Below are 86,645 nucleotides of genomic sequence, written 5' to 3'. Positions count from 1 at the left end.
ATACGCTGACTATCAGAATGTTGCATCCCCAATCTTCATTATTCAAGTGTCACCACTGTGTCATTTGTCGCAACGTCATATCGGCGGGACTTTCCCCTTGTCAGCTTGAACTTGTTGCGTGTCACAATATGGCCCACACGCATGATGTTGCTGTTATTAATGCTGATGTTATGATACTTCATCTTCATCCGCTGCACAATCTCCGTTGCCGTAAGTCGCAAAGCCTTTTCATCCTTAGACGGACGATGAAACATCTCGAAGAAGATGTCGTCCATGCAGTCAATCTGTAGGAAGTCGGCATTGTCAATCTGAATCTTATGTTCCGTCTCATTGTCGAAATACGTCCTCGCTCCCGATTTTACCTCCGCTACTGCCTGAGCATACATCTGTTCATAGTTCACCGCCGTGCTTGTGTCTATACGCTCCTTTACCCTGATGCACATGTATCGTCGTGAACCGGTGTAGTCTATCAACGGCTGTGGATTATTGGTCGTGGCGATGAAGGCAGCATATCGCTTATGCTGCTGCGTGATGCTCTCATAAAGATTGCGATATTTCACGTCCACCGCCTGCAACATATACTTCAAAAAGGCAGTCTGACGTTTTGAAATGCTGTCATATTCATCTATGTTTATCAGGATAAAACGGCTCAAAGCCTTCATTGCGTCCTCTTTCTTCGTGAAGTCCACCCTGTCAGTGAAGTAAATCTGCTGCTCTTCGGGAATGATCATTCTGCAGAAAGTAGACTTTCCGTCTCCTTGTTCACCCACAAGTAGCGGAACAAGTGAATTACCGTGCATGGAATTTGTGCGCATCCACTGACTCACCATACCGATAAACCACAGGTGGAAGTTCTTCACCCAGTCCTGGTTATCTGTTTTTACTCTTTCTGCAAACTTATTAATACGGTCCTCTCCATCCCATTTCGGCAGATACGATATCCAATCGGCTATCGGGTCGTACTCCTCGGTGAACGATGATTCGATAAATCGCTTCACATCTTTGTCCCACGCATCTATACCTTCTGCCTTTGCGTTTATCGTTATCGTGTTGAGCACCTCTTTTGTGACCGATTTCCACGAAAAGAGAAAACTGTCTCGCTCTCTATATTCGCAGTCGTTTGTGATTTCATTCTTGCGAAAGGCATACCTCACGTTAAGAAAAGTGCGCAGCCTTTCAATATCTATCGTCATCTTCGGTACGGCGCATTCCGACTTCGGCGCACTCGTGTCATAGACATTGCGGAAACAGTTGCGCACGATATACTCAAAGTTGCAATACGGAGCATGGCGCATGAGTCTTTTGATGCAGAACTCCTCTTCAAGTCCGTTCCGCTGACATTCCTTAGCGACTTCCGTCACAGTCTCGTCCATATCCAAGGCTACGGAATTGTTGATGATATTGAGAAATATCGTCTGAAACTTCGCCATTGCCATGTGCTGCTTTTCATAGAACGGAATCACACCAGTTTCTCTGCCTGCATTGTAACTCGTTCGGCTCATCTGATAGCGTATTTCTCTCTTCACCCTCTTCTCCACGCCTTCATGTGGCTGGGGAATAATCATCGGTATGGGAGTGGCATTGAGAAACACGTGCTCATCTGTGCTTATTCTGCACACCGTCTGCGGTGTTGGCACAGCCCTGTCGCATTTGATGCCGAGTTCAGCCTCATAGAACTTTGCCGAAGTGAAATAGGCATGCTGATGAAAGAAGCTGATATCCTGTTCCGTCTGCGGCAGTGTACCGTCTGGCAGCGTGAACGGCACAACAATCTTCAGTGACTTTGCCGAAGCACCAGTGAAGCACATCAGCGTCTGGGGAAGCCCCTCAGCAAGAAATTTGAGGTTGGCTATCCAACCGTCCTTTGCCTTGAACGAGAGCAACACATAGCCTGTGTATGCCTTTCTGCACAAAGAAAACTGCAACTGTGGCAGTGCAGCCGTTTCTTCGAGCTTCATACCCGCAATATTCGTGTATGAGTTCAGGGCATATCGCAGTTTGTTGCACTGTTTTTGGTATTTTTCACCTCGAATCATGACAAACAAATCGTCAAGATTCATCATTTTTTGCTTGATTTCTTTTTTTGTCTTATACAAGACATTGATTTTAGATAGTTCCATTCTATTTTATCGTTATTTTTTATCGAAAATACGTTTCCACGACGTAACATTTGCGTTATTACGTGGAAACGTTTCTGTTACTACGACACAAAGTTTGCGTTTCTACGATGTAAAGTTTGCATTTCTATATAGAAACGAAAATGCAAATTGACGTTTTCGAGACACTTTATTTTTGAAAAAAGTGCATCTAACGTGCTGATAGACAGCGGATAGACGTTTCGACGCTAGTTTATTTACAAAACCTATGTACGATTTTCCAAATCCCTGAGTATTCGTCTTATCCTAGCTGGTTTGACGTAGTACTCGTATTTGCATTGATTGCACACTTGTCGGTATGTGCCAGACTTCATGCTTTCTAATTTCTGTTTAGGCAATTCGCGTCCACACTTCTGACATTTGATTGTTTACGGGAGTGTCTCCCGATTGATAAATTTGACATAATCGTTTTGTTTTAATTATTAATACTTATATTTGTTATTTCTCACTCGTTTTATTTGTTTCCTTGTTTTTCTTTTTTTCCTTTTTCTTTCATTGCTGTTTTTATTGCTCTTTCCTTATGTGATTCAAACGGCCTATTTTCTCGCAGATTACTCAGAGGAATGCAGAGAATGCAGCAAGCTGCATTTATTTCGCAGAGAAAGACAGTTTTGTGTAGTTCATGTTGTTTTGGGTTTTGTCTGCGTAAATCTGCGAGATCTGCGAGGGAACACATCTGCTTTAGCAAATACTACAAAAAATATCTGTAGGAATATTCAGGAGACAGCTTTGATGAAAGAGCCTCCACACTCACGTATGAAGGCTCTTAAAGACATACCCCGCTGGGATGTACACTTCTTAGACTAAAATAGGTTATAAATCATGTGGTATCAAATTTTGAATTTTCTACCAACATGTAGCATTTACATAAAATGCTTAGTGAAAAATCAATAAATTATTAAATAGAGATATCAATAGTTAAAAAGCAAGAACAGACCGAACATAGTAATAAGTAAGGTTCTTAACTGCATAGGAAATATTGACATTAGTATTGTAGAAGAAAACTATTATAGCGTTGCTCATATCATACTCAGACGCAGACCAATACCCATAGTCTGAAAATGCGGTACCACCAGCTGCTGTTAGCGCATTGTTGACATTGGTTGTTACTGTAGGACCGAGATAAAGACCATCATGTGACAAAGTAGAACTCAGCTTACCGCTAAGATCAACCTTACCTAGGTTGGCGCAAACATCCCACCATTGACCGATACTTGGAAGATACCAACCACTATTGGTGAACTTGGATACATCCACATTGTAATTATTAGCAGCCTGCCATGCTGGAAACTGGTCGTTACTTTTATTATATCCTTTGGTAAATGTGCCGGTATAGCCAGTATCAATATCGGTAAAATATTGATAAAACTGAGTAACTTTGTTAAGGCCGGCATCGTTATAAAGAGGTTCCCAAGAAGTAGTTCCTACAATTGCATCTTTCAATGCCAATGCATAGCCATGTGTGTAGCCAGCATTATATTCTGTAGGGCTTAACTGGTCGGAGAATACGATACCCACAATTGTCTTACCAACGGTAGTTGTTCCTGTTGTTCCATCATCATAAAGATAATCACCGATATTTGCATCACCAATATATACATTGCCACGTGCAGTTTCTGTAAGACAAGCTGAAGCGCCATTATATTTATATATCTTATATTTAGATGCAGCAGGAGCTGTGCCACTTATTTTCCAGCCCTTAAGCTTGGTTATGTCGCTGATAGTATTCAGATTTTTACCTGTAATAGAAAGTGGCTTAGATGGATTAACCAAAAAGCGGTATTTGCCTGCAGCTATATTTAATGGATTGTTAGCTGTATCAAACATAAAACGGTAGGTATCTAATCTACTATATGTATAGTGAGCTTGATGAAGGTCCATTTCAACCATTGACATCTGATGAGACATTGTGAAGGAACTGCTACCTGTTGAAGCATCAACTGTAGCCATTGAAACCATTAAGTCCTGAGCTGTGTATTTATCTTGCGTGCTTTGGTCAGCTGCAGGAGTCCAACCACTTATCAATGGGGCAAAGAATGCCTCGGCTGTTGTTTTTGTTGCATCATACTTATCGCTTGCAAGACTTGCCTGATAAGGATAATAAGCAAAATACTTTGCACCAGCATAATAGGGTAAGATAGAAGTATTATTGCTGCTTATCCATTTAGAATCTTCATAGATGTATTTAGCATTGGTCAATGCTAATGTTCCGTCTGACTTAACAGCGAATATGCCAATAGCATCACCACTACTGAATGTGGTTCCTGTGACATCATCTGTGGCACGTGTCTTTACACCGTTATTATCTACTGAAGAAAACATTCCATCGGATACATTTATCTTCATACTTTTAGCAGCCGTGCTACTATCGCCTGTCAAAGTCTCGTCTGAAGAGCAACCGCTTAGCGTTATCAATAATGCACAAACTAATAGCCCCGCATTTAATAATTTTCTTTTCATTACTTTGCTTTTTGTAGTGATACTTTAATTAAACATATTACTGTGCAGTACTATTAATTATCCTCAATAGTTCCGTCTCCAGGTTCTGGTTCCCAAGGATTGGTTTGCATAGCATTTACATTGCTACTTGCAATTGGTTGCTGAACATCTGCTTCAATAACAAGGATTGAAGGACGCTGATACTCTTTTCTTTTCATCTGTATTTAATTTGAATTATTTATATATTTAATCATATCATTTATGCCACATTAAAATCGGGGCACTTGTGATTAATTATCAAATAGTTAAAAAGCCAAGACTGCACGCACACAATAACCCGTGCTGTACTTACGGGCGTGAGACACGTCAACGTAAGAACTATAAAAGCAAACTATCATATAGTTGCCCGTATTATACTCTGACGCAGAACAATAGTAGTCAGAATTCAAGGCTGTACCTCCAGCCGCCGTTATAGCATACTTGATATTGTTTGTTGCTGTACTGCCATTATAAAGATAGCCATCTCCTGAAATTGTCTGCTGACTGGTCAAGTCAACCTTGCCAAGATTGGCAGCTACATCCCACCATTGACCAATACTTGGAAGGTACCAACCGCTATTAGTGAATCCAGAAACATCTACATTATAATTATTTGCTAGCTGCCACGCGGGATAAGTACTATTACTTTTGTCGTAGCCTTTGGTAAATGTTCCATAATAACCTGCGCTAATGTCGTTATAATAACCTACAAAAGTGGTAAGTTTGGTCAGACCAGCATCATGTGTTGGTCCCCATGTCGGTCCATTAACACTGACATCTGTTAACGCAAGGGCATAGCCATGTGTATAGCCTGCGTTATATTCAGCGGTACTAATCTCATTTGAAAACACTATTCCGACTATGGTCTTGCCAACTGTAGTTGTTCCTGTAGTGCCGTCAGAATAAAGATAATCACCAACGTTTGCTGTACCAAGACAAAAATCTCGTTGTGTTTCAGAAAGAAAAGCAGAAACACCTTTGTATGTATATATTTTATATTTAGCGGAAGCAGGAGTTGTTCCACTTATTTTCCAACCTTTTTTCTTAGTTGCATCAGTACTGCTATACTGATTTTTGCCCGTAACAGAAAATGCTACTGAAGGATTGACCAACAGGCGATATTTACCAGCAGCAACATTAAATGACTTGCTAGCTGCATCAAACGTAAAGCGGTAGGTATCAGATCCGCCGTATGTATAGTGATATTGAGGGAAATCCATTTCAACCATTGACATCTGATGAAACATTGCGAAAGCACCAGCATGGGTTGAAGCATTAACTGTAGCCATAGACACCATCAAGTCCTGAGCTGTGTATTTATCTTGCGTGCTTTGGTCCGCTGCAGGAGTCCAGCCAATTATCAATGGGGCAAAGAATGCCTCGGCTGTTGTTTGTGTTGCATCATACTTATCGCTTGCAAGGTTTGCCTGATAAGGATAGTAAGCAAAATACTTTGCACCAACATAATAGGATAAGAGATCAGTATTATCGCTGTTTACCCAAGAAGTGCCGTCATAGGTGTATTTAGCATTGGTCAATGCTAATTTTCCATCTGACTTAACAACGAAGATGCCGATTGCGTCACCATTACTGAAGGTGGTTCCTGTGACATCATCTGTGGCACGTGTCTTTGCACCGTTGTTATCTACAGAAGTAAACATACCATCAGATACACTTATCTTCATACTTTGAACGGCTGTTCTGCTATCGCCTATCAGAGTCTCGTCTGAAGAGCAACCGCTCAATGTGATTAATAATGCGCAAGCCAATAGCCCTGCATTTAATAATTTACTTTTCATTACTTTGCTTTTTGTAGTGATACTTTAATTAAACATATTACTGTGCAGAACTATTAGTTATCCTCAATCGTTCCGTCTCCAGGTTCTGGTTCCCAAGGATTGGTTTGCAACGAATTAACATTGCTACTTGCAATTGGTTGCTGCACTTCAGCTTCAATAACAAGGATTGAAGGACGCTGATACTCTTTTCTTTTCATCTGTATTTAATTGAATTATTTATTAAATCATTTAAGTCACATTAAAAATCTAGACACTTGTGAGAAATTATTAAAAAGCAAGAACAGCACGCACATCGTAGCCACCGAATAGCTTATTCATATTATTCAAACATACGTATGAACTGCCAAAATAAATTGACAGAGCATCAGTGGTATTATATTCTGATGCAGACCAATAATAATAATTTGAAGTTAATCCTGTACCTCCAGCCGATGTTAATGCATTGTTGATATTAGTCAGTAGAGCATAGCCATTATAGAGATTACCTGTACTCGAAATACTAATCTGCATGCTAGCCAAGTCTACCTTGCCTAAATTGGCACAAACATCCCACCACTGCCCCATACTTGGGGAATACCAGCCACTATTAGTAAACTTAGATATGTCTACATCATAATTATTGGCTGACTGCCATGCAGGATAGCTACTATTACTTTTATTATATCCTTTGGTAAATGTTCCGTAATAGCCCGTGGTGATATCGTTATAGTAACCACTAAATGTGGAAACTTGGGGAAGACCAGTATCACCAGTGTTAGGTCCCCAGGAAGTAGTTGCCGATATTGCATCTTGCAATGCCAAAGCATAACCATGTGTGTAGCCAGCATTATATTCAGCGGAACTTAACTGATTTGAGAAAACTATTCCTACTATTGTCTTGCCAAAGGTGCTTGTTCCTGTGGTGCCATCATCATAAAGGTAATCACCGATATTGGCATCACCGATATATACATTCTGACGGGAAGTTTGAATAAGGCAGGCTGAAGCATCTTTATATTTAAATACCTTATACTTAGATGCGGCAGGAGTTGTCCCACTTATTTTCCAACCCTTGGTTTTTGTTACGTCAGTACTATTATACTGGTTGTTACCAGTAATGGAAAGTGCAGCAGAGGGATTAACCAATAAGCGATATTTGCCAGCAGCTATATTAAGTGGATTGCTAGTTGCATCAAATGTAAAGCGGTAAGTATTTGCTCCGTTATATGTATAATGAACTTGATTAAAATCCATTTCAACCATTGACATCTGATGAGACATTGTGAAAGAACTGCTACCTGTAGAAACATCAACCGTTGCCATTGAAACCATCAAGTCCTGAGCTGTATATTTAGCGTGCGTGCCTTGATCTGTGTCGGGAGTCCAACTATTTATCAATGAAGCAAAGAAAGTCTCAGCTGTTGTTTGTGTTGCATCATACTTAGTACTTGATAGGCTCTCCTGATATGGATAGTAAGCGAAATACTTTGCACCACCATAATAGGGTAATTTATCTGTATTATCGCTGTTTAGCCAATAAGTGCCGTCATAAGTATATTTAGCATTGGTCAATGCTAATGTTCCATCAGACTTAACGGCGAATATGCCGATAGCGTCACCACTACTGAATACGGTAGCTGTGCCGTCATCAGTGGCACGTGTCTTTGCACTGTTATCATCTACTGAAGTAAACATGCCATCAGATACTTTTATCTTCATACTCTTAGCACCTATACTGCTATCGCCTGTCTGAGTTTCGTCTGAGGAACAACTGCTCAACGTCATCAATAATGCACAGGCTAACAGTCCTGCATTTAATAATCTACTTTTCATTACTTCGCTTTTGTCGTGATACTTTAATAAAGTTTGTTACCATACAGAGCTATTAATTATCATTAATCGTTCCATCTCCGGGTTCTGTTTCCCAAGGATTGGTTTGCATTGAATTCACATTGCTACTTGCAATTGGTTGCTGAACATCTGCTTCAACAACTAAGATTGAAAAGCATTGAGACTCTTTCCTTTTCATTTGCATTTGCATTTGCATTTGCATTTAATTAATTTGCTTCTGAGCATATTATTTATTCACTAAATCATATACTTATTTAATACAAAATTCCTTTCTATTACTTTGTAAGTAACAGAAAGGAACTGGAGATAAAAATAGACTAATAATTGGGAAAAAGATAGTAGACCAGTGAATAATGATTTTCACTGGTGATCAATATGCAGATTAGATTATATTTAAAATGTGTTTAAACTTAAATGCATTATGACAAGATATGTCCTATGTGTTTATATTTTTCTTGATAAATGGTTAAATAAAGCAAATTTTTATATGAATTTACAAATTAATGACTACTTTTGCCTCATAATAAACTATATCTGTTACTTACAAAGTAACGGCTATATTGTATTATGTCGTTTAATGTTTGTTTATAATTCTTCCTCAAATTTCTTTGGGGCAGCTTATTTTACAGATAAACATTTGCAAACTTTTCTATTTGCTTTTCCTATTTCCTGAGCATCAAAACCTTTTAGATATATTTGTGTTGTTCTGATATCTGAATGACCAAGAGCGGAACTTATTACCTCAACTGGCACATGATGGTGAAGAGCATTAGTGGCCCAAGAATGGCGGAAGGTATAAGAAGAAATGTGAGCGGTTATGTTCAAAGCCTTAGCTAAGCGTTTAAGTCCTGCATTGAACTTGCGCAGTAATGATTGATAACTTTTATAGCCTATCTCTGTACTAAGGTCGAAGCTTGGCACACAAAGTTGTGTGATTAGTTTGCAAATATCTTTATTAACAGGAATATTTACACTAGTACCCGTCTTATGCCGATTGTATTTCAGGATACCGTCTACAATGGAATCAATGTCCAGATGCTGCAGATCAACAAAGGGCATGCCGCAAAGTCGGTACATGGCGGCTGCCACTAACTGCACACGCTTCAGAACAGGACTTTTCACATCACCGGTAAGGATCTCCTTCAACTTAGGTTCGTCGAGTGCCTTCTTGTGGTTTCTATCTACGCCTGTGAACACATCATGAAACAGGTTGAATACGTACTTAACAAGACCTGCCATCACCGCCTTGTTGTAGATGGCACGGAGCATGCGCATGTAAGTAGAAATGGTGTTGTAGGAATGGGAAGTACGAATGAGGTATTTCTCATAGAGTTTCAGGGCTTGGGTAGTGATGTCGCCGAACCGGATAGTGTCGCGTCCGAGAAACTCACTGAAAGAGTGAACGGCACAACCATAAAGATGGGCAGTAGAAAAGCTACCGCAACTCCTTAGTTTGTTGATACATGTCTGTGTAAAACAAGAGAATGTTACTTTCATAATAATAATAATTTAAAAAGTGAATTACAAAAATACAAAATTACAAATCAAAAACCAATAAAAAGAAAGTACAAACCCATTTACAATTAAATAACAGACGAAACTTTGGTATTTAAGTACAGATTATATTATGTCTATTCAAAATAATAGACAAAGCCGTTTCATCGCGGGTTCCCCGCAGATATACTTTTCCGTTCCTGTATATTGCTCTGCGAGATCTGCGGGAAGGCTATTTGATGGATTTTATAGATGAGTATACTTACATATATTTTCTCGCAGATAGATTGAGTATGCTCGCATGGTTACTTTCACGCAGATTGATTGAGTAAGCTTACGTGAATTATTCTCTCGCTGATCACGCAAAGGACGCAGACGAATGCAGCAAGCTGCATTATTTCGCAGAGATTATATATTAAGGTTAATGTGTGTTTTTTGGGGGGAGGGTGTCTTCGTAACTCTTCGGCACACGAAATCATATTATTGTGACAAAAAAATATTGCGGCAAATTTGCCGCAATTATTATTTATCCATGTTATGATTAAAGAATCTATGTTCAGCCAACTTCTCATACTTAGTATTCGGCATACCATAGTTGGCATACGGATAAATACTAATTCCACCACGTGGAGTGAAATAGCCAGTAACCTCAATGTATTTTGGTTCCATTAGTTTGATGAGGTCTTTCATTATCGTGTTTACACAATCCTCATGAAAATCACCATGATTGCGGAAACTGAACAGATACAGCTTCAAACTCTTGCTCTCAACCATCTTTTCTGCAGGAATATAACTGATGCGTATTTCAGCGAAGTCTGGCTGACCAGTGATTGGACACAATGATGTAAACTCTGGACAGTTGAACTGCACCCAATAATCATTACCAGGATGCTTATTGGTAAATGTTTCAAGTGTTTCAGGAGCATAATCCATGCTATACTTGGTCTTTGCGCCAAGAGCATGCAATCCTTCTTCTTTTCTTTCCATATTCTAGATATTAAAAATTTTCAATATGTTATAACTTATGCCGTCATCATAGGCATCCTCACCTTCATGCGACTTCAAAAACTTCACTACCTTAATAGTAACTGGGAGTACAACTATCTCGTATACCGTTTTCAACAGAACTTGCCACAGCATGAGTTTGGGCAGTTCGTTAAGAGGAACTACGCCACCCAAAGCAAGAGGGAAAAAGAGCAGAGAGTCTGCCGTCTCACCAAAAACGGTACTCAATATGGCACGTGCAGAGAAATTTTTACCCTTATCACGTATCTTCATTCGGCTCATAATATAAGCATTAACAAAACTGCCTGCAATGAAAGCTACAAACGAAGCCAAAGCTATGCGTGGAGCAAGTCCGAATACAGCATGAAAACCTGCATCATTAGTCCAATAAGGCGCACCAGGAATGGCATCACACAACGCACCCAAGGACACGAAAAAGAAGTTCATCGCAAACCCTATCCATATAAGCAGACGAGCCTTGCCATATCCCCAAACTTCGCATACACAGTCGTTAATAATATAAGACACAGGAAATACTAAGAGTCCTCCGGTGAGACTGATCCCACCAATTGAAATTTGCTTTGTTTCCAATACGTTTGCCGCTATCAGACAAACACAGAAGAGTATACTGAAAAGCATAAACAGCACACTTACTGAACTTTTTGCTTTATTCATTTTCTTGTTTTTTACGAGGTTTACCAAGTACTCGGTTATTCTAAAATGCGTGCAAAGATACAAAATAATCTGCATATATAAAGCATCATCCAGCGCAATATACATAAAAAAGATAAAAAGCGGTTCGAATTCAGATTTATTTATTACTTTTGCACCTTGGAACAAGAATATATTCGAAATAATAATATGAACGTTTTAGAGTTAAGTGAACAGGAGATAATTCGCAGACAATGTCTTCAAGAACTGCGCGAAATGGGCATTGATCCATATCCAGCAGCAGAGTTTCCAACGAACGCATTCTCAACCGAAATAAAGGCTGAGTTCAAGGATGACGAGCAGCGCGACGTTGTTGTCGCAGGCCGTATGATGAGCCGCCGTATTATGGGTAAGGCTAGTTTTGCGGAGATACAAGATAGCAAAGGACGTATACAAGTTTATATTTCTCGTGACGAGATTTGTCCTGACGAGGATAAAGACCTATACAACAAAGTCTTCAAGAAATTGATGGATATCGGTGACTTCATCGGTATCAAAGGTTTTGTATTCAAAACACAGACTGGCGAAATCAGTATCCATGCAAAGGAAATCACTATTCTAAGCAAGAGCTTGAAACCACTGCCTATCGTTAAATATAAAGACGGTGTGGCTTATGACAAGTTTGACGATCCTGAACTTCGTGCACGTCAGCGCTATGTTGACCTTATTGTTAACGAAGGCGTTAAAGACACTTTCTTGAAACGTGCAACTGTATTGCGTACAATGCGCAACTTCTTCGACAACCATGGTTATACCGAGGTTGAGACTCCAACATTGCAAAGTATTGCCGGAGGTGCAAGCGCACGTCCATTTATAACACATTTCAACGCACTTAACGTTGATATGTATATGCGTATCGCCACAGAACTTTATTTGAAACGCCTCATCGTAGGTGGTTTCGAGGGCGTTTACGAAATAGGAAAGAACTTCCGTAACGAGGGTATGGACAAATACCACAATCCAGAGTTCACATGTATGGAGCTTTATGTTCAATACAAAGACTACAACTGGATGATGTCGTTTACAGAGGAGTTGCTTGAAACAATATGCAAAACTGTAAACAATGGTTCTACAGAGGTAAAGAACGGCGAGAATATGATTAGCTTTAAGGCTCCATTCCGTCGTCTCCCTATCCTAGACGCAATAAAAGAAAAGACTGGTTTTGATCTTTCAGAGAAGAACGAAGATGAAATACGCAAGATTGCTATCGAAGACTTAAAGATGGAAAGCATCGACGAAAGTTTCGGCAAGGGCAAACTTATTGATGAGATTTTCGGAGAGTTCTGCGAAGGTACATTCATTCAGCCTACATTCATCACAGACTATCCTGTTGAGATGAGTCCGCTTACTAAGATGCATCGCTCTAAGCCAGGACTTACTGAGCGTTTCGAACTTATGGTAAACGGCAAGGAACTTGCTAACGCATATTCTGAGCTTAACGACCCTATTGATCAGGAAAATAGATTTAAGGACCAGATGGCACTTGCCGACAAGGGTGATGACGAGGCGATGATCATTGATCAGGACTTCTTGCGTTCATTGCAATACGGTATGCCTCCAACATCAGGTATCGGTATCGGTATTGACCGCCTTTGCATGCTGATGATTGGCAAAGAGAATATTCAAGAGATTATGCTATTCCCACAGATGAAACCAGAGGCTAAGATGCCACAGAGTTCTATCAAGGAATGGGCTGAAATCGGTGTAGCAGAAGATTGGGCTTATGTAATGCGTAAAGCAGGATTCAACCTTATCAATGATATAAAGGATGAGAAAGCTCAGGGATTACAGCAGAAAATCGGAGAAATAAACAAGAAATATAAACTTGGATACGAAAAGCCTAGTGTCGAAGACATTCAGGCCTGGATAGACAAGGCTAATGTATAATTGCGGAAAGATAGCAATCATTGGTGGCGGTTCGTGGGCTACGGCCATAGCCAAGATCGTGGTGGGGCATACTCATCACATAGGATGGTATATGCGTCGCGATGACCGTATAGACGACTTCAAGCGACTAGGTCACAACCCTGCCTATCTGATGAGTGCTCATTTCAATGTCGATGAGATTGAATTCTTCAGCGACATAAACAAAATAGCACAGAACTACGACACACTTGTTTTTGTCACTCCGTCTCCTTATCTTAAGAATCATCTTAAGAAACTGAAGACAGGACTGCGTGATAAATTTATCGTCACGGCGATAAAGGGTATTGTTCCCGACGAGAACCTTGTATGTTCTGAATATTTCCATCAGGTGTATGATGTTCCTTATGACAACTTGGCTTGCATAGGCGGTCCGTCTCATGCAGAAGAAGTGGCATTGGAACGTCTTTCATACCTCACGGTAGGATGTTCTGACAAGGAAAAGGCACTATCGTTTGCCGATATCCTCACAAGTGACTTCATAAAGACAAAGACATCCAGCGATGTGATAGGCATTGAATATTCTTCTGTCTTGAAGAATGTATATGCAATAGCTGCTGGTATATGCAACGGACTTAAATACGGTGACAACTTCCAAGCTGTGCTGGTAGCAAATGCAGTTCAGGAAATGAATCGCTTTCTTACAGCCGTTCATCCTATTGAACGAAACATATATGACAGTGTTTATCTTGGCGACCTCTTGGTGACAGGATACAGCAACTTCAGCCGTAACCGAACTTTCGGAACAATGATTGGAAAGGGATACTCTGTAAAGAGTGCGCAGATAGAAATGGAAATGATTGCCGAAGGATTCTTCGGAACAAAATGCATGAAGGAAATAAATCGACACATGCACGTGAACATGCCTATTCTTGATGCAGTATACAACATATTGTATGAAAGAATAAATCCTCAGATTGAAATAAAGTTATTAACAGACAGTTTTAGATAGTTATGATCTTATAAAAGAGATCTTGAAAATTAAAGATTCAATGAAAAATATTAGCTTAGACATTACAAAGGCTGAACAATTCCTGAAATCAGGAGCTGTTGAAGCTTATGAAGGTCAGGTTAAGGCCGCTCAGGAAGCTCTTGAGAATGGCACTTGCCCGGGTAACGATTTTCTAGGATGGCTTCACTTGCCATCAAGCATCACACCAGCATTTCTTGACGAAGTAGAGGCTGTAGCCAAAACAATACGTGAGAAGTGTGAAGTTGTTGTTGTTGCAGGCATCGGTGGTTCTTATCTTGGCGCACGCGCCGTTATCGAAGCTCTCGGTAACAGTTTTGCATGGCTTGTTGAAGACAAGAAGAACCCAACTATCATGTTTGCAGGAAACAACATCGGAGAAGATTATCTTTCAGAACTCACAGAGTATCTTAAGGGTAAGAAATTCGGTGTTATCAACATCAGCAAGTCTGGTACAACAACTGAGACTGCACTTACATTCCGCCTTCTAAAGAAGCAATGCGAAGAGCAGAGAGGTAAAGATGAAGCTAAAGATGTTATCGTAGCTGTTACAGATGCAAAGAAGGGTGCTGCCCGCACTTGCGCAGACAAAGAAGGCTATAAGTCTTTCATTATTCCTGATAATGTTGGTGGTCGTTTCTCTGTACTCACTCCAGTAGGTCTTCTTCCTATTGCATGCGCAGGCTTCGACATCAAGGCTCTTGTAAAGGGTGCTCAGGATATGGAGAAGGCTACAGGTAAGGATGTTCCTTTTGCTGAGAATATTGCAGCTAAATATGCAGCCGTACGTAACGGTCTATATAGTCAGGCAGGTAAGAAGATTGAGATTATCGTCAACTTCCAGCCAAAACTTCATTTCATCGCAGAATGGTGGAAGCAGCTTTTCGGAGAAAGTGAAGGTAAAGACGGTAAGGGTATATTCCCAGCTGCTTGCGACTTCACAACAGACTTGCACTCAATGGGTCAATGGATTCAGGAAGGCGAGCGTTCTATCTTCGAGACTGTGATCAGTATTGAGAAGGCTAACAAGACTCTTTTGTTCCCACACGACGATGAGAATCTTGACGGACTTAACTTCCTTGAAGGAAAGCACGTTGACGAAGTTAACAAGATGGCAGAACTTGGTACACGCCTAGCACATGTTGACGGTGGTGTTCCTAACATTCGCCTCAGCGTTCCTGAGCTCAACGAATACTATATCGGTCAGATTATATTCTTCTTCGAGATGGCTTGCGGTATCAGCGGTAACCTTCTTGAAGTAAACCCATTCAACCAACCAGGTGTAGAGGCTTACAAGAAGAATATGTTTGCACTACTCAATAAGCCAGGATACGAGGCTGAGAGCAAGGCTATACAGGAAAAACTGAAGTAAAAATGAAAACTGTTTAGTTGTTTCAACTAACACAATATCAAATATGGTGGATGCAGTTGAATAATTGCATCCACCTATTTTTATAATATGATACGAGAAGCTGTTACAGAATATTTAAGGCAACAAGGCATTCAAGTAATGTCTGAATCAGAAAAGTTTGGCTGGAACTTTAAATGCGTGTTATTTGACATGGATGGAGTTCTTTATGACAGTATGCCCAACCATGCAATTGCATGGCAGGAAAGCATGGCTAAATTCGGTATCAACATGACCGCAGCTGATGCCTATGCTACAGAAGGAGCAAGAGGTATTGACACCATCAAGAAGTATATGCGTGACCAACTGGGAAAGGATATTACTCTTGGCGAGGCACAAACTATTTATGACGAGAAAACTAGAATATTCCACGACATGCCTACAGCTCCTATCTTTGACGGAGTAACCGACATTATGGAAAAAATCATTCAATCAGGGATGTCGGTCAACGTAGTTACGGGAAGCGGTCAGCGCCCTTTGATAGAAAGACTTCTTCATGATTTCGGGAGATATCTTGATGAAGATCACATCACAACAGCTTATAATGTAAAGAGAGGCAAGCCATATCCTGATCCTTATCTTATTGGATTAAGAAAGGTTGGAGACCTTAAACCTTCACAGGGAATCGTTGTTGAGAATGCCCCACTAGGTGTTAGGTCAGGAGTATCAGCTGGTATTTTCACTGTAGCAATCAACAGTGGTCCATTACCCGATTCTGTCTTAAAAAAGGAAGGCGCAAACATACTATATCACAAGATGACGGAACTATCCGATGAATGGAACAATATATTCTAATTATTGCACAATCAAAATAGGTGTGCGCATTTTTTAGCAAAACTATTTTAATATAGTTTAAAATCAAAGTTGGTTTTACGATATTTACGTTTCTCTTACATACATTTGTCACGGGAAAAATATAAAAAACACAATGACGGCTGAAGATTACTACAAACTTGGCAATTCTTATCGCAAGAAAGGAGACTTCAAACATGCTATTGATTCTTACATGGAAGCAATAGCTTTAGATCCAAACAGTCCTGCTGTTGAAGCTAAGAGAATGCTTGAAAGTATATTTGCTTACTATTGCAAGGATATGTATAATCCTTAAATCTGGTCATTTTCAAAAACAATTATAATGGGAAAAATATTAGGTGCTGTTGTTATTAACGAAGACAGATGCAAGGGTTGCGCACTTTGCGTAGACGCTTGTCCTAAAGACGTTTTAGCATTAGCAGGAAGAAAAGTCAACGTTCACGGTTATCCTTACGTTGAAGCAATTAAAGCCGACGACTGCATCGGATGTGCTTCATGTGGAATTGTATGCCCTGATGGCTGCATTACCGTTTATCGTAAAAAAAAGGACTAAAAGAAAAATCTACCTATGGAGAAAAAAGAAGTAACACTTATGAAGGGTAATGAAGCTGTAGCACACGCAATGATTCGCTGTGGAGCTGATGCTTTCTTTGGTTATCCAATAACACCTCAAAGTGAAATTATAGAGACATTGGCTCTCTTGAAACCTTGGGAGACAACTGGTATGGTTGTTCTTCAAGCAGAAAGTGAAGTTGCATCTATTAATATGGTATATGGTGGTGGTGGCGCTGGAAAGCGTGTTATAACCACAAGTTCAAGCCCTGGTGTGGCTTTGATGCAGGAAGGTATATCTTACATGGCTGGTGCCGAGATTCCTGGAGTTATCGTAAACGTTCAGCGTGGAGGTCCTGGACTTGGAACTATACAGCCAAGTCAGAGTGATTACATGCAGGCAACACGCGGAGGCGGAAACGGTGACTATAATGTCATTGTATTGGCTCCTGCTTCTGTTCAGGAAATGGCTGACTTTGTTGACTTATCTTTCGAACTGGCATTCAAATACCGTAATCCGGTTATGATTCTCAGCGATGGTGTTATCGGTCAGATGATGGAGAAAGTTGTTCTTCCTCCTATCAAGCCTCGTCGTACAGAAGAACAGATTGCAAAGGAATGTCCTTGGGCTACTATCGGCAGACCAAGCTCACGCGAGCCTAATATTATGACGTCGCTTGAACTCAAACCAGAGGTTATGGAGGAGATAAATATTCACCTTCAGGAGAAATACCAACTTGCAAAGGATACTGAAACAAGATGCGAGATAACAGACTGTGACGATGCTGACTATGTAATCGTTGCATTCGGAAGCGCAGCACGTATTACAGAGAAGAGTATGGAGATTGCACGCAAGCGTGGAATCAAAGTAGGACTCTTCCGTCCTATCACACTATGGCCTTTCCCTGAAAAGGAACTTAGAAAGACTGTTGCTGGCAAGAAAGGTATCCTTGTTGCTGAAATAAATGCAGGACAGATGATTGAAGACGTGAAGTTGGCTATAGGAAACTCTCTGCCAACAGCACACTTTGGACGTCTCGGAGGTATCGTTCCTGATCCTGAAGAAATTGTTAACGCTCTGAAAACAAAACTCATAGACAATGAATAACGACATCATATCACCTGAAAATCTGGTTTACAAGAAACCAGAACTTATGAACGATACGGCAATGCACTACTGTGCCGGTTGCTCTCACGGTGTAGTGCATAAATTGGTAGCTGAGGTAATAGAAGAAATGGGCATGCAGAATAAGACTATCGGCGTTAGTCCGGTAGGTTGTGCAGTGTTTGCCTATCGCTATCTTGATATTGACTGGCAGGAAGCTCCTCACGGTCGTGCACCAGCTGTTGCAACAGGTATCAAGCGCTTGTGGCCAGATCGTCTGGTATTTACATATCAGGGTGACGGTGACCTTGCTTGTATCGGAACTTGCGAGACTATACACGCCCTAAACCGTGGCGAGAATATACCTATCATATTCATCAACAATGCCATTTATGGTATGACTGGAGGACAGATGGCTCCTACTACTCTTATCGGACAGAAGACAGCAACATGTCCTTATGGTCGTGAACCAGAACTTCATGGATACCCACTTAACATGACAGAACTAGCTAGTCACCTTACAGGTACATGCTTTGTTACTCGCCAGAGTGTTGAGAATGTAGCATCTATACGCAAGGCTAAGGCTGCCATACGCAAAGCTTTTGATGCATCAATGAAGGGACTAGGTTCAAGTCTTGTTGAAATCGTATCAACTTGCAACAGTGGTTGGAAACTTTCACCAAAGCAAGCTAACGACTGGATGGAAGAACACATGTTCAAGGAGTATCCGAAGGGAGACCTTAAAGATACAACTAATCTTTAGTTAACGGTAAAATCCAAAAGAAATGAAAAAAGAAATTATCATATCAGGTTTTGGAGGTCAGGGTGTTCTCTCTATGGGAAAGATTCTTGCCTACTCAGGACTGCTTGAAGATAAAGAGGTGACATGGATGCCTGCCTATGGTCCAGAGCAACGTGGCGGTACAGCTAACGTGACTGTCATCATAAGCGACGAGCGCATTTCATCACCTATATTAAGTAAATTCGATATAGCAATTGTACTCAATCAACCGTCAATGGATAAGTTTTTATCAAAGGTAAAGCCTGGAGGCATATTGATTTACGACGGTTTCGGTATTATAAACCCTCCTGCACGAAAGGATATCACTGTATATCGTATTGATGCAATGGACAAGGCTGCCGAGATGAAGAATGCGAAAGTTTTCAATATGATCGTTTTAGGAGGCTTACTAAAAGTTTGCAAGATTGTAAGTACCGATGGTCTTAACAAGGCACTCTATAAGACTCTTCCTGAAAGACATCACAAACTTATACCGCTTAACATGCAAGCTGTAGAAGAAGGAATGAATCTCATTGAAGAAGTGAAATAATATACGGCGATTTAACGCCATATAATAAAAAATACCGCCCGCAAGTGTTTAATCCTTGCGGGCGGTTATTGTTATTAGCACGTTTATCTTTACTTACGATGCTGACTGATATCAACTAAGATATGCTTTCAGCATGTCATTAGTCGTATTCTTACCTAGTCTCCTCACAGCCTTATCTCTTATCTGGCGTACACGTTCACGCTTCAATCCCAGGTTTACACCTATTTCAGCAAAAGTTATACTGTCCTGACCTATTCCATAGAAAGCCTGAACAACACGACGTTCTCTGTCATTAAGCACATCCATTGACTGAAGGAGTTCTGCCTTTATTGATTCGTCAAGCGCTAACTTGTCTGGGCGTGGAGCATCTGGATCAGACAGCACACTCAACAAGCTCAAATTCTTACCATTCTGCAATGGAGCATCTACAGAAAAGGCATGACTATTTTCCTTCTCTTCTCGATTACGCTCATCCTTCGGAAGGTTGTATATACCACTTTGTTCATTTATTGCATGAACAATGGCATCACGAATAAAAGGCTCAGCATAACCAACAAAACGGCTACCACGGCTACCGTCAAAGCTTTGCGCAGCCTTCATCATACCAATATTCCCCTCGCTGATAAGATCGGTTATTGCAACACCATTATCGGTATACAGTTTAGCGATAGAAACGACAAAGCGGAGATTTGACGTAACAAGTTTTTCAACAGCTCGTTCACCGACACGTCCTCCATTCTGTATCTTTTCGGCAAGTTGCTTTTCCTCGTCATCAGACAAAAGCAATTCCTTTCCTATTTCATCCAGATATCTATTCAGAGATCCATTTTCGCGCTCTGACAAAGGTTTTCCTGTTTTAATTTTCCTCATAATAAATAAAATTTTATTTGTTATTTCGCATCCAAAAATTCAGCGACATCATTCATTATATTTTTAAACTGCGGTGACATGGCGTAACCCATATTCTTCTTAAGCATTGCTGTTATGTCTCCAACACTATTTTTATAGCTTGAAATCTCAGTCTGATACTGCATGCTGTGAACTGACTGCTCTCCTATCTCCTGCTCACGCTCACGATATAATCGACCACATACTTTATCCATAATCGGTACGACTACATGATCAAACAGATGATGCCCCTGTATATATAAATACGTATTAGAAGGCTCCACTCCCAACCTGCTTAAATCATCCTTTATTGCAAGATAACTATCGTGGGCATCAGGGTTCTTCTTTTTAAAGCCATCAACAGCACGTGACACTTTCTTGTAAAGTTTGTCAAGAGAATATTCCGGGCTATCAATTCTTACATCGCCTAGTTCAATGATATTATCAAATTCGGTAATCGTAAACTCTGCATAATGATCGCTACGATAATACCATATATTCCACACGAACAGTGGATATATAATTTCAGAATATCTTGCCATGAACTCATTGAAGTCAAAGATACTATGATCGTTTAGCACCACTGCTACTGCCACATTATGCAACGAAGGCGCATAGCATTGAAGATTTTCTATTGCATAAGCATACGTATGAAAGATATAACTATTTGTCAAAAGTGTTCGTGAAGCAGGCGAAGCACCTTGTATGAGATAGTCGTAATCAGCATCTACACAAGCAATCATATCATGTCCAACACCATCCATAATATTGGCGATAGCTGCCTTCTTGCCACGTTCCAAACGATTCATACGTGTAGGAAGCATCACTTCAAAATAACGACTATCATCTTCATAGTTGCCAAGTATGGTGCGCCAAAAGAACACATCGTCATAGCTCTCTACATAAGCTATAATCTTTCGACGTGCTTTCTTTGAGCCCAATCTGTTGGCAGCCTCGAAATATCTTGATGTTATATTTTCGTTTAATCTTTTAGACATCTACATCCCCCCGACTTCAAACATCAGTTAATAACTTTAGGTATAAACACACTAAAAAGTAATATCGGTTACTTCGGTGACATGCTCCATCCAACCGTTCATTATAACTGCCGGACTATGTGTTGTCATTATCAACTGTAAATTTGGATTCAATTTAAGCACAAGTTCAATAAGCTGTTTCTGCCACTCAAAGTGCAGACTCACTTCTGGTTCATCCATGAACAGCACATACGGTTTCTGATCTTCCACCAATACAGTGAGCAGAATTGCAAGAATCTGTTTCTCACCACTTGATAGCTGATAAGGAACAAGGGTCTCGCCAATCTGTGAAAAACGTATCTCATTTTCAGTACGGACAATCTTCTTTCCAGTTTCTTTGAATAGATCATCTATCATATCCTGAAACAGTTTCTTTGACTCCGATATATTCTGAGCCTGTAAAGCTGCATCAGAATCACCACTTTGCAATGCGTTAATAATTCTGTTGCCAATGTTTACCTGATAATCCAAATACTTACGCTGAAGCTGAAATAATTGCCAGTCAAGTTCTGTAGCCAGACTTAAATCCAGCTTCGATATCGTGTCTGAATTCATCAGTGGGCGATCAAAAGAGCGTATAGCATCAAACCGTATCCACTTTGCATCTTCAGGCTTAACTTTCAAATGTACACCTTTAAGCAAGTGACTTGGAAACTCGCCACCTTGGGCAAGACTTTTCACAACCTTATTAAGAATGGTACTTTTCCCGACACCGTTAATACCACTAAGGATGTTAACTCTACGGTCCAAATTCCACACAATGTGTTTTGTTCCGCTCCAAAGAGATTCTATCTCTATCTGCTCTATATAATCAGCATATTTCATATTAATAGAATTATATACCGCAAATATAGCAAATAAAAATCACAGACCGTCCCAAATAGTGTGATTTTTTTTATAATTTTGCACACTAATAAAACTATTATAATGGGTAACAACAAAAAAATTCCACTTCAAGCGCATCTCAGCATGTTCACCGCTGAGTTTTTCTGGGGACTTATGGCTCCGCTTGGAAAGGATGCAATGACACATGGTATTGACGGCATAGATATGGTTTCATTCAGAGTAATGGGTGGGGCTATACTATTTTGGATTACATCTATATTCGTTAAGAAGGAAACCGTACCAACAAAGGACAAGCTATTACTTGCTGGTGCTGCAATATTCGGACTGGTATGCAATCAATGTCTTTACACAATAGGATTGAGCATTACGTCACCCATAAATTCAAGTATTGTAACAACATCAATGCCTATATTTGCAATGGTGCTATCTTTCCTTATATTAAAGGAACCAATAACACTTCAAAAAGCACTTGGAGTATTCATTGGTTGCTGCGGAGCGATAATACTGATCATTACAAGTGCTGCAGCTGTAAGTTCAAAGGTTGGCGACATACGTGGCGACCTGATGTGTCTTGGCGCTCAATTGTCTTTTGCACTTTATCTTGCACTATTCAATAATCTTATAAAAAGATATTCTGTATTTACAGTTAACAAGTGGATGTTTCTTTGGGCTACGCTGATGATATGGCCATTCACAGGATGGCACGTCATAGACCTCAATTGGGCTATTGTTCCAACGAAGACATGGTGGGAAGCAGGATACGTTGTGATATTCGGAACATATATGGGTTACATATTAACGATGGTAGGACAGCATTCTCTTCGCCCAACAGTTGTTAGTATATATAATTATGTGCAACCTATCGTATCGGTCACAGTAAGTATTTTAACAGGCATTGGTGTATTCACATTCATGCAAGGAGTAGCCATTATTTTGGTATTTTCGGGTGTATGGTTAGTGATAAAAAGCAAGTCGAAACGCGATTTGGAGGCAAAGAAATAGCCAAATACCACAAATGTGGTATTCTAAATGCCCAGAATGTGTGATTTCACGATATCATTATTTGCCGTACCTTTGCAACATGATTTAGAATATAAATATAAAAAGAAAGGGTTTAAATATGAGTAATGAAAAGAAACTACACTTCGAGACACTTCAACTTCATGTAGGACAGGAAAACGCTGATCCAACAACAGATTCACGTGCTGTACCTATTTATCAGACTACAAGTTATGTTTTCCACAATTCACAACATGCTTCAGACAGATTTGGACTTCGTGATGCTGGAAACATTTATGGAAGACTGACTAACTCAACACAAGGTGTTTTTGAAGACAGAGTTGCAGCCCTTGAAGGCGGTGTTGCCGGACTAGCTGTAGCATCAGGCGCAGCAGCGGTTACTTATGCTCTGCAAAACGTTGCTCAGAATGGTGACCACATATTAGCAGCAAACAACCTTTATGGCGGAACTACCAACCTACTAGAACATACACTTACTACTCAAGGCATAGAAGTTTCATTCGTAGACCCTTCTGATTTTAATGAGGTTGAAGCTGGTTTTCGTCCAAATACGAAGGCTGTTATCATAGAGACTTTCGGTAATCCTAATGCCAGTGTAACTGACATTGACAAGATTTCAGAGATTGCTCACAAGCACAACACAATTGTAATTGTAGACAACACTTTCGGTACTCCATATCTTATCAGACCTATTGAGCACGGAGCAGACATTGTTGTTCACTCTGCAACAAAATTTATTGGCGGTCACGGTTCGTCATTAGGTGGAGTAATCGTTGACGGCGGTAAGTTTAACTGGAAAGCAAACGCTGATAAGTACCCTACTCTAGCAAAACCAGATCCTTCATATCATGGAGCTATTTTCGCAGACGTTGCGGGGGCAGCAGCTTTCGTAACAAGAATACGTGCGGTGATATTACGTGATACTGGTGCAACAATAAGCCCATTCAATGCATGGATATTAATTCAAGGACTTGAAACTTTAAGTCTACGTGTGGAGAGACACGCATACAATACAAAGAAGATCGTTGAATATCTTGCAAAGAATCCAAAGGTAGCAAAAGTAAACCACCCTTCATTACCAGAGCATCCCGACCATGCTTTATATGAGAAATTGTTCCCAAATGGAGGCGGCAGTATATTTACGTTTGATATAAAAGGTGGACAGGACGAGGCTTGGGCTTTCATAGACCACTTGAAGATATTCTCATTGCTTGCAAATGTTGCAGACGTAAAGAGTCTGGTTATACATCCAGCAACAACAACTCATTCACAGCTTAGTCCTAAGGAACTTGAAGAGCAGCACATCTACCCTTCTACAATAAGATTGAGCATTGGAACAGAGAATGTCATAGACCTTATCGACGCACTTGACGAAGCATTTCAATACGTAAAATAAAGAAATAATTTAAAACATTATATTATGGCAAAGATTGCAAAACAAATAACCGACCTTATTGGAAACACTCCATTGGTCGAGCTAAATAGATATTCTAAATTCCGTGGAGTTGAAACTCCTATCATTGCAAAAGTTGAATTCTTCAATCCAGGCGGTAGCGTAAAAGACCGTATTGGACTTGCAATGATTGAAGCAGCTGAAAAAGACGGCAAACTTAAACCAGGAGCAACAATTATTGAACCAACAAGTGGTAACACTGGTGTAGGTCTTGCTCTTGTATCAGCAATAAAGGGATATAAACTTATCCTAACAATGCCTGAAACTATGAGCGTTGAACGCCGTAACCTTGTTAAGGCTTATGGTGCAGAAGTAAGACTTACAAGTGGTAAAGACGGCATGCCAGGAGCTATTAAGGCAGCAGAAGAACTGCGTGATGCAACTCCTGGAAGTGTAATTCTTGAACAATTTGAAAATCCGGCCAACCCTAAAAAGCACTATGATACAACAGGTCAGGAAATATGGAATGATACCGATGGAAAAGTAGATATCTTTATTGCCGGTGTTGGAACTGGTGGAACGATATCTGGTATAGGAAAGGCTTTGAAGGAAAAGAATCCTAATGTTAAGATTATAGCTGTAGAGCCATTATCATCTCCTGTTCTTCACGGTGGTGCTAGCGGTCCTCACAAGATTCAGGGTATTGGAGCTGGCTTCATTCCAAAAACTTATAACTCAGACTTTATCGATGAAGTCTTTGACGTTGAAAATGACGATGCTATATTGGCTGGTCGCCAGTTAGCACAGCAGGAAGGACTTTTGGTTGGAATATCTTCAGGTGCAGCAGCTTTTGCAGCAACAGAGATTGCAAAGCGTCCTGAAAATAAAGGCAAAACTATTGTAACATTGCTGCCTGATACAGGTGAGCGCTATCTGTCTACGGTATTATATGCCTTTGACGAATATCCACTATAAATTTCAGCCGAAGTCATTTTAAAGTTTTTGCAATATAGATGAATGATTGATAGACGGGGCTTTACTTGCTTGGCAGGTAAAGTCCCGTTGACTGTTGTATGCCTATTCCATAACTATAATATTTATTATAACGGAAGGCATAATTTGGATTTATGTAATCAATTAAACAAGGAATAAAGGTAAATGAAACTTTATATCACAAAACAGTGACGTTTTGTAAGCAAAACAAGCGCTAAAATACGATTAAGTGTAAAAGCAAGTTAAATAATATCGTTTTTCAATATATTTTTCTCATTTTATTTGCATCGAATTGATATTTGTCATATATTTGCATTATCGAAAAACGATAATATAAACATGTTATTCAATAATTAATATCAACTAAACAATAAATATAATATGAAACGCAAGTTTAATATATATTGCATACTGCTCCTTCTAGCAATTGCCTTTGGGTTCTGTCTCAACATATATCATAATGCAGACGACATCGCTTTAGGATTTAAAGACGCTAACCATTCAGTTGAAGCACAAGAAAGTTTTGATGAAGGGAAAACCAATATGAAGCAAATAAGCTACATAAATCTTAAAGCAAAAAACGACAATAAATTTCTTACGGCTGTTAAAAACAATGTTACAGGACAAATGGACTCAATACAGGTTGGTCGTGTAAGAATTGCAACATCAGCTGGCAACAACGGTCACACTTTATTATCTCTTATTATCGAAACCTTTACTGTGCCACTGTACTTATGCTGTGCAATTGGTTTTTGGGTAATATTTATTAAGATCATCCTTGCAGTCAACAAAGGTAAAGCTTTTGATAAAAAGACCGACTGGAAGATAAAATTGATGGGAATATTCTCAATCGGATTATATCTTGCAGAATGGGGCTTAACATGTGTAAATTATTTGGAAAGCAGTAAAATGTATAAAATTTCAGGTTATGATATTTCTTTCAATCACTATCCTAGTTGCTATCTTCTTTATCTTGGCATTGGCATGCTGATTATTTCTCAGCTTCTCACCATTGGACGCAAGATAAAGGAAGAGCAAGAATTGACAATATAATTAGGAGGATATTTATATATGTCAATAATAATAAATGTAGACGTAATGATGGCTAAGCGCAAAATTTCGAGCGGTGAACTGGCTGAAAAGGTTGGTATCACTCCTGCTAACCTGTCAATATTGAAGACAGGAAAAGCTAAAGCAATTCGATTTTCAACGCTCGAAGCTATATGCAACGCACTTGATTGCCAACCGGGAGATATCCTGGAATACAAAGATGATTAAACAGTAAAATCTTAAATAGAGAATTTAATGATGAAATCAAAATTAATTTTAGCCGCTATGTTGATATGTTCAACTGCGGCATCAGCTCAAGGTCTGAAGTCGGGAATCGACAAAAACAACATGGACCTGAATGTAAAACCTGGTGATGACTTCTATGAGTACTCAGTTGGTAACTGGTTGAAGACTCATCCTCTCGATGCACAACATCCAATGAACGGTTCGTTTGTTGATCTTGAGGAACAAAACAATGATCGTATTCGCGAACTTGTAGAGGGTTATGCCAACACTCCACAGAAACAAGGAACTCTTGGGCAGAAAATAGGAAGTCTATATCGCATGTATATGGATACCGTGAAATTAGACCGCGAAGGTATCACTCCTATCAAACCTATATTAAAGAGAATTGCCGAAATTAAGAACCGTAAGGAATATGCAAAAGCAGTGGCTGACTTGTCTGCTATTGGCTACAACACAACAATGTATGGTTTTGGATTAGGCACTGACGCAAAGAACTCTGACAAATATCTTATTTCTATCAATCAGGGCGGTCTCGGTCTTGATCCAGAATACTACACTCAACCAAACCAGCAGCAGAAAGCTGTAGTAGTAGCATACAAGAGTCTGATTAAAGACCTTCTTAAAATGGTCGGCAATAATGATGCCGTAGCCGAAAAGAAGATGCAAGCTATATTCGCTATTCAGAATCAGATTGCCAAAGTTAGCTATGACCAGATAAAATCTCGTGATCCTCAAGCTAACTATCACAAGATGAGTTGGGGAAAATTACTGAAGGATTATCCTGGAATAGACTGGAACTATTTGGCTAAATCAAGCTTCTTCCCTGCTATTGACAGTGTAACTGTAGGTCAACCAGAGCCAATACACGAAGTTGAGAATATTTTGGCAAAGACTCCATTGGAAGACTTGAAGGCTTACATGGAATATAATGTTGTAAGCAGTGCTTCTGGTACGCTTTCAAAGAAGTTCTTCGACCGCAAATTTGAATTTAACAAAACACTTTACGGTGTAAAGGAACAACAACCTCGTTGGAAATATGCACTAAGTTTCGTACAGAACCTTCTCGGAGAGGCTGTAGGTAAACTATATGTAAAGAAATACTTCCCTGAAAGCAGCAAACAACTTGCGATAGAACTTGTCAAAGACTTGCAGAACGCTTTGGCAGAACGCATTCAGGAAAACACTTGGATGACAGATGTCACAAAGAAGCAGGCTATAGAAAAGCTGAGAGCTTTCCGTATCAGAATAGGTTATCCTGACAAATGGCAGAATAATGATTCAGCTGTTGTAGTTGATGAAAGCAAGAGCCTTCGTGAAAATCTTGAAAACCTTAATGTTGTATTACAGAAATATGAAGTAAAGAAACGTTTCGGAAAACCAGTTGACAAAGAAGAATGGTTCTGTACTCCACAGACTGTAAACGCTTTTTACAGTCCAGAAACAAACAGTATCAATTTCCCAGCAGCTATTCTTCAGGCACCATTCTTTGATCCTGAGGCAGACGCAGCAGCCAACTTTGGTGGTATCGGAAGTGTAATCGGACATGAGATGAGTCATGGATTTGATGATCAAGGATGTCAGTTTGACAAAAACGGAAACCTTAACAACTGGTGGACAGCTGAAGATAAGGCAAACTATGACAAGCGTACGAAAGTACTTGCCGACTGGTTCAGTACTCAGGAAGTTATTCCTGGACTTAAAGTCAACGGAGAAAAGACTCTTGGTGAGAATATCGGTGACAACGGTGGTATAAACGTTGCATTCAGAGCTTTCCAGAATGCTATTAAGAAGAATCCTTTGGAAAACAAAGACGGCTTCACTCCTGAACAACGCTTCTTCCTTGCTTACGGTCGTGTTTGGGCAAGCAACATTGCACCACAGTTTGTAGCTTACATAGTAAACTCAGACACTCACTCTCCTAACATAGCTCGTGTGAATGGTGCACTCCCTATGATTGACGCATGGTATGATACATTTGGCATTAAGCAAGGTGACAAGTTGTATGTTCCTATTGAGAAACGTGCACATATCTGGTAAAAACCTCTCTCTTAGAATATTTTTTTAAATGGCTGGCATTTGACTTCTGTCACAATGTCAGCCATTTGTCATTGTATAGTCGTTGGCACATGGTTTGTTATTTAAAGAGTGTCTCTGGAAAATCCGCAGACATCAAAATAAAAGAATCAAAATAAAAAATATACAACAATGGGAAAGATTATTGGAATCGACTTAGGAACAACTAACAGTTGTGTTTCTGTATTTGAAGGAAACGAACCGGTAGTAATCGCAAACAGTGAAGGTAAGCGTACAACACCTTCAGTAATTGGTTTTGTTAAGGATGGTGAGCGCAAGGTAGGTGATCCTGCAAAGCGTCAAGCTATCACAAACCCACAGAATACGGTATATTCTATCAAGCGTTTCATGGGTGAGACTTACGACCAGAGCCGTAAGGAAGCTGAAAATATGCCTTACACTGTAATAAATGAAAATGGTTACCCACGTATTGAAATCGAGGGTCGCAGATATACTCCACAGGAGATTTCAGCTATGGTTCTTCAGAAGATGAAGAAGACTGCTGAGGATTATCTTGGTCAGGAGGTTACAGACGCAGTTATCACTGTTCCTGCATACTTCTCTGATTCACAGCGTCAGGCTACAAAGGAGGCTGGTCAGATTGCAGGTCTTAACGTTCAGCGTATCGTTAACGAGCCTACAGCAGCTGCTCTTGCTTATGGTGTAGACAAGGCAAACAAAGATATGAAGATCGCTGTATTCGACCTTGGTGGTGGTACATTCGATATTTCTATTCTTGAATTTGGTGGCGGTGTATTCGAAGTACTTTCTACAAATGGTGATACTCACCTTGGTGGTGATGACTTCGACCAGGTAATCATCAAGTGGCTTGCTGACGGTTTCATGGCTGATGAAGGCATCGACCTGAAGAAAGACCCAATGGCAATGCAGCGTCTTAAAGAAGCTGCTGAGAAAGCAAAGATTGAACTTTCAAGTTCTACATCTACAGAAATCAACTTGCCATATATCTCTGCAGAGGGCGGTGTTCCAAAGCACCTTGTAAAGACTCTTACACGTTCACAGTTTGAACAGCTTGCACACGATCTTATTCAGGCTTGTCTTGTACCTTGCCAGAGCGCAGTACGTGATGCAAAACTTTCAACATCAGATATTGACGAGGTTATCCTAGTAGGTGGTAGTTCTCGTATCCCAGCCGTACAGACATTGGTTAAGAACTATTTCGGCAAGGATCCATCAAAGGGTGTAAACCCAGATGAGGTTGTTGCAGTAGGTGCTGCCATTCAGGGAGCTATTCTTAATAAGGAAAACGGAGTTGGTGATATCGTATTGCTAGACGTTACTCCTCTTACATTAGGTATCGAGACTATGGGTGGTGTAATGACAAAACTTATTGAGTCAAATACAACTATTCCTTGCAAGAAGAGCGAAACATTCTCTACAGCAGTCGACAACCAGACAGCAGTAACTATCCACGTACTTCAGGGAGAGCGCCCTATGGCATCTCAGAACAAGAGTATCGGTCAGTTCAACCTTGAAGGTATTGCTCCAGCACGTCGTGGTGTTCCACAGATTGAGGTAACATTCGACATCGATGCTAACGGTATCCTTAACGTAAGTGCAAAGGATAAGGCTACAGGCAAGGAACAGAAGATTCGTATTGAGGCTTCAAGTGGTTTGAGTCAGGAAGAAATCGATCGCATGAAGGCAGAAGCTGAGCAGAACGCTGCATCAGATAAGGCTGAGCGTGAGAAGATTGACAAGATGAATCAGGCTGATTCAATGATTTTCACTACAGAGAATTTCTTGAAGGAAAACGCTGACAAGATTCCTGCTGATAAGAAACCAGCTATCGAGACAGCTCTTCAGCAGTTGAAAGATGCTCAAAAGAGTGGCGATGTTGCAGCTATCGACGCAGCAACAGCAACTCTAAACACAGCAGTTCAGGAAGTAAGTGCTCAGATGTATCAGGGTGGCGCTCAACCAGGTGCAGGTGCACAACCAGGAGCAGATGCTCAGGCTGGACAGCAGGCACAAGGTGGTGCTCAGGCTGGTGAAGACATCCAGGATGCAGACTTTGAGGAAGTGAAGTAATTGTTGATTATCAACAACAAGATATAATAACAAGATAGGGTGTAACTCAAGCAGTTACACCCTATTTTCGTTTAACTAATATTAGTATGTTAGAACTTTAATGATCTAGAATAATTGTCAAATGTAATACGATGGCAATTATTATTGTTCATTAAAGTAAACAGGACTATTACAAAAATCAAAATGATGCCGTTAGATACGGCTAATTTGTCTTATTACTGTTAAACTTATGTAAGAATAAAACAAATAATTTGTTTTATTAAATAATTTTCATTATTTCGCAATAAAAAATGAATAACATGAAACACATAATCACTATCATTGCAGTATTACTACTGAGTGCAAACTCTTTTGCACAAAATTCTTCACTAGAAAAAGACCAAGCTAGACTTGACTCACTACTTAAGCCATTAACCGACCAACGTAAATCTCTAATTTCAGCACTCAATAAGACGAATAACCCAGATTCAATAGAAAAAATGATCAATTTGTGTTGTAAAAAAAGGGAGGAAACGAAATTTAAGTTTGCAAGAGAGAATCCTAATTCCGAACTTTCCCCAGGGCTACTATCTTCAACCATTTTAAATGACGTAATGACAGGATATTTACCATTAGACACACTTAAAGCTTATTATAATAAATTGACCAACAATGCACGTGGTTGTGAAAATGGCATGTCGCTTGGTTCATGCATCAATATGATTGAAAATGTTTCAAAAGGAAAGATGGCACCAATCTTTTCTACTATTGATTATAATAATAAAACATTTAACCTTTCTGACTTGCGGGGGCATTATGTAATTCTTGATTTTTGGGCAAGTTGGTGTATTTTCTGTCGCAGAAATATTCCTAAATTAAAAGAACTTTACGCTAAATATAAAGAATGCGAAAATGGTCTTAAATTGGTATTTGTATCAGTTGACGACAAACATGATGAATGGTCAAAGGCAATTGCTGAAGACGGAATAAAAGATAACATCAATGTTCTTGATATAATGTCATTCAAGGATAAAACAGGGAAGGAATATGCCAAGGATTTCATACGTCGATTGTATTATGTGCAACCGATTCCAACATCGTTTTTAATAGATCCAAACGGAGTAATAGTTGGTCGCATGACTTATAATGAAATAGAAAAGGCACTAAAAAACATATATACACCAAGTAAAACACCAAGTGTAAAATGATATTATTTATATGACTACCATATGCTTTACATCATGCTACAGGTGCATCAAGTCGTTTACTCGACTTCTGTTTTAGGAGTATATAAGACGCCTTATTCGCATCTTTGGCATTACGAAAGTGAGAACTTATGCCTTGCTTAGTTTTGTATAAAACAGAAAACAGACATTTATTTATGTGGGGAATAAATCTTTATCAAGAATTCAACATACAACAATAGGTAGGAATAGCTATTAATAATATCAACCAAATCTGCGCAAAAAAGTTGGTACAATTCAACATTTTTTCCTAACTTTGCAAGAACTAAAAATAAAAAAATGACACTAGAAAACCAAAAAAAAATGAGCGTTTTAAAAATATTCTATATTATCGTTATTTGCAGTTTATCCCTAAGCGTATGCAGCTGTAAAACAGAGCGTCAAAAGGATATAGAAAAGCTTGTATTTCTATTGAATAATACCACAGAATTCGATACATCTCAAGCCATGTGGGATAATCGGCATCAAATGACTCCAGAGGGAATACATAAGGAAATATCATCTATTGATACAACTGAATTTATATCTTACAAAGGGGCAGTATTACAAACGAAGGATAAAAAAGAGTATTTCTGGGTTAGAGGCAAATATCAGGTCATGCTTGCAGTACTGTGCGATGAGGATCAACTTATTCAGTTTACTGATAAAAGATATTCTCCCAGACTCCGCTTTACAGCTTTTGTTGCATTAATGGTAACAAAAAGTAAAAGTCTGGAGAAAATACTACTTGAAAACTATCAAGACACTACAGCAATAAGCATGTTTAATATTGACGAACGGTCTTACTATTGTTTTGGTAGTGAGTTATTGTGTTATGCCCAACAGTATGCAAGCCATGACATTATTTCGAAACAGGACTCTATCCGTAATGACAGCCTTGCTTTGTTCACTCCTTCAACCGCTCAGTATGCTTTTACAAAAAATTTGTTATACAATATAACTCCAAAGCCATCGTATTATCAAAGAATCAAGGAACTCTATGAGAAACATCACATTAATCAAGCATTAAGAGCGATAGCTAGATATCGAAAGCCATCCGATAGAATACTGATTGAGCAGGGATTATGTGCCTATCAAAACTTAGATAAATCAAAGAAACCAGATTTTGAAGCTGATTACAGTGACATTACATACAATGCTCTGACGGCAGTAGAACTTTGGCCTGACAGGTTATTCCAACCTTATCTTCGCAGCATACGTGATTATGAACTACAATCCCATCGTCATAACCGTGAGGTGAGATTCGAGCAACTATTCAGTACTGTTCTTGCGTATCCTGATCCTTGGGCTTACCATTTTGTGAGTGAGACGTTACAACTTCCTATGCAAAAGAGAGACCAATATTATGAAGATGAAAATGCTTCTGACTATCTTGTAAATTGTTTTTATTGTAGTGGGGATGCCCCCTTAAAGCCAGAATATCGGGATCTGCTCAAGAAATACCCTCCTTACTATTCTTATGACCTAAATGAGCTCCTTGAACGTAAAGCAAAATAAATCAGTAACAGGTTTGGGGGGATATATCGTGATTTGCACGCTACTTATCATACTCGTCTTTCATCGGACAGCCAGAGTGGTAAAGAACCTAAATGGATATAACAGCTGCAAAGGTCGGATTTATTTAACAACAACTAGATAGTGTTGCACTACAAATATTTCCATTATAATTAAGATTATAATGGAAATATTTTGTCAATGATTGTAGATAATAACAACATATACTTATTTATATTGCTTCAATAAATATTTTTTAAGGTTATTATTTTTATATTTCATTTGTTTTTCATACTTTTGCCATTGGTTTTAAATTGAAATATAACAACGTCAATTTATTTTAGTTTAACACGAACATGACTTTTTAAAAGTCTATTCTAATAACCACTAAAAAAATATACGATAGGGTATTAATACTATCTGACTCATAATATATTTATGAGTAAATTAAAATCGTTTCGTTTTAACGGAACTTAATTATTTTTTAAAATGAAAAAGATAATAGTTTATATTTTCTTTATAGTTTTAGTGTTACATGCGATCTCTGTTGATGCACAGTCTGTTAGTGGCATTGTACTCGATGTAAAAGGAAAACCGATAGCATTCGCGACATTGGGCTTATATAATGTAAATGATACGAGCACCTTGTTGACTACAGGTTATACCAATTCGGATGGTGCATACAACGTTAATTATCTTCCTACGAAAAAGGATTCCTTAATTTTACAGGTTAGCTGTTTGGGATATACTTCCAAGCAGGTTGTATTTTCTAAGTCAACGAAAAATCTAGGCGTAATGCGTCTTAAAGAGGAAAATTATGTACTTGAAAATGTTGTCGTTACTTCTCATCGTCCTACTTATACCTATAAGGACGGCGTATTGAAAGCACGTGTGGAAAATCTGTCAAATAATAGTGCGGACAAGTTAATAGATGTACTAAAGAGAATGCCAGGTGTTGTTGCTACGGATAATAGCATTATGGTAAATGGAGCAAGTCCTGTAGTTATTATTAATGGTGTTAAGCAACATATTCCCATTTCTCAGCTTATAACTTATCTGTCAACGGTGCCAGCAACAAACACGGAGACGATAGCTATCAATACAAATCAATTAGCAGAAAACAAATTAGGATCTGAGGAAGTGACTATCAGTATAGAGTCAAAGAAAAAAGCTCTTGATAGTTACCAACTCACAAATTCTACGTATGGCCAGCTATTCAGAAAAAGTTCATTTAAGTATGGCAATTATACGGATGCTTTACTTAAGTATGGCAATCTATCAGGTAATGTTTCTTTTGGTCTCAACAACCGTTCTTTCTATAATCGATCTGAGGAAAATGACTATGATGGAAGTAAACTTTCTAGTGATAATAGACTAAAGAAGTTTGCTTATTTCGGCATTATGAATTTTACTTGGACTCCAAAGCCCATAAATGGTTCCATCAATATCTATTGTTCATATTATAGAGATGATGCTAAAAATAAGAAAAATGAAGAATATGCAGCATCGGGTATTGTAGATAAACAGGTAAACAGAAGCAATAAAGATGTGCCAGACCTGCTATCTTTGAATATAGAGTATGATAGCAGTGATTCATTAAGAAATCAGTTTAAGTTGGCTTATGGATTATTAAGCGGAAAGGATGATTTTTCAGAGAATTTCTGTAATAATTTGAATCTGACAGGATTCATGGGAAAGAAAATCAATGGACATCAGCATATTCTCGAGGGACAATATATGTATAAGATTCCAACATTGGAATTCAAAGTAGGTACGCAGGTATATCTTTCAAGATTAAAGGAAAATTATAGGGAAGATGTTTCGCTTTTATCAAACTATGATATCACAGAGAACCTGAATAGTTTCTATACTTCTTTGCAATGGAAATTTCTGCCAAAGGCTTCATTGTATATTGGTGCCAGATATGAGCATACCTATTATAAATATCTAGATGATGGTGATAAGGGTTCCGAAACATATGGTAATTTTGCACCATCTTTGGTTTTTAACTGGAAGGTTCAAAATAATTATGATACTTCTCTTAAATTTTCTTCGGAGAATATTCGTCCAGGATTTTATGATCTTTTGCCTGGAAAAACTATCGTCAGCGATAAGGAATATAGTCAAGGAAATATAACGTTGATGCCGGCTAAGAAGTATAAGTTCATATGGGAAAACCTGTTGTTTCATTATGTCAGTCTGAATGCAACCGTTATGTGGATCAAGGATTATTGGGGAACTTATTATGGCATAAATGAACAAGATATGAGATTCTCGACTAATGATAATATATCGGACTTTATTTCATATATTGGCAGTTTGTCAGTACCGTTTGCTTTTATGAACAATAAGATTCGTGGTTCTTTGAATCTTAGTGGAAGATATAATAAATTTTATAATTTCAAGGATGGAATCGACCAGTCTTATCTTTATGGCAGGAAGGCCTGGCATTCAAATGGAAATCTTTATGTCGGTTATGAGATTACGTCTCGATTCGGCTTCTATCTGAATCCATATTATGAGACAAAGACAAGACGTCTTCAGACGGTGAGTAAGGGCTGCAGCTCAATGAATCTAGGAATGCAATATAAATTATTGAAAGATAAATCTTTGGTACTTTCTCTTACGGCAGATGACATCTTTAATCAAGAACGTGAAAGTTCTAAGATATTCTATGGCGATAAGTCGGTAGCTAATTATGAATGGGCGTCTACACAGAATGTAATGCTCACGCTGTCGTATACGTTGAATCACAATGCTAAGTCTATAAAGATTAACAGAAATGCTAATGACACAGATCGTTTTACGAATAATAACTAAACCATTTGGAAGTAGTTAAGTGCTAATGACCGAAACTTATCATATTTTTAAATGTGTCGGCTCTTGTATCATTCCGTCTCCAAACGACCAATTCTGACTACCATCATTTTCTAGTAAGACAATGATGATATTATTTTTAGTTACTGTTGTAGAATCAGCGATTTGATTAGCGATTTCTTTATATAAAGCTCGTTTTTGAACTAATGTACGCCCTTGTCCTGCAATGATTTGAATATATACTATATCTGAGGTATGGTTTATCCCCAAATAAGTCTCAGGATATTTAATTTGTTGCGGTCCTAGTTCTTCTATGATGTGGAAATAATCATTTTCTGGAATATGAAATTCTTGCATTAAAGAATGGTGGACAGACTTAGATATTTTATCTTTTGTTTCTTGTGAAAACGCTTTAGGTAAACTTATTCTTACAAATGGCATAATATTATTTTTAAATATTGTTACTTTATTATAGACAAACTCTAATGAGTAATTTAGTCCACTTATCAGCACTGAATTTTACAGAAGATATCGAATCTTTTACGATGCTTCTCCTATGCATACAATCTGTGTTTCAAGAAAACAAAATCAATTAATTGTTATCCTATTAGATTGATTTACTCATCTTGCAAATATAGAAATAATATTGTATTGTTTATAGCATGACCCATCTACAATTAATGTTTTTTATTATATATATGGAAGAGAGTACTTGTTTAAAACACTTGTCTCATTGTGGTGTGATTAAATCTGTCCCCCACCCTCAAAAGGTACTTATTACGCTATTAGCAGTTGTTTGTATTATGCCGTTTAGAAGTAAACAACTTATAGGATATCTTCTAAGAATAAATGTTAGTTTCAATTGTCAAACCACAGAAGAATGTACAAAAAAATAAAAGTCTCATGCTTTGATTTATAAAGAATGTATAAAAAGATTGTTTACATTTATCTCGTAAAGAATATTTTGCTATCTTTGTAAGATATAATCTACATAAATGAATCATAAAACCACTTATATTATTATATTCTTACTAGTATTCTGCTCCATATCTGGGTTTGCTTCAAAACAAGATGAACAGAAAATTAACCATCAGAAAACTATTCTTCTTGGGGGAAATGTCTTTGACTCCTTTATCAGAAATCTTCCAGTAAAGGCAAAAGTGACCCTGATGAATGAAGACTCTTTGATTATTGACACAACTACATGCCGCATAAGAGATATTTATTCTAGCTATAGCTTTCATGTACCAGCAGTTGAAAAAAAGTATATAATAAAATGTTCGTCTCAAGGCTATGATGACACCTATTTCTCTTTTATCCTGAAACCTCATAAAGGACAAGACGGATATTTTGTCACGACCCATCGCATGAAGAAAGTTCTTTTGCTTAATGAAGTTACAGTAAAAGCAACAAGAATACAAGTAGCTTATCGGGGTGATACAATTGTTTACGACGCCTCAGCCTTCAATCTCCCAGATGGCTCAATGCTTGATGCGCTTGTCAGACAACTTCCGGGAGCCAAAATCAATGATCGGGGAGAAATATATGTCCATGGTGAAAAGATTGATTACTTGACACTAAATGGAAATGATTTCTTTAAAGGTAAGAATAAAGTTATTCTAGAAAACCTACCCTGTTTCACGATTAAAGACCTCAAAGTTTACCATAAGGACAAGCCTTTAGTTCAGCAAAATGGTATTGAACAAGGGAAAGACTACGTGATGGATGTACGCCTTAAAAAGAAATACGTCAACAGTTCTCTGGTCAATGGGGAAGCAGGAGCGGGCACTAAAGAAAGATGGAAAGCTCGCATTTTTGGTCTTATGATGGGTGACGAGACTCATATTGCAACTTTTGCCAATACTAACAATACGAATGAATACCGCAAGCCTGGAATGGATGGAAGTTGGGATCCTTCATCATCCCCCAAAGGAGTAAAGACGACAAAACAAGCAGGACTTACACTCGAAAAAAATATAGATGGATATCGTACACGCGAAAATCTTGACGTATTAGCAAAATGGGATGATGATAACATCAGAGAAATCGATCACAAAGAATCTTTTTCCTCAGAAGGCAATATCCTAAAAAACACAACTTCAACCACGCATAATAAAAACTTAGATTTATCTTTAACCCAGGTTTACGCTCATGAAGGGAAAATCAATTTCGGTACTGAATTCTTTCTTAACTATAGTAATCAAAAAAGATACGCAGAGAGTATAGATTCTCTTTTTCAGAACAGGTTTATTAATCTTCAAAATTATTATTCGAGCAACAATCACAAAATGTTCGATACAAGACTCCATGTAAATTTAGGTTTACTCTTACCTTGGAGGCACTACCTTAGTTTGGATCTAAACGGAACTTATAATACCAATAAGCCAGATAACAGTAGCACCAACCAGAGTATATATTATGCCGATCTATCAAAATATAAAATACTAGAATACTTTAACGATAATGCTAACCATCACTATTCATATTCAGCAGAATTAGGTTATAGCATACATCTACCAAAAGGCTGGTCATTCGGTCCGTCTCTCTCTTTTATCAATAGACAGGATAACAAGACGCAAAACTACTTTGCCAAAGATTCCTTAGATGATCATCTTGATACAAATAGTTACAATTATCATTCAACCGAACATAAATGGCAGGCAGCATTGGATGTTACTAAGAACATTAACAACTCAATATTCTCGCTAAAGATTCCTGTAGATTGGGCGAAAGAACAGATGTATTATCATCAGTCTTCACTCGACACTATTGCCAAACGCTCTAAAGTTTTATTTAATCCTAATCTGTGGTATAATCGTTTTGGAAAGAATAAACAAACGATCAGATATGACATGAATGTTGAGCAGCCTTCTTTTGATCTTCTCATGCCATATAAAAACAGTATTAATCCTCTATCTTTGGTCATTAATAATCCGAATTTAAAAAACAGAATAACTCACGATTTCCAAATGAGTACAAATATTCGTAATGATTCCATAGACCTTACTTGGTGGATAAAGGCAAATGCAAGCTGTATTCTTCACGAATGGGGCAATCATGTCAATTATGACACCACAACAGGTAGCTATACGTACAGAATGGATAATGTTTCAAAGCCTAATTGGCAAGCTAATATGGAAATGGGATTAGAGAAATACTTGGACCATAAAAAACGAATAAGTCTAGATATTGATGGCAACATTAAGTATGATCATAATGTTGATTTTGATATTGCATATAATAACACAACAGCCAATCTTAGTCTTGTGAAAACCATTCAAACAGGATTAAATGCAAAATTAAACTATCGCTACAAAACATTTTCAGCAGGTATCACAGGAAAGGCAACTGGTAGGTTCTCTAGAAGCGACCGAACAGATTTCACATCTATCAATGCCTATGACTATCAATATGGAGGCAAGTTGCAGTACACTATTCCTATCATCAAATTTACGATAGCGACAGATGCAACTATGTACAGCCGACGTGGTTATAACAGCAGCCTCATGAACACCAATGATTTCATATTGAATGCCCAAATAACACATCCTTTTGTCAAAGGCAGAATTATTGCAAAGCTGCAAACCTTTGACTTGCTTCATCAAATGAAGTCAACAAAGTATTCAGTCAATGCACAAGGAAGAACAGAAATACGGTATAATAATATACCAAGCTATCTAATGTTCTCATTATCTTTTAATCTCATAAAAGGAAAACAAAAATAATAGCTATCTTTGTAATCATAAAAACAAATAACACTTTAAAAATAATGACGTTCTAACTAAAAAAACTTATGTCTTGCTTAGTTTTTTGTGTTGCAGAACTGTATTATTAGTGTATGAAGCAGAAAACTGACATAGAAAGAATATTCCGAACACATTATGAGAAGATGTACAATCTTGCCAGATGCATTCTCTATGATGATGATGAATGCAAGGATGTTGTGAGTGATATATTCTCTAAAATCCTGACAGAACATATTGTGCTTTTACCAGAAAGTGAAGAATTCTACCTTATGCGTAGTGTGAAAAACAGATGTCTGAACATTATCTCTCACAAAAATACGAAGGAAAAGGTAGTGAAATTACTTATGGATGAAAGTGACAATTGTTTTTTGGACGATGACAATGAACTATTCGATCGTCTGATGCAAATCATTGACAATCTAAAACCTCCTATTCGTAAAATGATTCTTCAACTGCGTTATTCGCAGGAAATGTCATATCAAGAGATTGCGGAACATGAAGGGGTTAGTAAAGTCACAGTTTACAATCATCTTTCTCAAGCGATAGACTTTATTCGTAAACATTTAAAATAAGCAAGACTATGATTAATAAAACGATAGAAGAAAAAAACAAGATGCTCTTAGACATACAGGAACATCCTGATAGATATTCCGAAGAACAGCTCAAAGAGCTACTAGAGGACGAGGAAATAAAATCTTTAGTTCATGATAGTGCAATTATCAAACGGGCGATTATAAAGCAACATCCTCAAAAAGTAGATGTAGATGAAGCTTGGCAACAATTTTCACAGACACATTCTATGCACCAGCATAATTGGATTAAAATCGCAGCCTCGATAACGGGGATAGTCTTTCTTTCAGGAGTGGCTCTGGCTGCTGTTATTCAATTAGGAGTATTCCATTCTTCACAGAGTGTTAAGCCTACTATAAAACCGAATATAACAGAGCCTGTAAAGAGTAAGGTAATTACTAAAACAGAAAACGAAATCAAGAAGGATTCCACTGTTATGAAACCTGTTGTATTTGAAAATGCAGAGCTGGGAGATATTCTGTCCCAAATGGCAAACTTCTATCATGTGAAGGTTATCTATAAAAATGAAGAAACTAGTAAAATACGCTTATACTTCAATTGGGATAAGCAGCAGTCTTTAAATCATTGTCTTGAGATACTGAATGGTTTTGACCGTATCAATATCATCTATTCTGATAACACTATAACTGTAGAATAATGATGAGGAAAACTATTTTAATTCTATTATGCACATTGAGCATTCATCTTTCAGCCCAACGTGTTAGTTATCATTATAATAACACGCCTATATCAGCTATCCTTGCACAATTGAATAGTGAGCAACATAATTATACGATCAACTTTATTTATAATGAGTTGGAAGATTTCCATGTGACGGCAGACATTAAAAATAAAAGCATACCTGATGCCATCAGACAGATGATAGGATTCTATCCTATCAAAATGGCAACAATGGATGGAAATATTCTCCTTGTTGAGTGCACTCAGAAGGCTGGTCTACACTATAAAGGGCAAATCGTTGATGAGCATGGCGAAGCAGCTGAATTTGCAAACATCACTCTCTTATCACCAACAGATTCTACTATTATCGGTAATGGGGTAAGTAATGAGAATGGTTATTTCGTCATTCCGTGCGAATCACAGAAAGTAATAGCTCGTATCTCTTATGTAGGTTACAAAACTATCAACCAAACATTTACCCATCCAAATATTGGACTTATCAAACTTGCGCCTTCTCAAATGATGATAAAAGGAGTAGTTGTAAAAGGCCGCCTGATTACGCATTCAGCAGAAGGAGCAACTGTCAATATCGAGAAAAGTCCGTTGGCGAATATTGGTTATGCTTCAGATGTACTGAAACATCTACCATTTGTTATTCTGAAAAATAATGTTTACGAGGTTATAGGCAAAGGGACACCACTTATTTATATCAACAATAGATTAGTTAACGATAACATAGAGCTAAAGCAGCTTAATTCCTCTGAAATAAGGAATGTGAAAGTAATCGTTAACCCTGGCGCAGAATACGATGCTACTGTAAATTCTGTCATCCGGATATCTACAATCAAAACCAAAGGCGAAGGCTTTAGTGGCATTGCCGATGGGAATGTAAGTGCTGAGCGTGTATTGTCTCACGAAGCAGGCGGAACATTGAACTATCGAAAAAACAATCTGGATATTTTTGGATCTGCAAGATACTCTAGAAATATGTTACGAGCAAATCAAACAGGTGATACTCATTACGGAGATAGGCAAGACAGTGATAAACTTAAACTCAAAGGACGAAACTTCACACTGTTAACGACTTTAGGTACTAACTATCAATTGAATAGCCGCTCTTCGGTAGGATTACGCTATCAATACACTGACACCCCAAGTAATAACTTCAATTGTTTTGACGACTTGGAAGGACAGCACTTAGGTATCATAACTAATCGTGCCGCATCTAAAGACTATAGACAGCGAACATCTAAGCGCCACTACGTGAATGCTTATTTAGACTACGGGGTCAATGATGAAACCTATTTAAAACTTGATATGGACTATCTTAATGGAAGTAGCAATGATAAGCAGAACTATTACATTGCTACAAGTAATCTAGGTTCACGCAATAATGCTAAGAATCAACTCTATTCAGGAAGACTTATTTTAGCCTCTCCGTTATTAGGCGGAAATGTTAAGACTGGTATGGAAGCCTCATACACAAACAATAATAACAACTATGATGTAGTGGATGGTTCAACCTTGCAAAACGATCTCCATTCTACCATAAACAAAGCATATCAGCATCTTTATGCCGGATTCGCAGAATATGATCATCCATGGGGCGAGCATTGGAATGCGAGCATCGGATTGAGATATGAATACACTAACTTTAATTACTTTGTAGACGGTATAAAATCGTCAGAAGCCAGTAAGTCTTATGGGGGCTTTTTCCCTTCAGGATCTATTGCCTACAATAATGGAGATTTAGATATTTCTCTCGCATACCGATATACAACGCAACGCCCTTCTTACTTTCAACTACGCAATGCTGTAGCAATTAATAGTCCGTATTCATACGAAGGTGGAAATCCAGAGTTACAACCTAGCAAAACAAATATGCTTACGCTAACATTAGCATGGAAAGACCTCCAGTTTATTTCAACCTACGCAACAGTTAAAGATGGTATTTCATACATTTATGATCATTATGAGACCAATGATTCTATTTCGTTCTTTCAAACTCGCAATTTGGATAGACATTACATGAACTTTTCAGCCAACTACTCTCCTACACTATTCAAAATATGGAAACCAGCGTTGCAAGTGAATTTCACGAAACCATTTATTTCATACAACAATCAGAAATACAACAAGCCAAACTGGTATTTTGAAATGGATCATCTCATTGAACTCTCTAAATCTTTTAATGTGGGGTGTGAAATAGACTATACTACAGCTGGACATACTGATAACGATGTGATATATTACTTTGCAAACTCTTATGCTGAACTATACTGTATAAAAACCTTCTTAAATAACCGACTGCGATTCAACTTAAGTGTTACTAACATATTCAACACGAGTCGTGAGAAATGGCAAATTAACACGAATGAGATTATTAGTAATAAATGGAATGATAATGATAAGAGGACATTTAAACTTACTATTACTTACCGCTTTAATGAGTCGAAGAGCAAATATAAAGGAACAGCATCTACAGATGAATTGAAACGACTATAAACTATATCGATAAAGAATTATTAGCTTTTTACGTAAGCTAGTTAATATCTCGACTACTCTCTCTTAAGCAAAATAGAATTATTATTATCGGCACAAACTCTCTCGTTTAAACATTATGAAGGTCGAATACTCTCACTTGGGTATTCGACCCTTTGATTACATTGGCTTCTTACCTCAAAAAAAATAATCATAAGCCAAAGAAAACATTTCTTGGAACAGACAGTTTATCGTCAGCTAATAAACTGGACACTAATGATGAGGGGGCATATTAAATTTCTGTTTTAAAAGCTACAACAGCATTTCCTTTTATTCGTATTACATCAGGCTCACCATTCTTAAGACCTACATTAACTTCCATCGAGCCAAGTCTGTTAATGGTCTCCCCTTGCCGTGCTTTAAAACTATAACTGTCTCCTTTTGTATGTACTATGCCGTTCTTTACTAAGTAGCCACCTAAGGGTCCATTGGCATTTCCTGTCACAGGGTCTTCATTAATACCTATTGCAGGTGCAAACATACGTCCGTAAACCAATACGTCAGGCGTATCGGAATCAAATGTAAATACAAAATAACCATTACAATTTATTTTGGAACTTAATCGAGACAGCTCTCCCAAATCAGGTTTTAGATTATTAAGTTTGCTACGACTTTTGATACCAATCATCACCTTTGAATGACCTGTTGAAGCTATTTGTACAGGACAATTCAAATCAGCCTCATCCACAGAAATCCCTATAGCTTTATATATATCATTAACAACTTCTTTAGAAAGAGATTTACTTAAACTGAATTGTCCCTGAGTCATTACAATATGGTAGTCATCTTTTTCTTTTATCACTTCAAAAGGTAAAATACCAACTTCTGTTTTCATCCGCAAAACACAAGAATCCAAATTTTTCTCCTGTGCTAAGGCATACATTGCACCAATAGTAGCATGACCACAAATCGGGACTTCCTTTGTCGGTGTGAAATACCTTATAATTCCATCATAAGATGTATCATTTGAAGAAAAGATAAATGCTGTTTCAGAATTATTCAGTTCGCGAGCAATCATCTGCATCTCACGCTCACCTAGCCCATCAGCATTAATAACTACTCCAGCAGGATTCCCCTTTAATTTCTCAGTAGTAAATGCATCTACTTGATATACTATTAACTTTCTCATATATTCTGTTATTAAACTCAACTACAAATATACATATTGTAATTGATTAGAACAAGCAAATCGGTGTTTTTGTGGCATTTCGATCGGTGTTTTTGCGGTATTTCAACCGGCATTCTTGCGGTGAGATTAAGTATTGTATTTTGATGTAGGAGATATTAGATTTAAATGTTTATTAATGGCGTTAGTAAAACCTTACAGTCATATACTGAACTTTCGCAAGTGATTCATCACTTGCGAAACTTTAGTTAAGTATATCATCAAACGAAATATAAGTTACTATCTTTGATAATATTAAATTAAGATGATGCTTATTTGACTTAATTGTGAGATATTATTTTAGTTTTTGTACTAATAGGGCTATAAAATCAAAAAAAACATTTAAATTTGCGTTATGAATATTATGACTACATATAATGATCAATAATTAGGTTACTCTATAGAGATAAAACTTCAAGGCATTATATACAAGTTGATATTATTGCACAGGACATAATTTGGAATTGGTAAAATAATATATATTAAGGATATGAAATACTTTATTAAAAACATCAAAATAAATAAGTTGTTCCATTTGAATAACTTTGATATTAGTATTGATGATGAGGAGTACCCAAATCTTATTATAACCGGGAAAAATGGTAGTGGCAAAACGATCTTACTTAATGCTATTTCTGATTTCCTTGATAAAATAAAAGGGGATACGACGATGAATTTCTTATCTTATGGAGAACACGTTGAGAATAATGAACGTATATTAAAAAATCCGTCTCTTGATGATCAGTCAAAAAGAAGTTTAACTTCAGAATTGCAGATGTGGAAAGATCAATATAATTCATTTTATGGCAAAATTGATGTTGAATTTAATAATGTATCAGACATAATAGACAAGTATAATAAGGATGAATTTGTTATTGCATTTTATCAAGCTGATAGAAAGGTTAGGATGGATGAAAACAAGAATCCAACTAAACCTGCTATAAATAGGCGTGGTGGAGTAAAAGATACATCTACCAGCCAATTCTTGAATTTTCTGTCAGACTTAAAAATACAAGAGGCTCTGGCACGTAATGAGAATCAAATAAAAGATGCAAATAATATCCGTGCATGGTTTGACGAATTTGAGGTTCTTTTGCAGTCTATTTTTGAGGACAAAAACTTGAAACTCGAATTTAACTATAAGGATTATAGCTTTAGAATTAATACTGGAGGAAAAAGTTTTAAGTTTACCGAGATGTCTGATGGTTTTGCTGCAGTAATAGATGTTGTAGCAGATCTGATATTGAAGATGCAGAGTGAAAACTCATTGACACGGGCATATCAGAAAGAGGGTATCGTATTAATTGATGAAGTGGAGACTCACTTACATCTTGGATTGCAGAAACTAGTGATGCCTATGTTATCTAAGATTTTCCCTAATATACAGTTTATCATCACGACACATTCTCCATTTGTATTGAGTTCGATGAATAATGCTGTCGCTTTTGATCTGGAGCATCGCGAAAAGATTTCAGAATTGACTGAATATTCTTATGAATCATTGGCAGAAGGTTATTTCGGAGTAAAAACAACATCCAGCTATGCAAGAATGCAATTAGATAATCTGAAAGGATTATTAGAGAAAGAGACCTTAACAGAAGAAGAGAAAAAAACTGTAAAGTTGCTTAATGCAGGTTTTGAGAAAATACCGGAGATGATATCACCAATATTGGTAGGTGAATATCGTCAGTTGGTAACATTATATTCAGAAAAGATAACAGGACTTCAGTAATATGATTAAAGTATCAAAAAGTGAGGATGTTCCCGAGTCGCTATCAACGACTAAAGCATATGATGGTGAAGATGTTAAACGACAACTATTCAAAGACCAGAATTCTAAATGTTATCTTTGTGAACGCCATCTTACAACTGATTTTGAGATAGAACATTTCAAGAGTAAAGATAATTATTCACAATTGATTCAAGATTGGAATAATCTCTTATTGTCATGTCGCTATTGTAATGGTAAAAAACTAAACCATTTTGATAACTTATTGAATCCGCTGACTATGAATATTGAGGAGGAGATAAAACAAGAGGTTGATTTTACGAACACAAAAGCCAAGTTTACTTCTATCCATGATGAAACAGAAGCTGGTAAACAGCTAATAGAATTATTACAACGTTTGTTTAATGGTTCTAAAAATATAAGGACTCTAAAGGAAGAAAACTTCTTTAACTATTTTATTAGTAATATAAACAGATTTCAAGAGACTGTTAATAACTATCTTTTGAAGCCTACCCCACCAACAGAAAACGAAGTAAGAACAGCACTTGGTGTAGATAAAGAGTTCTTAGGATTTAAATATTGGATAATTAAGAGCAATTCTACTCTTAATAGCAGATTCTCTAAAGACATTGTTTGGAATAAATAAAAAAGGTTTCTATGCTGTGACTAAAGTTATAAGTATAAAAGATTTTTTTAGAAATGATGAAACAGATGAACTAACATGCGAATATGCATTATATTAGTATTTGCTTATTTCTTAGTTATCCATTTTAATGTACTTATATTTAAAATGGCAATTAATCAAATATACTGATTATGAATTAAAATCAAATAAAATATGAGAAGCCTTAATGAATTTGAAAAGGAAGTCGTTAAATATATGGTATTAAAAGACAAACCAGAACAAGAGCTTTTTATTTATAACTTGCTTTATAGGTTTTGTGGTGCATACTATATTGAGTGGAATGAAGAGATGACCGAAATAATAGTTATGTATTCTGTAGAGCAAAATTGGGAACAAATAAGACAAAAATTATTTGATTTCATCGTCTTAATTCAATATTTGGATGAAGAGAAATATATCGGTATATTTTCTTCGAATATAGGACAAAATGAAAGAAAGATATATGACCATAGTAAACATGAATTGGAAGGAGATAATATTAAGGAATATAAAATTTATAGGAAATTAGATAGAGTTTATTCTTTAATACCTACAAAATATACTCAATTGTTTTCTGGGATTGGCAAAGATATAAATAAATATGCATCATCATCGTACCATGTAACGCAAGCATTGATTGATTTTGCTAATCATAATTTTGAAACAAAGAGTGAAATACAATTTAGAAAAAATATGTGGGCAACTTGGGTTTCAATTATTATAGCGTTTATAATAGGTTTAGCAGGAATAATAATTAATTGTTTAAAGTAGAATTTTATAATTAATAGTTATGAGCAAAATAAAATTATATCAGGTCGATGCTTTTACAAGCACTTTGTTTTCGGGTAATCCGGCTGCTGTATGTGTGTTGGATTCTTGGCTAGATGATAAACTGATGCAGAGTATCAGTAGTGAGAATAATCTCGCAGAGACAGCTTTCTTAGTGCCTCGTGGTAAAGATTATGAGATAAGATGGTTCACTCCTTCTATCGAGGTTGACTTGTGCGGGCATGCTACTCTGGCATCTGCATTCGTGCTGTTTGATGTGCTGGGATATTCTGGAAGTGCTATTAAATTTTATTCTTTAAGAAGTGGACTGTTGACCGTGACAAAGAAAGATGACTTGCTGATGATGGATTTCCCAACTGATGATCTGGAATTGCTCGCTGAGGAACAGAACGCAAAGATAGAAGCTTGTATAGGATTGAAACCGATAGAGACATACAAGGGAAAAACAGATTTCATCACAGTGATAGAAAAAGAATCTGATTTAAGGAATTTGCAACCCGATTTGCATGAGGTATCAAAATTGAAGGGCAGAGGACTGGTGGTTACCGCAAAGGGCGATGATGTAGACTTCGTATCGCGATTCTTTGCACCTCAAACCGGAATACCTGAAGATCCTGTTACAGGTTCTTCGCATACTTCATTGCTGCCTTTATGGTCAAAGAAACTTGGAAAGACTTCGCTTGTAGCACGACAACTATCAAAGCGTGGGGGACAACTATTTTGCGAATTTAAAGGTGACCGGTGCTTAATAGGGGGCAACGCCAAATTATATCTTACGGGAGAAATCTATCTATAGAAGTTTTATTCTCTGTCATTCTCTCTAAACGCAGAGGGAGGAAGAGAATGATTTAATAATCGAGGAGTGTAATATTTAATAAATGATTATGAAACTGATTTATATATATCATAGTGGGTTCGACATAGTGGGTGATGACATAACAATCATCATGGATTATTAGAAAGAACCTAAAAATAGAATTTATCGATAATTCTATTACTTGCAGTTACGGCATTGAGGCAGGAAGCAAATTTATGCATTTCAGCGACTCTAACGAAAATCATTATTATACTTATGCGGGTATAGCTGTACATCGACTGAATGCAGAGAGTATGGCCGTAGCCCGTTGGGATATAGGGACATACCGCAATTATAGATGCAGGAATGCTCAATAATTAACTGGGGTTTACTCCAACATAGCACAATTAATAATTAAAAAGAATTACATACACTTCTGCAAGAGGAAGAGAATATTTGGTACAAAAAAAACTTGTAAATATTACTTACAAGTTTTATCTTTTCAGAATTAGTTTTTCTTTTCACGATAACCTTCCAGTGAACCGAATATTTATTAGGATCCTCCAAGTCGTAATCATGCTCTTCTACTGGTGGACGAACGAATTCAAAGTCAGTAAATAGCGTTTTTATATCGTTGATATCCACATAAAAATGCGGACTACTGAACCTTGGCAGATGTCAATGAGTTGCTCAGTGCTATCATTGGTCATAATCCGAAGTTCCATAAACGTTTAAGAGTGTATAATTTAAATGTCACATGATGAATGGATATTCACTTGCGAAAGTTCAGTCATATCTTTTCAAGAAGAAGGTTTGTATTGTTGCAAACAATTATTATCTTTGCGTCACTAACCGGTCATAGAAAAATGAAAAATATAAAAATGTTTGAAAAAACATACATAACATACATTTTATGGTTAAATCGTTTATAATCAGCATGTTTACTTATGTATGATATAGGCATATCATACATGTTTCATACATGAATCATACATGGTTTTTAAACGATTTCTACGACAAAACAGGGTACGTAGCTAATTTATATAATCTAAACAGCGATTTTTCAAAAACAAATTTATACAATTTTATTTACAATAGTCACATAATAAACTATCTGTTAAAACGTTACATCTGACAAATATGCTAATGAAGCAAACTAGGTTTGAGAGAATCTCCCACTCGCAAATCTGAGACGTCTGTTGCCTAACCAGGGATTTAAATTAAGAAGAATATCTGTTAGTCAGAAATACGAGGTTTTTCTAAATGAATATCCGACCAATCATCATGTGTAAAGGCTTTCAGTATAGGTTTTAAAGTAATGTATAGTGTTTTAGAAAGTATAATCAGAAATGTGTATAATAATAGGTCATGGGCAGCGCAACAGAAATAAAATCACGGTTTTCGTTACGCTATTGAGTAATAAGGCCCTTATCACTCGGCAAAGCATGTAGGATTACAGAGTAATAAGGGCCTTATTACTCTGTTTCATGTATGTTTTTAGACCATCATACATTAGCTAACAAATTGAATAACAAAACGTTATACAAAAACATGTAGGATATTGGATTTTTTTAATCCAAAAAAAAAAAAATTGCAACACAAAGAACATTGGAGATGTCAAAAACAGACGAAAAATATTTCGCAAGAGTAAGAAAGACAGGTAAAGTCGGCATGAAAGAAATCGCCTATATATGGGCCCATGAAGATTGAGGCCACAGACACAATAAGCCAAATATATTGCTATTAACAATAAAAATATTATCTTTGCAAGAAAAATGTATATTCTATCAAGCAAGGATTATACAATACATACATTTAACGTGTATAATAAGCCAAATACATTTGGATAATGAAACATAATAATTTTATTGCCACATTATTTCATTTGACCGTCCTACAGAAACGACGACAAAATAACGAGGAACTGCAACAAGAAGACGAATGAAAAGCAGCCATATACTACCCTTCCAATAATGCTCATCAAAAGCAGCAAAAAGTATGTAGGTAACCATTCGATTGAAGTCAAGTGGAAATAAGCAACATTCTTCAAAGATTTTATTCTACGGTTGAGCATTGATTTTCTACGGTTCAAGCATTTCATCGTTGCATATATAGGAAAATAAAGACATATTTGCACCTGATAAAAAAAAATCAAGATATGGATGGGGGTATTTCTATATATTTTTGTCTTATTAAAAAATAGAAATGTAAATGAAGAGATTATTAGAAGTAATAGTACTATTTCTCATCAGTGATATTCGAATTTTCATAGGAGAGAACGATTCTATCCAGAGCACTATTAAAATGTTTCGGTTAAGTTTTTCTGTCCATCAACTCCGTACAGGCACGTCTCCCCCATTGGGCGTTGTCAAGAGTCATAGCGTTGACGAAGTCTAACTGATGCCACACATCAACTTCAGCAAATAAGTCAAATTAACAATAATAACAAAAACGAACAAAACAATCAGCACATCCATGCTCATCATGGCTTTTGTAATGATTTTAACAGAGAGATTACAACATGTTTAATAGATTAATAATCAGCACACTTCTATTTTCTTTAGAGAAGTATGGCGAAAGAAATGCATTCTGCATTGACGGAGAATACTATAGCTATGCCCGTTTGAAAAGAAGAATCGCGGCAGTGAGAAAAGTATTGCATAATGTAAGTGATGAAAATATTGGTTTGGTAGCTAACGATGACTTGGATACTTATGCATCTATCCTGGCCGTATGGATGGAGGGTAAATGCTACGTTCCACTGCATCCCGACCAACCTTTAGACAGATGCATGGATATCATTAGTCAGGTGAAAATAACAACAATTCTTGACTCGTCGGATAGTACCAGATACAACTATAACAACGTTATTAAAACGTCAGCACTAAACGATGAAAAAGAACTGGTATCTCCCCAAAAACAAAAGGACAGCGGTTTAGCTTATATACTGTTCACATCAGGTAGCACCGGAAGACCAAAAGGTGTACCTATAAGTCGTGGTAACGTAGCAGCATTCGTTGACTCGGTGGAAAAACTAGGGATTACACTGAAACCAGAAGACCGATGCCTACAGATGTTTGACCTTACGTTCGACCTTTCGGTACAATCGTATCTTCTACCCCTCCTTGCTGGAGCCTGTGTTTACACCGTGAGCTATAAGGAAATAAAATATCAAGCAGTGTTCGCTTTGTTTGATGAATACCATCTCACCGCGGCTCTTATGGTGCCGTCGGTGATACATTGTCTAAGGCCATATATGAAGGAAATTAGCATTCCCGAGATGCGATATTCACTATTCTGCGGAGAAGCTCTAAATATAGATGACGCCAAGGCATGGTATGAATGTGTACCTAATGCGAGCGTATGGAATATGTACGGACCGACGGAGTGCACCATTTATTGCACAGCTTATCAAATGCGCGTCTTCTGCGCCGATAAGCAGATTAACGGTAACGTATGCATCGGCAAGGCTATGCCTGGAGTTAAGACCATGGTAATAGATGACGAGGGCATTCCATGTGCTGCTGGCATCAAAGGCGAACTTTGTCTTGCAGGAGCACAACTCACATCAGGATATTGGAACGACGAGAAAAAGAACAATGAGGCTTTTTTTGTGGCTGACGATGGTACAAGATACTATCGCACTGGCGACATCTGTGCCAACGATACTACAGGCGACATAGAATATTACGGAAGAAAAGACTCGCAAGTGAAAGTAAATGGCTACAGAGTGGAACTAAGCGAAATAGAATGTGTGGCAAGAAAGTATTATGGCGGAAAAATGGCTGTAGTTGCTATTGTCACAGATAATGGCTCAGGCAATACTATAAAGATGGCAGTAGAACAAGCTGAAGACAATAATGGATTTGAATTGAAGAGTTTTTTGCAATCCAAATTGCCCCCATACATGATTCCGCGTGAGATACATTTTCTGAAGAAGTTTCCACAAAATACAAATAATAAAATAGATAGAAAACAAATAAAAGAATTAATAGGATGACTAGAGAAGAAGCACTTGAAGCACTCCGCAGCATATTTGCCGAGGTGCTTGACGAAAAAGACATTGAACTTGATTACCAAATGACCGCCAACGATGTAGACCGATGGGATTCGATAACAAACATGACTATTATCAGTGAGATAGAAAGCAAATTCAATATCAAACTGAAGCTTAGAGAGATCATAAAACAGAAGAACGTGGGCACACTGTGCGACACAATAGTTTCTAAAAGTAAATAAACGATAGCAAATGGAATTTCTCTCAATACCATTCGCTGTATTTATTCTGGTGGTCTTCGCACTATATTATGCGAGAGCCAACCGGCGGTGGCAGCACTTCCTACTGTTTGCTGCCAGTTTGGTGTTTATAGGCTATTACCATATAGTGTATTTGGCTTATGCTATAGGCATCGCTTTATTCACTTTCGAAGCAGGAAAGCTTCTGCATAAAAACATTGAAAGCAAATGGCGCGCATGGATATTTACCACATCTATCGTCATACTGGTGGGCATTTGGCTCACGGCACGATATGCGTCACCACTATTTCCACTGGGAATATCGTTCTATACCTTTCAGGCTTTGTCGTATCTGATAGAAATCAACTGGGAAGAAGAACCAGAAGACGACCTCATGGACTTCATGCTATACATGCTGCTCTTTATGAAATTCCTATCAGGTCCTATAGAGCGAGCTTACGACATGCTGCCGCAACTCAAAGAAAAGCATTCATTCGACTACGATAATGTCACAGCTGGACTGAAACTCGTGGCATGGGGAGCTTTCATGAAGTTGGTGATAGCCGACCGCATAGCACCGTCGATGAACATGGTGCTCGATGATGTGCATTTGGCGACTAGCGCTCAGATGTTACAAGCCACGCTCCTGTATCCTATCCAACTATATGCCGATTTTGCGGGATACACCAATATGGCACTTGGATTAGGTGCGATGTTCGGTTTCCGGTTGTCACCGAACTTCGATCGACCGTTCATCTCGCTTTCCACAGGCGAGCTATGGCGCAGATGGCATCAGTCGCTGTCATTCTGGTGCCGTGATTATATTTTCACGCCCGTTTCAGCCGAAGTGAGACGATGGAAGAAATGGGGTATCTATTTTGCCCTGCTCGTTACCTTCGTCACTATTGGCGTATGGCATGGGGCTGGATGGACTTTCGCCCTTTACGGACTATTTCAGGGACTCGTCATCATTTATGAGACCGCAACAAAGACCGGACATGAACGTTTTAGAGCGAAAGTAGGTGATCGTATCTATCGTCCACTAATGATGATCCGCACCTATCTGCTCTTTGCCGTGTCGCTACTCTTTTTTCGTGTGTCCAATGTGTCGGATGTATTGTACGTTTATCAGCATCTGCTGAATTTCAACATTAATGATGGAAAGGAACTTCGCCTCGGTCTGAATGACAATCAGTGGATAGCTTTTGGAATAGCCGTAGTGGTAATGTTCGTAATGGAATTCATTAATTCGCATAAGGATATCATCAAGTGGACAACAACTAAAAAGGCATACATACGCTGGACACTATATTTCGTGCTAGTTATGCTTATTTTCTTTTACGGAAATTTTGGTGTTGAGAATTTTATTTATATTCAGTTCTAAATTTATATGAAACATAAGATATTTATATTCTATCTGAAGTGTGTGCTCATTCCATTGCCCTTCATAGCACTGTTGATTTTTTATATTATGAGTGATCCGTTTATGGTAATTCGAAAATATTCAGATTATGATGCACCAGAGGTAGCCCAAAGCGAAGGCGTTATTTCATGGAACAAATACAAAGCTAATGAGAAATCAATGCACTTTGATTCGTTTCTTATGGGCACATCATGCACTAAAGCTTTCCACATCAATGAATGGTCTAAATATACAGGTGGCAAGGGCTTTCGCATGTTTAGCAATAATGAAGGAGCAGGCGATTTGTTGCTCAAGATGCAGGCTCTTGATTCTGAAAAAGGTCAGAAAATAAAAAATGTGCTCATTGTAGCGGATAAGCAATTCTTTGAAGAAAACCATCCCCAACCAGGCATCATGCATTCCATGCCTCCAGAGGTAACAGGACAGAGTGAAATTACATATCAGATGGATTATTTCCAGGGATTCTGTACGCCTATGTTTCTCATTCCGTATCTTAGATATAGGATTTTCCATGAATATGACGATAAAACAATGAACGGTATCATCAACAACGACGGACGGATACGGAATTCAATAACAAATGATGCCGTATTATGTCAGGATGCTGCCATTAAAAAAAGTGGGGAGAAATATTGGAAAAATCAGTCATGGCCTAAAGAACATTATACAGCGTTTACATATGCTCCGACTATAAAGACAGAAAGTATCTCGTGCTTAATGCAAATAAGAAGTATTTGTCAACGCCATGGAGCGAATGTAAAAATTGCTATCGGTCCAACGTTCAATGCCAAACAGATGAATCCTAAAGATATCGTGACATTAAAAAAGATATTTGGTGATAAAAATGTCGTTAACTTTTCAGATAATTTTCACTCTAAATTTCGCAATTACCATTATTTTTATGATAAAGCGCATTATCGGGATGTGGTGGCCAATGCTATTATGAAAGAGTTGTATGCACAAAAATAAAAGATCGAAATGAAAAAAAATCATTTTATCTATATATCAATCTTATGTTTCATCATCTTCATCAACCGAGTCTTTTTCTATTCTATCGGCTATGTATGAGCCAATGAAGGCTGAAGGCACAGATATCGCTAACCAGATAACGTAAGCACCCGAAAATATCATGAAAAATGAGTATAATTCAAATAACAATAAAGCATAAAATGACGCAGAGATTATGGATAATGCTGTTATCCACCATTTATTGCCATGATAGAAATACAATCCAACTAACGTGGAGAGTATTGCCACCACTGACACGATAGCACAAGATATAAAGATGTTATCGCCTAAAGAAAAAATCGCAAGAATTTGCAAAGACCAAATAATTGCAATTATTACAATGGTTATTGTATATAAGGAAATGTGTCGTATCATTATCTGTCATTTAAACTTGTAAAAATATAAGAATTGTTATTTACCTTTACCTCTATTTTTCTCTTATCAAAATAAAGTATTATCTTTTCAGGTAACTTCTCTGTCTTTGGAATTGAATAAATATAATTATTATCAATAACACTAAAGCCACGACCATCTACGGTCACTAGTTCTTTTATTAAACTTGTTATATTACTAGTCGTTGTTACATTGTCAGAAACACTATCATTGTGCAAATAGTTAACGTTATCAACACCACGGAATAGAGATGTGATGTTTTGATTTACATCATTAACAATCTTAATTTTCTTAATGTCATCAATAGCAGTTCCTTCTACATGAGGTCCTAAACAAGGATGACCCAAACTCAAACTTACGACTTTATTACACTGTTCTATATCAAAACTCAATATATAATATAAGCTGTCGTGTGATAATTCGTCAGCCTCAAATCGTTGCATCTTAGCATTTACTATACGATAGTTTTTATAGTTAACTGTATACACATCCATACACACCCCACTCGTTACAAGGATGAATAGAATTAAGGTAATGCTAAAGAATATTATTGTTTTTATCTTCATATATTAGTATTATGGTTTATAATAGTTTTTATGGTGTGGTTAATAATAATGCAAAAGTAATATATTTATTTTGAAAAAGCAACATTTTAATCTTTATCATTGTCTTTTTCCAAACTAGTTCCTCTTAATCTGATTCACCATAGGATGAGAGGAAGGATAATAAAACTTATATAGTATGTATGAGGCCTATTATTTATTAAAACAATTATTCTAATGGTAAAAAAGCAATACTTTTGCAAGTACTATAAATAGAAAAAAGAACCACTTTTCTTGACTAAGCGAAATATACAAAATATAATAGCAACAAAGAGTAATTCTTTCAAACAATTTAAATGACACAGTATGTATTATAAAAAGCTTTTGAAGTTTGAACCTCTTTTTTGCGAAAATAGATTGATACTTCCAAAATAATTACTAAATTTGAACCCGATTTATATAATCGACCGCTTAAATCGCAGAAACTCATGAAAAAATATATCATCTACAATTTTATTATTGTCACAATCGTTTTATCTGCATGTACAGCGAAACACAAATCCTATGAGATTGGCGTTTCGCAATGTTCTAGTGGTGAGTGGCGAGAGAAGATAAACAATGAGATGCTGTCAGCTCAACATCTCTATGACAGTGAAGCAGAAATAAAAATCACCAATTGCTATAACGATCCTAAGTTGCAAGTAAGACAAATTGATAGTCTTATAGATGCTGGTGTTGATCTATTGATTGTAGCTCCTTACGAATATACCCAACTGGCACCTTCGCTCACCAAAGCAAAGAAGAAGGGTATTCCTGTGGTACTCTTCGACCGTAAAAGTAAGAGCAATAACTATACCGCATATATAGGTGGTGATAATGTTGAGGCAGGTAGGAAACTAGCCAACTATGCCCTGAGCATGATTCGGGATGGAGATGTGAGGACAGAAGGTCGCAAACCTATAGTTTGGGAGATGACTGGTCCAATGACAATGTCACCAGCTAAAGATCGTCATGAGGGATTTTATGGCATTATAAAAAAACAAACTAATATTGATTATTTCAATACTGAAACCGATTGGACTCCCGAAGACTGCTATCGCCAGATGAAAGCATATCTTAAGTCAGGTAAGCAGGTGGATATTGTATTCTGCCATAGTGATATTGATGCTGTAGGAGCTTTCAAGGCTGCAAAGGAAGTCGGAAAGGAAAAAACCATAAAATTTCTTGGAGTTGACGGACTTCCAGGTAAAGATGGAGGACTAGAGCAAGTGAAGAAAGGTGTCCTTACTGGTACCTATATATATCCTACTCACGGCGAAGAGATTATTCAACTGGCATTGAATATATTAGATCGTAAGCCTTATGAACGTAATAAGACTATTCAGAGTTTTGTTGTTACGCCACAAAATGTGAACGACATCATTATGAGTACCAACTTGATTATGAAGCAAAACAACTATCTTGTTACTATTCAGAACAAGCTGGAGAATTATCTTGGACTCTATAATCTACAGCGCAGCGTACTTTATATTTCCGTTGTAGCCATCTTACTGTTGCTGCTGGCACTGCTGTTCATTATGAAAGCAATTAAGGCTATTAAACGCTCGAACCGCAAATATCGCAAGGCAAGCGATAAAATGCGTGAACTAAATGAGGAGCAGACACTCTTTTATACCAATGCCAGCCATCAGTTGAAGACCCCTCTCACGCTGATTACAGGACCGTTGAAAGTTCTTTCAGAAAAGAGCAACCTTAAGGGTGACGATCGCGAACTGCTGAATATTTTGAACCGTAATGTGGAACAGTTGAACGGATTAGTATCAAACGTAATAAACTTCCGCAAGGAAGTAGATGCAGCGATTGCCGACGACAATGCAAAGCAGGCTAGTTCTGATGCAAAGCAAAAGCGCAATGATGTACAGGAAGGTCATACCGATTTGTTGCTGAAAACCGACAGCGAGGAACTTTCAACGTTGCTTATTGTTGATGACAATGCCGATATGCGCAAATATCTACGTACATTGCTGGCACAAAGTTATTATGTAATAGAGGCCTCAGATGGTCAGAGCGGATTGCAACTTGCTCGCGAGAGTGTGCCCGACCTTATTGTGAGCGATGTAATGATGCCTGTTATGGATGGTCTACAATTCTGCAAGCAGATCAAGGAGGACTGTATTACGAGTCATATTCCTGTGATAATGCTCACAGCCCGCAGTACTGAGTCGCAGCAGATAGAGGGTTTTGAACATGGTGCAGATGCATACGTGATAAAACCATTCAATGCTCAGTTCCTGATATCACGGATAAGTAATCTTCTACAAAGCAGAATGCAACTGCGCAAGTTGTTTAGCGAAAAAGATACAAAGACGGAAACAATAACACAAGATGTGCATATAGAGCAAGTAAGTACTCCAGATAGTCGATTTATGGATTCACTGAAAGATGCTGTAGAGAAGCACATATCAGATGCACATCTAAAAATGGATGACCTAGGCGATGAACTCGGTATGAGTCGTGTGCAACTATATAGAAAGGTTAAAGCTCTCACAGGATTATCTCCTGTAGAACTATTAAGAAAAATTCGTTTGCAGAAAGCCTATTCCCTGCTTTTGAACAGCGATATGACTATTTCTGAAATCTCCTACAAAGTAGGATTTGGTACCCCTAGCTATTTCTCATCGTGCTTTTATAAGCAATATGATATGTATCCTACCGATGTAAGAAAATAAACTAAAACGGTAACAATTGTTACATGCAACAATTGTTGCAACCTTCGAACGATTTTAGAAAGTGTTTATTGCCAAGCTTAAGTATATTTGCGGCAGATAATTCGCAAATAATCTATTAACTAAAAACGTTCGAATGAGAAATCTGTCAAAAATCCTCTTGAGTTTTGTTCTCATGATGGTGTGTGCTGCCGCAAGCGCACAGAAGATTAATGTGAGTGGAACGATATTTGATTCTGCTGGAGAAACAGTTATCGGTGCCACCGTGATGGAGAAAGGTACTACTAATGGTGCGGTTACCGACATGGATGGAAACTTTAAACTCTCAGTTGGAAAGGGAGCTACTCTCGTCATCTCTTACATTGGTTATAAAACAAAAGAAATTGCAGCTTTTGATGTAATGAAGGTTACGCTTCAGGAAGTTACTAACGACCTGAATGAAGTTATTGTCACAGGTTACACCACACAACGCAAGGCTGACCTTACAGGTGCTATATCTGTTGTAAGTGTGAAAGACATTGCCAAGCAAAACGAAAACAACCCTATTAAGGCGATGCAGGGACGCGTTCCAGGTATGGATATTTCTGCCGATGGTTCTCCTTCAGGTGCTGCTACCGTGCGTATTCGTGGTAATGGTACGCTTAACAACAACGATCCTCTTTATATTATTGATGGTGTTCCCACAAAGTCGGGTATGCACGAACTTAATGGTAATGATATTGAGAGCATCCAGGTTTTGAAGGATGCGGCATCAGCATCTATCTATGGTTCACGTGCTGCCAATGGTGTTATCATCATAACCACAAAAAAAGGTAAAGATGGGAAGCCAAAGGTAAACCTTGACGCTAGCATTGCTGCTTCAATGTATGCTCACCGCATGAATGTGCTAAACGCTAAGCAGTGGGGACAGGCTTTCTGGCAGGCTAATGTCAACGACGGTCTTGATCCAAACAACAACTCTGTAGGTTATCATTTTGACTGGGCTTATGATAAGAATGGTAATCCTCAGCTGAATGGTATGACGATGCAGAAATATCTTGATGCAGCAGGAACTATTCCTGCATCTGATACTAACTGGATGGACGAAACTACACGCACTGGTCTTATTCAGAACTATAATGTCAGCGTAAGCAACGGTAACGATAAGGGTTCTAGTTATTTTTCACTTGGTTACTACAAAAACCTTGGTGTTATCAAGGACACTGACTTCAACCGAATTTCGGGACGCGTAAACACAGAATATAAACTATTGGGCAACTTCCTCACAATTGGTGAGAATCTTACCATCAACCGTACATCTGAAGTTTCAGAACCTAATGGATTTCTAGGTAATGTGCTTCAGTATAACCCTACATTTCCTGTTTACAATACAAAGGGGGAATATGCTAACCTTACAGGTAGTTTCGCTGACCGCGAGAACCCTGTCGAAGTGCTTAACCGAAATAAAGACAACAGATATACCTATTGGCGTATGTTTGGTGACGTTCATTTGAACTTCAATATCACTAAGAATTTCATTGTACGCACTACTGCAGGTATTGACTATGCTCAAAAGGAGCAGCGTTTCTTTACCTATCCTATCACAAACGGTAATGTGAGTAACAAAGACAATGCCGTTGAGGCTAAACAAGAGCACTGGATGAGTTGGATGTGGAATGCCATTGCAACCTACAACCTTGAAATAGGCAAGCATCGTGCTGACGCACTGATTGGCATTGAGCTTAATCGTCAGGATAACTCTTGGTTCGGTGGCAAGCGTTATGGCTTTGCTGTAAATACGCCTGATTATATGTGGCCAGACGCTGGTGTTGGCGAGCAGCAGGCATTTGGCTCAGGCGAAGGTTTCTCTCTAGCTTCTTTCTTCGGAAAGATGAACTACAACTATGCCGACAAGTATATGGCAAGTGTTACCGTTCGTCGTGATGGCTCAAGCCGCTTTGGCAAGAACAATCGCTACGGTACATTCCCATCTTTAAGTTTGGGTTGGCGTATCAGCCAAGAGAAATTCATGCAGGATGCCTCAAATTCATGGCTTTCTGACCTGAAGCTTCGTGCTAGCTGGGGACAGACTGGTAATCAGGACATCAACAACTATGCTCGCTACACGCTCTATGTTTCTAACTATGGAGAGGCTAACTTCGGTGGTCAAAGCTACGGTACATCTTATGATATTGCTGGTACTAACGGCGGACAGCCTTTGGGGTCAGGTTTCAAGCGCAATCAGCTTGGTAACGACAACATAAAGTGGGAAACCACAACACAGACCAACTTAGGTCTTGACTTTGGATTCTTCAAAAACTCACTCTATGGTAGCTTTGAGTGGTACCGCAAGAAGACCTCAGACATCCTTGTCAATATGCCTGGTATTGGTATAATGGGTGAGGGGAGCTCTATGTGGATCAACGCTGGTGAAATGCTCAACAAGGGTGTTGAGTTTAATGCAGGTTATCGCGGCAATGCAGGTGCATTCAACTATGATATCACTGGTAATATTGGTACAAACCGCAACGAGGTAACTAAGCTTCCTGAAACCATTGCCGCAGCAGGTACCTTCGGTGGTAGTGGTGTATTCAGCGTTGTTGGTCATCCAATGAACTCTTACGTTGGTTATGTTTATGATGGCATCTTCAAGAATCAAGCTGAAGTTGACAACCATGCTACACAAGAAGGTGCAGCTATTGGCCGCATGCGTTTTAAGGATCTTAATAACGATGGCGTGATTACAACCGACGATCAGAAATGGATTTACGATCCAACACCAGCCTTCACCTATGGTCTGAATTTTTATTTTCAGTATAAAAACTTAGACTTCACAATGTTCTGGCAGGGTGTCCAAAATGTTGATGTACTCACCACTGTGCGTCCTGGTGATGATACCAATGGTGGTTACAAGGTACAGACCGACCTCTGGGCTGGTGTTAACGTTCCATTCCTTAATAAGGGTGATCGCGTTCTTGATGCTTGGACTCCTACTAACTCAAGTTCAACAATCCCAGCACTGTCGACATACGACAACAACAACGAGAAACGTTTTTCTTCTTACTATGTTGAAGATGGTTCGTTTCTCAAGCTTCGCACCATTGAGATTGGCTACAGCCTCCCTGATGCTCTAATAAAGAAGATAAGTATGTCAAAAGTACGTATGTACTTCTCTGCACAAAATCTGCTCACCATCAAAAGCCACAAGTTCACAGGCATAGATCCAGAGAATGCGCTCTTCGGTTATCCTATACCTCTTAACCTGACATTCGGTCTTAACGTTTCTTTTTAAACGACAAATATTGAATAATAGTTTAAAAATCACAATTATGGAATCTAGAAATTTATATATAAAGGCCAAGAAAGTAGCAGCCGTTTTACCTTTTGCCTTTTCCCTTTTACTTTTAAATAGCTGTAATGCATTCCTTGACGACCAAGTGCCACAAGGAACCCTGTCAGACAAGGAAGTAACCAAATCAGAGTATATTGATAATATGGTGACTTCTGCGTATGCCATCTTCACAACAGCTGAAGATATCAACTCATCTTTCTCGATGTGGAACTATGACGTTCGTTCGGACGATGCCTATAAGGGTGGATCAACAACCAATGATGGTGACGTTTTCCACCAGCTTGAAGTTGAAAAGGGTGTATTAACCACCAATTGGAATATCAACGATATGTGGGTGCGTATCTATAATGCTATTTCACGTGTGAATACAGCAATTGGAACTCTTGAGGCAGCAGATGATTCGTATGCTTTGAAGAGTGAGCGTTTGGCCGAGATGAAATTTTTGCGCGCTTATGGTCATTTTCTGGCTAAGCGTCTCTACAAAAATATACCCTTTGTTATGCGATCAGACCTCACCTATGATGAGTACCATCAGCTTTCTAACACAGAGTATACCAATGATCAAGGTTGGGCTGTCATAGCTAAGGAACTTGAAGAGGCTTATAATGTATTGCCAGTAACACAGACTGACAAAGGGCGTCCAACAAAGGCTGCAGCTGCTGCTTTTCTTGCTAAGGTTTATCTATACAAGGCATATCATCAAGACGACCCTACATCAAACAAAGTGACTTCAATTAATGAAGACGACCTGAAGAAGGTGCTTGAATATACCGATCCTGCTATCTATACAGCTGGTGGCTATGGTCTAGAGAGTGATATCCACAATAATTTCCGTCCTGAAGATCAATATGAGAATGGTGTAGAATCTATATGGGCTATACAATACTCACGCAACGACGGTTCTACATATGGCAACCTCAACTGGAGCTACGGTTTGATTGTTCCAAATATTCCAGATGTAACCAATGGAGGTTGCGACTTCTACAAGCCTTCACAAAATCTTGTAAATGCATTCAAGACCGATGAAAACGGTCTTCCAATGATTGACACTTTCAATGACATAAACTATGAAATGAAGACCGATAATGCCGATCCACGTTTGTTTCTAACTGTTGGCATAACAGGACTTCCATATATGTTCAACAAGAAATTCATCATGGATCATTCATCAGCATGGAGTCGTTCAGGTGGTCTCTATGGCTACAATGTGACCTTAAAGCAGAATGTTGATCCAGCACTCATAGGTACATATCTCATCCATGGTTCTTACTGGGCTAGCCCAATGAACCGCATAGTATTCCGTTATGCCGACGTTATTCTGGAGCGTGCTGAAGCTGAGGCTCAATTGGGTAATTCAGCCGAAGCTATCAAACTGGTTAACCAGATTCGTACTCGTGCGGCAGGTTCTACACAAATGATAGCCGACTATCCTAACAAGTATGGTGTTCACTTCTACTGCAAGAACTACCTAGGTAGCTATTCAAAGGAAGATGCCATCAAGATTGTTAAGATGGAGCGCCGTTTGGAATTTGCTATGGAGAGTGAGCGTTTCTTTGACCTCGTTCGCTGGGGTGAAGCCTCAACTGTTCTTAACAACTATTTCGCCAAGGAGAAAGAGCGTGTGACATTCCTCAATGAAGCTGAGTTTACAGCCGATAAGAATGAATTTCTGCCAATTCCGCATTCACAGTATTCTTCGTCTAACGGGCACTACACTCAGAACATTGGAAAGTGGTAATTTTAAAGATTAGGACTTAGAGTTTAAAGATTACAATTATGAAAAAACATAATAATATATATATGAAGGCAATGATGGCAATTGGGTTCTTACCATTTTACCTTCTTACAATCTTACTATTTGCAGCCTGCAGCAACGACAATTTGAGCGACTTACAACTCACAGGAGACTGCTCTGTAAAGTCATTTGTACTAAATGATAAATATGATGGCATTGTTGATCCTGCAACCCGCACTGTTAAGGTTAAGGTGCCTGTAGACTTTAAAGATAAATCTGCCATGAAAATTTCTGGACTAAATATCTCTGATGGAGCAAAGTCAGACATTGCTTTGGGCGATATTGTAGACTTCACTAGTGCCAAGGTGATGCACATCACAAAGGGCGATATCTATCTTGACTGGACTGTTAATGTGAAGAACGATGAGGCTATAATTAAATCATTTATCATCAACGACACCTATAAGGCTAGCATCAACGAGGATGATCATACTATAACTGCTTTCCTGCCTGCTACAGTAGACATCAAGAAAGCTATTCCTACCATCATCTACAGTGAGGATGCAAAGATTACTCCTCTCAGCGGTGTACAGACCGACTTCACGGAACCAGTTACATATACAGTTACTGATAATACAGCAACTGCAACATACGTGGCTACAATAAAGACAGTTTCGGCTCCAGAAGCAATATTCCTTGGTTCTGCTAAAGCTACGACTATGGACGAACTTGTTCCTGAGGAGAAGGAAGCTTGTAAGTGGATGCTAGCCAATATAGAGAACTCTATGTTTGTCAGTTGGGATGAACTGAAGGCAGGCAACGTTGACCTTTCTAAGTGTAAGGTTATCTGGTGGCATTGGCAGAATCAACCATCTGAGACTATCGGCGACTTCGAAAGTGCAGCAACATCAACTGCTATGGGTGCAATCAATATCCTTACAGACTACTACAAGAATGGTGGTGCATTCATTCTGAGTCGTGCTGCTGTTAACTTTGCAGCTGAACTGGGTGCTATCAAAGACAAGCGTTGTGCAAACAACTGTTGGGGTGCCAACGACGACGGTGGTGATGTGATCAGCGCAGGTAATGAGTGGGGCTTCCTAATGAAGGATGCTAATCATCCATTGTGGAAGAACATGATTTTGAAGGATGGTGAAATTAAAACCACCGATGCAGGCTATACAATTTCAAACTGTACCTCTCAGTGGGGTATGTGGGGCGATTATGACAATGAAGGCGGCAACTATGCTGTAGGTCATAACAAGTGGACTAATCTCACAGGTGGTCGCATCCTTGGTCATGGAGGTGACGGTGCAATCTCTGTATGGGAGGCTCCTTCTGTTAATGGTACATTTGGCAAGGGCGGTATCATCTGCTTTGGCTCTGGGTGCTTCGACTGGTGGTCACCAACTGCTTACACCTCTCACTATCACGACAATGTCGGTATTATGACTAGTAATGCATTCAATTACTTAATGAAGTAAGATTTCAAAAAGATTCAAAATTATGAAAAAGATGATATATTCATTAACAATTGCACTGTCAGCCTTAGCGGTGACAGCATGCAGCGAAGATACATATAAAGGTGATCCAGAAAAGAATTGGGCAGAAACAACAGAATTCTTCAATTCTACAGAGGAGGCAGGTTATTCAACTTATTACAAGCCAGCTCTTGGTCGCGTTGGTGACCCAATGCCTTTCTATGATGAGAAAGCTGGCGATTTCAAGATTCTTTATCTGCAGGACTTCGACAATAATAAGTTGTTCTGCTATCACCCTATCTGGACAGTTGCAACCAAGGATGGTGCTAACTATCAGTCATTGGGCGAGACTCTGTCTGTAGGAACTAGCGACTATCAGCAGGATGCTGCACTAGGTACAGGATGTTGCTACTACAACAAACAGGATGGTTTGTATTATATCTATTACACTGGTCATAATCCAAATTGTGAGAATACAGAGGTTGTAATGCGCGCTACATCAAGCGACTTCAAAACATGGACTCGCGATAATTCATGGTCATTGAAGGGGGCTGACTTTGATCTCTCAAACGTGGATTTCCGCGACCCTCAGATCTTTGAGGACGGTGGCACATACCACATGGTTATTGCTACACGCAAAGGCGATCCTAAGTTTGCGGATTTCACTTCTACGGATATGAAGAACTGGAAGTTTAATAGCTCATTCAATGCTGTGTGGGATCGTATGTGTGAATGTCCAGACGTATTCAAGATGGGTGACTGGTGGTATTTTGTATACAGCGAGGGATATCAGACTACATGGAGCCGCAAAGTGAAATATATGATGGCAAAGAGCTTTGAAGGATTGAAGGATTGCTTTGGTGATCCTGGTGCTAACTGGCCAAAAGATGGTCATGAGGGTGTGCTCGATAGCCGTGCTTTTTATGCAGGAAAAACTGCCTCTAACGGTACAGACCGTTACATTTGGGGCTGGTGTCCTTACCGTACTGGTGCTGATGTTTGGGCTAAGAATATTAATGTAGGCGATAAGGAGCCTAATTGGAGTGGCGCACTCGTTTGCCACAAGATTATCCAGCATTCTGATGGTACGCTAACTCTGGGTAAGGTTAATGCCATTGATGCTAAATACAACCAGCCACAGACTATTTCAGTAATGGCTCAAAATGGTGTTAATGGTTCAAAAGGTAACTATACACTTTCTGGCGATAGCGCTTATGCACTTTTCAATCGTTTGGGAACTCATAATAAGATTTCATTCACTGTTAAGACAAGCAACAACTTGGATAAGTTCGGTATATCATTTGTTCGTTCAGCTGATGCAAAGAAATATTACACTATGGTTATAAATCCAGAAAACGAGAACAACCGTAAGGTCAACTTCTTGGAAGAAGGTTCTGATGGTAAGGGCTTTATTGATGGTATTGACGGTTATGTGTTTACTCGACCTACAGACAATGTTTATAACATTACTATCTATAACGATAACAGCGTCGTTACGATGTATATCAATGATGTTTGTGCTTATACTCAGCGCATATATGGAATGACAAAGAACTGCTGGAGCATCAACAACTACGGTGGCAATATCACCGTTTCAAATCTCACAGTAAGCCAATACTAATAACAAACAACTGATAATGAAAACTATGAAGAGTTTACGATTCATATTATTTATCCTCTGCATGGCAGTCTTATCGACTGCCCATGCAGAGGATAAGATCATGTTTCTTTCGGGTAATCACGTACTCTATCGCTTGGATACAAAGCTTAATCGCTACTTACTATTACCTATTGAAGAGCGTGCCGAGTTGAGCAATATGAAGGTTCTTGCCGACAATAATCAGGTAAAGACGATCAATGTTCGTTTGGCTTCTGAACATGTGGACTACTATGTACCTCTTGACGTGAGCAAATTTGCTGGTCACGAGCTCATGCTCGACATCCATATCAATGGCAATATCCGCAACGAGGGAGCTATCAAGGAGTGGGCTTGCTGGAAGCAAATAAAGTATTCTGATACATTCGATATGACGAATCATGAGAAATTCCGTTCTGAGTATCACCACACTCCAGGCTATGGTTGGATGAACGACCCTAATGGTATGTTTTATAAGGATGGCACATGGCATCTCTATTTTCAGCATAACCCTTATGGCTCACTATGGGAGAATATGACATGGGGGCACTCAACATCTAAGGATCTTATTCATTGGAACTATGAGGGAGATGCAATTGAACCAGATGCTCTTGGAACAATATTCAGTGGCTCTACTGTTGTGGATAAGAATAATACCGCAGGTTTTGGCAAGGGTGCTATTGTAGCTATGTACACATCGGCAGGTGAGAGTCAGACTCAGAGTCTCGCGTTTTCAACCGATAATGGTAAAACTTTCATTAAGTATGCTGCCAATCCTATTATAACTAGCAACGTTCCTGATTTTCGCGATCCTCACATGTTTTGGAACGAGGATATTAAGAAATGGAACCTAATTCTTGCCGCTGGCCAGGAAATGGATATCTACACTTCAGACAATTTGAAAGATTGGAAGTTTGAAAGTTCGTTTGGTCATGGTTACGGCAATCATAGTGGTGTTTGGGAGTGCCCTGATTTGATGAAGCTGAAGGTGCGTGGCACAAATAAGGAGAAATGGATGCTTATCTGCAATATCAATCCAGGTGGTCCTTTCGGCGGTAGCGCAACACAATACTTTGTAGGCAATTTCGATGGTCATAAGTTCACTTGCGAGAGCGCTCCAGATGTTACCAAATGGATGGACTACGGAAAGGACCACTATGCTGCAGTTACATTCGACAATGCTCCTGATGGTCGCCACGTTGCACTAGCATGGATGAACAATTGGCAGTATGCTGCTCAGACTCCAACCATGCAATATCGCTCAGGCAACTCTATTCCTCGAGATCTCGACCTCTTTGAATATGAAGGGCAAACCTATTGCGGTGTAATCCCATCAAAGGAACTTTTTGATCAGCGTGGCAAGAAGCAAAGTAAACTATCTAATGCTTGTGAACTCGTGCTCAACCTTAAAGGTTCTTCATCTGTAACGTTAAGCAACGACAATGGCGAAAAGGTAGTATTCAATTACGACGAAGGCAAGCAAACCTTCTCTATGGATCGTACAAAAAGTGGTAAGGTTGACTTCAGCGAAGCTTTCCCTGTAACAACCACAGCCCCCGTATATGGCAAGCTAAAACAGCTCAGAATATTTATCGACAACAGTAGTATAGAAGTGCTTGATGCTGAGGGAAAAATGGCTATGACTAACCTCGTCTTCCCCATCACCCCTTACAACAAAATTGTAAAGAAGGGAAAAGTAAAGTATATTATTTATAAAATGTAAAACAAAAACACACTATATTTGCAATAGAATAACTAAATAGCAAAAAATTATACCTATGAGTAAAAATATAAAACTGACGATTATACCAGTTATGCTGTGTTTCTTCGCCATGGGATTTGTCGACTTAGTGGGCATTGCCTCCAACTATGTTAAGGAGGATTTGGCACTGAATGACAGTACTGCTAACATATTTCCATCACTAGTATTCTTCTGGTTCCTTATTTTCTCAGTACCTACAGGTATGCTGATGAATAAGATAGGTAGAAAAAATACTGTTTTGTTGTCACTCATCGTGACTATGGTTTCGTTGCTTCTTCCTATTTTTGGTGAGACATTCACTATTATGCTCATCTCGTTCTCATTGCTTGGAATTGGCAATGCACTGATGCAGACATCGCTAAACCCGTTGGTTTCTGAGGTAATTGGCGGCAGCAATTTGGCATCTACTCTTACCTTTGGACAGTTTGTGAAAGCTATTGCGTCATTTATGGCTCCTTATATTGCTATGTGGGGTGCTATGGCAACGATTCCTTCATTTGGACTTGGATGGCGAGTGCTGTTCCCTATCTATATGATCATAGGTGTACTGGCCTCGTTGTTATTGAGTGTCACATCTATTAAGGAAGAAAAAATTGAGGGTAAACCTTCTACATTTTCAGAATGCTTTAAATTGTTGGGTAAACCTATCGTCTTGCTGAGCTTCCTAGGCATTATGTGTCATGTAGGAATCGATGTAGGTACCAATACCACTGCTCCAAAACTTTTGATGGAGCGCGTTGGTATGACGCTAAATGAAGCAGCCTTTGCCACATCTTTATACTTTATCTTCCGCACTATCGGTTGCTTAACAGGAAGTTATTTCTTGCGTGTGATTAAGTCAAAGACTTTCTTCTTAATCTCTATCATCATGATGTCAGTTTCGATGGTTGGCATGTTCTTTGGGGAAAGTAAGATAGTGCTGTATATAGCAATGGCTCTTGTGGGTTATGGCAACTCTAACGTATTTTCTATCATATTCTCACAAGCACTGTTGAGTGTTCCTGAGAAGAAGAATGAAGTTTCAGGGCTAATGATCATGGGTCTTTTCGGAGGTACCGTATTTCCTTTGCTCATGGGATTTGCCAGCGATGCTGTTGGTCAGGTAGGAGCTGTAGTTGTTATGGCTATTGGTGTAATCTATCTATTTACTTATATTAAAAACATAAAACATTAAAATGGAAAAAGATAATCGCTATGTTGTAGGTCTCGGTGAAGCACTGTGGGATGTGCTTCCAGAAGGTAAGAAATTGGGTGGTGCTCCTGCCAACTTTGCCTTTCATGCTGGTCAGTTTGGACTAAATTCTGTTGCTGTAAGTGCTCTTGGCGAAGATGCTCTGGCAGAGGAGACTATTTGGCAGCTTGAGGAAAAGAAATTAAAGTATGAAATGCCTCATGTACCTTATCCAACAGGTACTGTACAGGTGGAACTTGATACAGATGGTATTCCAACCTATGATATCAAGGAGAATGTGGCTTGGGATAACATTCCTTTCTCTATGTCTATTGAGTGTATTGCTAGCAATACTCGTGCTGTATGTTTTGGTTCCTTGGCTCAGCGCAATGTGGTTAGCCGTGAGACTATCCATAAGTTTCTAGATGCAACACCAGATGATTGTATGAAGATTTTTGATATCAACCTGCGTCAGCAGTTCTATACCAAGGAGGTAATTCAAGAATCACTGAAGCGTTGCAACATGCTGAAAATCAATGACGAGGAACTTGTACTCATTGGTCGTATGTTTGGTTATCCTGGTCTGGATATTGAAAATAAGTGCTTCCTAATACTGGGAAAGTACAATCTTGATATGCTTGTACTTACTTGTGGCGTGAATGGTAGTTATGTATTCACTCCTGGCAAAGTTTCATATCAACCAACTCCAAAGGTTGAGGTTGCCGATACAGTTGGTGCAGGTGACTCATTCACGGGAAGTTTCTGTGCTGCTATACTGAGTGGCAAGTCTGTAAAAGAGGCTCATAGACTAGCAGTAAACGTGAGTGCTTTTGTCTGTACTCAGAATGGTGCAATGCCGGTTATACCTGAAAGATTTAAGATTTAATATAGGTTAGGTATTCTATCTAACATAATATATTCCTTCGACTATATTAATCTAAATACATGTCATGTTGGTGTCCGATAACGAACTAAGTGTTCGTTATCGGACACCGCACATTTTAGACAACTAGTTAACTATCAATACTTTACGTTTTTGGCACGGGTCTTGTCTATAGTAAGGCAGAAAAATAATATAACTATGGACAGAGAAATATCAAAAGAAGAAATTAAAAAGCGCCGAAATAAGAAAATAATCCGTGCGGGTGCAATTGTCTTTATCATTTTTACTTGCTTCATCATTGTAGAAAAATGGCTTGGACAAAGTGTTAACCGCGCGGATCTTATATTCTCAACTGTAGACCGTGGTACTATTGAGGTCAGTGTTAACGCAAGTGGAAAAGTAGTTCCTATCTTTGAAGAGATTATCAATTCTCCTATAAATTCTAGAATTATTGAGACTTATAAGAAAAGTGGAGACCCTGTTGATGCAGGGACACCTATCCTTAAACTTGATTTGCAATCTGCCGAAACTGATTACAAGAAAGGTCAGGATGATGAGCAAATGAGAATATCTAAATTACAGCAATTAAAAGTAGACCAAAATACAAAACTTACAGATTTGTCAATGCAGATTCGGGTTGCCCAAATGAAGTTAAATAGAATGAGGGTAGAAATGCACAGTGAAAAGTATCTTGACAGCATTGGAGCTAGCACAAGAGACAACGTACACCAGAAGGAGATGAACTATAATGTTGCACGCATAGAATTGGAACAACAAAAGAAGCAATTAATAAACGAGCGTCTTTCGAGTGCAGCAGAATATCGAGTACAGAAACTTGATTTAGAAATGTTTATTAAGTCGCTTGGAGAAATAAAACGTACACTTGATGATGCAAAAATACGTTCACCACGCAAAGCTATTTTGACATACATAAATAATCAGATAGGATCACAAATAACCCAAGGAGAACAAGTGGCTGTAGTTTCTGATCTAAGCCATTTCAAGATAACAGGAGAAATTGCCGATTCTTATGGTGATAAAATATCTGTTGGTGGAAAAGCTGTTGTTAAAATTGGCGGTAAGACTATTAATGGAACCATAAGTAGTGTAACTCCTCTATCAAAGAATGGAGTTATCAACTTTACGGTCCAACTAAAAGATGACCACAACAGTGTTCTTCGCTCCGGTCTGAATACAGACATCTATGTTATCAACTCCGTTAAGAGCGATGTTATGAGAATAGCCAACAGTGCATACTATACAGGTCCTGGCATCTACAGTCTGTTTGTTGCTAACAGCAATGGTGAAATCGTGAAACGTAAGGTAAAATTGGGTGATGCCGGATTTGATTATGTTGAAGTATTAAGTGGGCTAAAGCCTGGTGATAAAGTTGTTGTGAGCGACATGAATGACTACAAAGATAAGAATAAGTTGAAACTTAAGAACTAACATTCATATAATATGATAAAAATATATATTCGTCAGGCACTGACGCTGATTAAACAAAACAAATTATATTCTTTTATATATATAATGGGTACAGGATTATCTGTAGCATTAATCATGATAGTATTCATTATATATTATATAAAGTTTGCGCCAATATATCCTGAGAACAACAGGAATAACACATTGGTATTTAAATGCATTGATAAAATAGATAATCAAAATTCTAATAATAGCGGAAATCTATCTTACTCATTATGCAGCAAAGTACTTGGAAATATAAAAGGTGTAAAAGATATTGCTATTGAAGGAAGATATACAAATTCTGGTTCAGGGTATGTCATAAACATGCCAAAAGGCAAAGACAATATATCTGTAGATCTAACACATACGAATGGTGGATTTTGGAAAGTCTTTACTTTCAACTTCATTAGTGGTAAACCATATACCGAAGCAGACATAGAGGCAAATAATAGATGTGCTATAATATGTGAATCTACAGCAAAGGCCGTTTATGGATCTACGAATGTAGCAGGAAGAGAACTAACTATAAATGGAGACAGATATAAAATAAGTGGAGTTGTAAAAGATGTTTCTGCAGCAATGAGCGCAACATATTCAGAAGTATGGACTACGATTTCAAAGGAGGCGATGAAGTCATCTGACGAGGATAACTTGCTAGGAAATTATTCTTGTTATATGACCATAAGTGATAATAGTACAAAGGACGCAGTAAGAAGTGAAATACAGTCATATTTTAAGCGTTTAAACAACACAAACAAAAACTTCAAGGTTAATATCATGAATCAACCTGATGACTATTGGCAAAGTACTTTCAGGTACTGGACTAACGAGGGACCAAATATTAAGGAGATAATTACCGACTTTCTTATTATGATGTTTGCCTTATTGTTTGTTCCTGCTTTAAATTTATGTGGACTAATATCAAGCCGCATGGAAAATAGACTATGCGAAATGGGAATTAGAAAGACATTTGGAGCGAGAAAGAACTCACTCATATTACAGGTGGTTTGTGAAAATCTTGCTCTTACGGCAATTGGTGCTGTCGCAGGGTTACTATTATCATATATAGTTGTCTTAATTTCCAGTGACTGGATATTAAATCTCTTTAGTCATGGAGGGGCGATAAATACACACATTACATTCAACATGCTATTCAATCCAATAATTATTGGTATCGCAATAGTTATTTGCATGATATTAAATCTTTTATCAGCAGTTATACCAGCCTCTCTATCGTTGAGACATAATATAATTTATTCTCTTAACACAAAAAGATAAATCATCATGATAAAAATAATATTCAAAACAATTTGGAATCAGCGTAAACAGAATGCTTGGATAATGATAGAGCTTATACTAGTAGGATTTTTCCTATGGAAATCTATCAATCCTCTAGTCGATATTGTAAGTACGGGTATGGTAAATGAGGGATATGAGGATTCCAGATTATATTGTTCACAGTTTAGCATGTACGACAAGAGCAGTGAACACTACGATGCTAAGACTGATAATGACACCATAAATCATGATATCTTTATGCGTGCAGTCAATGCTATCAAGCAATGCCCTGAAGTAGAATCATACGGAGTTGCAAATGATTGGTTTTCTGTACCAAACAGTACTAATTACAGTGGCAACAGTGTATCTTGTGATACAGCACACCACTCTACACAAGTATACGGAATGTGTTGTGAAGCAGGAGGCGATCTAATGAAGACATACAAATTCAAAGATGCAATGACCGGCAAGACAATGCAATGCAATAACAGAATATCACCCAAGCAAGCTATATATATATCAGAACAATTAGCTAAAGATATTTTTAGCACAACAAATGTTATTGGCAAAAGACTGTATTTTAATGATGATAAATCAGAAACATTCAAAGTAGCTGGTGTTTTCAAGGATGTAAACACAAGGACTCATACTACTCCATTTGCAGGTTTAACTGTAGGTGATCGAACATTAAAAGACTGTGGATATACAAATGCAATAATTTGTTTTAGACTAAAAGAAGGGACAGATGCTATTAAATTTGAAGAAAAATTCAAACATCAAATTGCTCCAAGGTTTGAAGTAGGAAATTTCATTAATCTGTCGTTAATCAGTATGAAAGACATTAAAAAAGATTTTATGGAGAATGACGGTATCAACAATCAGTGTAGACTGCAAATAATGATGTCAGGATTCTTTCTTATTTGTGTATTCCTTGGAATGGTTGGTACATTCTGGATTCGTTGTAATAACCGACGTGGAGAGATTGGGGTGATGAAAGCTATAGGATATAGCATGAACAGGATAATAACCCAGTTTGTTACAGAAGCATTTTTCATTGTTACAATAGCATTTATAGTTTCAATCATCTTTATGCTGAATGTAGCTTATATGCAAGATTTCTTTAAGATAGATCCTGTGCATATTAATTATCCATACCTGAGTTTCCATCCTGTAAAGATGTTTGCAGTTGTATCTGCTATAACATATATAATTATGATATTCATATCATTACTAGGAACATATATACCAGTAAGAAGGGCTGCCAAGACTTTACCAGCAGATGCACTAAAAGACGAATAAATATAAATAAAAATAATAATTATGATTACATTAAAAGGTATTAACAAAATCTACCGTACTGACGAGATTGAGACGGTAGCTCTTGAGAACGTAAATCTCGAAGTTGAAAAAGGTGAGTTCCTATCTATAATGGGACCATCTGGTTGTGGAAAGTCTACCCTACTAAACATTATGGGATTGCTCGATTTGCCTTCAAGCGGAACTATTGAGATCGAAGGTATACAGACAGACGGCATGAAGGATAAAGCTCTTGCTGCCTTCCGCAATCAAAAACTCGGTTTTGTATTTCAATCATTCCACCTTATCAACTCGCTCAATGTACTTGATAATGTTGAAATGCCCCTATTATACCGTAATATTAGTGCTAAAGAGCGCAGACAAAAAGCAGAAGAGGTATTGGAAAAAGTTGGACTGACTCACCGCATGCGTCACTTCCCTACCCAACTCAGTGGTGGTCAATGTCAGCGTGTTGCTATAGCTCGTGCTATCATCGGTAATCCTGATATCATACTAGCCGATGAGCCCACAGGTAATTTGGATTCAAAGATGGGTGCAGAAGTTATGGAACTGCTCCATAAATTGAATAAAGAAGACGGCAGAACTATTGTTATGGTAACCCACAATGAAGATCAGGCAAAGCTTACAAGCAGGACGATAAGATTCTTTGATGGACGCCAAATACAATAGAATAAAATAAAGCATAATTTATGAACACGATTATTAAACAAGCAAAGGCCCAAATTAGACAACAACCATTTTTCACTGTATTGTCTATTTTAGGTACAGCTGTGAGTATAGCTTTTGCAATGCTTGTTGTAATAAATTACGACATACACATTGGCGACATTACCCCTGAAAGTAACAGAAGCAAGATGGTCTTTTCGGGTGAGGGTTATTCATATATGACAAAAGATCACAGTAACGCTAATTCTGGCATGAGTTATCGCACTGCTAAAATGATATTTAGTAATGTGAAAGGGGCTTCTGTAATCAGTTACCAACATCACGGGACTAAGTTATATTGCGGAACGAACAAAAGTAAAGGTTATAGTTATTTCTGCAAATTCGTTGATCCTGAATTTTGGCAAATGTATGACTTCAAATTCTTAGCAGGCAAACCTTTTAATAAAGCAGATTTCCAAGCAAGAGCCAACGTGGTCGTAATAAATGAACATATAGCAAGAGAATATTATGGTAGCGCAGAAAAATCAATCGGAAAGACTTTTTTCTGTGATTTCTCACCGATGAAAATTATCGGAGTTGTTGATAACGTAAGTTCTTTCTTCAATTTTGCATATTCAGAATTATGGATGCCATTCAACCCTACTATAAAAACATCTGACCCATTATATGGCAATGTAACAGCAATGGCTCTTTGTGCTCCAGGTGTAAGTCCTTCTGAATTGAATGATCAGTTACATGTTTCGCTCAAAAATTATAACAGGACGCTTAATGGTTACACTTTCGAGTTAAAGGATATGTGTCCAATTACAAAATACCAATTCTTCAAAGGACATGTTAATACCACGGCAGTATTATTCCTTATAGGAATTATGTTGTTAGTAGTTCCAGCCATAAATATTAGCGGTCTTGTATCAAGTCAGATGCATCATCAGATGAGTGAACTAGCGATTCGTCGCTGTTATGGTGCGAGACGTTGGGAACTTATTATGAGATTTATCAATGAAAATTTTATATTGACATTTATTGGGGCAATATTAGGTGTAATTATGTCCTATGCAATGTTATTCGTCATAAAAGGTTGGTTACTGTTCTCGGATACTTCTCTGCTAAATTATGCAGATTGTAATATATCTACATCTATGATATTACGGCCTGCAATACTACTTTGGGTCGTAGGTGTTGCTATTCTATTCAACTTTATAAGTGTTTTTATTCCTGTATGGATGGCAACGCGCCGCAATATAATTTCAACCCTAAAAGGAGAATAAGTATGATAAAAAATATATTAACACAAATATGGAATCAACGTCGCACCAACAGTTGGTTGTTTGCCGAACTTGTCATTGTATTTGTCCTATTATGGTTTTGCGTAGATGTACTATATGGCCTTGTATTTGCTCGAATTCAACCCAAAGGTTATGATCAAGAACATGTATATAAGATTACTGTCAATAGTAGAGAAGATCAATTTGTAAAGATGCAGAATGCCGATAGCATATCACTCTATTGGTGGAAGCCTTTGTTTGAAGTAATAAAAAACTTCAAGCAATATCCCGGTATTGAATCTGTATGTACATCTTTTGGTACTGATGCCTATTCTAACAGCACAACGTTCCAAGGTTATCATATAGATGGTGACACCTCGAATGTGTTTGTATCAAATATACGCTACATTGATGCAGAGTACATAAATACTTTCCGCATTCCAATGCTACACAGCATACATAAAAATCTGAAAGATGGGGACTGGAATGCTATAAACAATGTAAACCCAGCTATTGTTAGTGCAGAATTAGCAGACAGTTTATGGGGAACTACAAATGTTTTAGGAAAGAAATTCTCTGATTATTATTCGCCAAACTTACACTATAAGGTTATTGCTGTCAGTGCTCCACAAAAGAATTCTGATTATAACAGATATGAACCATATATAATGACACCATATCCAGAAATAGCTAACAAATCACAGGCTATACCATCAATTTATATACGTGTTAAAGCAGATGCAGACAATAATGATTTCGCTAATAGTTTCATTAAAACAATGTCTGCTAGAATACATATTGCCCCATTCTATATTTTTGATATAGAAAGCATGAAATACTACAAGCAATTAGACGATGCACGTCAGGGAGTAACCCAAGAGGTAAACAATACAATATTGATGATGTCATTTTTTGCATTCAACGTATTTTTAGGATTGCTAGGAACATTCTGGTTCCGTACCAATAGTCGACGTGGAGAAATAGCCATAAGAATGGCCATGGGCAGTAGCCGAAAGCAAATAGCTGTTCATTTTTTAACCGAGGGGGTATTATTATTGGCTATTGCATTTCTGCCAGCAGCGATTATAGCTTTTAATATATGGAATGCTGATTTGACGGTTACAATGCATGCTGACGCCACTGTTTTAAGACTTATCATGACATTAATCATAACATTCATACTCATGGCATTTATCACACTGATAGGCATATGGATTCCTTCAAACAAAGCTATGCATATACTACCGGCTGAAGCTTTACACGAAGAATAAACAATTATAAATTCATTCATAATGAAGACTATATTTAAACAAACATATAAGCAATTAAAAGAGCAGCCAATCATAAGTATTGTGAGTATAGCAGGAACAGCCCTTTCGCTTTTTCTTATTATGCTTGTTGTGATGATACAACAAGTTAAGGTAGCACCTTTTTCACCAGAGAGTAATCGTGATAGAATGCTACACGTTAAATTTGGATCATTATCCACAAAAGACGGAGAAACAAATTCGCCTTTGTCTTTACATGCAATAGATGCTATATATAAAAATATGAAGACTCCTGAGGCTGTTACAGCCTACACATATTTTCCCACACGTGAGCCTCTATCTGCAAATGGATCAAAATCATTCACAGCAAACGTAAAACTTACCGATGCAGCTTTTTGGCACGTATTCGATTTCAAATACATATATGGCAAACCATATAACGAAGCTAATTTCAAGGCAGGTATACCTTTAGCGGTAATAAGTCGTTCTACTGCCATAAAACTTTTCAATACGACAGGAGATGTTACAGGACGTACATTTCGATTAAAGTATATAACGTATAAAGTTGCTGCAGTTGTAAGCGATGTATCTTCTCTTGCCACCATGTCTTACTCACAGATATGGATACCATACACTACGGATCAAGAGACATGCAATATGGTATGGTATAATGCTATGGGAATGTTCAGTACAACAATATTAATGCATTCTCCCAAAGATGAAGCAAAAGTTCACGCCGAGGCTTTAGCTAATCTGAACAAATATAATTTAACGATAAAAGACAGTGGTAATAAACTCGTAAATAGGAACCGTCCTTACAATACGGAGAAAGAATCCATTAATTTTGCCGCAAACCTAGAACCTGATTTATCTGCAGAACATCGTACAGAATTAATCGTATTCGTTATTCTGCTAATTGTTCCAGCTGTTAACTTGAGTAGTATGACACATAGTCGGCTACGCCAACGCATATCAGAGATTGGCATACGTAGAGCTTTCGGTTGCACACGATGGAGCATATTAAGTCAAATCATCACTGAGAATATGATTGTAACACTATGTGCTGGAGCATTGGGATTTATAATGAGTATAGCGTGCGGATTCATTTTTACAGACTCGCTGTTAACGCCAGCATATTCATTCTCATATGATAATGGACCGATGGTGAACATAAGTATACTTATCCACATTTCCACGTTCTTTTATGCCCTTGCTTTCTGTTTTGTGCTGAATCTTCTCAGTACAAGCATACCAGCATGGCAAGCATGCAAAAATTCAATTATTAATGACTTAAACGGAAAGAGATAAGACTATGAGCAAGAAACTTTTCAAACAGATACGCAACGAATGGCGTTTCAATATATGGATATTCGTTGAATTATTAATTGTGAGTGTTGTTATGTGGTTTATAACTGACTATATGTATGTAATAGCAAGAAATTATATTGAACCACGTGGTTTCGACATATCACATTGCTACCTAATAAGTATGGGTAAGCTGACGCCAAACAGTCACGAATACAATCCTGCTGACACAACAGACAATGATGATCGTGCCGAACTTCTAAACCGCATTCAACATCGACCGGAGATAGAGGCTGCCAGTCTTTCGCAAAATTCTTATCCTTACGATGGGAGCAATAGTTCAATGATAATTAGTCATGACACCATACAAGTTGGCAACGACGATTGGATATTACGCCGCCTTGTTACTCCAGACTTCGTACGCGTTTTCCGTTATCAAGGCGCAAACGGCGAAACACCAGAGCAACTGGCTAATATTCTTAGTAAAGGCAATATTCTTATATCAGACAACTTATTTAATAAGCACAGAATGCCTTCACTTACAGCACTAATAGGCAAAACTTTCCATCTTGATACTGACACAACAAGAAACTACATACTTGGTGCTTCACTCAAACCTGTAAAATATAATGATTTTGAGAGTGCAACGCATTCATATTCAGGCGTTGTCAAACTAGGTAAGGAAAACTACAAAGATATGAATGAACTATGTGTGAGAGTAAGAGATAATATGGATCACGACTTCATTGAAAATTTATGGCGCGATGCAGACAAACGACTCCGAGTTGGCAATCTGTATATCAGTGATATACAATCATTCTATGATCTTCGTATCTCTTATCAAAGATTAAAGATGAACACCGTACGTAATTATACCGCCGGAGGATTATTCCTTATGTTAAACATATTTCTAGGTATACTTGGTACATTTTGGTTCCGCACCCAGCAGCGTAGAGGAGAAATTGCTCTATTTAAGGCTATTGGAAGCACTAACCATGATGTTTTTATACGCCAGATTTCCGAGGGAATTATTCTACTATCCATCGCAACTATCTTTGCGACAATAATAGATCTGAATCTTGCTTTCGCAAATCTTAATGCAGTTCATGATGGTATATACTTTGAGCCAATTCGTTTCATTGCTACGGTGTTGATTTCCTATTTGCTAACAGCAATAATGATCATCATAGGCACATGGTTCCCTGCACGCAAGGCCATGTCAATTCAGCCAGCAGAAGCTTTACACGAAGAATAGAATAAGTATTTATGATATGAAAAAAATTATATTTCTAATTTCATTTTTTCTAATGCATGCATGTGCAAAGGCTGCAGACAACAGCAAAAAGTTAACTCTTCCTGAGGCGATAGATTTGGCTCGCACGAAGAGTGTTGATGCTGTGGTAGCACGAGGAGAATTGAAATCGGCTTATTGGGCTTTCCGCACATATCAGGCCAACTTGCTCCCCGAACTTTCCTTCGACGGAACAGCGCCACAATTCAACAAAAGTTATAGCTCGTATCAACAAGACGATGGATCGTATAAATTCATACGTAATAACTGGTTTGGCATGAATGGTGCTCTTAATGTTAATCAAAATATATGGCTGACAGGTGGTCAACTCTCTCTCTCCACCTCTTTAGACTATATAAAGGCGGACGGCATGAAAAATTTCATGTCCGTCCCCATCAGCCTTACTCTTAATCAACCAATATTTGGTGTAAACAACACGAAATGGAAACGTCGTATAGAACCTATCAAATATCGAGAGGCTAAAGCAGCTTTTGTCACTGCTACTGAAACGGTTACGATGAAGACGATACAATATTTTTTCAATCTGCTGCTGGCGCGTGAAAATGTGAACATAGCAAAGCAAAACTTGCAGAATGCTAAGCGTCTATATGACATTGCTGATGAAAGGAAAAAGATGGGACAAGTAAGTGAAAGCGATTTACTTAGATTGAAATTATCGGCCATAAATGCGCAAAGTACACTTACTGACAATGAGAGTTCTCTTAACAGCAATATGTTTCAGCTTAAGACATTTTTGAATATCAGTGATAGCACAACAATTGACTTGGTTATACCTAAAAATTTGCCAGACATCTCTATTCGTTATGCTGATGTACTGGACAAAGCATTAGAGAATAATTCGTTTGCATTAAACATCCGCCGCCGACAATTAGAGTCAGACTATGCAGTTGCGACAGCAAAGGGTAACTTAAGAAGTATAAAACTCACAGCATCCCTTGGCTATAGTGGCATAGGTAATGACAGAATAAGATATGCTTATGATGCTCTTAAAAATAACACGATTGTTAGTATAGGATTCAGCATTCCAATACTTGACTGGGGCAAACGCCGTGGTGAAGTGAAGGTGGCTGAGAGCAATCGTGAAGTGACAGAAAGCAAACTGCGACAGGAGCAGCAAACTTTCAATCAAGACATATTCCTATTGGTGGAGCATTTCAACAACCAAAGCAAGCAACTTAAACTTGCCACCGAAGCTGACAGCATTGCTCAACGCAGATACAAAACTAGTATCGAAACTTTTATGATAGGTAAAATTAACACCCTTGACTTGAACGATGCACAGGTTAATAAAGATGATGCAAGGCAGAAAGACATTGCGCAACTATTCTATTATTGGTATTACTACTATCAACTGCGCAGTATCACACTGTGGGATTTTGCAAAGAATACAAATATTGATGCCGACTTTGATAATATAATTAAGAAATAGAACGTTATTAAATTATAATACATAAAAACTAAATATGAAATTAAAAAAAAGAGACTTTCTGATTGCTATTGTTACAATTCTGTTGGCAATACACTCTTACAACACCAATGCACAAACGACAAGTCAGGATAGCATAGTTGGTGCACAATTCGAAAAAGACATCAATACTTTTAGTATCAAGATTAATGAGCTGGAGAAACCGAATAAGAAGGATTATATCGCCCTGGCCAAGTTATATAACAATATTATAGGTAAATATGAGAACTTACCAACCCCACTGAAAAAGAAATACAACTATGTAAAAGAGTTATATTATAACTCCGCTTGTTACAATACACGTTTAGGCAAGAAGAAAGAGGCACTTGCCGATTTTGAGAAGGTAGCCGACTACGGGGTACAAGATTATAGTTGGGCAAAAAAGGACTCAGACCTGATACCCCTGCATAAATCTGAGAGATTTAAAAAAGCGCTGGCCCGTCTAGCTGAAAAAACGGATTACTCAGGAATGTTGAAAGCATCACAGGCATATACAGCTGATAAAAAAGAATATCAATTCAATTATGCCAATCCAAACGATACAAATCTTGTTAGATTACGAACGACTTTCAACCTTGACAGTATAGCTGGCTGTGGTAATGAAATATCCAAAATCAAAAATATCATGTACTGGGTACACGACATTGTTCCTCATGACGGAACCTCAAATAATCCGAAGAGCAAAAACGCTATTGATATGATCAGACTCTGTCAGAAAGAGAAAAGAGGAGTTAACTGCCGCATGATGGCACAAATTCTCAATGAATGTTACCTTGCCATGGGGTTCAAAGCCCGCTATGTCACTTGCTTGCCTAAGGTAATGATTGATGACTGCCATGTTATTAATGTGGTATACTCATGCACACTAAATAAATGGATATGGATGGATCCAACGTTTGCAGCCTACATAACTGATGATAAAGGAATGCTGCTCTCCATTCAAGAAGTCCGTGAGCGTCTCCGCAAGAACCTTCCTCTGGTATTGAATGACGATGCCAACTGGAATCATAAAAATAAACAAACAAAAGAGGATTATTTGGATAGTTATATGACAAAGAACCTGTATCATATTGCATGCATTAATAATACCGGATTCAATACAGAAACCTATATTAAAGGAACTACAGATACCCCTGAATACAAATTAAATCATTTTTTTGTGAATCTATGCCCACAAGGATACCAACCAGATGATGAAATGGGCAACTCAATAGTTACAACAGATGATCAACACTTCTGGGAATCACCTTACAAAAATTAATAATATTTTATTATTAATAGAAGTAATCATATTATTTATGAATTTCTGAAGAAAAAATGTAAATTTGCAATATGATTTTAATTATAGACGACGATATTTCTATACGAGCTTCATTATCATTTATGTTGAAGCGTGCTGGTTATGAAGTTGTGGCTGTAGCCTCACCTAAAGAAGCAATCGCAACAATTCGTGATACAGCACCTCAACTTATATTAATGGACATGAACTTTTCGCTGTCTACAACTGGTGAAGAAGGTATTACTCTATTAAAACAGGTGAAGTTGTTCAGAGAGGATGTGCCAATAATACTTATGACAGCATGGGGAAGCATTGATCTGGCAGTAAAAGGAATGCGCGCAGGTGCATTCGATTTTATAACTAAGCCCTGGAACAATGCATCCCTTTTGCAACGTATTGAGACTGCTTTGGAGTTGAACACTTTTGATGACAATAATAACAAGGAGTGCTCTCAAAATGTTGATCACACAAAGAAAGAAGATACTGGCTTTGATCGCTCATTTATAATAGGAAATAGCGATGAATTAAACAAAGTTCTTGATGTCGTAAAACGTGTTGCTAAGACCAACGCTTCTGTACTTATTACTGGTGAAAGTGGAACAGGAAAGGAACTCATTGCCGAAGCTTTGCACCGCAATAGTATGCGCAAAGACAATAACTTTGTAAAAGTCAATCTCGGCGGAATATCTCAATCGCTTTTTGAAAGTGAAATGTTCGGCCACAAAAAAGGAGCTTTTACGGATGCCTCAGCAGACCGAATTGGACGATTTGAACTGGCAGACAAAGGAACTATATTCCTTGACGAAATTGGCGACTTGGATATAAGCAGTCAGGTAAAACTGTTGCGTGTTCTGCAAGACCAGACTTTCGAACCTCTAGGCGACAGTCATGCCCACAAGGTAGATTTGCGTGTGGTGTCTGCAACAAATGCCGATCTTAATAAGCGTATAGCTGAGCATTCTTTTAGAGAAGATCTTTTCTACCGTATAAATCTTATCACCATACATCTGCCAGCACTAAGGGATCGACGCGAAGATATTCCTCTACTAGCAAAACATTTCGCTTACAAACAATGCGAAGCTAATAATATACCACAAGTGGAGTTTTCGTCAGATGCAATGACATTACTCACCCGACTTCCTTACAGTGGCAATATACGTGAACTGAAAAATATCGTGGAACGAACAATTATTATCAGCGGCAAGCAAACACTAATGGCTGATGATTTCGAACCACAGATTAACAGTTGTTCTAGAACAACAGCAACTGTAAATAGCGATGGTCTTACTCTTGATGACATAGAGAGACATTCTATCATTGCTTCGCTTGAAAAGCATAATAATAATCTAAGTCATGTTGCACTCGACCTTGGACTAAGCAGGGCGGCACTTTACAGAAGACTAGAAAAATATGATATAAACTATAAGAAATGAGACTGCGAGGTTGGTTCATCATACTAATTATCTTGTTGTGCACAACAATTGCATTGCTGATAGTACAGACTTTTGTTCCACAAAAGTTTTTGTTCTATTCAACAGAGTTACTTGTTGTGGTTATTATCTCTTATCTATTTTTCTTCTACCGAAAGGTTATCAACCCTATTCGCGTGATAGGAAATGGCTTGGAACTACTTAAAGAACAAGACTTCAGCAGTCGACTACGCCACGTAAATCAAAAAGATGCCGACCGTATTGTTGATGTATTTAATCGTATGATTACACAACTTAAAGATGAGCGCTTACATGTTAGAGAAACCAATCAATTTCTGGATTTGCTTATCAATGCATCTCCACTCGGTGTTGTTATTCTCGACTTAGATGGGCATTTTTCATCAATGAATCCTGCAGCAGAGAAATTTCTAGAAATATCCATAAACGAAACCAAAGGGAAGAGGATCAACGAAATTGCTAGTCCGTTAGCAGATAATCTATCGCAATTAGGTAAAGATTCATCAAGCACGTTCCAATTAAACGACTCGCATATATACCGTTGCAGCCGATTATCATTCATTGATAGAGGTTATGCACATCCTTTCTATCTGATAGAAAGTCTAACGGAGGAGGTTATGGATGCCGAGAAAAAAGCATACGAAAAAGTGATACGTATGATAGCACATGAAGTGAACAATACCACAGCAGGTGTTACATCTACTCTTGACTCACTTTGCGATATGCTAAAAGATACTCCCGACTCTACAGATATACGCGATGTGATGTGTGCTTGTATAGAACGCTGTTACTCTATGAGTAATTTTATAACCAGGTTTGCTGATGTTGTTAAGATTCCACAGCCTCAACTGATGGTT

Annotated in this window: 68 protein-coding genes (1 of these 68 only partly in view); 51 read left to right on the top strand and 17 right to left on the bottom strand. The window is 38.1% G+C overall.

The features are described from left to right. Window positions 1-38: 38 nt before the first annotated feature. The 10 genes from B045_RS0112250 to B045_RS0112200 all read right to left on the bottom strand — a co-directional run bounded on the left by B045_RS0112250 (window position 39) and on the right by B045_RS0112200 (window position 11,437). On the bottom strand, window positions 39-2,120 hold the full coding sequence (locus B045_RS0112250; RefSeq protein ID WP_018464553.1) for a VapE domain-containing protein: 2,082 nt from the start codon (window positions 2,118-2,120) through the stop codon (window positions 39-41). Window positions 2,121-3,074: 954 nt separating this feature from the next. Then, window positions 3,075-4,616 carry a fimbrillin family protein gene (locus B045_RS0112240; protein ID WP_154650171.1) on the bottom strand — a complete coding sequence of 514 codons (1,542 nt, stop codon included), beginning with the start codon at window positions 4,614-4,616 and terminating at the stop codon, window positions 3,075-3,077. Between the two features lie 53 nt (window positions 4,617-4,669). Beyond that, window positions 4,670-4,813 (bottom strand): hypothetical protein, encoded by a 144-nt coding sequence (locus B045_RS15465; protein WP_018464550.1) that lies wholly within the window; start codon window positions 4,811-4,813, stop codon window positions 4,670-4,672. Window positions 4,814-4,900: 87 nt separating this feature from the next. Beyond that, window positions 4,901-6,433, bottom strand: coding sequence for a fimbrillin family protein (locus B045_RS0112230; RefSeq protein ID WP_081618638.1), 1,533 nt, complete (start codon window positions 6,431-6,433; stop codon window positions 4,901-4,903). A 53-nt stretch (window positions 6,434-6,486) separates the two neighbouring features. Further along, the gene (locus B045_RS15460) at window positions 6,487-6,630 is read right to left on the bottom strand and encodes a hypothetical protein (protein ID WP_018464548.1); all 144 of its coding nucleotides are present in this window, start codon (window positions 6,628-6,630) and stop codon (window positions 6,487-6,489) included. Between the two features lie 70 nt (window positions 6,631-6,700). Then, window positions 6,701-8,245 carry a fimbrillin family protein gene (locus B045_RS0112220; protein ID WP_154650170.1) on the bottom strand — a complete coding sequence of 515 codons (1,545 nt, stop codon included), beginning with the start codon at window positions 8,243-8,245 and terminating at the stop codon, window positions 6,701-6,703. Window positions 8,246-8,297: 52 nt separating this feature from the next. Then, window positions 8,298-8,441, bottom strand: a complete 144-nt coding sequence (locus B045_RS15455; protein ID WP_169400987.1) for a hypothetical protein — start codon at window positions 8,439-8,441, stop codon at window positions 8,298-8,300. A gap of 440 nt (window positions 8,442-8,881) precedes the next feature. After that, window positions 8,882-9,760: a tyrosine-type recombinase/integrase gene (locus B045_RS0112210; protein ID WP_044067819.1), complete on the bottom strand. Its 879-nt coding sequence runs from the start codon at window positions 9,758-9,760 to the stop codon at window positions 8,882-8,884. 519 nt (window positions 9,761-10,279) lie between these two features. Continuing rightward, entirely contained in the window at window positions 10,280-10,744 is a 465-nt protein-coding gene (queF, locus tag B045_RS0112205) for a preQ(1) synthase (protein ID WP_018464543.1), read from the bottom strand. A 3-nt stretch (window positions 10,745-10,747) separates the two neighbouring features. After that, window positions 10,748-11,437, bottom strand: a complete 690-nt coding sequence (locus tag B045_RS0112200) for a queuosine precursor transporter (RefSeq protein WP_025883655.1) — start codon at window positions 11,435-11,437, stop codon at window positions 10,748-10,750. Window positions 11,438-11,623: 186 nt separating this feature from the next. On the opposite strand from B045_RS0112200, the gene lysS reads away from it, so the two are divergent. The 9 genes from lysS to B045_RS0112155 all read left to right on the top strand — a co-directional run bounded on the left by lysS (window position 11,624) and on the right by B045_RS0112155 (window position 19,575). Further along, a complete protein-coding gene (gene lysS / locus B045_RS0112195; protein WP_018464541.1) occupies window positions 11,624-13,360 on the top strand; it encodes a lysine--tRNA ligase in 1,737 nt (578 codons plus the stop codon). Next, on the top strand, window positions 13,353-14,348 hold the full coding sequence (locus B045_RS0112190; RefSeq protein WP_018464540.1) for an NAD(P)H-dependent glycerol-3-phosphate dehydrogenase: 996 nt from the start codon (window positions 13,353-13,355) through the stop codon (window positions 14,346-14,348). Before lysS ends, B045_RS0112190 begins: the two co-directional genes overlap by 8 nt. 40 nt (window positions 14,349-14,388) lie before the next feature. Then, on the top strand, window positions 14,389-15,738 hold the full coding sequence (locus B045_RS0112185) for a glucose-6-phosphate isomerase (RefSeq protein ID WP_018464539.1): 1,350 nt from the start codon (window positions 14,389-14,391) through the stop codon (window positions 15,736-15,738). Window positions 15,739-15,825: 87 nt separating this feature from the next. Next, window positions 15,826-16,569, top strand: coding sequence for an HAD family hydrolase (locus B045_RS0112180; RefSeq protein ID WP_018464538.1), 744 nt, complete (start codon window positions 15,826-15,828; stop codon window positions 16,567-16,569). Between the two features lie 133 nt (window positions 16,570-16,702). Beyond that, window positions 16,703-16,882, top strand: coding sequence for a tetratricopeptide repeat protein (locus tag B045_RS0112175; RefSeq protein ID WP_018464537.1), 180 nt, complete (start codon window positions 16,703-16,705; stop codon window positions 16,880-16,882). A gap of 27 nt (window positions 16,883-16,909) precedes the next feature. Next, window positions 16,910-17,140, top strand: a complete 231-nt coding sequence (locus B045_RS0112170; RefSeq protein WP_018464536.1) for a 4Fe-4S dicluster domain-containing protein — start codon at window positions 16,910-16,912, stop codon at window positions 17,138-17,140. A gap of 15 nt (window positions 17,141-17,155) precedes the next feature. Continuing rightward, entirely contained in the window at window positions 17,156-18,247 is a 1,092-nt protein-coding gene (locus B045_RS0112165; RefSeq protein ID WP_018464535.1) for a 3-methyl-2-oxobutanoate dehydrogenase subunit VorB, read from the top strand. After that, the gene (locus B045_RS0112160; RefSeq protein ID WP_018464534.1) at window positions 18,240-19,007 is read left to right on the top strand and encodes a thiamine pyrophosphate-dependent enzyme; all 768 of its coding nucleotides are present in this window, start codon (window positions 18,240-18,242) and stop codon (window positions 19,005-19,007) included. The genes B045_RS0112165 and B045_RS0112160 overlap by 8 nt, the downstream gene beginning before the upstream one ends. A gap of 22 nt (window positions 19,008-19,029) precedes the next feature. Then, window positions 19,030-19,575 (top strand): 2-oxoacid:acceptor oxidoreductase family protein, encoded by a 546-nt coding sequence (locus tag B045_RS0112155; RefSeq protein WP_018464533.1) that lies wholly within the window; start codon window positions 19,030-19,032, stop codon window positions 19,573-19,575. Between the two features lie 111 nt (window positions 19,576-19,686). Here B045_RS0112155 and B045_RS0112150 read toward each other — a convergent pair whose 3' ends face one another. The 3 genes from B045_RS0112150 to B045_RS0112140 are packed head-to-tail and all read right to left on the bottom strand — an operon-like array spanning window position 19,687 to window position 22,325. Further along, window positions 19,687-20,445, bottom strand: coding sequence for a sigma-70 family RNA polymerase sigma factor (locus tag B045_RS0112150; RefSeq protein WP_018464532.1), 759 nt, complete (start codon window positions 20,443-20,445; stop codon window positions 19,687-19,689). Between the two features lie 20 nt (window positions 20,446-20,465). Next, window positions 20,466-21,461, bottom strand: a complete 996-nt coding sequence (locus B045_RS0112145; RefSeq protein ID WP_018464531.1) for a DUF4435 domain-containing protein — start codon at window positions 21,459-21,461, stop codon at window positions 20,466-20,468. Between the two features lie 51 nt (window positions 21,462-21,512). Further along, a complete protein-coding gene (locus tag B045_RS0112140; protein WP_018464530.1) occupies window positions 21,513-22,325 on the bottom strand; it encodes an AAA family ATPase in 813 nt (270 codons plus the stop codon). Window positions 22,326-22,427: 102 nt separating this feature from the next. Here B045_RS0112140 and B045_RS0112135 point away from each other — a divergent pair, with 102 nt between their 5' ends. The 10 genes from B045_RS0112135 to B045_RS0112090 all read left to right on the top strand — a co-directional run bounded on the left by B045_RS0112135 (window position 22,428) and on the right by B045_RS0112090 (window position 36,710). Then, entirely contained in the window at window positions 22,428-23,348 is a 921-nt protein-coding gene (locus B045_RS0112135) for a DMT family transporter (protein ID WP_018464529.1), read from the top strand. A gap of 118 nt (window positions 23,349-23,466) precedes the next feature. Then, window positions 23,467-24,762 carry an O-acetylhomoserine aminocarboxypropyltransferase/cysteine synthase family protein gene (locus tag B045_RS0112130; protein WP_018464528.1) on the top strand — a complete coding sequence of 432 codons (1,296 nt, stop codon included), beginning with the start codon at window positions 23,467-23,469 and terminating at the stop codon, window positions 24,760-24,762. Between the two features lie 24 nt (window positions 24,763-24,786). After that, window positions 24,787-25,734: a cysteine synthase A gene (cysK, locus tag B045_RS0112125; protein WP_018464527.1), complete on the top strand. Its 948-nt coding sequence runs from the start codon at window positions 24,787-24,789 to the stop codon at window positions 25,732-25,734. A 399-nt stretch (window positions 25,735-26,133) separates the two neighbouring features. After that, window positions 26,134-26,805, top strand: coding sequence for a DUF2975 domain-containing protein (locus B045_RS0112120; RefSeq protein WP_018464526.1), 672 nt, complete (start codon window positions 26,134-26,136; stop codon window positions 26,803-26,805). An 18-nt stretch (window positions 26,806-26,823) separates the two neighbouring features. Next, a complete protein-coding gene (locus B045_RS0112115) occupies window positions 26,824-27,030 on the top strand; it encodes a helix-turn-helix domain-containing protein (protein WP_018464525.1) in 207 nt (68 codons plus the stop codon). A 30-nt stretch (window positions 27,031-27,060) separates the two neighbouring features. Then, window positions 27,061-29,085, top strand: a complete 2,025-nt coding sequence (locus B045_RS0112110) for a M13 family metallopeptidase (RefSeq protein WP_025883645.1) — start codon at window positions 27,061-27,063, stop codon at window positions 29,083-29,085. Window positions 29,086-29,253: 168 nt separating this feature from the next. Then, window positions 29,254-31,173 carry a molecular chaperone DnaK gene (gene dnaK, locus B045_RS0112105; protein WP_018464523.1) on the top strand — a complete coding sequence of 640 codons (1,920 nt, stop codon included), beginning with the start codon at window positions 29,254-29,256 and terminating at the stop codon, window positions 31,171-31,173. A gap of 299 nt (window positions 31,174-31,472) precedes the next feature. After that, the gene (locus tag B045_RS0112100; RefSeq protein WP_162163160.1) at window positions 31,473-32,360 is read left to right on the top strand and encodes a TlpA family protein disulfide reductase; all 888 of its coding nucleotides are present in this window, start codon (window positions 31,473-31,475) and stop codon (window positions 32,358-32,360) included. 339 nt (window positions 32,361-32,699) lie between these two features. Next, entirely contained in the window at window positions 32,700-33,893 is a 1,194-nt protein-coding gene (locus B045_RS0112095) for a hypothetical protein (protein WP_154650169.1), read from the top strand. 486 nt (window positions 33,894-34,379) lie between these two features. Continuing rightward, the gene (locus B045_RS0112090; RefSeq protein WP_018464520.1) at window positions 34,380-36,710 is read left to right on the top strand and encodes an outer membrane beta-barrel protein; all 2,331 of its coding nucleotides are present in this window, start codon (window positions 34,380-34,382) and stop codon (window positions 36,708-36,710) included. 39 nt (window positions 36,711-36,749) lie between these two features. On the opposite strand, the gene B045_RS0112085 is transcribed toward B045_RS0112090, so the two are convergent. Further along, window positions 36,750-37,148, bottom strand: a complete 399-nt coding sequence (locus B045_RS0112085) for a tautomerase family protein (RefSeq protein ID WP_018464519.1) — start codon at window positions 37,146-37,148, stop codon at window positions 36,750-36,752. 554 nt (window positions 37,149-37,702) lie between these two features. Between B045_RS0112085 and B045_RS0112080 the strand changes: the two genes are divergently transcribed. From B045_RS0112080 to B045_RS0112065, 4 genes are all read left to right on the top strand, one after another. Further along, window positions 37,703-40,432 (top strand): outer membrane beta-barrel protein, encoded by a 2,730-nt coding sequence (locus tag B045_RS0112080; RefSeq protein ID WP_018464518.1) that lies wholly within the window; start codon window positions 37,703-37,705, stop codon window positions 40,430-40,432. Between the two features lie 113 nt (window positions 40,433-40,545). Next, entirely contained in the window at window positions 40,546-41,025 is a 480-nt protein-coding gene (locus B045_RS0112075) for a sigma-70 family RNA polymerase sigma factor (RefSeq protein WP_018464517.1), read from the top strand. An 8-nt stretch (window positions 41,026-41,033) separates the two neighbouring features. Beyond that, complete coding sequence (locus B045_RS0112070) at window positions 41,034-41,681, top strand: DUF4974 domain-containing protein (protein ID WP_018464516.1); 648 nt, start codon at window positions 41,034-41,036, stop codon at window positions 41,679-41,681. Beyond that, a complete protein-coding gene (locus tag B045_RS0112065; protein ID WP_081618637.1) occupies window positions 41,681-44,209 on the top strand; it encodes an outer membrane beta-barrel family protein in 2,529 nt (842 codons plus the stop codon). The genes B045_RS0112070 and B045_RS0112065 overlap by 1 nt, the downstream gene beginning before the upstream one ends. Window positions 44,210-44,477: 268 nt before the next feature. On the opposite strand, the gene B045_RS0112060 is transcribed toward B045_RS0112065, so the two are convergent. Then, window positions 44,478-45,374: a PhzF family isomerase gene (locus B045_RS0112060; protein WP_018464514.1), complete on the bottom strand. Its 897-nt coding sequence runs from the start codon at window positions 45,372-45,374 to the stop codon at window positions 44,478-44,480. A 526-nt stretch (window positions 45,375-45,900) separates the two neighbouring features. Between B045_RS0112060 and B045_RS0112055 the strand changes: the two genes are divergently transcribed. The 4 genes from B045_RS0112055 to B045_RS0112040 all read left to right on the top strand — a co-directional run bounded on the left by B045_RS0112055 (window position 45,901) and on the right by B045_RS0112040 (window position 49,388). Beyond that, window positions 45,901-47,142 carry an AAA family ATPase gene (locus tag B045_RS0112055; protein ID WP_018464513.1) on the top strand — a complete coding sequence of 414 codons (1,242 nt, stop codon included), beginning with the start codon at window positions 45,901-45,903 and terminating at the stop codon, window positions 47,140-47,142. Between the two features lies 1 nt (window position 47,143). Continuing rightward, entirely contained in the window at window positions 47,144-47,785 is a 642-nt protein-coding gene (locus tag B045_RS0112050; protein ID WP_018464512.1) for an HNH endonuclease, read from the top strand. 192 nt (window positions 47,786-47,977) lie between these two features. Beyond that, the gene (locus B045_RS0112045) at window positions 47,978-48,574 is read left to right on the top strand and encodes a hypothetical protein (RefSeq protein WP_018464511.1); all 597 of its coding nucleotides are present in this window, start codon (window positions 47,978-47,980) and stop codon (window positions 48,572-48,574) included. 19 nt (window positions 48,575-48,593) lie between these two features. Next, window positions 48,594-49,388 (top strand): PhzF family phenazine biosynthesis protein, encoded by a 795-nt coding sequence (locus B045_RS0112040; RefSeq protein WP_018464510.1) that lies wholly within the window; start codon window positions 48,594-48,596, stop codon window positions 49,386-49,388. Window positions 49,389-51,253: 1,865 nt separating this feature from the next. Here the strand turns inward: B045_RS0112040 and B045_RS15365 are convergent. After that, window positions 51,254-51,400: a hypothetical protein gene (locus B045_RS15365; RefSeq protein WP_018464508.1), complete on the bottom strand. Its 147-nt coding sequence runs from the start codon at window positions 51,398-51,400 to the stop codon at window positions 51,254-51,256. 509 nt (window positions 51,401-51,909) lie between these two features. Between B045_RS15365 and B045_RS0112025 the strand changes: the two genes are divergently transcribed. The 4 genes from B045_RS0112025 (at window position 51,910) to B045_RS0112010 (ending at window position 56,016) form a co-directional block, all read left to right on the top strand. Beyond that, window positions 51,910-53,388 (top strand): amino acid adenylation domain-containing protein, encoded by a 1,479-nt coding sequence (locus B045_RS0112025; RefSeq protein ID WP_018464507.1) that lies wholly within the window; start codon window positions 51,910-51,912, stop codon window positions 53,386-53,388. Next, entirely contained in the window at window positions 53,385-53,627 is a 243-nt protein-coding gene (locus tag B045_RS0112020; protein ID WP_018464506.1) for an acyl carrier protein, read from the top strand. The genes B045_RS0112025 and B045_RS0112020 overlap by 4 nt, the downstream gene beginning before the upstream one ends. A gap of 10 nt (window positions 53,628-53,637) precedes the next feature. Continuing rightward, entirely contained in the window at window positions 53,638-55,008 is a 1,371-nt protein-coding gene (locus B045_RS0112015; RefSeq protein ID WP_018464505.1) for an MBOAT family O-acyltransferase, read from the top strand. An 87-nt stretch (window positions 55,009-55,095) separates the two neighbouring features. Further along, entirely contained in the window at window positions 55,096-56,016 is a 921-nt protein-coding gene (locus B045_RS0112010) for a hypothetical protein (RefSeq protein ID WP_018464504.1), read from the top strand. A gap of 413 nt (window positions 56,017-56,429) precedes the next feature. Here B045_RS0112010 and B045_RS0112000 read toward each other — a convergent pair whose 3' ends face one another. After that, window positions 56,430-57,014, bottom strand: a complete 585-nt coding sequence (locus tag B045_RS0112000) for a hypothetical protein (RefSeq protein ID WP_154650168.1) — start codon at window positions 57,012-57,014, stop codon at window positions 56,430-56,432. A 464-nt stretch (window positions 57,015-57,478) separates the two neighbouring features. Between B045_RS0112000 and B045_RS0111995 the strand changes: the two genes are divergently transcribed. The 20 genes from B045_RS0111995 to B045_RS0111900 all read left to right on the top strand — a co-directional run. After that, window positions 57,479-59,719 (top strand): hybrid sensor histidine kinase/response regulator transcription factor, encoded by a 2,241-nt coding sequence (locus B045_RS0111995; RefSeq protein ID WP_018464501.1) that lies wholly within the window; start codon window positions 57,479-57,481, stop codon window positions 59,717-59,719. A 133-nt stretch (window positions 59,720-59,852) separates the two neighbouring features. Further along, window positions 59,853-62,987 carry a SusC/RagA family TonB-linked outer membrane protein gene (locus B045_RS0111990; RefSeq protein ID WP_026234422.1) on the top strand — a complete coding sequence of 1,045 codons (3,135 nt, stop codon included), beginning with the start codon at window positions 59,853-59,855 and terminating at the stop codon, window positions 62,985-62,987. Between the two features lie 37 nt (window positions 62,988-63,024). Continuing rightward, window positions 63,025-64,785, top strand: a complete 1,761-nt coding sequence (locus tag B045_RS0111985; RefSeq protein ID WP_018464499.1) for a RagB/SusD family nutrient uptake outer membrane protein — start codon at window positions 63,025-63,027, stop codon at window positions 64,783-64,785. Between the two features lie 38 nt (window positions 64,786-64,823). Next, entirely contained in the window at window positions 64,824-66,266 is a 1,443-nt protein-coding gene (locus tag B045_RS0111980) for a DUF4960 domain-containing protein (protein ID WP_018464498.1), read from the top strand. Between the two features lie 22 nt (window positions 66,267-66,288). Continuing rightward, the gene (locus tag B045_RS0111975) at window positions 66,289-67,884 is read left to right on the top strand and encodes a glycoside hydrolase family 32 protein (protein WP_018464497.1); all 1,596 of its coding nucleotides are present in this window, start codon (window positions 66,289-66,291) and stop codon (window positions 67,882-67,884) included. 16 nt (window positions 67,885-67,900) lie between these two features. Next, window positions 67,901-69,622 (top strand): DUF4980 domain-containing protein, encoded by a 1,722-nt coding sequence (locus B045_RS0111970; RefSeq protein ID WP_025883631.1) that lies wholly within the window; start codon window positions 67,901-67,903, stop codon window positions 69,620-69,622. 55 nt (window positions 69,623-69,677) lie between these two features. After that, complete coding sequence (locus tag B045_RS0111965) at window positions 69,678-70,835, top strand: MFS transporter (protein ID WP_018464495.1); 1,158 nt, start codon at window positions 69,678-69,680, stop codon at window positions 70,833-70,835. 1 nt (window position 70,836) lies between these two features. Further along, the gene (locus B045_RS0111960) at window positions 70,837-71,718 is read left to right on the top strand and encodes a carbohydrate kinase family protein (RefSeq protein ID WP_018464494.1); all 882 of its coding nucleotides are present in this window, start codon (window positions 70,837-70,839) and stop codon (window positions 71,716-71,718) included. Window positions 71,719-71,913: 195 nt separating this feature from the next. Then, window positions 71,914-73,164 (top strand): efflux RND transporter periplasmic adaptor subunit, encoded by a 1,251-nt coding sequence (locus tag B045_RS0111955; RefSeq protein WP_018464493.1) that lies wholly within the window; start codon window positions 71,914-71,916, stop codon window positions 73,162-73,164. Between the two features lie 12 nt (window positions 73,165-73,176). Continuing rightward, window positions 73,177-74,463 (top strand): ABC transporter permease, encoded by a 1,287-nt coding sequence (locus B045_RS0111950; RefSeq protein WP_018464492.1) that lies wholly within the window; start codon window positions 73,177-73,179, stop codon window positions 74,461-74,463. A 6-nt stretch (window positions 74,464-74,469) separates the two neighbouring features. Continuing rightward, complete coding sequence (locus B045_RS14970) at window positions 74,470-75,762, top strand: ABC transporter permease (protein WP_018464491.1); 1,293 nt, start codon at window positions 74,470-74,472, stop codon at window positions 75,760-75,762. Between the two features lie 21 nt (window positions 75,763-75,783). After that, window positions 75,784-76,449, top strand: coding sequence for an ABC transporter ATP-binding protein (locus B045_RS0111940; RefSeq protein WP_018464490.1), 666 nt, complete (start codon window positions 75,784-75,786; stop codon window positions 76,447-76,449). A 20-nt stretch (window positions 76,450-76,469) separates the two neighbouring features. Beyond that, a complete protein-coding gene (locus tag B045_RS0111935; RefSeq protein WP_081618636.1) occupies window positions 76,470-77,714 on the top strand; it encodes an ABC transporter permease in 1,245 nt (414 codons plus the stop codon). A gap of 2 nt (window positions 77,715-77,716) precedes the next feature. After that, the gene (locus B045_RS0111930) at window positions 77,717-78,982 is read left to right on the top strand and encodes an ABC transporter permease (protein WP_025883625.1); all 1,266 of its coding nucleotides are present in this window, start codon (window positions 77,717-77,719) and stop codon (window positions 78,980-78,982) included. Between the two features lie 18 nt (window positions 78,983-79,000). Further along, window positions 79,001-80,287, top strand: a complete 1,287-nt coding sequence (locus B045_RS0111925; RefSeq protein ID WP_026234420.1) for an ABC transporter permease — start codon at window positions 79,001-79,003, stop codon at window positions 80,285-80,287. Between the two features lie 4 nt (window positions 80,288-80,291). Further along, window positions 80,292-81,539: an ABC transporter permease gene (locus tag B045_RS0111920; RefSeq protein ID WP_018464486.1), complete on the top strand. Its 1,248-nt coding sequence runs from the start codon at window positions 80,292-80,294 to the stop codon at window positions 81,537-81,539. A 16-nt stretch (window positions 81,540-81,555) separates the two neighbouring features. Further along, on the top strand, window positions 81,556-83,025 hold the full coding sequence (locus B045_RS0111915; RefSeq protein ID WP_018464485.1) for a TolC family protein: 1,470 nt from the start codon (window positions 81,556-81,558) through the stop codon (window positions 83,023-83,025). A gap of 34 nt (window positions 83,026-83,059) precedes the next feature. Beyond that, complete coding sequence (locus tag B045_RS0111910) at window positions 83,060-84,322, top strand: transglutaminase-like domain-containing protein (RefSeq protein WP_018464484.1); 1,263 nt, start codon at window positions 83,060-83,062, stop codon at window positions 84,320-84,322. A 71-nt stretch (window positions 84,323-84,393) separates the two neighbouring features. After that, on the top strand, window positions 84,394-85,773 hold the full coding sequence (locus tag B045_RS0111905) for a sigma-54-dependent transcriptional regulator (protein ID WP_018464483.1): 1,380 nt from the start codon (window positions 84,394-84,396) through the stop codon (window positions 85,771-85,773). Continuing rightward, window positions 85,770-86,645, top strand: partial view of a sensor histidine kinase gene (locus tag B045_RS0111900; protein WP_018464482.1) — the 5' portion only. It continues 426 nt past the right edge of the window; 876 of the gene's 1,302 nt are visible here — the first part of the coding sequence; its start codon is at window positions 85,770-85,772; its stop codon lies beyond the right edge, outside the window. The genes B045_RS0111905 and B045_RS0111900 overlap by 4 nt, the downstream gene beginning before the upstream one ends.

Origin of the sequence: Segatella paludivivens DSM 17968 = JCM 13650 (assembly GCF_000373185.1) — a bacterium.
Classification (GTDB): domain Bacteria; phylum Bacteroidota; class Bacteroidia; order Bacteroidales; family Bacteroidaceae; genus Prevotella; species Prevotella paludivivens.
This window is presented reverse-complemented; position numbering and strand designations above follow the sequence as displayed.

What these genes read in the sequence shown, in the direction of transcription:
- dnaK (WP_018464523.1), top strand. Translation starts at nt 29,254, where the DNA reads ATGGGAAAGATTATTGGAATCGACTTAGGAACAACTAACAGTTGTGTT.
- B045_RS0112000 (WP_154650168.1), bottom strand. Translation starts at nt 57,014, where the DNA reads ATGAAGATAAAAACAATAATATTCTTTAGCATTACCTTAATTCTATTC.
- B045_RS0111940 (WP_018464490.1), top strand. Translation starts at nt 75,784, where the DNA reads ATGATTACATTAAAAGGTATTAACAAAATCTACCGTACTGACGAGATT.
- B045_RS0111985 (WP_018464499.1), top strand. Translation starts at nt 63,025, where the DNA reads ATGGAATCTAGAAATTTATATATAAAGGCCAAGAAAGTAGCAGCCGTT.
- B045_RS0112230 (WP_081618638.1), bottom strand. Translation starts at nt 6,433, where the DNA reads ATGAAAAGTAAATTATTAAATGCAGGGCTATTGGCTTGCGCATTATTA.
- B045_RS0112020 (WP_018464506.1), top strand. Translation starts at nt 53,385, where the DNA reads ATGACTAGAGAAGAAGCACTTGAAGCACTCCGCAGCATATTTGCCGAG.
- B045_RS14970 (WP_018464491.1), top strand. Translation starts at nt 74,470, where the DNA reads ATGATAAAAATAATATTCAAAACAATTTGGAATCAGCGTAAACAGAAT.
- B045_RS0111930 (WP_025883625.1), top strand. Translation starts at nt 77,717, where the DNA reads ATGATAAAAAATATATTAACACAAATATGGAATCAACGTCGCACCAAC.
- B045_RS0111955 (WP_018464493.1), top strand. Translation starts at nt 71,914, where the DNA reads ATGGACAGAGAAATATCAAAAGAAGAAATTAAAAAGCGCCGAAATAAG.
- B045_RS15365 (WP_018464508.1), bottom strand. Translation starts at nt 51,400, where the DNA reads ATGGTTACCTACATACTTTTTGCTGCTTTTGATGAGCATTATTGGAAG.
- B045_RS0112025 (WP_018464507.1), top strand. Translation starts at nt 51,910, where the DNA reads ATGTTTAATAGATTAATAATCAGCACACTTCTATTTTCTTTAGAGAAG.
- B045_RS15460 (WP_018464548.1), bottom strand. Translation starts at nt 6,630, where the DNA reads ATGAAAAGAAAAGAGTATCAGCGTCCTTCAATCCTTGTTATTGAAGCT.
- B045_RS0111950 (WP_018464492.1), top strand. Translation starts at nt 73,177, where the DNA reads ATGATAAAAATATATATTCGTCAGGCACTGACGCTGATTAAACAAAAC.
- B045_RS0112040 (WP_018464510.1), top strand. Translation starts at nt 48,594, where the DNA reads ATGAGCAAAATAAAATTATATCAGGTCGATGCTTTTACAAGCACTTTG.
- B045_RS0112175 (WP_018464537.1), top strand. Translation starts at nt 16,703, where the DNA reads ATGACGGCTGAAGATTACTACAAACTTGGCAATTCTTATCGCAAGAAA.
- B045_RS0112135 (WP_018464529.1), top strand. Translation starts at nt 22,428, where the DNA reads ATGGGTAACAACAAAAAAATTCCACTTCAAGCGCATCTCAGCATGTTC.
- B045_RS0112210 (WP_044067819.1), bottom strand. Translation starts at nt 9,760, where the DNA reads ATGAAAGTAACATTCTCTTGTTTTACACAGACATGTATCAACAAACTA.
- B045_RS0112095 (WP_154650169.1), top strand. Translation starts at nt 32,700, where the DNA reads ATGAGCGTTTTAAAAATATTCTATATTATCGTTATTTGCAGTTTATCC.
- B045_RS15455 (WP_169400987.1), bottom strand. Translation starts at nt 8,441, where the DNA reads ATGAAAAGGAAAGAGTCTCAATGCTTTTCAATCTTAGTTGTTGAAGCA.
- B045_RS0111915 (WP_018464485.1), top strand. Translation starts at nt 81,556, where the DNA reads ATGAAAAAAATTATATTTCTAATTTCATTTTTTCTAATGCATGCATGT.
- cysK (WP_018464527.1), top strand. Translation starts at nt 24,787, where the DNA reads ATGGCAAAGATTGCAAAACAAATAACCGACCTTATTGGAAACACTCCA.
- B045_RS0111990 (WP_026234422.1), top strand. Translation starts at nt 59,853, where the DNA reads ATGAGAAATCTGTCAAAAATCCTCTTGAGTTTTGTTCTCATGATGGTG.
- B045_RS0111920 (WP_018464486.1), top strand. Translation starts at nt 80,292, where the DNA reads ATGAGCAAGAAACTTTTCAAACAGATACGCAACGAATGGCGTTTCAAT.
- B045_RS0112085 (WP_018464519.1), bottom strand. Translation starts at nt 37,148, where the DNA reads ATGCCATTTGTAAGAATAAGTTTACCTAAAGCGTTTTCACAAGAAACA.
- B045_RS0112140 (WP_018464530.1), bottom strand. Translation starts at nt 22,325, where the DNA reads ATGAAATATGCTGATTATATAGAGCAGATAGAGATAGAATCTCTTTGG.
- B045_RS0112100 (WP_162163160.1), top strand. Translation starts at nt 31,473, where the DNA reads ATGAAACACATAATCACTATCATTGCAGTATTACTACTGAGTGCAAAC.
- B045_RS0112180 (WP_018464538.1), top strand. Translation starts at nt 15,826, where the DNA reads ATGATACGAGAAGCTGTTACAGAATATTTAAGGCAACAAGGCATTCAA.
- B045_RS0112115 (WP_018464525.1), top strand. Translation starts at nt 26,824, where the DNA reads ATGTCAATAATAATAAATGTAGACGTAATGATGGCTAAGCGCAAAATT.
- B045_RS0112050 (WP_018464512.1), top strand. Translation starts at nt 47,144, where the DNA reads ATGATTAAAGTATCAAAAAGTGAGGATGTTCCCGAGTCGCTATCAACG.
- B045_RS0112130 (WP_018464528.1), top strand. Translation starts at nt 23,467, where the DNA reads ATGAGTAATGAAAAGAAACTACACTTCGAGACACTTCAACTTCATGTA.
- lysS (WP_018464541.1), top strand. Translation starts at nt 11,624, where the DNA reads ATGAACGTTTTAGAGTTAAGTGAACAGGAGATAATTCGCAGACAATGT.
- B045_RS0112090 (WP_018464520.1), top strand. Translation starts at nt 34,380, where the DNA reads ATGAAAAAGATAATAGTTTATATTTTCTTTATAGTTTTAGTGTTACAT.
- B045_RS0112145 (WP_018464531.1), bottom strand. Translation starts at nt 21,461, where the DNA reads ATGTCTAAAAGATTAAACGAAAATATAACATCAAGATATTTCGAGGCT.
- B045_RS0112170 (WP_018464536.1), top strand. Translation starts at nt 16,910, where the DNA reads ATGGGAAAAATATTAGGTGCTGTTGTTATTAACGAAGACAGATGCAAG.
- B045_RS0112045 (WP_018464511.1), top strand. Translation starts at nt 47,978, where the DNA reads ATGAGAAGCCTTAATGAATTTGAAAAGGAAGTCGTTAAATATATGGTA.
- B045_RS0112220 (WP_154650170.1), bottom strand. Translation starts at nt 8,245, where the DNA reads ATGAAAAGTAGATTATTAAATGCAGGACTGTTAGCCTGTGCATTATTG.
- B045_RS0111965 (WP_018464495.1), top strand. Translation starts at nt 69,678, where the DNA reads ATGAGTAAAAATATAAAACTGACGATTATACCAGTTATGCTGTGTTTC.
- B045_RS0112055 (WP_018464513.1), top strand. Translation starts at nt 45,901, where the DNA reads ATGAAATACTTTATTAAAAACATCAAAATAAATAAGTTGTTCCATTTG.
- B045_RS0111910 (WP_018464484.1), top strand. Translation starts at nt 83,060, where the DNA reads ATGAAATTAAAAAAAAGAGACTTTCTGATTGCTATTGTTACAATTCTG.
- B045_RS0112185 (WP_018464539.1), top strand. Translation starts at nt 14,389, where the DNA reads ATGAAAAATATTAGCTTAGACATTACAAAGGCTGAACAATTCCTGAAA.
- B045_RS0112120 (WP_018464526.1), top strand. Translation starts at nt 26,134, where the DNA reads ATGAAACGCAAGTTTAATATATATTGCATACTGCTCCTTCTAGCAATT.
- B045_RS0112150 (WP_018464532.1), bottom strand. Translation starts at nt 20,445, where the DNA reads ATGAGGAAAATTAAAACAGGAAAACCTTTGTCAGAGCGCGAAAATGGA.
- B045_RS15465 (WP_018464550.1), bottom strand. Translation starts at nt 4,813, where the DNA reads ATGAAAAGAAAAGAGTATCAGCGTCCTTCAATCCTTGTTATTGAAGCA.
- B045_RS0112010 (WP_018464504.1), top strand. Translation starts at nt 55,096, where the DNA reads ATGAGTGATCCGTTTATGGTAATTCGAAAATATTCAGATTATGATGCA.
- B045_RS0112110 (WP_025883645.1), top strand. Translation starts at nt 27,061, where the DNA reads ATGAAATCAAAATTAATTTTAGCCGCTATGTTGATATGTTCAACTGCG.
- B045_RS0112155 (WP_018464533.1), top strand. Translation starts at nt 19,030, where the DNA reads ATGAAAAAAGAAATTATCATATCAGGTTTTGGAGGTCAGGGTGTTCTC.
- B045_RS0112240 (WP_154650171.1), bottom strand. Translation starts at nt 4,616, where the DNA reads ATGAAAAGAAAATTATTAAATGCGGGGCTATTAGTTTGTGCATTATTG.
- B045_RS0111980 (WP_018464498.1), top strand. Translation starts at nt 64,824, where the DNA reads ATGAAAAAACATAATAATATATATATGAAGGCAATGATGGCAATTGGG.
- queF (WP_018464543.1), bottom strand. Translation starts at nt 10,744, where the DNA reads ATGGAAAGAAAAGAAGAAGGATTGCATGCTCTTGGCGCAAAGACCAAG.
- B045_RS0112200 (WP_025883655.1), bottom strand. Translation starts at nt 11,437, where the DNA reads ATGAATAAAGCAAAAAGTTCAGTAAGTGTGCTGTTTATGCTTTTCAGT.
- B045_RS0112190 (WP_018464540.1), top strand. Translation starts at nt 13,353, where the DNA reads ATGTATAATTGCGGAAAGATAGCAATCATTGGTGGCGGTTCGTGGGCT.
- B045_RS0112080 (WP_018464518.1), top strand. Translation starts at nt 37,703, where the DNA reads ATGAATCATAAAACCACTTATATTATTATATTCTTACTAGTATTCTGC.
- B045_RS0111960 (WP_018464494.1), top strand. Translation starts at nt 70,837, where the DNA reads ATGGAAAAAGATAATCGCTATGTTGTAGGTCTCGGTGAAGCACTGTGG.
- B045_RS0112075 (WP_018464517.1), top strand. Translation starts at nt 40,546, where the DNA reads ATGAAGCAGAAAACTGACATAGAAAGAATATTCCGAACACATTATGAG.
- B045_RS0112250 (WP_018464553.1), bottom strand. Translation starts at nt 2,120, where the DNA reads ATGGAACTATCTAAAATCAATGTCTTGTATAAGACAAAAAAAGAAATC.
- B045_RS0112015 (WP_018464505.1), top strand. Translation starts at nt 53,638, where the DNA reads ATGGAATTTCTCTCAATACCATTCGCTGTATTTATTCTGGTGGTCTTC.
- B045_RS0111935 (WP_081618636.1), top strand. Translation starts at nt 76,470, where the DNA reads ATGAACACGATTATTAAACAAGCAAAGGCCCAAATTAGACAACAACCA.
- B045_RS0112070 (WP_018464516.1), top strand. Translation starts at nt 41,034, where the DNA reads ATGATTAATAAAACGATAGAAGAAAAAAACAAGATGCTCTTAGACATA.
- B045_RS0111975 (WP_018464497.1), top strand. Translation starts at nt 66,289, where the DNA reads ATGAAAAAGATGATATATTCATTAACAATTGCACTGTCAGCCTTAGCG.
- B045_RS0112065 (WP_081618637.1), top strand. Translation starts at nt 41,681, where the DNA reads ATGATGAGGAAAACTATTTTAATTCTATTATGCACATTGAGCATTCAT.
- B045_RS0112060 (WP_018464514.1), bottom strand. Translation starts at nt 45,374, where the DNA reads ATGAGAAAGTTAATAGTATATCAAGTAGATGCATTTACTACTGAGAAA.
- B045_RS0111905 (WP_018464483.1), top strand. Translation starts at nt 84,394, where the DNA reads ATGATTTTAATTATAGACGACGATATTTCTATACGAGCTTCATTATCA.
- B045_RS0112165 (WP_018464535.1), top strand. Translation starts at nt 17,156, where the DNA reads ATGGAGAAAAAAGAAGTAACACTTATGAAGGGTAATGAAGCTGTAGCA.
- B045_RS0112160 (WP_018464534.1), top strand. Translation starts at nt 18,240, where the DNA reads ATGAATAACGACATCATATCACCTGAAAATCTGGTTTACAAGAAACCA.
- B045_RS0111995 (WP_018464501.1), top strand. Translation starts at nt 57,479, where the DNA reads ATGAAAAAATATATCATCTACAATTTTATTATTGTCACAATCGTTTTA.
- B045_RS0111970 (WP_025883631.1), top strand. Translation starts at nt 67,901, where the DNA reads ATGAAAACTATGAAGAGTTTACGATTCATATTATTTATCCTCTGCATG.